The organism is Streptomyces achromogenes subsp. achromogenes, from assembly GCF_000720835.1.
In the GTDB taxonomy this organism is placed as follows: domain Bacteria; phylum Actinomycetota; class Actinomycetes; order Streptomycetales; family Streptomycetaceae; genus Streptomyces; species Streptomyces achromogenes.
On sequence record NZ_JODT01000016.1, the window covers coordinates 1 to 111,143 of the forward strand.

General features: G+C 72.2%; 109 protein-coding genes, 2 tRNA genes, 1 other RNA gene, 1 pseudogene and 1 riboswitch (1 of these 114 running past the window's edge). Of the genes and pseudogenes, 42 read left to right on the forward strand and 71 right to left on the reverse strand.

From position 1 onward, the window contains the following. Positions 1–417: 417 nt before the first annotated feature. Positions 418–1,554 (reverse strand): ROK family transcriptional regulator, encoded by a 1,137-nt coding sequence (locus tag IH25_RS0117115; RefSeq protein WP_030610310.1) that lies wholly within the window; start codon positions 1,552–1,554, stop codon positions 418–420. 83 nt (positions 1,555–1,637) lie between these two features. Between IH25_RS0117115 and IH25_RS0117120 the strand changes: the two genes are divergently transcribed. The 3 genes from IH25_RS0117120 (at position 1,638) to IH25_RS0117130 (ending at position 4,152) form a co-directional block, all read left to right on the forward strand. Continuing rightward, a complete protein-coding gene (locus tag IH25_RS0117120) occupies positions 1,638–2,711 on the forward strand; it encodes a Gfo/Idh/MocA family protein (protein ID WP_030610313.1) in 1,074 nt (357 codons plus the stop codon). Then, positions 2,711–3,190, forward strand: coding sequence for a heme-degrading domain-containing protein (locus IH25_RS0117125; RefSeq protein WP_030610317.1), 480 nt, complete (start codon positions 2,711–2,713; stop codon positions 3,188–3,190). The genes IH25_RS0117120 and IH25_RS0117125 overlap by 1 nt, the downstream gene beginning before the upstream one ends. 95 nt (positions 3,191–3,285) lie before the next feature. Beyond that, positions 3,286–4,152 (forward strand): LLM class F420-dependent oxidoreductase, encoded by an 867-nt coding sequence (locus IH25_RS0117130; RefSeq protein WP_030610320.1) that lies wholly within the window; start codon positions 3,286–3,288, stop codon positions 4,150–4,152. A 446-nt stretch (positions 4,153–4,598) separates the two neighbouring features. Here IH25_RS0117130 and IH25_RS0117135 read toward each other — a convergent pair whose 3' ends face one another. From IH25_RS0117135 to IH25_RS0117150, 4 genes are all read right to left on the reverse strand, one after another. After that, positions 4,599–5,456 (reverse strand): fumarylacetoacetate hydrolase family protein, encoded by an 858-nt coding sequence (locus IH25_RS0117135; RefSeq protein ID WP_030610323.1) that lies wholly within the window; start codon positions 5,454–5,456, stop codon positions 4,599–4,601. A gap of 138 nt (positions 5,457–5,594) precedes the next feature. Next, a complete protein-coding gene (locus IH25_RS0117140; RefSeq protein ID WP_030610324.1) occupies positions 5,595–6,305 on the reverse strand; it encodes a YidC/Oxa1 family membrane protein insertase in 711 nt (236 codons plus the stop codon). Between the two features lie 259 nt (positions 6,306–6,564). Further along, the gene (locus IH25_RS0117145; protein WP_030610341.1) at positions 6,565–6,891 is read right to left on the reverse strand and encodes a DUF6412 domain-containing protein; all 327 of its coding nucleotides are present in this window, start codon (positions 6,889–6,891) and stop codon (positions 6,565–6,567) included. Positions 6,892–6,923: 32 nt separating this feature from the next. Continuing rightward, entirely contained in the window at positions 6,924–7,472 is a 549-nt protein-coding gene (locus IH25_RS0117150; protein WP_030610344.1) for a winged helix-turn-helix transcriptional regulator, read from the reverse strand. A gap of 150 nt (positions 7,473–7,622) precedes the next feature. Here IH25_RS0117150 and IH25_RS0117155 point away from each other — a divergent pair, with 150 nt between their 5' ends. Next, positions 7,623–9,044, forward strand: a complete 1,422-nt coding sequence (locus tag IH25_RS0117155) for an MFS transporter (protein ID WP_030610346.1) — start codon at positions 7,623–7,625, stop codon at positions 9,042–9,044. 15 nt (positions 9,045–9,059) lie between these two features. Here the strand turns inward: IH25_RS0117155 and IH25_RS0117160 are convergent, their stop codons facing one another. After that, positions 9,060–9,302 (reverse strand): hypothetical protein, encoded by a 243-nt coding sequence (locus IH25_RS0117160; protein WP_030610349.1) that lies wholly within the window; start codon positions 9,300–9,302, stop codon positions 9,060–9,062. A 235-nt stretch (positions 9,303–9,537) separates the two neighbouring features. Between IH25_RS0117160 and IH25_RS0117165 the strand changes: the two genes are divergently transcribed. Both IH25_RS0117165 and IH25_RS41200 read left to right on the forward strand, forming a co-directional pair. Beyond that, positions 9,538–11,010, forward strand: a complete 1,473-nt coding sequence (locus tag IH25_RS0117165) for a glycoside hydrolase (RefSeq protein WP_030610351.1) — start codon at positions 9,538–9,540, stop codon at positions 11,008–11,010. 121 nt (positions 11,011–11,131) lie between these two features. Further along, complete coding sequence (locus IH25_RS41200) at positions 11,132–12,040, forward strand: hypothetical protein (RefSeq protein WP_051753971.1); 909 nt, start codon at positions 11,132–11,134, stop codon at positions 12,038–12,040. Between the two features lie 37 nt (positions 12,041–12,077). On the opposite strand, the gene IH25_RS0117175 is transcribed toward IH25_RS41200, so the two are convergent. Both IH25_RS0117175 and IH25_RS0117180 read right to left on the reverse strand, forming a co-directional pair. After that, complete coding sequence (locus tag IH25_RS0117175; protein WP_030610357.1) at positions 12,078–12,800, reverse strand: TIGR03943 family putative permease subunit; 723 nt, start codon at positions 12,798–12,800, stop codon at positions 12,078–12,080. Beyond that, positions 12,797–13,873 carry a permease gene (locus IH25_RS0117180; RefSeq protein WP_078844281.1) on the reverse strand — a complete coding sequence of 359 codons (1,077 nt, stop codon included), beginning with the start codon at positions 13,871–13,873 and terminating at the stop codon, positions 12,797–12,799. Before IH25_RS0117180 ends, IH25_RS0117175 begins: the two co-directional genes overlap by 4 nt. 145 nt (positions 13,874–14,018) lie before the next feature. On the opposite strand from IH25_RS0117180, the gene IH25_RS0117185 reads away from it, so the two are divergent. Beyond that, positions 14,019–15,035 (forward strand): tetratricopeptide repeat protein, encoded by a 1,017-nt coding sequence (locus IH25_RS0117185; RefSeq protein WP_030610364.1) that lies wholly within the window; start codon positions 14,019–14,021, stop codon positions 15,033–15,035. A gap of 79 nt (positions 15,036–15,114) precedes the next feature. Here IH25_RS0117185 and IH25_RS39505 read toward each other — a convergent pair whose 3' ends face one another. From IH25_RS39505 to IH25_RS39510, 3 genes are read right to left on the reverse strand one after another with little or no spacing between them, the layout of a single operon-like run. Continuing rightward, complete coding sequence (locus IH25_RS39505; RefSeq protein ID WP_078844282.1) at positions 15,115–15,354, reverse strand: hypothetical protein; 240 nt, start codon at positions 15,352–15,354, stop codon at positions 15,115–15,117. 49 nt (positions 15,355–15,403) lie between these two features. Beyond that, positions 15,404–16,021, reverse strand: a complete 618-nt coding sequence (locus IH25_RS41205; RefSeq protein ID WP_157846979.1) for a HEPN domain-containing protein — start codon at positions 16,019–16,021, stop codon at positions 15,404–15,406. Positions 16,022–16,030: 9 nt separating this feature from the next. Then, positions 16,031–17,242, reverse strand: coding sequence for a DUF262 domain-containing protein (locus tag IH25_RS39510; RefSeq protein WP_078844284.1), 1,212 nt, complete (start codon positions 17,240–17,242; stop codon positions 16,031–16,033). Positions 17,243–18,025: 783 nt separating this feature from the next. On the opposite strand from IH25_RS39510, the pseudogene IH25_RS42295 reads away from it, so the two are divergent. Further along, positions 18,026–18,391 (forward strand): annotated as a pseudogene (locus IH25_RS42295) (IS481 family transposase); the annotation flags it as partial. 717 nt (positions 18,392–19,108) lie between these two features. On the opposite strand, the gene IH25_RS0117190 reads toward IH25_RS42295, so the two are convergent. Together IH25_RS0117190 and IH25_RS0117195 are read right to left on the reverse strand one after the other, a co-directional pair. Beyond that, positions 19,109–19,594: a DUF2267 domain-containing protein gene (locus IH25_RS0117190; RefSeq protein ID WP_030610367.1), complete on the reverse strand. Its 486-nt coding sequence runs from the start codon at positions 19,592–19,594 to the stop codon at positions 19,109–19,111. 300 nt (positions 19,595–19,894) lie between these two features. Further along, entirely contained in the window at positions 19,895–20,323 is a 429-nt protein-coding gene (locus tag IH25_RS0117195) for an Hsp20/alpha crystallin family protein (RefSeq protein ID WP_030610369.1), read from the reverse strand. Positions 20,324–20,490: 167 nt separating this feature from the next. Here IH25_RS0117195 and IH25_RS0117200 point away from each other — a divergent pair, with 167 nt between their 5' ends. Beyond that, entirely contained in the window at positions 20,491–20,793 is a 303-nt protein-coding gene (locus IH25_RS0117200; protein WP_030610372.1) for a hypothetical protein, read from the forward strand. A gap of 47 nt (positions 20,794–20,840) precedes the next feature. Here IH25_RS0117200 and IH25_RS0117205 read toward each other — a convergent pair whose 3' ends face one another. Beyond that, a complete protein-coding gene (locus IH25_RS0117205) occupies positions 20,841–21,797 on the reverse strand; it encodes a GlxA family transcriptional regulator (RefSeq protein ID WP_030610375.1) in 957 nt (318 codons plus the stop codon). A gap of 154 nt (positions 21,798–21,951) precedes the next feature. Here IH25_RS0117205 and IH25_RS0117210 point away from each other — a divergent pair, with 154 nt between their 5' ends. Beyond that, on the forward strand, positions 21,952–22,401 hold the full coding sequence (locus tag IH25_RS0117210; RefSeq protein WP_030610378.1) for a membrane protein: 450 nt from the start codon (positions 21,952–21,954) through the stop codon (positions 22,399–22,401). A 59-nt stretch (positions 22,402–22,460) separates the two neighbouring features. On the opposite strand, the gene IH25_RS0117215 is transcribed toward IH25_RS0117210, so the two are convergent. Further along, positions 22,461–24,014 (reverse strand): MFS transporter, encoded by a 1,554-nt coding sequence (locus IH25_RS0117215; protein WP_030610380.1) that lies wholly within the window; start codon positions 24,012–24,014, stop codon positions 22,461–22,463. Between the two features lie 61 nt (positions 24,015–24,075). Continuing rightward, the gene (locus IH25_RS0117220) at positions 24,076–25,389 is read right to left on the reverse strand and encodes a DUF445 domain-containing protein (RefSeq protein WP_051753978.1); all 1,314 of its coding nucleotides are present in this window, start codon (positions 25,387–25,389) and stop codon (positions 24,076–24,078) included. Positions 25,390–25,589: 200 nt separating this feature from the next. Between IH25_RS0117220 and rdgB the strand changes: the two genes are divergently transcribed. Beyond that, positions 25,590–26,192 (forward strand): RdgB/HAM1 family non-canonical purine NTP pyrophosphatase, encoded by a 603-nt coding sequence (rdgB, locus tag IH25_RS0117225; RefSeq protein WP_030610384.1) that lies wholly within the window; start codon positions 25,590–25,592, stop codon positions 26,190–26,192. A 4-nt stretch (positions 26,193–26,196) separates the two neighbouring features. Here rdgB and IH25_RS0117230 read toward each other — a convergent pair. Together IH25_RS0117230 and bcp are read right to left on the reverse strand one after the other, a co-directional pair. Further along, positions 26,197–26,283 (reverse strand) — tRNA-Leu (locus IH25_RS0117230). A gap of 46 nt (positions 26,284–26,329) precedes the next feature. Then, positions 26,330–26,797 carry a thioredoxin-dependent thiol peroxidase gene (gene bcp / locus IH25_RS0117235; protein ID WP_030610385.1) on the reverse strand — a complete coding sequence of 156 codons (468 nt, stop codon included), beginning with the start codon at positions 26,795–26,797 and terminating at the stop codon, positions 26,330–26,332. A 102-nt stretch (positions 26,798–26,899) separates the two neighbouring features. Between bcp and IH25_RS0117240 the strand changes: the two genes are divergently transcribed. The 3 genes from IH25_RS0117240 to sugE all read left to right on the forward strand — a co-directional run bounded on the left by IH25_RS0117240 (position 26,900) and on the right by sugE (position 28,085). Next, complete coding sequence (locus tag IH25_RS0117240) at positions 26,900–27,229, forward strand: DUF3618 domain-containing protein (protein WP_030610386.1); 330 nt, start codon at positions 26,900–26,902, stop codon at positions 27,227–27,229. A 24-nt stretch (positions 27,230–27,253) separates the two neighbouring features. Then, positions 27,254–27,613, forward strand: a complete 360-nt coding sequence (locus IH25_RS0117245) for a GroES family chaperonin (RefSeq protein ID WP_030610388.1) — start codon at positions 27,254–27,256, stop codon at positions 27,611–27,613. A gap of 49 nt (positions 27,614–27,662) precedes the next feature. Beyond that, a riboswitch (guanidine-III (ykkC-III) riboswitch) is annotated at positions 27,663–27,731 on the forward strand. Between the two features lie 33 nt (positions 27,732–27,764). After that, positions 27,765–28,085 carry a quaternary ammonium compound efflux SMR transporter SugE gene (gene sugE, locus IH25_RS0117250; RefSeq protein WP_030610391.1) on the forward strand — a complete coding sequence of 107 codons (321 nt, stop codon included), beginning with the start codon at positions 27,765–27,767 and terminating at the stop codon, positions 28,083–28,085. Positions 28,086–28,127: 42 nt separating this feature from the next. On the opposite strand, the gene IH25_RS0117255 is transcribed toward sugE, so the two are convergent. Then, on the reverse strand, positions 28,128–31,016 hold the full coding sequence (locus IH25_RS0117255) for a transglycosylase domain-containing protein (RefSeq protein ID WP_107058406.1): 2,889 nt from the start codon (positions 31,014–31,016) through the stop codon (positions 28,128–28,130). Positions 31,017–31,939: 923 nt separating this feature from the next. On the opposite strand from IH25_RS0117255, the gene IH25_RS0117260 reads away from it, so the two are divergent. From IH25_RS0117260 to IH25_RS0117270, 3 genes are read left to right on the forward strand one after another with little or no spacing between them, the layout of a single operon-like run. Next, a complete protein-coding gene (locus IH25_RS0117260; protein ID WP_030610394.1) occupies positions 31,940–32,740 on the forward strand; it encodes an ABC transporter permease in 801 nt (266 codons plus the stop codon). Continuing rightward, complete coding sequence (locus IH25_RS0117265; protein ID WP_051753972.1) at positions 32,733–33,560, forward strand: ABC transporter permease; 828 nt, start codon at positions 32,733–32,735, stop codon at positions 33,558–33,560. The genes IH25_RS0117260 and IH25_RS0117265 overlap by 8 nt, the downstream gene beginning before the upstream one ends. After that, the gene (locus IH25_RS0117270) at positions 33,541–34,524 is read left to right on the forward strand and encodes an ABC transporter ATP-binding protein (protein WP_030610398.1); all 984 of its coding nucleotides are present in this window, start codon (positions 33,541–33,543) and stop codon (positions 34,522–34,524) included. The genes IH25_RS0117265 and IH25_RS0117270 overlap by 20 nt, the downstream gene beginning before the upstream one ends. Positions 34,525–34,536: 12 nt before the next feature. Here IH25_RS0117270 and IH25_RS0117275 read toward each other — a convergent pair whose 3' ends face one another. From IH25_RS0117275 to IH25_RS0117285, 3 genes are all read right to left on the reverse strand, one after another. Beyond that, entirely contained in the window at positions 34,537–34,950 is a 414-nt protein-coding gene (locus IH25_RS0117275; RefSeq protein ID WP_030610399.1) for a hypothetical protein, read from the reverse strand. Between the two features lie 136 nt (positions 34,951–35,086). Next, a complete protein-coding gene (gene rph, locus IH25_RS0117280; RefSeq protein ID WP_030610401.1) occupies positions 35,087–35,821 on the reverse strand; it encodes a ribonuclease PH in 735 nt (244 codons plus the stop codon). Between the two features lie 78 nt (positions 35,822–35,899). After that, positions 35,900–36,133: a glucose PTS transporter subunit EIIB gene (locus IH25_RS0117285; RefSeq protein ID WP_030610403.1), complete on the reverse strand. Its 234-nt coding sequence runs from the start codon at positions 36,131–36,133 to the stop codon at positions 35,900–35,902. A 155-nt stretch (positions 36,134–36,288) separates the two neighbouring features. On the opposite strand from IH25_RS0117285, the gene IH25_RS0117290 reads away from it, so the two are divergent. Further along, the gene (locus IH25_RS0117290; RefSeq protein WP_030610405.1) at positions 36,289–37,575 is read left to right on the forward strand and encodes a PTS transporter subunit EIIC; all 1,287 of its coding nucleotides are present in this window, start codon (positions 36,289–36,291) and stop codon (positions 37,573–37,575) included. A gap of 177 nt (positions 37,576–37,752) precedes the next feature. Beyond that, positions 37,753–39,015 carry a PTS transporter subunit EIIC gene (locus tag IH25_RS0117295; protein ID WP_030610406.1) on the forward strand — a complete coding sequence of 421 codons (1,263 nt, stop codon included), beginning with the start codon at positions 37,753–37,755 and terminating at the stop codon, positions 39,013–39,015. Positions 39,016–39,075: 60 nt separating this feature from the next. Here the strand turns inward: IH25_RS0117295 and IH25_RS0117300 are convergent, their stop codons facing one another. Continuing rightward, the gene (locus tag IH25_RS0117300) at positions 39,076–39,828 is read right to left on the reverse strand and encodes an MBL fold metallo-hydrolase (protein WP_030610408.1); all 753 of its coding nucleotides are present in this window, start codon (positions 39,826–39,828) and stop codon (positions 39,076–39,078) included. A 240-nt stretch (positions 39,829–40,068) separates the two neighbouring features. On the opposite strand from IH25_RS0117300, the gene IH25_RS0117305 reads away from it, so the two are divergent. After that, on the forward strand, positions 40,069–40,527 hold the full coding sequence (locus IH25_RS0117305; protein ID WP_030610409.1) for a type II toxin-antitoxin system PemK/MazF family toxin: 459 nt from the start codon (positions 40,069–40,071) through the stop codon (positions 40,525–40,527). Here the strand turns inward: IH25_RS0117305 and IH25_RS0117310 are convergent. The 8 genes from IH25_RS0117310 to clpS all read right to left on the reverse strand — a co-directional run bounded on the left by IH25_RS0117310 (position 40,524) and on the right by clpS (position 45,836). Continuing rightward, complete coding sequence (locus tag IH25_RS0117310; protein ID WP_030610411.1) at positions 40,524–40,985, reverse strand: hypothetical protein; 462 nt, start codon at positions 40,983–40,985, stop codon at positions 40,524–40,526. The genes IH25_RS0117305 and IH25_RS0117310 overlap by 4 nt on opposite strands. A gap of 66 nt (positions 40,986–41,051) precedes the next feature. Continuing rightward, on the reverse strand, positions 41,052–42,002 hold the full coding sequence (locus IH25_RS0117315) for a PLP-dependent cysteine synthase family protein (RefSeq protein WP_030610416.1): 951 nt from the start codon (positions 42,000–42,002) through the stop codon (positions 41,052–41,054). A gap of 17 nt (positions 42,003–42,019) precedes the next feature. Beyond that, a complete protein-coding gene (locus IH25_RS0117320; RefSeq protein WP_030610420.1) occupies positions 42,020–42,298 on the reverse strand; it encodes a MoaD/ThiS family protein in 279 nt (92 codons plus the stop codon). Between the two features lie 95 nt (positions 42,299–42,393). Next, entirely contained in the window at positions 42,394–42,489 is a 96-nt protein-coding gene (locus tag IH25_RS42975) for a putative leader peptide (protein ID WP_342447365.1), read from the reverse strand. A gap of 79 nt (positions 42,490–42,568) precedes the next feature. Next, positions 42,569–42,991, reverse strand: a complete 423-nt coding sequence (locus tag IH25_RS0117330) for a M67 family metallopeptidase (protein WP_030610425.1) — start codon at positions 42,989–42,991, stop codon at positions 42,569–42,571. A 147-nt stretch (positions 42,992–43,138) separates the two neighbouring features. Continuing rightward, a complete protein-coding gene (locus IH25_RS0117335) occupies positions 43,139–44,575 on the reverse strand; it encodes an amino acid permease (protein WP_030610428.1) in 1,437 nt (478 codons plus the stop codon). Positions 44,576–44,903: 328 nt separating this feature from the next. Continuing rightward, positions 44,904–45,509 (reverse strand): DUF2017 domain-containing protein, encoded by a 606-nt coding sequence (locus tag IH25_RS0117340; RefSeq protein ID WP_030610432.1) that lies wholly within the window; start codon positions 45,507–45,509, stop codon positions 44,904–44,906. Between the two features lie 9 nt (positions 45,510–45,518). Next, the gene (gene clpS, locus IH25_RS0117345) at positions 45,519–45,836 is read right to left on the reverse strand and encodes an ATP-dependent Clp protease adapter ClpS (protein WP_030610435.1); all 318 of its coding nucleotides are present in this window, start codon (positions 45,834–45,836) and stop codon (positions 45,519–45,521) included. A 57-nt stretch (positions 45,837–45,893) separates the two neighbouring features. Between clpS and IH25_RS0117350 the strand changes: the two genes are divergently transcribed. Together IH25_RS0117350 and IH25_RS0117355 are read left to right on the forward strand one after the other, a co-directional pair. Beyond that, positions 45,894–47,240 (forward strand): nicotinate phosphoribosyltransferase, encoded by a 1,347-nt coding sequence (locus IH25_RS0117350; protein WP_030610439.1) that lies wholly within the window; start codon positions 45,894–45,896, stop codon positions 47,238–47,240. Positions 47,241–47,334: 94 nt separating this feature from the next. Continuing rightward, entirely contained in the window at positions 47,335–47,928 is a 594-nt protein-coding gene (locus IH25_RS0117355; RefSeq protein WP_030610442.1) for an isochorismatase family protein, read from the forward strand. Positions 47,929–47,937: 9 nt separating this feature from the next. On the opposite strand, the gene IH25_RS0117360 is transcribed toward IH25_RS0117355, so the two are convergent. Both IH25_RS0117360 and IH25_RS0117365 read right to left on the reverse strand, forming a co-directional pair. Then, on the reverse strand, positions 47,938–48,270 hold the full coding sequence (locus tag IH25_RS0117360) for a hypothetical protein (protein WP_030610445.1): 333 nt from the start codon (positions 48,268–48,270) through the stop codon (positions 47,938–47,940). Positions 48,271–48,391: 121 nt separating this feature from the next. Further along, positions 48,392–50,749, reverse strand: coding sequence for an immune inhibitor A domain-containing protein (locus tag IH25_RS0117365; RefSeq protein WP_030610448.1), 2,358 nt, complete (start codon positions 50,747–50,749; stop codon positions 48,392–48,394). A gap of 365 nt (positions 50,750–51,114) precedes the next feature. Here IH25_RS0117365 and IH25_RS0117370 point away from each other — a divergent pair, with 365 nt between their 5' ends. Then, the gene (locus IH25_RS0117370) at positions 51,115–51,351 is read left to right on the forward strand and encodes a hypothetical protein (RefSeq protein ID WP_030610451.1); all 237 of its coding nucleotides are present in this window, start codon (positions 51,115–51,117) and stop codon (positions 51,349–51,351) included. A gap of 63 nt (positions 51,352–51,414) precedes the next feature. Here IH25_RS0117370 and IH25_RS0117375 read toward each other — a convergent pair whose 3' ends face one another. Further along, positions 51,415–52,116, reverse strand: a complete 702-nt coding sequence (locus IH25_RS0117375) for an RDD family protein (RefSeq protein ID WP_030610455.1) — start codon at positions 52,114–52,116, stop codon at positions 51,415–51,417. Positions 52,117–52,211: 95 nt separating this feature from the next. After that, positions 52,212–53,894: an RDD family protein gene (locus tag IH25_RS0117380; protein WP_030610458.1), complete on the reverse strand. Its 1,683-nt coding sequence runs from the start codon at positions 53,892–53,894 to the stop codon at positions 52,212–52,214. Between the two features lie 233 nt (positions 53,895–54,127). Between IH25_RS0117380 and IH25_RS0117385 the strand changes: the two genes are divergently transcribed. Further along, positions 54,128–54,541, forward strand: coding sequence for an SsgA family sporulation/cell division regulator (locus IH25_RS0117385; protein WP_030610461.1), 414 nt, complete (start codon positions 54,128–54,130; stop codon positions 54,539–54,541). 41 nt (positions 54,542–54,582) lie between these two features. On the opposite strand, the gene IH25_RS0117390 is transcribed toward IH25_RS0117385, so the two are convergent. Further along, complete coding sequence (locus tag IH25_RS0117390; protein WP_030610464.1) at positions 54,583–55,989, reverse strand: FAD-binding oxidoreductase; 1,407 nt, start codon at positions 55,987–55,989, stop codon at positions 54,583–54,585. Between the two features lie 92 nt (positions 55,990–56,081). Between IH25_RS0117390 and IH25_RS0117395 the strand changes: the two genes are divergently transcribed. Then, positions 56,082–57,548 (forward strand): tetratricopeptide repeat protein, encoded by a 1,467-nt coding sequence (locus IH25_RS0117395; RefSeq protein WP_030610468.1) that lies wholly within the window; start codon positions 56,082–56,084, stop codon positions 57,546–57,548. 9 nt (positions 57,549–57,557) lie between these two features. Here the strand turns inward: IH25_RS0117395 and hppD are convergent, their stop codons facing one another. Continuing rightward, positions 57,558–58,706, reverse strand: a complete 1,149-nt coding sequence (hppD, locus tag IH25_RS0117400) for a 4-hydroxyphenylpyruvate dioxygenase (RefSeq protein ID WP_030610473.1) — start codon at positions 58,704–58,706, stop codon at positions 57,558–57,560. Between the two features lie 122 nt (positions 58,707–58,828). On the opposite strand from hppD, the gene IH25_RS0117405 reads away from it, so the two are divergent. Further along, entirely contained in the window at positions 58,829–59,314 is a 486-nt protein-coding gene (locus IH25_RS0117405) for an Lrp/AsnC family transcriptional regulator (protein WP_030610476.1), read from the forward strand. A gap of 42 nt (positions 59,315–59,356) precedes the next feature. On the opposite strand, the gene IH25_RS0117410 is transcribed toward IH25_RS0117405, so the two are convergent. The 4 genes from IH25_RS0117410 to IH25_RS0117425 form a co-directional block, all read right to left on the reverse strand. After that, on the reverse strand, positions 59,357–60,148 hold the full coding sequence (locus IH25_RS0117410; protein ID WP_030610479.1) for a S16 family serine protease: 792 nt from the start codon (positions 60,146–60,148) through the stop codon (positions 59,357–59,359). 55 nt (positions 60,149–60,203) lie between these two features. After that, entirely contained in the window at positions 60,204–60,845 is a 642-nt protein-coding gene (locus tag IH25_RS0117415) for an IclR family transcriptional regulator (RefSeq protein ID WP_030610481.1), read from the reverse strand. A 637-nt stretch (positions 60,846–61,482) separates the two neighbouring features. Continuing rightward, positions 61,483–63,291 (reverse strand): DEAD/DEAH box helicase, encoded by a 1,809-nt coding sequence (locus tag IH25_RS0117420; protein WP_030610484.1) that lies wholly within the window; start codon positions 63,289–63,291, stop codon positions 61,483–61,485. Between the two features lie 140 nt (positions 63,292–63,431). Continuing rightward, positions 63,432–64,877 (reverse strand): MFS transporter, encoded by a 1,446-nt coding sequence (locus IH25_RS0117425; protein ID WP_030610487.1) that lies wholly within the window; start codon positions 64,875–64,877, stop codon positions 63,432–63,434. 219 nt (positions 64,878–65,096) lie between these two features. Here IH25_RS0117425 and IH25_RS0117430 point away from each other — a divergent pair. Next, positions 65,097–65,171: transfer RNA gene (locus IH25_RS0117430), tRNA-Cys, on the forward strand. A 123-nt stretch (positions 65,172–65,294) separates the two neighbouring features. Continuing rightward, complete coding sequence (locus IH25_RS0117435) at positions 65,295–65,816, forward strand: DinB family protein (RefSeq protein WP_209445326.1); 522 nt, start codon at positions 65,295–65,297, stop codon at positions 65,814–65,816. Between the two features lie 18 nt (positions 65,817–65,834). Here IH25_RS0117435 and IH25_RS0117440 read toward each other — a convergent pair whose 3' ends face one another. The 3 genes from IH25_RS0117440 to IH25_RS0117445 all read right to left on the reverse strand — a co-directional run bounded on the left by IH25_RS0117440 (position 65,835) and on the right by IH25_RS0117445 (position 67,211). Continuing rightward, positions 65,835–66,575, reverse strand: a complete 741-nt coding sequence (locus IH25_RS0117440; RefSeq protein ID WP_157846980.1) for a hypothetical protein — start codon at positions 66,573–66,575, stop codon at positions 65,835–65,837. 72 nt (positions 66,576–66,647) lie between these two features. Beyond that, on the reverse strand, positions 66,648–66,791 hold the full coding sequence (locus IH25_RS41210; protein WP_157846981.1) for a hypothetical protein: 144 nt from the start codon (positions 66,789–66,791) through the stop codon (positions 66,648–66,650). 219 nt (positions 66,792–67,010) lie between these two features. Beyond that, positions 67,011–67,211 (reverse strand): hypothetical protein, encoded by a 201-nt coding sequence (locus IH25_RS0117445; protein WP_030610496.1) that lies wholly within the window; start codon positions 67,209–67,211, stop codon positions 67,011–67,013. 151 nt (positions 67,212–67,362) lie between these two features. Between IH25_RS0117445 and IH25_RS0117450 the strand changes: the two genes are divergently transcribed. Next, complete coding sequence (locus IH25_RS0117450) at positions 67,363–68,733, forward strand: hypothetical protein (protein ID WP_030610500.1); 1,371 nt, start codon at positions 67,363–67,365, stop codon at positions 68,731–68,733. A gap of 60 nt (positions 68,734–68,793) precedes the next feature. Next, complete coding sequence (locus tag IH25_RS37575; protein WP_037655098.1) at positions 68,794–69,111, forward strand: hypothetical protein; 318 nt, start codon at positions 68,794–68,796, stop codon at positions 69,109–69,111. Positions 69,112–69,123: 12 nt separating this feature from the next. On the opposite strand, the gene IH25_RS0117460 is transcribed toward IH25_RS37575, so the two are convergent. The 8 genes from IH25_RS0117460 to IH25_RS0117490 all read right to left on the reverse strand — a co-directional run bounded on the left by IH25_RS0117460 (position 69,124) and on the right by IH25_RS0117490 (position 79,230). Then, entirely contained in the window at positions 69,124–70,281 is a 1,158-nt protein-coding gene (locus IH25_RS0117460; protein WP_030610503.1) for an SUKH-4 family immunity protein, read from the reverse strand. Between the two features lie 194 nt (positions 70,282–70,475). Continuing rightward, a complete protein-coding gene (locus IH25_RS41215; protein ID WP_157846982.1) occupies positions 70,476–70,664 on the reverse strand; it encodes a hypothetical protein in 189 nt (62 codons plus the stop codon). Beyond that, positions 70,661–72,970, reverse strand: coding sequence for a xanthine dehydrogenase family protein molybdopterin-binding subunit (locus IH25_RS0117465; RefSeq protein WP_030610506.1), 2,310 nt, complete (start codon positions 72,968–72,970; stop codon positions 70,661–70,663). The genes IH25_RS41215 and IH25_RS0117465 overlap by 4 nt, the downstream gene beginning before the upstream one ends. Continuing rightward, positions 72,967–75,327, reverse strand: coding sequence for a (2Fe-2S)-binding protein (locus IH25_RS0117470; RefSeq protein WP_030610508.1), 2,361 nt, complete (start codon positions 75,325–75,327; stop codon positions 72,967–72,969). Before IH25_RS0117470 ends, IH25_RS0117465 begins: the two co-directional genes overlap by 4 nt. After that, positions 75,324–76,217: an FAD binding domain-containing protein gene (locus tag IH25_RS0117475; protein ID WP_030610511.1), complete on the reverse strand. Its 894-nt coding sequence runs from the start codon at positions 76,215–76,217 to the stop codon at positions 75,324–75,326. The genes IH25_RS0117470 and IH25_RS0117475 overlap by 4 nt, the downstream gene beginning before the upstream one ends. Positions 76,218–76,511: 294 nt before the next feature. Beyond that, entirely contained in the window at positions 76,512–78,149 is a 1,638-nt protein-coding gene (locus tag IH25_RS0117480) for a beta-N-acetylhexosaminidase (protein ID WP_037655100.1), read from the reverse strand. A gap of 194 nt (positions 78,150–78,343) precedes the next feature. Beyond that, a complete protein-coding gene (locus IH25_RS0117485; RefSeq protein ID WP_030610517.1) occupies positions 78,344–78,628 on the reverse strand; it encodes a DUF3039 domain-containing protein in 285 nt (94 codons plus the stop codon). A gap of 29 nt (positions 78,629–78,657) precedes the next feature. Then, entirely contained in the window at positions 78,658–79,230 is a 573-nt protein-coding gene (locus IH25_RS0117490; RefSeq protein ID WP_030610520.1) for a YqgE/AlgH family protein, read from the reverse strand. A 275-nt stretch (positions 79,231–79,505) separates the two neighbouring features. Here IH25_RS0117490 and murA point away from each other — a divergent pair, with 275 nt between their 5' ends. Further along, positions 79,506–80,846 (forward strand): UDP-N-acetylglucosamine 1-carboxyvinyltransferase, encoded by a 1,341-nt coding sequence (gene murA, locus IH25_RS0117495; RefSeq protein ID WP_030610523.1) that lies wholly within the window; start codon positions 79,506–79,508, stop codon positions 80,844–80,846. Positions 80,847–81,012: 166 nt separating this feature from the next. On the opposite strand, the gene IH25_RS0117500 is transcribed toward murA, so the two are convergent. From IH25_RS0117500 to IH25_RS0117540, 9 genes are all read right to left on the reverse strand, one after another. After that, positions 81,013–81,294 carry an HU family DNA-binding protein gene (locus tag IH25_RS0117500; protein ID WP_023550134.1) on the reverse strand — a complete coding sequence of 94 codons (282 nt, stop codon included), beginning with the start codon at positions 81,292–81,294 and terminating at the stop codon, positions 81,013–81,015. Between the two features lie 327 nt (positions 81,295–81,621). Then, positions 81,622–83,037 carry an NAD-dependent malic enzyme gene (locus IH25_RS0117505; protein ID WP_030610530.1) on the reverse strand — a complete coding sequence of 472 codons (1,416 nt, stop codon included), beginning with the start codon at positions 83,035–83,037 and terminating at the stop codon, positions 81,622–81,624. A gap of 451 nt (positions 83,038–83,488) precedes the next feature. After that, positions 83,489–85,840, reverse strand: coding sequence for a HelD family protein (locus IH25_RS0117510; RefSeq protein ID WP_030610533.1), 2,352 nt, complete (start codon positions 85,838–85,840; stop codon positions 83,489–83,491). Positions 85,841–85,945: 105 nt separating this feature from the next. Further along, on the reverse strand, positions 85,946–86,725 hold the full coding sequence (locus tag IH25_RS0117515; protein ID WP_280842496.1) for a zf-HC2 domain-containing protein: 780 nt from the start codon (positions 86,723–86,725) through the stop codon (positions 85,946–85,948). A gap of 50 nt (positions 86,726–86,775) precedes the next feature. Then, positions 86,776–87,387, reverse strand: a complete 612-nt coding sequence (locus IH25_RS0117520) for a sigma-70 family RNA polymerase sigma factor (RefSeq protein ID WP_030610539.1) — start codon at positions 87,385–87,387, stop codon at positions 86,776–86,778. A 159-nt stretch (positions 87,388–87,546) separates the two neighbouring features. Continuing rightward, complete coding sequence (locus tag IH25_RS0117525) at positions 87,547–88,140, reverse strand: CGNR zinc finger domain-containing protein (protein WP_030610542.1); 594 nt, start codon at positions 88,138–88,140, stop codon at positions 87,547–87,549. A 231-nt stretch (positions 88,141–88,371) separates the two neighbouring features. After that, positions 88,372–89,523: a uroporphyrinogen-III synthase gene (locus IH25_RS0117530; RefSeq protein WP_030610544.1), complete on the reverse strand. Its 1,152-nt coding sequence runs from the start codon at positions 89,521–89,523 to the stop codon at positions 88,372–88,374. A gap of 86 nt (positions 89,524–89,609) precedes the next feature. Next, positions 89,610–90,980, reverse strand: a complete 1,371-nt coding sequence (locus IH25_RS0117535; protein WP_030610549.1) for a nitrate/nitrite transporter — start codon at positions 90,978–90,980, stop codon at positions 89,610–89,612. 113 nt (positions 90,981–91,093) lie between these two features. Beyond that, positions 91,094–91,585 carry an ATP-binding protein gene (locus IH25_RS0117540; protein WP_051753975.1) on the reverse strand — a complete coding sequence of 164 codons (492 nt, stop codon included), beginning with the start codon at positions 91,583–91,585 and terminating at the stop codon, positions 91,094–91,096. A 215-nt stretch (positions 91,586–91,800) separates the two neighbouring features. On the opposite strand from IH25_RS0117540, the gene IH25_RS0117545 reads away from it, so the two are divergent. The 8 genes from IH25_RS0117545 (at position 91,801) to IH25_RS0117570 (ending at position 95,990) form a co-directional block, all read left to right on the forward strand. Continuing rightward, positions 91,801–92,655 (forward strand): helix-turn-helix domain-containing protein, encoded by an 855-nt coding sequence (locus tag IH25_RS0117545; protein ID WP_030610556.1) that lies wholly within the window; start codon positions 91,801–91,803, stop codon positions 92,653–92,655. 8 nt (positions 92,656–92,663) lie between these two features. Further along, positions 92,664–92,861, forward strand: a complete 198-nt coding sequence (locus tag IH25_RS39515) for a DUF397 domain-containing protein (protein ID WP_078844286.1) — start codon at positions 92,664–92,666, stop codon at positions 92,859–92,861. 101 nt (positions 92,862–92,962) lie between these two features. Beyond that, positions 92,963–93,154, forward strand: coding sequence for a hypothetical protein (locus IH25_RS39520; protein WP_078844287.1), 192 nt, complete (start codon positions 92,963–92,965; stop codon positions 93,152–93,154). Further along, a complete protein-coding gene (locus tag IH25_RS0117550) occupies positions 93,138–93,668 on the forward strand; it encodes a DUF6879 family protein (RefSeq protein WP_030610557.1) in 531 nt (176 codons plus the stop codon). Before IH25_RS39520 ends, IH25_RS0117550 begins: the two co-directional genes overlap by 17 nt. Continuing rightward, positions 93,665–94,495 carry a helix-turn-helix domain-containing protein gene (locus IH25_RS0117555; protein ID WP_037655105.1) on the forward strand — a complete coding sequence of 277 codons (831 nt, stop codon included), beginning with the start codon at positions 93,665–93,667 and terminating at the stop codon, positions 94,493–94,495. Before IH25_RS0117550 ends, IH25_RS0117555 begins: the two co-directional genes overlap by 4 nt. A gap of 308 nt (positions 94,496–94,803) precedes the next feature. Beyond that, the gene (locus tag IH25_RS0117560; RefSeq protein ID WP_030610566.1) at positions 94,804–95,028 is read left to right on the forward strand and encodes a hypothetical protein; all 225 of its coding nucleotides are present in this window, start codon (positions 94,804–94,806) and stop codon (positions 95,026–95,028) included. Between the two features lie 71 nt (positions 95,029–95,099). Further along, positions 95,100–95,594: a hypothetical protein gene (locus IH25_RS0117565; RefSeq protein ID WP_030610569.1), complete on the forward strand. Its 495-nt coding sequence runs from the start codon at positions 95,100–95,102 to the stop codon at positions 95,592–95,594. Between the two features lie 60 nt (positions 95,595–95,654). Next, the gene (locus IH25_RS0117570) at positions 95,655–95,990 is read left to right on the forward strand and encodes a hypothetical protein (RefSeq protein ID WP_030610572.1); all 336 of its coding nucleotides are present in this window, start codon (positions 95,655–95,657) and stop codon (positions 95,988–95,990) included. Between the two features lie 8 nt (positions 95,991–95,998). Here IH25_RS0117570 and IH25_RS0117575 read toward each other — a convergent pair whose 3' ends face one another. Next, on the reverse strand, positions 95,999–96,985 hold the full coding sequence (locus tag IH25_RS0117575; protein ID WP_051753976.1) for a LysR family transcriptional regulator: 987 nt from the start codon (positions 96,983–96,985) through the stop codon (positions 95,999–96,001). A 95-nt stretch (positions 96,986–97,080) separates the two neighbouring features. Here IH25_RS0117575 and IH25_RS0117580 point away from each other — a divergent pair, with 95 nt between their 5' ends. Beyond that, entirely contained in the window at positions 97,081–98,316 is a 1,236-nt protein-coding gene (locus IH25_RS0117580) for an MFS transporter (protein WP_209445328.1), read from the forward strand. A gap of 46 nt (positions 98,317–98,362) precedes the next feature. On the opposite strand, the gene ssrA is transcribed toward IH25_RS0117580, so the two are convergent. The 5 genes from ssrA to ftsE form a co-directional block, all read right to left on the reverse strand. Further along, positions 98,363–98,732, reverse strand: a transfer-messenger RNA (tmRNA) gene (ssrA, locus tag IH25_RS38830). Between the two features lie 94 nt (positions 98,733–98,826). Further along, positions 98,827–99,363 carry an SsrA-binding protein SmpB gene (gene smpB / locus IH25_RS0117585; protein WP_030610580.1) on the reverse strand — a complete coding sequence of 179 codons (537 nt, stop codon included), beginning with the start codon at positions 99,361–99,363 and terminating at the stop codon, positions 98,827–98,829. Between the two features lie 81 nt (positions 99,364–99,444). Then, entirely contained in the window at positions 99,445–100,632 is a 1,188-nt protein-coding gene (locus IH25_RS0117590; protein WP_030610583.1) for a S41 family peptidase, read from the reverse strand. Between the two features lie 68 nt (positions 100,633–100,700). After that, a complete protein-coding gene (gene ftsX, locus IH25_RS0117595; RefSeq protein WP_030610587.1) occupies positions 100,701–101,618 on the reverse strand; it encodes a permease-like cell division protein FtsX in 918 nt (305 codons plus the stop codon). Positions 101,619–101,654: 36 nt separating this feature from the next. Next, the gene (gene ftsE / locus IH25_RS0117600) at positions 101,655–102,344 is read right to left on the reverse strand and encodes a cell division ATP-binding protein FtsE (protein ID WP_030610589.1); all 690 of its coding nucleotides are present in this window, start codon (positions 102,342–102,344) and stop codon (positions 101,655–101,657) included. 275 nt (positions 102,345–102,619) lie between these two features. Here ftsE and IH25_RS0117605 point away from each other — a divergent pair, with 275 nt between their 5' ends. Next, the gene (locus tag IH25_RS0117605; protein WP_030610592.1) at positions 102,620–102,820 is read left to right on the forward strand and encodes a hypothetical protein; all 201 of its coding nucleotides are present in this window, start codon (positions 102,620–102,622) and stop codon (positions 102,818–102,820) included. 82 nt (positions 102,821–102,902) lie between these two features. Here IH25_RS0117605 and IH25_RS0117610 read toward each other — a convergent pair whose 3' ends face one another. From IH25_RS0117610 to IH25_RS0117625, 4 genes are all read right to left on the reverse strand, one after another. Beyond that, on the reverse strand, positions 102,903–103,877 hold the full coding sequence (locus tag IH25_RS0117610; protein WP_030610595.1) for a hypothetical protein: 975 nt from the start codon (positions 103,875–103,877) through the stop codon (positions 102,903–102,905). Positions 103,878–104,179: 302 nt separating this feature from the next. Beyond that, positions 104,180–105,286, reverse strand: a complete 1,107-nt coding sequence (gene prfB / locus IH25_RS0117615; RefSeq protein ID WP_030610597.1) for a peptide chain release factor 2 — start codon at positions 105,284–105,286, stop codon at positions 104,180–104,182. A gap of 84 nt (positions 105,287–105,370) precedes the next feature. Continuing rightward, complete coding sequence (locus IH25_RS0117620; RefSeq protein WP_030610599.1) at positions 105,371–106,597, reverse strand: serine/threonine-protein kinase; 1,227 nt, start codon at positions 106,595–106,597, stop codon at positions 105,371–105,373. Between the two features lie 111 nt (positions 106,598–106,708). Then, positions 106,709–108,448, reverse strand: a complete 1,740-nt coding sequence (locus IH25_RS0117625) for a serine/threonine-protein kinase (RefSeq protein ID WP_030610602.1) — start codon at positions 108,446–108,448, stop codon at positions 106,709–106,711. A 438-nt stretch (positions 108,449–108,886) separates the two neighbouring features. Here IH25_RS0117625 and IH25_RS0117630 point away from each other — a divergent pair, with 438 nt between their 5' ends. Beyond that, positions 108,887–111,143: the 5' portion of an FtsK/SpoIIIE domain-containing protein gene (locus IH25_RS0117630; RefSeq protein WP_030610605.1), read on the forward strand. The gene runs 1,430 nt beyond the window's last position; the window shows 2,257 of its 3,687 coding nt (coding positions 1–2,257); it begins with the start codon at positions 108,887–108,889; its stop codon lies beyond the right edge, outside the window.

Below are 111,143 nucleotides of genomic sequence, written 5' to 3' on the forward strand. Positions count from 1 at the left end.
GCGGGGGGGGGGGGGGGGGGGGGGGGGGGGGGGGGGGCGGCGGACGGTGACACGGGGAGGACGACGGTGGCGGCGGCCGCGGTGAGGCAGCGGGACAGGGGGGTGCGCAGTCGCATGAACACATGACCCTGCCGGGCGGGGCGGGGTGGACGGCGCCGCCATGCCGGGGGGCGGGGCAGGTCCCCTCTACCAGCGGACAGCGGACAGCGGACAGCGGACGACGTGACACCGGCCGGCTGTCGGCCGCGGGTCCGTGGTGGCCGGTCGCGCAGTTCCCCGCGCCCCTGGGGAGTTGCCGGACCCGTCGGCAGAATGCCGGGCGGCGTGACGGACAGCGCCACGGGGACAGCGGCCATCCGTCCACTGCAGGCCCGTCGTGGCCGGGCGCGCAGTTCCCCGCGCCCCTGTGGGGCGTGCTCAGGCGTCTCCCCGCCCGAACAATGGCGCCAGCAGCAGTTGGGCCGCTCCCTCGGACACCAGGCGTTCGGCTCGTGGAGCGAGCCGTACCGGTACGGCCTCGTCCGCTCCCTCGCGGCGGGCGCGGGCGGCCAGTACCGTGCCGACGCCCCGTACGTACGTCTCGGGCGACCCGGCGACCGTGCGTCCGCCGAGCAGCACCCCGTCGATGTCGAGCAGCCCGACCAGGTTCCCGGCCGCCACCCCGAGCACCCGTGCCGCCTCCGCGATCTCGCCCCGGGCCGCCGCGGCGAGGCACAGCGCCTCCACGCAGCCCCGGTTCCCGCACTCGCACGGCGGTCCGTCCAGCTGGATCACCTGGTGGCCGAACTCGCCCGCCCCGGTGCGCGCCCCGCGGTGCACGCCGCCGTCGATCACCAGGCCGGCCCCGAGCCCCGTACCGAGGTGCAGATACGCGAACGACCGGCCCGCCACGTCCTGCGCGCCGCCGACCGCGAGTCCGAGCGCCGCCGCGTTGGTGTCCTTGTCGACCACCACCGGCACCCCGAGCCGCTCCGCGAGCGCGTCCCGCAGCGGGAAGCCGTCCCACTCGGGGAACCCGGTGACCCGGTGGAGCACCCCGCGCACGTGGTCCAGGGGGCCGGGCAGCGCCACGCCCGCCCCGACCAGCGATCCGACCCCGGCGAGGTCCGCACCGCCCGCACCGGGCAGACCCGCCACGACGTCGCGGACCGCCGCGCACACCGCTCCCAGCACGGCCTCGGCCCCCGCCCCGAGGTCCAGCTCCGCGCGCCGCTCGGCCACCACGGCCCCGTCCAGTTCGACGAGCACGGCGCGCAGTTCGTCGCGGTCCAGGTGCACCCCGACGGCGTGCCCCGCCTCCGGTACCAGCCGCAGCACGGTCCGCGGCTTGCCCCCGGTCGACGCCCGCCGCCCGGCCTCCGTGGCGAACCCCTCCGCCCGCAGCCGCGCGGTGATCTTGCTGACGGCCTGCGGGGTCAGCCCGGTGCGCTCGGCCAGCTCCAGCCGGCTGATGCCCTCGGCGCCGGCGTCCCGCAGCAGCCCCAGCACCAGCGCCGCGTTGTGGCTGCGCACCAGCCCGAGGTTCGCCCCCGCGACGCCCCTGTCCCCCGTCATCCCCGCCCTCGGCTCGCTCGTCTTCACACCCCCATTCTCCCCGTCGCTTGCACTTTCGCAACAGCGTTGCCAAAGTGGGAGGCATGACTGCTACCCCCCTCCGCGTCGGCCTGATCGGCTACGGCCTCGCCGGCTCGGTCTTCCACGCCCCGCTGATCGCCGCCACCGAGGGCCTCGCCCTGGACACCGTGGTCACCTCCAGCCCGGAGCGGCGCAAGCAGGCCCTCGCCGAGTTCCCGGAGGTCCGGCTCGCCGCCACCGCCGAGGAGCTGTTCGACCGGGCGGACGAGCTTGACCTCGTCGTCGTGGCCTCCCCGAACAAGACGCACGTACCGCTGGCCACGACCGCGCTCCGGGCGGGCCTGCCGGTGGTCGTGGACAAGCCGGTCGCCGGCACCGCGGCCGAGGCCCGGGCGCTGGCCGCCCTCGCCGAGGAGCGCGGTCTGCTGCTGTCGGTCTTCCAGAACCGCCGCTGGGACAACGACTTCCTGACCCTGCGCACCCTGCTGGCGGACGGCGCCCTCGGCGACGCCTGGCGCTTCGAGTCCCGCTTCGAGCGCTGGCGCCCCCGGCCCAAGGGCGGCTGGCGCGAGTCCGGCGACCCGGCGGAGATCGGCGGCCTGCTCTACGACCTCGGCAGCCATGTCGTCGACCAGGCCCTCGTCCTGTTCGGCCCGGCCACCGAGGTCTACGCCGAGACCGACATCCGCCGCCCCGGCGCCGAGACCGACGACGACACCTTCATCGCGCTCACCCACGCGAGCGGCGTCCGCTCCCACCTCTACGTCTCCGCGACGGCCGCCCAGCTCGGCCCCCGCTTCCGGGTGCTGGGCTCCCGCGCGGGCTACGTCAAGTACGGCCTGGACCCGCAGGAGGCGGCCCTGCGCGAGGGCGGCCGGCCCGGCACCGCCGCCGGCTGGGGCACCGAGGACGAGTCCCTGTGGGGCCGCATCGGCTCCGGGGAGTCCCCGCTGACCGGCGCCGGCACCCCTGTGCCGACCCTGCCGGGCGACTACCCGGCCTACTACGCGGCCGTCGCCGCCGCCCTGCGCGGCACCGGGCCCAACCCTGTGACCGCCCTGGAGGCCGCCGCCGCGCTCGACGTCCTGGAAGCGGCCCGCCGGTCCGCCCGCGAGAAGGTGACGGTGACCCTCTGATGCCCGACAACACCCCGACCGTGCCGGAACTGGAGGAGCAGCAGCGGCGCCTGGTCCTCCCCCGGTTCACCCACGAGGACGCCTGGGCCCTCGGCTGCCTCCTGGTCGAGCGGGCCCGCAAGCGCCGGGCGCCGGTCGCCATCGACATCCACCGGGCCGGCCAGCAGCTCTTCCACGCCGCCCTGCCGGGCTCCACCCCGGACAACGACGCCTGGATCACCCGCAAGCGCCGGGTGGTGGAGCGCTACGGCGCCCCGTCCTACCTGGTCGGCGCCCGCTTCCGCGCCAAGGGCACCACCTTCGAGGAGTCCTCCCGCCTCAACCCGGACGCCTACGCGGCACACGGCGGCTCCTTCCCGGTCACGGTGGAGGGTGCCGGCGTCATCGGCGCGGTGACCGTCTCCGGCCTGCCCCAGCTCGAGGACCACCGGTTCGTGGTGGAGGCGCTGGAGGAGTTCCTCGGCCGTTCGGCCGGCTGAGGGAACGGCGGGAATCAACCCGGGTCACCCTCCGGTTGGCAGGACCGTAGGCCTGACGATCATGGCACTGTCCACCACCGGAGGGATCACATCCGATGACCACCGCACTGAAGGAGAGCGTCGGCCGGTACGGCGTCTGGAGCTTCGAACTGCGCTCCGAGGACCCGGCCCGGCGCGGCGAGCTGGACGAGGCCGCGGCCGAACTGGAGGAGCTCGGGTACGGCGCGATCTGGCTGGGCGGCAACAGCACCGCGGACCACGCGGCCCCGCTCATCGGCGCCACGCGCGGTGTCGTCGTCGGCACCAGCATCCAGAGCGTCTGGCAGCAGGACGCCGCCACCACGGCGGCCGGCTTCGACGGGCTGGAGACCGCCCACCCCGGCCGGTTCGCGCTGGGCCTCGGGGTGAGCCACGGCCCGCTGGTGAAGGACTACCGCCGCCCGTACGCGGCCATGGTCGAGTACCTGGACGAGCTGGACCGCGCGGGCGTGCCCGCCGAGCGGCGGGTGCTGGCCGCGCTGGGCCCGCGGATGCTGGAGCTGGCCCGGGACCGGGCGGCCGGCGCGATCCCCTACCTGACCACGCCCGAACACACCGAGCAGGCCCGGGAGATCCTGGGCGCGGGGCCGCTGCTGGCCCCCGAGCTGAAGGTGGTCCTGGAGTCCGACCCGGCCCGTGCCCGGGAGACGGCCCGCGCCTACCTGGCCCGCTATCTGGAACTGCCCAACTACACCAACAACTTCCTCCGGCTGGGCTTCACGGAGGCGGACGTCGCCGACGGCGGCAGCGACCGCCTCATCGACGCGGTCTTCGCCTGGGGCGACGAGGCCCGGATCCGCGAGCGCGTCACCGCGTTCCACGAGGCGGGCGCGGACCACGTCGCCCTCCAGGTGGTCACGGCGAACACCGGCGAGGCCCTCCCGAGGAAGGAATGGCGCGCCCTCGCCGCTCTGCTGGGCTAGCCGGTCCGGAACAGGGGGTACGGGGACCGCGCGACCGGCCCGGACACCCCGCGCGGGCGAGGACGTCCGACCGTGGTGTCCGAGTCGGGCCGGGTCAGGCCCCGGCTCCAAGACGCCTGCGCGGGCGAGCATGTTCGACCGTGGTGCCGGGTCAGGCCCCGGCTCCGAGACGCCCCGCGTGGGCGGGCACGTTCCCGCCAGGGCGGCCCGGAGTGGGCCGCCGTAGCCGGAACCCGCGCGGGCGGGGATGACGGCGCCGGCTCGATGACCGCCCGCCGGTACGCCCCGGAACCCGCGCGCGGGCGAGGACGCCGCCGCGGTTTCCGGCGCTCCCCCACGCCCCCGGCGTTCCCGGCGCTCCCCGGCGTTCCCGGCGCTCCCCGGCGGCTCCCGGCGCACCCGGCGGCTCCCGGCGCCCGGCGTTCCCGGCGCCCCCCGCGGAGCGGCTACGCGTCCTTCAGCTCCTGCCGCTGCCGCCCCAGCCCCGCGATCTCCAGCTCCACCACGTCTCCGGCGCGCAGGTACGGCTTCGGCTCGGGCGCGCCCATCGCCACCCCGGCCGGTGTACCCGTGTTGATGACGTCACCGGGGTACAGGGCCATGAAGTGGCTGAGGTAGCGCACGACTTCGCCCACGGGGAAGATCTGCTCGGCCGTCGTGCCGTCCTGCTTCAGCTCGCCGTTCACCCACAGCCTCAGCGGCAGATCCTGCGGGTCGGCGATCTCGTCGGCCGTCACCAGCCACGGGCCCAGCGGGTTGAACGTCTCGCAGTTCTTGCCCTTGTCCCAGGTGCCGCCCCGCTCGATCTGGAACTCCCGCTCGGAGACGTCGTGCGCCACCGCGTACCCGGCGACGTGCGCGAGCGCCTCCTCGGCCGAGTCCAGGTAGCGGGCCGTACGGCCGATGACGACCGCGAGTTCGACCTCCCAGTCCGTCTTCACCGAGCCGCGCGGCACCAGCACCGTGTCGTTCGGCCCGACCACCGTGTCCGGCGCCTTGAGGAAGACGACCGGCTCGGCGGGCGGCTCGGCACCCGTCTCCCGGGCGTGGTCGTGGTAGTTCAGCCCGATGCACACGACCTTCCCGATGCGGCCGAGCGGGGGGCCGATCCGCAGTCCGGTCGCGTCCAGCGCGGGCAGTGCGCCGGAGCCGGCCGCCGCCCGGATCCGGCCGAGCGCCTCCTCGTCGGCGAGGAGCGCGCCGTCGATGTCGTCCACGAGGCCCGACAGGTCCCGGAGGGTCCCCTCGGCGTCGAGCAGTGCGGGGCGCTCGGCCCCGGCCGTACCGACTCGCAGCAGCTTCATGGTCACCTTCTCCCTCGATCACGGGCGCCCCGCCGACGGGTGCAGCCATCGGGGGAACTGGCTGATCCTCCAATTCGCCCGTCCAGTCCGCAAGACCCTGTTCAGGTACTGGACCGTAACCGGGACGCCCGGTACCGCTCAGCGGTACAGCAGGGACTGTTCCGCCGCGCTCCACGCCGTACTGGTGACGATGTACAGCGCGGCGGCCAGCGGGACGACCGCCACCGAGACGAGGGTGAAGAAGGACAGGAACGGGGTCACCCGGGTGACCGCGGCGAGACCGGGCACCTGGTCGCCGCCGGTGACCGGGGCCGGCTGTGCGGCCATCGTCCGCCGGGTGCGCCGGTAGTTGACGGTGGCGACGGCCGCGACGAGGGCGAACAGGCCGAGGTAGACCAGTCCGGCCGGGCCGAACATCCCGTCGTCGGCGAGCGCGTCGGTCCAGCGTCCGCCGAGCGGCGCCGTGAACAGCCGGTGGTCCAGCAGGGAGTTGCTCTCGCCGCCGATCGTGGTGCTGGAGAAGAGGTGGTAGAGGAGGAAGAAGGCGGGCAGCTGGAGCAGGCCGGGCAGGCAGCCGGAGAGCGGTGAGACCTTCTCCTGGGCGTGCAGTTCGAGCACCGCCCGCTGGAGCCGCTCGGGGTCGCGGGCGTGCCGGGCGCGCAGCGCGTCGATCTTCGGCTGGAGCGCGACGCGGGCACGCCGGCCGCGGGCGGCGGCCCGGGACAGCGGGTGGACCAGGAGCCGTACCAGCGCGGTGAACAGGACGATCGCGGCGGCTGCCGCGGAGGCGTGGAAGAGCGGGGTGAGCAGGTCGGCGAGGTGCTCGACCAGACGGGCGAAGACGGACATGGATGAGCCCTCCGGGGGTCTCGTCGTGCCGGAAACGGCCGGGAATCAAGGGGATTCGGCGGGGATACGGCAGGACGAACCGCGCGGGGTCACGCGTCGGCGGGAGCACGGACGTACGCATACGTGGACGCGCGGGCGTCGGATACGCGGACGTACGGGCGTACGGATACGCGGGCGTACGGGCGTACTGGCATATGGGCGTACTGGCATACGAGCGTACGGATACCCGGGCTGGATATCAGGGAGCCGGAAGCGTGCCTTACGCGGCGGTCGTCGCCGGTCCGGCGTGTCCGGGGGCCCGGGGCCGTCGCCGGCCGGGTGCGTCGGGGTCGCGCTGGGGCAGGAAGGCGGTGCGCCGGGCCCGGTCGCGGATCGCCGTGCGCACCCGGGTCGGGGGCACGGTGGGCACGCGCCGCGCGGCCAGCAGGGCACAGGCGGCGAGCGTCGCGGCGACGGTCGCGGTCGCGGCGAGGGCGACGGCGGTGGTGAGGCCGCCGCTGCCGAGGAGGGCGGCCTGGAGCAGCAGCAGCTGCGCCAGGAACAGCGGGAAGGCGAGGGGACGCGGGACGACCGTACCGCCGCGCATGACAACTCCCCCTTCTCTGCCGCGTACCGGCCTCAGTCTGCCAGATGCGCCGGTTCGGTCTCCAGGGGCTCCAGCAGCCGCTTCGGCCGCAGCAGCGCCCTGCTGACCGGGTCCTCGGGGGCGGTGTCCAGCTCCGGCCCCGGCACCATGACGACGTCGGCGACCGGCACGGGGGTTCCGCAGTCGGCGCACGTTCCGTACGGCCCGACGTCCCCGCCGCAGTCCGCGTGCCGGAAGGACCGCAGCCGGCCGGCGTCGGCGTGCTCGCGCCCCCACTGGCTGAGGGCCCGCAGCGCCGGCCACAGGGCCGTGCCGCGCTCGGTGACGACGTACTCGTCCCGCGGCGGCGCCTCCTGGTACCGGCGCTTTTCGAGGATGCCCTGCTCGGTGAGCGTGCGCAGCCGGTCGGAGAGGACGGCGCGCGGGATACCGAGGTGGACGAGGAAGTCGTTGTAGCGCCGGACGCCGTAGATCGCGTCGCGGACCACGAGCAGCGTCCAGCGCTCGCCGACGACCTCCAGCGCGCGGGCGATGGAGCACTCCTGCGTCGCGTAGTCCTTGCCCAGTGCCATGCCGTCCACTGTAACCGCGCACCGCACATGGGTTCAGTAAACGAACCGACAGTGCTACGGTGTCGGCGACCGAGGTCGATTCAGTGACCGAACCGACGCGCACGGGCTCCGCCGGGCCGGACCGGACCGGACGCCGGCCCCGGAAGGACTCGCCAGACCATGCCCCGGCCCGACTCCGCGACGACCCCCGCCAACGCCCCCGGCTCCCCCGGCACCCCACCGGGCGCCTCCCCCGCCGCCGCCCGGGAAGCGCCCGCACGCCCCCGCGCCACCCTGGCCCTGACCAGCGCCGCGACCGCCGTGGCCCTCATGTCGTACACGGCCCCGATGGTGACGCTGCCGGACACCGCGCGCGATCTGCACACCCCGCTGTCCGCCCAGGCCTGGCTGCTGAACGGCACCCCGCTCGGCCTCGCCGCCCTGCTGCTGGTGGCCGGCAGCCTCGCCGACGACCACGGCCGCCGCCGGGTCTTCCTGGCCGGCACCCTGGGCCTCGGCCTCACCACCGCCCTCGCCGCGGTGACCACGTCGACCTGGCAGTTCACCCTGGCCCGCGTCGCCCAGGGAGCGGCCAGCGCGGCCCTGCTGGCCAGCGCGCTCGGCCTGATCGCGCACGCCTTCCCCGGCCCGCGCGGCCGGCTGCACGCCACCGGGGTGTGGGGCGCGTCCGTCAGCGGCGGCATCGCCGTGGGCCCGCTGCTCGCGGGCGCGCTGCCCGACTGGCGGCTCGCCTACGGCCTGCTGGGCGCCGCCGCGCTGGTGGTGGCCGCGCTCGGCACCCGGGGCCTGGCCGAGTCGCGCGCCCCGCGCGGCGGCCGGCCGGACGTGCCCGGCGCGCTCACCTTCGGCGTGGCGCTCGCCGCGCTGGTCTCGGCCCTCACCCTGGGCCGGGACGGCTGGCTGCGCGCCCCGGTCGGCCTGCTGCTCGCGGCGGCCGTGCTGCTCGTCGCCGCCTTCGCCGTGGTGGAGCGCCGGGCCGCCACCCCGATGATCGACCTCGGGCTGCTGCGCCGGCCCCGCTTCCTGGCCTCCTCCGCGGGCGGCCTGTTCACCGGACTCGCCGTGATCGGCATGTTCAGCTATCTGCCGGCGCTGCTCCAGCGGGCCCTGCGCCTGTCGCCCCTGGCCACGGCCTGGCTGTTCCTGCTCTGGGCCGGGCTGAGCTTCGCCGTCGCCCTCCAGGTCAGGCATCTGGCCGGCCGCCTCGCCCCGCGCACCCAGCTCGCCCTCGGCTTCGCCCTGCACGCGGTCGCCGTGCTGACGATGCTCGGTGCCGTCGGCGCCGGTTCCTGGCCCCGGCTGCTGCCCGGCCTGATCATCGGCGGGGCCGGCAGCGGGCTGCTCAACGGCGCGCTGCCGCTGCTCTCCGTGGAGTCGGTGCCGCGCGAGCGGGCCGCGATGGGCTCCGGCGCCCAGCAGACCTTCCGCTACATCGGCTCCTGCGCGGGCGTGGCCCTGACCATCGCCCTCGCCACGTCGGCCGGCGACCCGGCCCGGGGCGCGGACCTCGCCCTGCTGGTGTCGGCGGGGCTGGCGGCGGCGGGCGCGGTGAGCGTGCTGGCGCCGCGGGAGGCCGCGTGACACCGCCCGGAGAGCTCACCCGGACCGCGCGGACACCAGCTTCGCCAGGGTGCGGGTGGTCGGGGTGAGGTGGTGGCCCGGCTCGTCGCACCCGTACCCGGGCCGGACCAGCGAGCGCGGCACGGACCGTACGACCCCCACGTGCCGGGCCGTCGTACGCGGCGGGATCCGGTCGACTCCGTAGGCGTACGTCGCCGAGGGGGAAGGCCCGGAGGAAGCCCCGTGCCCCACGAGCCGTACACCCGCCGCGGTCCACATGCACCCCACCTCCGCCGGAAGCCGCCCGCCCGATAGGCGCGACGCGACGCCCCCAACCGGCCGGAGGAATCAGGCGGACCGGCTTTCTCAACGGGTTTGAGAAAGGGCCGTCACAACCCTCGACAACGCCGTCCGGCAGCCCCGATGCTTCGTGGTGGCATGCCGGGGGGGACGAGGCGGCACCGCTTCCAGGACGCGGTGCCGCAAGCCGCATGGAGAGGCAGCGAACGCACCCATGATCCGACGCAGAACACTGCTGGCCGCCGCGGGCGGCGGCCTGCTCGGCAGCGCACTGGCCACGGGCACGGCCCGGGCGGACGCGACGATCGCCGTCAACCCGTCGGTGTCGTACGGCACGTGGGAGGGCTGGGGCACCTCCCTGGCCTGGTGGGCGAACGTCTTCGGCACCCGGGACGACTTCGCCGACCTCTTCTTCACGACCAGGAACACGACGTACAACGGCACCTCGCTGCCCGGCCTCGGCCTGAACATCGCCCGCTACAACCTGGGCGCGTGCGGTTGGAACAGCGTGGGCGGCACGTCGATGGCCGTCTCCCCGAACATCCCCGCCTTCAAGCAGATCGAGGGCTACTGGCAGGACTGGACCGACGAGGACCCGGCGTCCGCGGCCTGGAAGTGGACGGCGGACGCCGCCCAGCGGGCCATGCTCGTGAAGGCCACCCAGCGCGGGGCGATCTCGGAGCTGTTCGCCAACTCCCCGATGTGGTGGATGTGTTCCAACCACAACCCGTCCGGCGCGGCCGACGGCGGCAACAACCTCCAGTCCTGGAACCACCGGCAGCACGCCGCCCACCTCGCCGCCGTCGCTCTGTACGCCCGGCAGCACTGGGGTGTGGACTTCGCGACCGTGGAGCCCTTCAACGAGCCGTCCTCCTCCTGGTGGACCGCGACCGGCACCCAGGAGGGCTGCCACATCGACGCGGCCACCCAGGCCGCCGTACTGCCGTACCTGCGCGCGGAGTTGGACAAGCGGGGCCTGACCGGCACCCGGATCGCCGCGTCCGACGAGACGAGCTACGACCTGGCCCGCACCACCTGGAACTCCTTCTCCAACACGGTCAAGGGCTACGTCGACCGGGTCAACGTGCACGGCTACCAGGGGTCCGGAGGACGCCGGGACCTGCTGTACACGGACGTGGTGACCACCGCCCGCAAGGCCCTGTGGAACTCCGAGACCGGCGACAGCGACGCCACCGGCCTGACGACGGCGAGCAACCTCCTCTACGACTTCCGCTGGCTGCACCCGACGGCCTGGGTGTACTGGCAGGTGATGGATCCCAGCGCGGGCTGGGCGGCGATCGCCTACGACCCGGCCACCCGGCAGCCCGGCGCGGTGCAGACGAAGTACTACGTGCTGGCCCAGTTCACCCGGCACATCCGCCCCGGCATGACGATCCTGGACACCGGCGTGAGCTACGCGGCGGCGGCCCTGGACCGGCCGGCGAAGCGCCTGGTGATCGTCGCCGCCAACACCTCCGCCTCCGCCCAGACCCTGACCTTCGACCTGTCCCGCTTCGCCTCCGTCACCGGCGGCCCGGGCGGCCTGGTCCCGCGCTGGAACACGGTCACGACGGGCGGCGACCGCTACACGCCCCACTCCGACATCCGCCTGAACGGCACGTCGGTGTCGGTCCCGTTCGCACCGAAGTCGGTCCAGACCCTCCAGATAGACGGCGTCACCGGGTGAATCCCGGTCCCCCGCCGCACAACCGGGCCCCCCGCCGCACAACCCTGGGCCCCAGTGCCCTGTCTTCAAGGTGTACGAAAAGCAACGCATCGATGCTCATCACACCGTGAGGACCGCTTCCATGAAGTACCGTCCGGCCGTGATCACGGCCGCCGCCTCCGTCGCCCTGCTCGCCGGCACGCCCGCCGCCGGGGCGGCGGAGGGCGGTCTGGACTCCCTGCCCGCCTGCACCGACGTGTCGACCGCGTACGGCGACTACGCGCAGCGTGACCTGAAGGCGTCGCTCGACATCACCGCCGACGAGCTGGCTCCGGGCGGCGACTGGACCCCGGCCAAGGGCACCCTGACCAACCTGGGCAGGCGGGACCTCCCGGAGGTCGAGGTGCGCGCCTACCCCTGGATCCAGACCGAGGACCCGGAGTACCAGGACATGAGCAAGTTCGTGAAAGTGGAGATGCGCGCGCAGGACGGCACCTGGCAGCCGGTGAACGGCATGAAGACCGTCGTCTCCGCCCCGCTGCCGTCCGGCCAGACCCTCACCTACGACCTGCGGATACGGGTCATCAAGGACGTACCGGCGGGATTCGGCGGCTCCGAGTTCAACTTCACGGGCAGCTTCGCGGACGTGTACCGCTTCCCGGACACCGGCAAGGAGGTGAAGTGCGCGGCCGAAGCGATCGGATACGACGCGTTCCACGCCCCGCGCCCGACCACCCCCAAGCCGACCCCGAGCTCGGCCCAGCCCACACCGAGCGCGTCCCAGGGCTCCTCCACCCCGACGGCCACGCCGACCTCCGCGCACCCCACGGCGTCCCCGAGCACCACCGCGTCCGCCTCCGCGTCCGCTTCCGCCTCCCCGGCCTCGACGACGTCGGCCGCCCCCGTCCCCGTGCCGGCCCCCTCCTCGGCGGACGGTGAGCTGGCCGCGACCGGCGGCTCCGACGCCACCCTCCCGCTCGCCGCGACCGCGGGCGGCCTGGCCGTCCTGGGCGCGGGCGCGGTAGCGTTCGCCCGCCGCCGCAGGGGCTGACGGGCCGGCCGGCGACGAGGAGACCGCCTGACGGCGTTCACCGTGCGACGCTCTCCCCCGGCGGCAGGGCGTCCTGGTAGCCGTTCGTGGGCCTGGGGACCTTCGTGACCGTACGGGCGTCCAGCGCGACCGGCGCGGACGCGGTGCCGAGCGTCCCGCCGGGGTGCCAGGTCCCGGTGACCGTCACCCAGGTGTCGGCGGGCGGCACGGGCCCGCCGTGGACGCGCACCTTGACCGACCGGGCGTCCGCGGCGCAGCAGTTGAGGACGAGCCGGGTCAGTTCCCACTCGCCGCCGTCCCCGGGGGTGACGAACCCGGTCATCCGCACGACGCGCCCCTTGATGGCCTGCCCCCGGTCCTCCCGCACCCGGCTGGTGAAGTCGGAGAGGGTCATGGGCAGGGGCGAGGCGCTCGGCAGCGGGCCGAAGTCGCCCTGGTGGACGACGGGCTTCGCCGGCTGCCGGGCGGCGGTGTAGGCGCCGAGGGCGGGCGGGGCGTAGCAGAGCAGGCTGAGGGCGGGCAGGAGGAGCAGCCAGGCGACCCCGGGCGTACCGGAATGCCCGTGTCCGTCACTGCCGTTCGCGCCTCTGTCGAGGAGGGCGCTCGCGAGCCCCAGCAGGAGCAGCACGGCCCCGGTGGCGATGAGCAGGGGCCGCATGCCCTCCTTGACGTAGCGCAGGTACAGGTCCGTGACCAGGGAGACGTGCAGCAGCCCGAGCCCGCACAGCACGAGCGGTACCGCCTGGAGCGTCCGTCTCACCGCAGCACCCCTCCGACCAGCGCCGAGCACGCGACGGCGACGACCAAGGTGGCGGCGGAGAACCGTACCGCGAAGGCCCGTCCGAAGGTCCCCGCCTGGAGGGCGATGAGCTTCAGGTCGACCATCGGCCCCACCACCATGAACGCCAGCCGGGCCACGGCCGGGAACCCGGTCAGCGAGGCGGCCAGGAAGGCGTCGGCCTCGGAGCACACCGCGAGCAGGACGGCGAGGGCGGCCAGGAACAGCACGGACAGCCAGGGCGAGGCGGAGAAGGTGTCGAGCACGGAGCCGGGGACGGTGACGTTGAAGGTGGCCGCGGCCATGGCGCCGACCACCAGGAACCCGCCGGCGTGCAGGAAGTCGTGCTGGAACCCGCGCCGGAACTCGTCCCACCGGCTGTGTCCCGCCCGGTGCCCGGTGTGCCGGGCGACGGGCCGCAGCCACTCGACCCGCCCGAACCGCAGCCACAGCCAGCCCATGGCGACGGCGGTGGCGAGGGAGGCGAGCAGCCGGGCGAGCACCATGGCGGGGTTCCCGGGGAACGCGATCGCGGTCGCGGTGAGCACGACCGGGTTGACGGCGGGCGCGGAGAGCAGGAACGCGAAGGCGGCGGCCGGGGTGACGCCACGGCTGATGAGACTGCCGGCGACCGGCACGGAGGCACACTCGCACCCGGGCAGCACGACCCCCGCGACACCGGCGACCGGGACGGCGAGCACGGGCCGGCGCGGCAGGATCCGGCGGAACACGCTCTCCGGCACGAAGGCGTTGATGGCCCCGGACAGGGCGGTACCGAGCACCAGGAACGGCAGCGCCTGCACGGTCACCGCGAGACACACGGTCCGCCAGGCCTGCACGGCCGGGGCGTCCCCCCACCGCCCGACCAGGAAGACGACGGCCCCGGGCAGGACGGCGGCGCCGAGGAGCAGCAGGGGCCAGTAGGGGGGCGGGGCGGGCGTCTGAGGAACCGACGCCTCAGGGAGGCCGGCCGCATGGAGGTCGGCCGCGCCGCCCGGCGGATTTCCCTCCCCGGGGCCCGGCCGCCGCTCCGGCACCGGGACCACCCCACCCATCTCCCGCACGCGCTCGCCCCCTGCCGTTCCGGACCCGGTGGGCCCCTGTCTCCGCCCGCCCGAAGATAACGGCCGGCCACGGCCGCCCGTCGCGTGCCCCCGGCGCGCCTCACGTTTACCGGCGCCCGGCAGTACGGTGTCCCCCATGCGCCCCGACACGCCTGCCGAGAATGTCGACCACGCCACCGAAGCGGCCCGCCTGGAGCGGACCGCCGGACTGTACCCGGAGGATGCCGAGACCCTCCTGCTGCGGGCGGCGGCCCACCTGGAGCTGTCCGGCGACCGCCCCGCGGCCACCACGCTCTACGACCGCCTGCTGTCGTCCTCAGCGGAGCTGGCCAACCCCGCCCTGGTCCGCGCCCTGAAGGCCTCCAACCTGTGGGAGTACGGCCACGAGGCCGAGGCGAGGGCGATCATCGAGGGCATCCGCTCGACGGCCCCCCGCGACCCGGCCCCCTGGGTGATCGCGGCGGAGGCCCTGGAATCGCACGACGAGCTGGAGGCGGCGGCGGAGACGTTCACGGAGGGAGCCCGCCTGCTGATCCCCGGCCCGTCGGAAACGCCCCTGCCCGCCACCCACCCCCTGCTCCACGGCCGCCACCGCGTCCGCCGCATGCTGGCCCTGCCGCACGACGACTGGGACACCCTGGCGGACACCGTGCACACGGGCCCGGTCCCCCTCGACGAACTCCACGACCCGAAACGGGTGTGGTCGCTGGGCTCGGACAACCCGGCGGAGCTGGAGGCGGAGATCTCCCGCCTGCGCGCGGAACTGGGCGCCTACCGCGCGGCCCTGTCCCGCCCGTTCCCGGTCGCGGTCCTGCACTGGCCCGCCCCGGAACTGGAGGAACTCCTCACGGCGTACCCCACCCTGTCCACGGAGTACCCCTCCCACCCCGAGCACTTGGCGACCATAGAGACCTCCCTCCGCGAACTGGCCGCCTCGGGCACACCCAACCTGGGCATCGTCACCGGCACGGTCCCGTCCTACGAGGCCTTCGCCGCCTCGGAAGCCACCTCCCCGACCGACCCGACCCTGCTCCCCCAGTACGCGACGACCCTGGCAGCCCGGGGGCGTGCGGTGGCTTGGCCTCCGGGGGAGGGGGCGGGGTGTTGGTGTGGCTCTACTCAGTCTTACGTAGCCTGCCATGGGAAAGGTTGAATACGGCTGGGCCTCTCTCTAGCGCTGTCAGAAGTGAGGTGGGGCGAGTGCACTATCACTGGCCCCACACACTTTCGACTCAGCGATCGAGTTCCGGGAATGCTCTCTGAATGATCTCAATCAGCTCACGAGCGCCGTCAACATCCAGCTGGACACTCTGGCTGATTTTGTTGAGGATCTGACGATCGGCAGACCCATAAGTATCCAGTTGCAGTACGCGCCGGCCATCCACAACAAATGATCGAAACCCGCAAGTTACTGGGCCGTGCAACCTCTGCACGTCTGCCTGAACAGGTTCGAATTTTTCGATCAAAGCCATCGCACACCTCCCACTGTATTTAGCAGCCAAAAACAACGGAAAAACTCCGTCATTTATTAGCCATCTCCTCGTCGAGATCACGGAATCCTTCTAGAACAAGGTTGACCACTTTCAACTCGTTCTGCGGATCCGGCCTCACCTGCATTTTCGCTCCCTTGTGGGCAGCATCACCTCGAGCCGTGGCCCACGCCTCAGCCGCACTCAGCCAGGTAGCGTCTATCTCTGCCTCCTGTATTCCAATGGGTAGAAGGAGGCGAAGAAGATTCTTCTCCTTTATCCCATGGTTTTGATTCCTGGCATATCGATGCAACTCGGTCCGAGCCGCTTCCACCCGCGCCGCAAGCGACGGGAATTTAGCAGGCCTCGCCGCAGCCCCACTTAACGACTCAGGTATGGCGGGAGCAGATTCTCTATATGCCATCATCGCCAAGAGGCTGGTCGTAATTGATCCCGCAGCTTTCCATTGCGATATTGCGTTATCGACAACTTCTATCACACGGTCCTCTATGAATGACTCGAATTCGGCGTGCGCCAAGACCCTGAACGCCCGCGTATGTTCATACACCTCATCTCCGTATGAGCCTGTAGGGTCAAATTCTTTGGGCAGAAAGCATCGACGAAGCTCCTCTATTCGCTTCGCCAGCTCCTCGAATCTGGGAGACGCCATCTTTCCCCACTACGGAATAAGTCGATTGTCACGCAACTCTGGTACGTGCACCTGCGCCTCGATCGCCTCGCCAAGCGCTTCACCCCAAAGAGAGAGTCGTCGGTGAGTAGCAAGTGGCGTCTTAGTGGTTGTTTGGATGGATTCAACGAAGCGCTGATTAGTCTCACACAGATTACGAAAAGCCCATTCGACCACTGCTGCGCGGGAAACTGCCGCCGAACGGACATTCGCGTCCGAGAAGTAGTAGGTCATGACGTCAAATACAGCTCGATTGAACCGTCCCTCATACTTGCCACCTGCCCAGCGGTAGAAGGCATTATCGCCGAATACCTTGAACGTAGCCTCGATGGCTCGGTTACAATTTTCCCCCACCTGCTTAATCCGCTCCTCTTCCCTGACCCACTGCGCATTAAGCACATTAACAGTGTCGTCAAGGAATTTCTTAAGATTACCCGTGTACTCGTCCAGGGTGAATTGGAAGCCGAAGTATCGTAGGAGTACCTCAACGTCCCTCATGCGGAAATCTGGTTTGTCGATACGCAAAGCTGCTCGTAGCCACTCGCTATCCGAGGCACAGTCATCCAAAAAGTCTGTGAAAGGGCCTGGATGAAGGGCTTGGCGGAGTTCCTGGGGAGATAGCTTTACGCTGCCAGTGTTCAGGCGCAAGAATACGAGGTTAAGGAAGTCCTCATTAGGCCAGCGCCGAACGACGACAGTTCGAATCGTTTCATTGAGGAGCGAATTTAGATCGTCTACATAATTGTCGTCGGTCTCCATCTTCTTCAGAGTTACGAGTCTTAGGTCTTCGCGCACCTCAAGGCCAGTGAGCGAGAATCCCTTGAAATTCTCCTCTTCCGCTGAAGCCGCAAAAGATGAGCCGGCCGCAAACTGCCTCAGTGCGAGAAGTCGCTGCTTTCCATCCAAGACGATGAATTTTCCGCGCCGGTTCTTGTCCTCTGCGAGGACAATTTGCGGGATAGGTAGACCTAGGACGAGAGACTCAATAAAACGACTCTTCCTGGGCTTATTCCAAGCGTCCCTGCGCTGAAAACGCGGGTTGAGTTGAATATTACCTCGCCGAAGCTGGCTAAGAATCGTCTCGGCAGTCCAGTCCGTGTCAGTGACTACAGCTCGTGTCACCTCTTCGGAGGTGACAGAGGCAGCGGTGTCCTCTTCTTCACCATCTACATCGTCCCAGTCGAGGCCGTCGTCGTTAGCCATGCCACTCCCCATCACAGTTCCCAACCAGAAGACCCACCGGGTTTGTCAACGGGCCTGGCTTCACAGCCTAGATCGCGGATGGGGACATGCGAAGACTTTCAGTCAGGAACCGCCTCACACGCATACCCATATGCCCCATTAGCGATATATGCGAAATATGTACAACTTTCTACTTCTCATGCCTTGCACGGTAGGCCGGTGGTCGCTCTAGACGACGATCAGAACGGGAAGACACGAGTCGGAGCATGTCGAAGCCGGCGCGCACTCGCATTGCCCCCTCACCTGACCAGTGCAAGTATCGACATCGATGCGATCGTTGCGATACGCGGGATGCGCGACCGGCTTAGACGACCGCGTGGTCGAGTCCGTTACTCAGAAGTAGGTAGCCCGACCGTATGCGTGCCAGGGGAGGTTTAAGCCGCCAATACAGTCCTGTTTCACAACCTCCGGAATAGTTGCACCACAGGAAAGGAGGTCAGCATCTCGTGAGAATCGGGTAAAGCAATGTATTGAACGGCCGTGCTCGCCGGGATGATCTCTAGCCTGTTGCAGGTGGCCGCCGTGCTTCCATGTTGAGGGAAAACATGGGAAGAGTTTCGATGACCCGAGATATCGCCGTCCGGGGGCGCTCTCGTGCCGAGGGGGTAGTTTTTCGAAGTCCGAGGCCAACAAATGGGAACTCTCGTTGGTCCCCCTCTGTCGCACTGCTGTAGGTCGGCGGGGGAGCTCCTGCGGACCGACGACGATAGCAGCGACAACTCTGCCAAGCACCACTGCCATAGGATGATTGGGCCTGGGGGGCTACTTCACCTGAGCCGTTGTCTCGTATACGACGGCTGGCCGCTGCGCCAGACCGTGGAGCGTTTCCACGTCAGCCACACCACCGCCGCTCACTACCGGGCCTTGGGCGTCACCGGAATGGGTGACCACCCCCAGCCGGGGCACGATTGAGGAGACGACCTACGGCTGCGTCGCGAACACTGCATCGGAGCGCTGTCAACTCGCGACCCGATCGCCCACCCGGATCCCCCAGCGGTACTGCCTGCCGCCCCTGGCCGCCCTCGACCGGGCCACCGAACCGATTCGCCGCTACGAGCAACCCCCGCCCCGGCGATCTAGTCCACATCGACGTCAAGAAAATCGGAAGGGTCACGGCAGTAAGTGTGAGAGTCTCGGACGGCCGAGAGACGCCGCAACAACCCACCGGCAAGATGCCGTGCATTTTGCCCACCTTGCCAGGTCGTAACCACTTCGTGACCGTACTCGTAGCCACCGGGTCACCGAACCCTCGGATTTCAGCACATTCCGCCCTGGCCGACCATGCCTCCAAAGACGCAGCCCCGTGTGGGACGCCACTGGGCTTCAGAAAACCGCCAGCGGCGACCTCATCCTACGTAGCGCACTATGCCGACCCTGCGGTGGCCCACGCCCATGCTCTCGCCGAAAGTGGATGACACGGATGGATCCCTAACCGATTCTACCGCAGAACCCACATCGGCTCCGACCGCCTGCCGTCATCGCCAATATTCTTCTAACCTTGGACAGGCAACGCTGACAGGTCAGTCACTGACGCATCAGCCTCTTGCCCCCATAATTGATTGCCGCGTCAGACGGTTGTAATCAGCCACGGACGTGGTCAATTGGTTAGGAAGTTGGCGTGATGCTGGGCACCGTAACCAAGCTATAGGCGCTGGGCCATCGCTGAATCGTCCTTCATCAAGGCGTGCGAAGATTCATGGCCAGGTGCTGACCCGTCGCGGATTGATAAAGGATGCATGCGAATCAGCGACTGTAGCGGGTTCGGACGTACGCACGCGCTGTAGGCGCCGTAGGGTGCGGCGCCCACGGGCCTTATCCTGTTTACGCCTACGCCGTCGCCGCCAGTTCCGCCCTCCCGAACAGCAGCGCATACCCCGGAGGAAGTTCGGACAGCACCCGCGTGGTCAGGGGTTCGCCGATTCGGGTGGCGAGGACGCTGAGGACCGAGCTGACGTCCCAGCGGGCCGTCGCCGGGGTTGCGCCCTCGATGCGGGTGGCGACCGAGTCGACGAACTCGCGGGCCGTCAGGGGGTGGGTCGCGGGGATCTGGGAGGCGATGACCCGGCCCGCCTCGCGCGGGAGCGCCTGCGCCAGGGCCACGCGTTCGTCGCCGGTGACGTGGCCACCCAGGGCCGACAGGACGATGCGGGTGATGCGTTCCGCCTCCGCCCTGGTCGTGTACTGGCCCGCCTCGCGCACCGCCTCGGTCAGCTCCAGCCAGCCGGTGTCCTCGGCCGCGTCCCGGATGCGGGGGCGGGGCTGAGGGGTCTGGGCGGGGACGGTGATTCTCGGCTGCGGGGTGGTCACGGTCATCGTGCTGGCTCCTCCTCCGGAACACTGCGGGGCACCTGCAACCGGGTACCCCGTAACACGGCGGGCATGAGCGGGAGTTCGGCCAAAGAGCGGCGTGTGGTGTCTCTGGTGGTGTGTGGTTGCTTGTGGCCTGTTGTGGTGATTTATCGGCTTGGTGGTGTGCGGCGCTTCCCCTTCCCTCGGCCTCTTGCCTCGGCGGGAGCGCCCGACGGCATCACGGCCCGTCTGCCGCCCGGGCGCGTCCCGGGTCCCGCTCCGGCCTCGGGACGCGTCCGTATCGGCGGTGGCCGCCGGCCGGGCTCAGCCGCTGATCTGCCTGCGGCCCGAGCCGCCGCCGGTGATCTGGATGCGGCGGGGCTTGGCCTGTTCGGCCACCGGGATGCGCAGGGTGAGGACGCCGGCGTCGTAGGAGGCGTCAATGCGGTCCGTGTCGAGCGTGTCGCCCAGGAACAGCTGGCGGGTGAAGGTGCCCGTCGGCCGCTCGGCGACCAGCATCTCCGCGTCCTCGGGAGCGGGGCTCCGCCGTTCGGCGCGGACGTTGAGGACGTTGCGCTCGACGTCCAGTTCGATCGTCTCGGGGTCGATGCCGGGCAGGTCGAAGTGGACGAGGAACTCGTCCCCGGACCGGTAGGCGTCCATCGGCATCACGGCGGGCCCCGCGGTGTTCGCGCCGAGCACCTGCTGCGCGAGCCGGTCGAATTCACGGAACGGATCCGTGCGCATGAGCATCACAGGTCACTCCTCTCTTCAGGCGCTGTGTGCGATGCCCTTCGGCTTCTTATATAACTCTCCGCTGGAAACTTGACAAGCCTCGACTCAGGTTCGTCCGGCCCTCCGACCTGCGCGTTAGTCTCGGCCGGAACATCACGGATAACGAGGGTTACCAGGAGGCACTCATGGCCAGGGTTCCCAGCGCGGTCGTCGCCGCCACCGGGCTCGTCGGCGGCTACGGCGTCGCCCGTTGGACCAAGAAGCGGCAGCTGGGCGGGGCCGTGCTGGCCGTCGCCGGGGCCGCCGCCGCGCAGCAGTGGCGCACCCGGGCCGGGGGCAAGGCCGCGGGCGCGCTGACCGCCGCCTACGTCGCCGCCTTCGCCGGCTCCCACCCGCTGGCCAAGAAGGTCGGTGCCTGGCCGGCCGTCCTCGGTGTCGCCGGCGCCGTCGCCGCCGCCTCCTGGGCCGTCGCCGACCGCAAGGCCTGACGGCCACGGAACATCACTTACAGGGGGCTACGGGGCTGCTGCCGTCCCTACGACGCCCGCTCCTCCGCCCGGAACGCCCTCCGGTACCCCTGCGGGCTCGTCCCCACCACCCTCCGGAAGCGTTCCCGGAAGGCCGTCGGGGAACCGAAACCCGTCTGGGCCGCGATCCGTTCCACGGGGTGGTCCGTCGCCTCCAGCAGGTACTGGGCCCGCCGCACCCGGGCCCGGTGCAGCCACTGGAGCGGTGTCGTGCCGGTCTGGTCGCGGAAGCGGCGGTTGAGGGTGCGGGTGCTCATGCCGGCCTTCGACGCCATCTCGTCCAGTGTCAGATCCTGGTCGCAGTGGTCCTCCAGCCAGCGCAGCAGCGGCTCCAGGGTCGCGCCGGCCGGGGCCGGGGGCAGGTCCCGGACGATGAACTGGGCCTGCCCGCCCTCCCGTTCCAGCGGCATCACGGACATCCGGGCCGCGTGCGCCGCGACCGCCGAGCCGAAGTCCTTGCGGATCATGTGCAGGCACATGTCCAGCGCCGCCGCCGCGCCCGCCGATGTCAGGAACTGGCCGTTGTCGACGTAGAGCACGTTCGGGTCGACGGTCACCTGCGGGTAGCGCGCCGCCAGGTCACCGGCCGCGATCCAGTGGGTCGTCGCGCGCTTCCCGTCCAGCAGGCCCGTCGCCGCGAAGAGGAACGCGCCCACGCAGATCGACGCGATCCGGGTGCCGTTCGCCGCCGCCGCGCACAGCGCCTCGGCCACCCCGGGCGGCAGCGTCTCCGGCGGCTCCGCGACCCCCGGCAGGATGATCGTGTCGGCCTCCGCGAGCGCCTCCAGACCGTACGGCGCCCGGACCGTGAAGGCGCCCGACGCCACCTCCTCCCCCACCGAGCACACCCGCACCCGGTACGGCTCCCGGCCGTCGGGCAGCCGGGCCCAGCCGAAGGTGTCGACGGGGGCGGACAGATCGAACGGGATGACGCCGTCCAGCGCCAGTACGGCCACGGTGTGCATGGCAGGAACCTAGCCGTACGACGGGTTGTCGCCAACCCCCGCCGAGCAGGCCGGACGTGGGGCGTGCGCCGCCCGGTGCCGGTGGCGGGAATCCGTTGACGGGTGGCAATCCCGCCGCTTTTCGCGGGTCCGGGCCGCGCCCTAGCGTCGGCCCGTGACCAAGTTCCTCCTCGCCGTGCACGTCATCGCCGCGATCCTCGCCATCGGGCCGGTCGCCGTCGCCGCCAGCATGTTCCCGCCCGCCGCCCGGGCGGCCCTGGCCGCCGGTCCCGGCACCGACGCCCTCGCGACGCCGCGCCTGCTGCACCGCATCTGCCGCGTCTACGCCGTCGTGGGCGTCGTCGTCCCGGTCTTCGGCTTCGCCACCGCGAGCGAGATGGGCGTGCTCGGCAGCGCCTGGCTGATCGTGTCCATCGCGCTGACCGCCCTCGCCGCCCTCGTGCTGGTCGCCCTGGTCCTGCCCGCCCAGTCCGCGCTGCTGGAAGGGAGCGCGGGGTCCGGGCGGGCGGCCCGCCTCGCCATGGCCACCGGTGTCTTCAACCTCCTCTGGGCCGCCGTCACCGTGCTGATGATCGTCCGGCCGGGCTCCACCACCGGCGCCTGAAAGCCACTCCCTCCGGCACCTGAGCGCCGGCCCACCGGCACCTGACGCTCACGCCCTGCTTACGGCCTGCTCGCCGCCGGCGGGGCCGTAGGGCCGCCGCCCCGCGGACCCGGCGTGCCCCGAGCCGGCCGCGCCGCCTCCTTGGCGCGGCTCGCCACCGCCGTCAGCGGGCGGGCGATGTCCTCCAGGGAGCGGCCCTCGGCCCGTACCGCCAGGAACACCGCGACCAGGCCGGCCGCGCACATCAGCGCCGCGCCGATGGAGAAGGCCAGGACCGTGTCGCGTACCCGGCCGGTGCCCGTGAGGTCGGCGAACAGCAGCGGGCCGCTGATGCCGCCGGCCGCCGTGCCGAGGGCGTAGAAGAAGGCGATGGACATGGCGCGGGTCTCCATCGGGAAGATCTCCGACACCGTCAGATAGGCGCTGGAGGCGCCCGCCGAGGCGAAGAACAGCACCACGCACCAGCAGGCGGTCAGCGTGGCCGCGGTCAGCGAGCCCCGGCCGAACAGCCAGGCGGTGCCGAACAGCAGCAGGCCCGACAACAGGTAGGTCGAGGAGATCATCACGCGCCGGCCGACCGTGTCGAAGAGCTTGCCGAGCAGCAGCGGGCCGCAGAAGTTGCCGGCCGCGATCACCGCGAAGTAGTAGCCGGTGTGGTCGGAGGGCACGTCGTAGAACTTGGTCAGGATCGCGCCGAAGCCGAAGGTGATGGCGTTGTACAGGAACGCCTGGCCGATGAAGAGGGAGAAGCCGAGGACCGCGCGCCTGCGGTAGCGGCCGAAGACCGTGCGGGCGATCTCCAGGAAGGAGACGCTCTTGCGCTGGTGGATCTCCAGCTCGCCCTCGGGGTCCGGCAGCCGTTCGCCGCGCTCGGCCTCCACCCGGCGTTCGATGCCGGAGACGATCTCCTCGGCCTCCCGGTCCCGGCCGTGGATCAGCAGCCAGCGCGGGCTCTCCGGGACGTGCCGCCGTACCAGGAGGATGACCAGCGCGAGGACGGTGCCGAGGGCGAAGGTCAGCCGCCAGCCGACGTTCGCGGCCAGCAGGTCGGTGTTCAGCGCGACGATCGACAGCAGGGAGCCGCCGACCGCGCCCAGCCAGAAGCTGCCGTTGATGATCAGGTCGACCCGGCCGCGGTAGGCCGCCGGGATCAGCTCGTCGATCGCGGAGTTGATCGCCGCGTACTCGCCGCCGATGCCGAAGCCGGTCAGGAAGCGGAACAGGAAGAACCACCAGGCCTGCCAGGAGACGGAGGTCAGGGCGGTCGCGGCCAGATACACCGCCAGGGTGATCATGAAAAGGTTCCGGCGGCCGAACCGGTCGGTCAGCCGGCCCCAGAACAGGGCTCCGACGCAGGCGCCCGCGACGTACAGCGCGGCGGCGACGCCGGTGACCTGCCCGGAGGAGATCGCCAGGCCGCTGCCGGACTCCGACAGCCGGCTGGCGATGTTGCCGACGACCGTGACCTCCAGGCCGTCCAGGATCCATACGGTGCCCAGCCCGATCACGATGGTCCAGTGCCAGCGGGACCAGGGCAGCCGGTCCAGCCGGGCGGGGATGTTCGTGGTGATCGTCCGGCCGGTCCGTACCGGCGGTGTCTCCGCTTCGCTCATGGGCTCCCTCCTCGTCGAAGGACGCAAGTCCGGGTGCCCCGACCGTGCCGGAACAGTCCGGTCAGGCTCCCAGGCCGCGCGAGACCGCGTAGATCAGCAGCCCCGCGAGGGACCCCACCACCGTGCCATTGATCCGGATGAACTGCAGGTCGCGGCCGATGTGGGCCTCGATCTTGCGGGTGGTGTGCTCGGCGTCCCAGCCCGCCACGGTGTCCGTGATCAGCGAGGTGATCTCCTTGCGGTACGTCGTCACGACGTGCACCGCCGCCCCCTCCACCCAGGCGTCGACCTTGCCCTGCATCTTCTCCTCGGTCGCCATCCGGGTGCCCAGGGACAGCAGCGCGGACCGCACCCGGCGGCGCAGTTCGCTGCGCTCGTCCTCCGCCGCGGCCACGACCATCGACCGTACGGCCGTCCAGGCGGACGCGATCAGGTCCTGCACCTCGCCCCGGCCCAGCACCTCGCTCTTGAGCCGCTCCACCCGCGCCCGGGTGTCGGTGTCGGACTGGAGGTCGCCGGCGAAGTCGGTGAGGAAGCGGTCCAGCGCGCCGCGCGCCGGGTGGGAGGGCATGTCCCGCATCTCGGTGACGAACCGCAGCAGCTCCTTGTAGACGCGCTCGCCGACCTTGCGGTCCACGAACCGGGGGGTCCAGCCGGGCGCGCCGCCCTCCACGGCCACCATCACCTCGGCCCGGTGCAGCTCCAGCCAGTCGTGGGCGCGGGAGACCACCAGGTCGACCACCCGCCGGTGCCCGCCGTCGGCGACGACCTTCTCCAGCGTCTTGCCGAGGCCCGGCGCGATCTCCTGGGCGTCGGCCCGCCGGGTGACCGCCTCGCCGACGACCGCCCGCACGTCGGAGTCGCGCAGCACGGTCAGGGCGCCGCGCAGGGCGGTGGCCAGTTCCGCCGTCACCCGGTCGGCGTGCTCCGGCTCGGCCAGCCAGGCGCCGAGCCGGCTGCCGATGCCGACCGCGCGCAGCCGCTGCCGTACGACGTCCTCGGAGAGGAAGTTCTCCCCGACGAACTCGCCCAGCGAGACGCCCAGCTGGTCCTTCTTGGTGGGGATGATCGCGGTGTGCGGGATGGGCAGCCCGAGCGGGTGCCGGAACAGGGCGGTGACCGCGAACCAGTCGGCGAGCGCGCCCACCATGCCGGCCTCGGCCGCCGCCGCCACATAGCCGGCCCAGGTCCCGGCGCCCGCGTGCTGGGCGGCCTTGGCCAGGACGTAGACCACCGCGACGAACAGCAGCAGGCCCGTCGCCGTGAGCTTCATGCGCCGCACCCCGCGCCGCCGCTCCTCGTCGGCGGGGGTGAACGCCGTCATGGTGCGGTACGACGCGGCCCGCTCCGGTGTTCTCGTCTCGGTACGTTCCATCAGCTCCACCCGTCCGGTGATCCCCGCCCACAATTGTCCCTGCCCGTCCGACTCCGGGAACAGGACAGGAGTTCCCGGCGCCGGTCCCAGGAGCCGGTACCCACGGCGGGTACGGGGCAGGCGCGGAGGTGGCCGGGCGGGGACGAACACGGGCGGGGCCGGGCGGGGAAGGGCGCGGGCGGGCAGGAATACTGTCGGGCATGACCCGCTTGATCCTCGCCACCCGCAACGCCGGAAAGATCACCGAGCTGAGGGCGATCCTCGCCGAGGCCGGACTGCCGCACGAACTGGTCGGCGCCGACGCCTTCCCCGAGGTCCCCGACGTCAAGGAGACCGGCGTCACCTTCGCCGAGAACGCCCTGCTGAAGGCGCACGCCCTGGCCCGGGCCACCGGGCTGCCGGCCGTCGCCGACGACTCCGGGCTGTGCGTGGACGTCCTGGGCGGCGCCCCCGGCATCTTCTCCGCCCGCTGGGCCGGCCGGCACGGCGACGACGAGGCCAACCTGAGGCTGCTGCTCGCCCAGCTCTCCGACATCGCCGAGGAGCACCGCGCGGCCCACTTCGCCTGCGCGGCGGCCCTGGCGCTGCCGGACGGCACCGAGCGGGTGGTGGAGGGGCAGTTGCGCGGCACGCTGCGGCACGCCCCGGCCGGCACGAACGGCTTCGGCTACGACCCGGTCCTCCAGCCGGAGGGCGAGACGCGGACCTGCGCGGAGCTGAGCCCCGAGGAGAAGAACGCGATCAGCCACCGGGGCAAGGCGTTCAGGGCCCTCGTCCCCGTGGTGCGGGAACTGATGGGCTGATCTGTGGTGCGGCCGGAGGGACTCGAACCCTCACGGGAGTTACCCCACTGGGACCTAAACCCAGCGTGACTGCCAATTCCACCACGGCCGCCTGGTGCTGCCCGGCCATGCTAGCGGCCGGGCAGTGCCCGCGGACGTCAGATGCCCAGATCCTTGATGATCTTGGCCACGTGGCCGGTCGCCTTGACGTTGTACAGGGCGCGCTCGACCTTGCCGTCCTCGTCCACGACCACCGTGGAGCGGATGACGCCGACGACCGTCTTGCCGTACAGCTTCTTCTCGCCGAAGGCGCCGTACGCCTCCAGCACCTTCTTGTCGGGGTCGGCCAGCAGGGTGACCTTCAGGGATTCCTGCTCGCGGAACTTCGCGAGCTTCTCCGGCTTGTCCGGCGAGATGCCGATGACGTCGTAGCCGGCGGCGGCCAGGACCTGGAGGTTGTCGGTGAAGTCGCAGGCCTGCTTGGTGCAGCCCGGTGTCAGGGCGGCCGGGTAGAAGTAGACGATGACCTTGCGGCCCTTGTGGTCCGCAAGGGACACCTCGTTGCCGTCGGCGTCGGGGAGGCTGAAGGCGGGGGCAACGTCCCCGGGCTGGAGTCGCTCGCTCATCGGACTAGCGTAACCGGGGGCCCTTGCGGTGCGGTGCGGCCGTGAGCTGACAGACTGTTCGCAAAGCAGCAGCAGATTTCGGCGAACTTCGGAGGCCGTACGGTGGCGGACACGTCGGACACCAGAACCCCGGCGCAGATCGAGGCGGACATCAGGCGCCGCCGCGAAGTGCTGGCCGAGACGCTCGACGAGATCGGGGTGCGGGTGCATCCGAAGACCGTCGTCGGGGACGCGAAGGCCAAGGTCGTCGCGCATGTCGACCACACGGTCGGACGGGCGTACGTGCAGGTCAACCGCGCCGTGAGCGAGGTGAAGGCGCGGTTCACGGACGAGGAGGGGGCGCCCCGGCTGGAGCGGGTGGTGCCCGTGGCGATGGTCGTCGTGGGGGTCGTGGGGTTGCTCGCCCTGGGGGCCCGGCGGCGCAGGGACTGACCGGGAACAGGTAGGTTTCGACGCGTGAGCGCCAACAGAAACGAGCAGAGCACTCCCCACCACGACAAGCTGCCCATCCGGATGCTGCACGACCGGGTTCTCGTGCGGCAGGAGACCGGTGAGGGCGAGCGGCGGTCGGGCGGCGGCATCCTGATTCCCGCCACCGCGGCGGTCGGACGGCGGCTGGCCTGGGCCGAGGTCGTCGCGGTCGGTCAGAACGTACGGACGGTGGAGCCCGGCGACCGGGTGCTGTTCGACCCGGAGGACCGGGCGGAGGTCGAGGTGCGGGGCGTGGCCTACGTCCTCATGCGCGAGCGTGACCTGCACGCCGTGGCCGCGGACCGGTTCGAGGGGTCGGAGGACTCCACGGGGCTGTACCTGTAGCACGTGGCAGAAAGAGGGCCGGTGACCGTCGTCACCGGCCCTCTTTGCCGTGCCCTTGCTACGGTGGAAGGACCCGACGAGACGCGCCGTACCGGGTCCAACGCAAAGACGACGCACCCCCAGGAAGAGTCATTGTCTCGGAGGTGCCGTCATGGCCTGGATCCTGCTCGTCGTCGCCGGTCTGCTGGAAGTCGCCTGGTCGATCGGGATGAAGTACAGCGAGGGTTTCACCCGTCTGGTCCCGAGCCTGTTCACCGGCGCCGGCATCGTCGCCAGCATGGTCCTGCTGTCCTACGCCGCGAAGTCCCTGCCCATCGGCACGGCCTACGGCGTCTGGGTGGGCATCGGCGCGGCCGGCGCGGCGGTGCTCGGCATGGTGGTGCTCGGTGAGCCGGTCACCGCCGCCCGGATCTTCTTCGTGTGCCTGCTGCTGGTCGCCGTGGTGGGACTGAAGGCGACCAGCGGTCACTGAGCCGCCGAGGCCCCGGCCCGTCATGGGGCCGGGGCCTCGCGTCTACAGGCCGGGGCCGCCCCCGGCTCCCCCGTCCGCGGCCGTGGTGCCGCCCGCGTCGGTGCCCCCGCCCGGCGTGCCGCCGCCGGTGGCCGTACCGCCGCCGGGAGTGCCGCCGCCGGTGGTGGCGGTGCCGCCGCCGTCCGTGGCCGGGCCGCCGCCGCCCGTCGTCGTCGTGTTCCCGCCCGTGGTGGGCGTACCGCCGGTGGCCGTGCCGCCGGTCGCGGGGGCCCCGCCGCCGGTGGTCTGGCCGCCGTCGGCGGGCGTGCCCGTGGTGGCGCCGTCGGTCGGGGTGGCGGACGGGCCGCCGGTGTCCTGGCCGCCGTCGGTGGTGGTGCCGCCGGTGTCCTGGCCGCCGTCCGTGCCGGGCTCGGCCGTGCCCGAGGTGGCCGGGGGCTCCTCGACCCGGTCGGCGCCCTGCTGGAGCCGCAGGTCGAAGTCCTTGACCGGCTTGCCCTCCAGCGCGTCCCGCGTGTACTGCGCCCAGATCTCGGTGGGCGCGCCACCGCCGTTGATACGGGCCAGGCCGAGCGCGCCGTACAGCGGCTGGTGCTTGGCCGTCACAGGGTCCTGGCCCATGACGGAGACCACCGTGGCCAGGTCGGGGGTGTAGCCGGCGAACCAGGCGGCGGTGTCGCGTTCGGCGGTGCCGGTCTTGCCGGCCGCCGGACGGCCCGCGGCCTGCGCGGCGGTGGCGGTACCGCTCTCGACCACGCTCCGCAGCACCGAGGTGGTGGTGTCCGCGGCCTCCCGGCTGACGGCCTGCTTCACGTTCCGCTCGGGCAGCTTGATCTCGTCCCGGCCGTCCTTGGTGACCTCCTGGACCAGGGTGTACGTGCCGTGCTTGCCGTGGTTGGCGAGCGTGGCGTACGACTCCGCCATCTCCAGGACGCTGGCGGTGGCGGTGCCGAGCGCGATGGACGGGGACGGGTAGAGGTCCGGGGTGTCGGCGGGCACGCCGAGGGCGACCGCGGTCTCCTTGACCTTGGCCGGGCCGACGTCGGTGGCCATCTGCGCGTACACCGAGTTCACCGACAGGTCGGTGGCCTTGCGGACGGTGATCGGGCCGTACGAGCGCTGGTCCTCGTTCTCCGGGGCGTAGGAACCGCCGCTCCAGCCCTGGACCGGGCGCTGGTTGGTGCCGTCGTAGACCGTGTTCGGGGTGATCGTGCGGCCGTCCTGGGTGGTGGACCCGTTCTCCACGGCGGAGGTGAACACGAACGGCTTGAACGTCGAGCCGACCTGGAAGTCACCGCGGGTCGCGCCGTTGGTGTACTGCTTCACGTAGTCGATGCCGCCGTACAGCGCGACGACCTCGCCGGTCTTGGGGTCGACGGAGGCGCCGCCGGCCCGGACGTAGGTGTCGGCCTTGTTGTTCTTCTTGTCCAGCTTGCTCATCAGCTGGTCGTCGACCGCCTTGACGAAGGCGTCCTGCCGGTCCTTCTGAATGGTGGTCTTGATGCGGTAGCCGCCGGCTTCGAGGTGGTCGCTGTCGATGATGTTGTTGCTGATCAGGTACTGGTTGACCGCCTCCACCAGGTAGCCGCGCTGGCCGGACATGCCCGTGGAGATCGTCTGCTCCTTCGGCATGGGGAACTTCATCCCGGCCCGCTCGGACTGCTCCAGCCAGCCCTTCTTGACCATGCCGTCCAGCACGTAGTTCCAGCGGGCGAGGGCCGCCTTCCGGTTCTCCGGGTGGGCCACGACGTCGTACTCGCTCGGCGCGTTGACGAGCGCGGCGAGGTAGGCGGCGCGGGCCGGGTCCAGGTCGTCGGCGTCGCGGCCGTAGTAGGCCTGGGCGGCGGCCTGGATGCCGTAGGCGTTGCGGCCGAAGTAGCTGGTGTTGAGGTAGCCCTCCAGGATCTCGTCCTTGGACTTGTTCTGGTCGAGCTTGATGGAGATGAAGAACTCCTTGGCCTTACGGGTGACCGTCTGCTCCTGGGCCAGGTAGTAGTTCTTCACGTACTGCTGGGTGATCGTCGAGCCGGACTGCTTGCCCTTGCCGGTCGCGGTGTTCCAGGCGGCGCGGATCATCGCCTTGGGGTCGACGGCGGACTCGGAGTAGAAGTCGCGGTCCTCGGCGGCCAGGATGGCGTGCTGGGCGTCCTTGGAGACGTGCGCGAGGGAGACGTTCTCGCGGTTGACATCGCCGTCGCGGGCCAGCTGGGAGCCGTCGGCGTACAGGTAGACGTTGCTCTGCTTGGTCGCGAACGCGTTGGCCGGCGGGATGTTGACCATGGTGTAGCCGACGAAGAGCACGCCGATGACCAGCAGCACGCCGACGAAGCAGGTGCCGAGCACCATGCGCCAGGTCGGCACCAGCCGCCGCCAGCCGGTCCGCTTGGGCCGCTTGCCCTTCTTCGCGTTCTTGGCGTTGGCCTTCTTGCCCGGGGGCCCGTCACCGTCGGCGGCGGCGAGCACGGTGGTCTCGGCCTCCGGAGCGCCCGGGGTGCCGGCCGGCGGGGGCGCGGATTCGGTACGGGGGCCGGGCACGGCACGGGTGGCCTCGGGGCCGCGCGCCTTGGCTCCGGGAGCACCGGCACCGGCACCGGCCGCGGACGCGGAGACGGCACCGGCGGCCTTGGCGCCCTGGGCACCGGCGGCGGCACCGGCCCCGGCCGCTCCGGCGGCGCCTGCCGCGCGGGCGGCCCGGGCGGCCCGGGCGGCGGCCGGGGAGGAGGCGCCGGTGGTGCTCGTGGTGCCGGCCGCGGGCGCGGCACCGGCGGGCTTGGTGCCCTGGGTGCCGGTCGTCTGCGTGCCGGGGGTCCGCGCGGAGCGCTTCCCGGCGCCCGGCTCCGCCGGGGAGGCCGACGGGGTCTTCGTACCCGGTGCGCCCGATGCGCCCGGTGCGTCCGGCTCGCCCGCGCGGGGCGCGCTCACCCGCCGGAGCACCTGGGTGGTCTCGGGCGCCTGCGCGGCACCGGCAGCGCCACCGGTACCACGGGCGGTACCGCCCGCCGGACCGGCACCCTGCCCGCCGCCGCGCGGCCCGCCGGCCGCCTGGCCGGGACGGGTCTCGCGGGCCGGCTTTCCGCCGGAGCGGTCCGCGGGCGCGGGCGTCTCGGCGGACCTGGGCGGGGTGATGCGCCGCAGTATCCGGGTGCTCTCGGACGGCTGGGCGGGCGGCTGGGCCTGCCCGGCACCGGCCGGTCCGCCCGCCTTCCGGGCGCCCGCGCCGTCGGCGAAGTCCGCGCCCCCCTGCCGGTCCGCGCGGGCATCGCGCGCCGCCTGCCGGGCGCGCGCCACGGACGCCGTCCGGTCCTGCGGTGCCCGGTCCGCGCCCCGGGCGCCGTCGGCGGACTCCCCGCCCGGCCGCCCGGAACGCTCCCGGCCGAAGTCGTCACGGCCCGGCGTGCCCGGACCCTTACGGGCACCCCCGGCACCACCGTCACCACCGGTGCCTTCGGCGGCCCGGTCGGTCCGGTCGGCGCGCTGCCGTCCGGTTCCCGCGGCACCGCCGGCCCCCGCCCCCTCGGGGCGTCGAGGCCGGTCGGTGTGCTGTTCGGCGGCCTTCTCCGCGTGGCCCCCCGGCTTCCCGGGCCCTTCAGCCGGCAGCGGCTTTTCCGGCGCCACGCCTTCGTTCGGCTGCTGCGGCTGCGGCTCGTCGCTCATGTCGTGCACGGACTCCTGTTTCGCGTCGTACGTTCCCGTACGCCTCGTACGCTTCTGCGCTCCCCCTGCTTGAAGACTCTCGCACCTGGCGTTCCGTTCCCGGATTCCGGCACCGTTACGGCGGAAAACGCGTGGCCGGCCGCCGGGTCGCCGGACTAGGCTCCTGCGCTTCGGTGTCGAGTGGTCCGAGGAGGTCGACTGGCGTGGGCGCGGGACGGTTGTACGCGGCTGTCGCGGCAGGGGGGTTCCGACGGTACGCGACCTACCGCGCCGCCACTGCGGCAGGGGTGTTCACGAACACCGTCTTCGGTCTGATTCTCGTCTACACCTACCAGGCACTGTGGGACGAGAGGCCCCATCTCGGCGGCTACGACCAGGCGCAGGCGGTCACCTACGTCTGGCTCGGGCAGGCCTTCCTGTCGACGCTGGCGATCGGCGGCGGCGGGGTCGAGGACGAGCTGATGGAGCGGATCCGCACCGGGGACGTGGCGATCGACCTGTACCGGCCGGCCGACCTCCAGCTGTGGTGGCTGGCGGCGGATCTCGGCCGGGCGCTCTTCCAGTTGCTGGGCCGGGGCGTCGTGCCGTTCGCGTTCGGCGCGCTGTGCTTCCCGGTGGCGCTGCCGGCCGACGCGGGCACCTGGGCGGCGTTCCTGGTGGCGGTCGTCCTGGCGATGCTGGTCGGTTTCGGCATCCGGTACCTGGTGGCGCTGAGCGCGTTCTGGCTGCTGGACGGCACCGGCGTGACGCAGATGGCGTGGCTGCTGGGCTACTTCTGCTCGGGCATGCTGCTGCCGCTGAACGTGTTCCCGGGCGCCCTCGGCGAGGTCGTCCGGGTGCTGCCCTGGTCGTCGCTGCTGCAAGCCCCGGCGGACATCCTGCTGGGGCACGCCGATCCGCTGCCCACCTATCTGTTCCAGGGCGCCTGGGCGGTCGTGCTGCTGGGTGCCGGGCGGCTGGCGCAGTCGGCGGCCACGCGCCGGGTGGTGGTGCAGGGTGGCTGAGGGGCGGCTTGGGCGGACGGCCGAGGGGGTACGGGCGTACCGGCTGATCGCGGGGATGTGGGTGCGGTCCACGATGGCCTACCGCGCGTCCTTCGCCATGACCACGTTCGGGAACTTCGCGGCGACCTTCCTCGACTTCGTCGCGATCATGCTGATGTTCTCCCGGGTGGACGCGCTCGGCGGCTACCCGCTGCCCGAGGTGGCGTTCCTGTACGGGCTGTCCGCGACCTCCTTCGGCCTGGCGGACCTGCTGATCGGGTCGATGGACCGGCTGGGCCGGCGGGTGCGGGACGGCACCCTGGACACGCTGCTGGTGCGCCCGGCGCCGGTGCTGGCGCAGATGGCGGCCGACCGGTTCGCGCTCAGGCGGCTGGGCCGGGTGACGCAGGGCGCGCTGGTGCTGGGCTGGTCGCTGACCCGGGTGGACATCGGCTGGACGGCGGACCGGCTGCTGCTGATGCCGGTGATGGTGGCGAGCGGCTGCGGGATCTTCTGCGCGGTGTTCGTGGCGGGGGCCGCGTTCCAGTTCGTGGCGCAGGACGCCTCGGAGGTGCAGAACGCCTTCACCTACGGCGGGACGACGCTGCTGCAGTACCCGCCGACGGTGTTCGCGAAGGAGCTGGTGCGCGGGGTGACGTTCGTGCTGCCGCTGGCCTTCGTCAACTGGCTGCCCGCCACCTATGTGCTGGGCCGGCCGTATCCGCTGGGCCTGCCGCAGTGGACGGCGTTCGCCTCGCCGTTCGTGGCGGTGGCGTGCTGCGCGCTCGCGGGGCTCGCCTGGCGGGCGGGACTTCGTTCGTATCGCAGCACAGGGAGCTGACGTGGGCGACTTCATCACGCTGGAGAACGTCGAGAAGGTCTTCCAGGTGCGCCGCAAGACCGGGCTGTGGCGGCGGGAGCGGCGCGAGGTGCGGGCGGTGGACTCGCTGTCGTTCGGCGTGGCCCGCGGGGAGATGGTCGGGTACATCGGGCCGAACGGCGCCGGGAAGTCGACCACCATCAAGATGCTGACCGGGATCCTGACGCCGAGCGCCGGGCGGCTGCGGGTGGCGGGGATCGACCCGGCGCGGGAGCGGACGCGCCTGGCGCACCGGATCGGGGTGGTGTTCGGGCAGCGGACCACGCTGTGGTGGGACCTGCCGCTGATCGACTCCTACCGGCTGGCGCACCGCATGTACCGCATCCCGGACGCCCGTTACCGGCGGAACCTGGACCGGCTGGTGGAACTGCTGGAGCTGGGCGCCCTGCTGGACGTGCCGGTGCGGCAGCTGTCGCTGGGGCAGCGGATGCGCGGGGACATCGCGGCGGCCCTGCTGCACGACCCGGACGTGCTGTATTTGGACGAGCCGACGATCGGTCTGGACGTCGTGTCGAAGGCCAAGGTGCGCGAGTTCCTGCGGGAGGTGAACGCCGAGCGCGGCACGACCGTGCTGCTGACCACGCACGACCTCCAGGACATCGAGCAGTTGTGCTCCCGGGTGATGGTGATCGACCACGGCCGGCTGGCCTACGACGGCGCGCTCGCGGGGCTGCACGAGGCCGGGGAGAGCGAGCGGACGCTGGTGGTGGACCTGGAGCGGGAGCTGCCGCCGGTGGAGGTGCCGGCGGCCCGGGTGGTACGGGTGGAGGGGCCGCGGCAGTGGCTGGCGTTCCCGGCGGGCCAGTCGGCGGCACCGCTCGTCGCGCACCTGGCGGCCCGCTACCCCCTGGTGGACCTGTCGGTGCGGGAGCCGGACATCGAGGCGGTCATCGCCAGGATGTACGCGGAGCGGACGGCGCCGTAGACCGCGGGCGGGCTAGGAGGTGCACACCTTCGTCAGTTCACCGGCCGCGTCCGTCACCGGCTTGACGTCCGGTGTCCCGTCGCCGTTCCTGATCGCCGTACGGACGTTGTCCACGGCCTTGCCGAGGTCGTCCACGGCCTTGTCGACGTCGGCGTTGTCGGTCTTGTCGCCGATCTCGCGGAGGTTCTTCTCGATGGAGTCGAGCGCGGCGTCGGCCCGGGAGGGGTCGTTCGCGGCGTTCTCCACGGCCTGTTGGAGGTCGGTGACGCTGTCGGCGACGGCGTCGGCGGTCTGTACGCAGTCCAGCGCCTTGTCCACGGCGTCACAGCCGGTGGTCAGACCGGCGGTGAGCGCGACGGCGGCCACCGTGGCGGCGACGGCGGCGACCCGGCCCCGGCGTGGGCGTGGGCGTCGGCTGGCGGGCATGGCGGGTTCCCTCCCCTGGGACGGTCGGCCGGGCGCGCGGGGATGAACCGCGCGCCCGTACCCACAGGGACGCCACCGGGCCCCGGCGGGTTGCCGACGGGGCCCGGCCGGTTGCCGACGGGGCCCCGCGGACGCGTCACGCCCGCGCCGTCTCCAGGGCCGCCCGCTGGAGCGCGGCCAGTTCGGCGCAGCCGCCGACGGCGAGGTCGAGCAGGGCGTTCAGCTCGTCGCGGGCGAAGGGCTCGGCCTCGGCGGTGCCCTGGACCTCGACGAAGCGGCCGTCGCCGGTGCAGACGACGTTCATGTCCGTGTCGGCGCGCACGTCCTCCTCGTAGCAGAGGTCGAGCAGCGGGACGCCGCCGACGATGCCGACGGAGACGGCGCTGACGGTGCCGGTGAGCGGCTGCCGGCCGGCTTTGATCAGCTTCTTGCCCTGGGCCCAGGCGACGGCGTCGGCCAGGGCGACGTAGGCGCCGGTGATCGCCGCCGTGCGGGTGCCGCCGTCGGCCTGGAGGACGTCGCAGTCGAGGACGACGGTGTTCTCGCCGAGCGCCTTGTAGTCGATGACGGCGCGCAGGGAGCGGCCGATGAGCCGGGAGATCTCATGGGTGCGGCCGCCGATCCTGCCCTTGACGGACTCGCGGTCGCCGCGGGTGTTGGTGGCGCGGGGCAGCATGGCGTACTCCGCGGTGACCCAGCCCTCGCCGCTGCCCTTGCGCCAGCGCGGGACCCCCTCGGTGACGGAGGCGGTGCAGAAGACCTTGGTGTCGCCGAAGGAGATGAGGACGGAGCCCTCGGCGTGCTTGCTCCAACCGCGTTCGATGGTGACCGGGCGGAGCTGTTCGGGCGTACGGCCGTCGATGCGAGACATGCCGCCGAGCCTAGCCGTAGCGGACGAAGGGGCTCCTCCCGTGTCGGGAGGAGCCCCTTCGGGGTGAACCGGGACGGCTCACATCATGTCTTCGATCTCCGCGGCGATCGGGTCGGCGTCGGTGCCGATGACGACCTGGATGGCGGTACCCATCTTCACCACGCCGTGGGCGCCGGCGGCCTTCAGGGCGGCCTCGTCGACCAGGCTCGCGTCGGACACCTCGGTGCGCAGCCGGGTGATGCAGCCCTCGATCTCCTCGATGTTGTCGATGCCACCGAGCCCGGCGACGATCTTCTCAGCCTTGCTGGCCATATTCCTTCTCCCTGCTCAGAACCGCTTGGTCGCAGTAACCCACAGTTGGCCCATCTTCGCGAGCGGTCGTGCCGTCCGTGCCCAATGATGGCGATCACAACAGCGGAACCGTCCGCCGACTGGTCTACACCACCGCGGGGAAGGTCGCCAAACCCATGAGCGCCGAGAGCACGGCCGGCCCCCTGCGGGCCCGCTGGAACGGTCTGTTCCAGGGCTTGCAGAAGATGGGCCGCAGCCTTCAGCTGCCCATCGCCGTGCTGCCGGCGGCGGGCATCCTGAACCGGCTGGGCCAGCCGGACCTGTTCGGCGCGGACGGCCTGGGCTGGACGGACGTCTCCAAGGTGATGAGCGGGGCGGGCGGTGCCCTGCTGGACGGGCAGCTCGGGCTGCCGCTGCTGTTCTGCGTGGGCGTCGCGATCGGCATGGCGAAGAAGGCGGACGGCTCGACCGCGCTCGCGGCGGTGACCGGTTTCCTCGTCTACTACGGCGTGCTGCGACAGTTCCCCGAGGCGTGCCCGGCGGGCGCGAAGGTGGTGACGACCGGCTGCCAGGCGGCGAACGGCACGGTGACTACGTTCACATACCAGAACCCGGGTGTCTTCGGCGGCATCGTCATGGGTCTGCTGGCGGCCTTCTTCTGGGCCCGCTACCACCGCACCCGCCTGGTGGACTGGCTGGGCTTCTTCAACGGCCGCCGGCTGGTGCCGATCATCATGGCGTTCACGGCGATCGTGTTCGCGGTGGTGTGCCTGCTGGTCTGGCCGGCCGTCGGGGGCGCCCTGGAGAGCTTCAGCGGCTGGCTCAGGGACGCGGGCGCCTGGGGCGCGGGCGTCTTCGGGGTGGCCAACCGGGCGCTGCTGGTGGTGGGCCTGCACCAGTTCCTCAACGTGCCGATCTGGTTCCAGTTCGGCAGCTACACCAAGCCCGACGGCATGGTGGTGCACGGCGACATCAACATGTTCCTCCAGGGGGACCCGAACGCCGGCCAGTTCACCTCGGGCTTCTTCCCGGTCATGATGTTCGCGCTGCCGGCCGCCGCGCTGGCCATCACGCACTGCGCGCGGCCCGAGCGGCGCAAGGAGACCGGCGGTCTGATGCTGTCGGTGGCGCTGACCTCGTTCGTGACCGGCATCACCGAACCGCTGGAGTACTCGTTCCTGTTCGTCGCGCCGGCCCTGTACGCCGTGCACGCCGTGCTCACCGGGGTGTCGATGGCGGTGACCTGGGCGCTCGGGGTGCACGACGGGTTCAGCTTCTCGGCGGGGCTGATCGACTACGTGATCAACTGGAACCTGGCGACGAGACCCTGGGCGATCATCCCGATCGGCCTGTGCCTGGCGGCCGTCTACTACGTCGTCTTCCGCGTCGCGATCACCCGGTTCGACCTGAGGACACCGGGGCGGGAGCCGGCGGAGGAGGTGGAGGACGTCACCAAGGTCTGAGGCCGTGTCACCGTGGGTCCGGGGCGCACAGCGCGTAGCGCCGCGGTCGCGGAATCACGGGTTCCTTACGCCGCCTTCATCGTGCTACAACAGGTCTACACCACAGGTGGTGTAGACCAGAGACGCTGCCGTCCCCTTCCATGGTTCCCGGGCGGCGCCCTGCCCGATGGAGGAAGTATGACCACCGCCACCGAGTCGGCGGCCCCGGCCAAGAAGCCGGCCAAGAAGAAGGGGGCGGGCCTGCTCCAGGGCCTGCAGAAGGTCGGCCGCAGCCTACAGCTCCCGATCGCGGTCCTGCCGGCGGCGGGCATCATGGTCCGGCTCGGCCAGGACGACATCTTCGGCAAGGACGGCCTGGGCTGGGACAAGGTCGCGACCGTCTTCAACGCCGCGGGCGGTGCCATCACCACCAGCCTCCCCATCCTGTTCTGCATCGGCGTGGCCATCGGCTTCGCCAAGAAGGCGGACGGCTCCACCGCGCTCGCCGCGCTGGTCGGCTTCCTCGTCTACGACAAGGTGCTGAAGGCCTTCCCGGTGACCGAGGAGCACATCGAGAAGGGGAAGATCGTCGCGGCGACGTACAACAACCCCGGGGTGCTCGGCGGCATCATCATGGGTCTGCTCGCCGCCGTCATATGGCAGCGGTTCCACCGCACCAAGCTGGTGGACTGGCTCGGCTTCTTCAACGGCCGCCGGCTGGTGCCGATCATCATGGCGTTCGTCGGCGCCCTGGTCGGCGTCCTCTTCAGCCTCGTCTGGGAGCCCATCGGTGACGGCATCACCAGCTTCGGCGAGTGGATGACCGGCCTCGGCGCCGGTGGCGCGGCCCTGTTCGGCCTGGTCAACCGCGCTCTGATCCCCGTCGGCATGCACCAGTTCGTCAACACCGTGGCGTGGTTCCAGCTCGGCGACTTCAAGAACGCCTCCGGTGAGATCGTGCACGGCGACATCACCCGCTTCCTCGCGGGCGACTCCTCCGCCGGCCTCTTCCAGACCGGCTTCTTCCCGATCATGATGTTCGGTCTGCCGGCCGCCGCGATCGCCATCGCGCACTGCGCCCGCCCCGAGCGCCGCAAGGCCGTGATGGGCATGATGGTCTCCCTGGCGCTGACCTCCTTCGTGACCGGTGTGACCGAGCCCATCGAGTTCACCTTCATGTTCATCGCCCCGGTCCTCTACGTCCTCCACGCGGTGCTGACGGCCGTGTCCATGGCGGTCACCTGGGGGCTGGGCGTCCACGCGGGCTTCAACTTCTCGGCCGGCGCGATCGACTACCTGCTGAACTGGAACCTGGCGACCAAGCCGTGGCTGATCATCCCGGTCGGCCTGGTGTTCGCGGCGATCTACTACGCGGTCTTCCGGTTCGCGATTCTCAAGTTCGACCTGAAGACCCCGGGCCGCGAGCCCGAGGAGGAGGTCGAGGACCTCACCAAGGCGTGAGCGAGGCATGAGGAAGGCCCCGGAGCCCATGGCTCCGGGGCCTTTTCGCGTGTTCAGGTGTCAGATCTCGTACGTCCGGCGGGGCGCGGCCAGCTCCACCGGTCCGGGGAACACCTCGCGCGCGTGCCGCAGGTTGACCTGGGGGTCCGTCCACGGCGGGATGTGGGTGAGAACCAGCCGGCGGGCGCCCGCGCGGACCGCCGTCTCGCCCGCCTCGCGGCCGTTGAGGTGCAGGTCGGGGATGCTCTCCTTGCCGTGCGTGAACGCGGCCTCGCACAGGAACAGGTCGGTGTCCCGGGCCAGCTCGTCCAGCGCCTCGGTGACACCCGTGTCGCCGGAGTACGTCAGCGACTTCCCGCCGTGCTCGATACGGATGCCGTACGCCTCCACGGGGTGGCGGACCCGCTCGGTGTGCACGGTGAAGGGGCCGATCTCGAAGGTGGAGGGCTTCACCGTGTGGAAGTCGAAGACCTCGCTCATGGAGGAGGCGGAGGGGGTGTCCGCGTAGGCCGTGGTCAGGCGGTGTTCGGTGCCCTCGGGGCCGTAGACCGGCAGGGGGTCGCACCGGCCGCCCTCGTGGCGGTAGTAGCGGGCCACGAAGTACGCGCACATGTCGATGCAGTGATCGGCGTGCAGGTGGCTGAGGAAGATCGCGTCGAGGTCGTAGAGACCGCAGTGGCGCTGCAGCTCGCCCAGGGCGCCGTTGCCCATGTCGAGAAGCAGCCGGAAGCCGTCGGCCTCGACGAGGTAGCTCGAACAGGCCGATTCCGCGGACGGGAACGACCCCGAGCAGCCGACGACGGTGAGCTTCATGAAGCAGAAACCTCCGTTGGCGGAAAAGAGCGGTGGGCAGGGTGGTGGAGCCACTCGGAAAGAGGGCTGTCGGGGGTCGTGCGGTTTGTCGAGCGTAAGGCGCGAGGGCGCGGGTCGCTCCGTTGCCAGGGGCCGTTGTGGGCGAACTCACCTGTGCTGTCACCGGTTCGGCTGGACCGGGGGCGCACCGGGTTCCCCGGAGGGCGCGCGATGTGCGGCGCGCGCCGGTAACGTCGTCGTATGGACACGTCCTGGTGGCTGGCGCTCGCGGCGGTGGTGCTGCTCGCGCTGGTGGCCACGCTCGTCGACGGCTGGGGCCGGGGCCGCAGGCCCGCCGGACGACGGCTGCGGCCGCCGGGCCGGGCGGGCGTGCGGTCCGGGACCGCGCCGCGGCCCTCCCCCGGGGACATCTGGTGGGCGCACGTCCCCTTCGAGGACCGGCCGGGGCACAAGGACCGGCCCTGCCTGGTGCTGGCCGTGCGCGGCGACCGGGCCACGGTCGCGAAGATCACCAGCAGGTTCCACGACGAGCGCAGCGGGGTGATCCCGCTGCCGCCCGGCGCGGTCGGCGACGCCCAGGGCCGCCCGAGTTTCCTGGAGACCGACGAGTTGCGCGAGGTCCCGGTGGACGGCTTCCGCCGCCGGGTGGGCGTGGTCGACCCGGTGCTGTGGGACCAGGTGCGGCACCTGGCCGGTTAGCCGACCCGGACGCTGACCGTCCACTCCTCGGTGCCCTTGCAGGAGGCCTGGTCCGGTGCGGTGGGCTCGGGGCACAGGGGGCGGGACGAGGTGAGCTTCACGGTGCCGGGGGCCACCGCGCGGTACGCGGCCGTGGCGTCGCCCGGCTGGAGGACGAGGCCCGCGTTGATCGCCTCCAGTCCGCTGCCGCTCACGGTGACCGGCTTCCAGGGGCGGCCCTTGGTGCCGTCCAGGGTGAGCCGGAGCTCGCCGCCCTTGGCCACGCAGACCGTGCGGTCCTGGTCGGCGGCCGTCAGGTGCGCGTGACCGGTGCAGTCGCCGGCGTTCCGGCCGGCCGAGGGCGCGCCGGTGCCGGACGGCGCCGGCGCCCGGCCGCCGCTCCCGGTGTCCTGCCGGGAGCCGCAGCCGGCCAGGAGCAGCACGGCCGCCGCGAGGACGAGGGGCGTGGTACGGCGCATGGGGTCCGCCTTTCCGCGAGGAGTACTGGTGCGGATGTGACGTACCACCGGCGCGTCCGGATCCCGCTACGCCCAGAGCTGTCCCTGGAGCGTGGCGATCGCTTCCTCGGTGGTGGCCGCCGTGTAGACGCCGGTGGACAGGTACTTCCAGCCGCCGTCGGCCACGATGAAGACGATGTCGGCGCTCTCGCCCGCCTTGACGGCCTTGTTGCCGACGCCGATCGCCGCGTGCAGGGCGGCGCCGGTGGAGACGCCCGCGAAGATGCCCTCCTGCTGGAGGAGTTCACGGGTGCGGGTGACCGCGTCGGCCGAGCCGACCGAGAAGCGGGTGGTGAGGACGGAGGCGTCGTACAGCTCGGGGACGAAGCCCTCGTCGAGGTTGCGCAGGCCGTAGACCAGGTCGTCGTAGCGCGGTTCGGCGGCGACGATCTTCACGTCCGGCTTGTGCTCGCGCAGGTAGCGGCCGACGCCCATGAGGGTGCCGGTGGTGCCGAGGCCCGCCACGAAGTGGGTGACCGAGGGCAGGTCGGCGAGGATCTCCGGGCCGGTGGTCGCGTAGTGGGCGCCCGCGTTGTCCGGGTTGCCGTACTGGTAGAGCATCACCCAGTCGGGGTGCTCGGCGGCCAGCTCCTTGGCCACGCGCACCGCGGTGTTGGAGCCGCCGGCGGCCGGCGAGGAGATGATCTCGGCGCCCCACATGCCGAGCAGGTCCCGGCGTTCCTGCGAGGTGTTCTCCGGCATCACGCACACCATCCGGTAGCCCTTGAGCTTGGCGGCCATGGCGAGGGAGATGCCGGTGTTGCCGGAGGTGGGTTCGAGGATCGTGCAGCCGGGGGTGAGCCGGCCGTCCTTCTCCGCCTGCTCGATCATGTGCAGCGCGGGGCGGTCCTTGACCGAGCCGGTGGGGTTGCGGTCCTCCAGCTTGGCCCAGATCCGCACGTCGGGGGACGGCGACAGCCGCGGCAGGCGCACCAGGGGGGTGTTGCCCACCGCGGCCAGCGGGGAGTCGTAGCGCATCGCTGTACGGGAGCCGGTCAGCGCATGCCGCCGGCCACGGCCGGCAGGATCGTGACGTTGTCGCCGTCGGACAGCTTGGTCTTGATGCCCTCCAGGAAGCGGACGTCCTCGTCGTTCAGGTACACGTTGACGAAGCGGCGCAGCTCGCCGCCGTCCACCAGACGGGCCTGGATGCCGGCGTGCCGGGTCTCGAGGTCGGCGAACAGGTCGGCGAGGGTGTCGCCGTTGCCCTCCACCGCCTTCTGACCGTCGGTGTACTGGCGGAGGATGGTCGGGATGCGGACCTCGATGGCCATGGCTCAGGGCTCCTGTCGGAAGGTGTCGTCGGTTCGGTCAGGCGCGCGGCGGCGGCCCGCCGCGGCGCGGGGCCGTACGGCGGCAGCGGCGTGGGTCAACAAAGGGCGCTGTTCAGCCTGCACAGGTCGACGTGCAGCCGCGCCACGAGCAGCGTGCCCGGCGCCCTGTCGCCCACGTCGAGAAGAACCATGGGCTCATCGTATCGATTCCCGGCCCGCGGCCCGGAGTGTGATTCCGCATGCCGGACGGATTTCGTCCGGTGGGTGGGATCAGTAGTCCGTCACGACCCTGACCTCCTCCTCGGTTACCTGGCCGTCCACGATCCGGAAGGAGCGGAACTGGAAGTCGCCGAGGCCGTCGGTGTCGGCGGTGGACACCAGGACGTAGTGGGCGCCGGGCTCGTTGGCGTAGGAGATGTCGGTGCGCGAGGGGTAGGCCTCGGTGGCGGTGTGGGAGTGGTAGATGACCACCGGCTCCTCGTCGCGGTCGTCCATCTCCCGGTAGAGCTTGAGGAGATCGCCGGAGTCGAACTCGTAGAAGGTGGGCGACATCGCCGCGTTCAGCATGGGGATGAAGCGCTCGGGGCGGTCCGTGCCCGCCGGGCCCGCCACCACGCCGCACGCCTCGTCGGGGTGGTCCGCGCGCGCGTGGGCGACGATCTGGTCGTACAGGGCCTGGGTGATGGTCAGCATGGGGGTCAGGATAAGCAGAGGGCCGTTCCGTACCGATGGGTGGTACGGAACGGCCCACATGCCGGACGTCCTGAGCGGCGGCCGACGGGGGCGCCACGAGAGCTCCCGGCGGCCGGACGTCCCTTTCCGGAAGGTCCGGGGTCCGGGTCAGCGCTTGCGGAAGGCCGCGGCCTCCGGGTCGCGGCGCCGGAGCACCAGGTAGGCGCCCGCGAGGATCAGGCCCCACACCGGCGCGCAGTACAGCGAGACCCGGGCGTCCTTGTCGATGCCCATCAGCACGATCACCATGCCGATGAAGGCGAGCGCGACCAGGCTGGTCCACGGCGCGCCCGGGGCGCGGAACTCCGAGCGGGGCAGCTCGCCGCGGTCGGCCTTGGCCCGGTAGCGGATCTGGCAGATCAGGATGACGATCCAGGCCCACATGCCGGAGATGGTCGCGAAGGACACCACGTAGTCGAACGCCTTGCCCGGCCACTGGTAGTTGATCCAGACGCCGACCAGCATCAGCGCGGCGGAGAACGTGGTGCCGATCAGCGGGGTACCGCTGGACGTCAGCTTGGTGAACGCCTTCGGACCCTGGCTGTTGAGCGCCAGGTCGCGCAGCATGCGGCCGGTGGAGTACATGCCGGAGTTGCAGGACGACAGCGCGGCGGTGAGCACGACGAAGTTGACGATGCCCGCGCCGGCCGGGAGGCCCATCTTCTCGAAGGCGACCACGAAGGGGCTGTTGCCCGCGCTGAAGCTGGTCCACGGCACGACCGAGAGGATCATGATCAGCGCGCCGACGTAGAAGACGGCGATGCGCCACGGCACGGTGTTGATCGCCTTGGGCAGCACGGTCTTGGGGTCCTTGGACTCGCCCGCGGTCACACCGACCAGCTCGACGGCGAGGAAGGCGAACATCACCATCTGCAGGGTCATCAGCGTGTCGTCGATGCCGTGCGGGAAGAAGCCGCCCTGGTTCCACAGGTGGGCGACGGAGGCGGTGTCGCCGGCGTCGGAGAAGCCGAGGGTGAGGATGCCGGCGCAGATCAGGATCATGCCGATGATGGCGGTGACCTTGACCATGGAGAACCAGAACTCCAGTTCACCGAAGAGCTTCACGGAGATCAGGTTGGCGCCGTAGAGGACGACGGTGAACACCAGGGCCGACAGCCACTGCGGGATGTCGGTCCAGTACGTGATGTACTTCGCCGCGGCGGTGACCTCGGTGATGCCCGTGACCACCCAGAACAGCCAGTACGTCCATCCGGTCACGAAACCGGCGAACGGGCCGATGAACTCCCGCGCGTAGTCGGAGAACGAACCCGACACGGGGCGGTACATCAGCAGCTCGCCGAGCGCCCGCATGATGAAGAAGATGATGAGGCCCGCGACGGCGTACGCCAGGATCAGGCTGGGGCCGGCCTTGGAAATGCCCTTGCCCGCGCCGAGGAACAGGCCGGTGCCGATGGCCCCGCCGATGGCGATCATCTGGATCTGCCGGGCCCCCAGCCCGCGCTGATACCCCTCGCCGCCCTCGCTGCCCTCGGCCCCCGCGGCCTCATTGCCGTCGCGATGCTGATCGACCTGCGCTGAGGTCATGTGTGGTGCGCCTTTCTCCATGCCGAACCGGGCCTTGCGTCGGCCTCGGATCGGATCTCGATCCCCCCGGATTGATGGAGCTGTTGCCTGGCCGACGGTCGTCGGCTCGGTGGCGCACCCGGCCGAACATGGGTGGTGTTGGCCGGGCGGTCGTGAAGATTTATCACGGGCGCAATACTGATCACAGAGGGGCAGTGTGAGGCACTGCACAGGCAAAAGCGGACAAAGACGGTCCGAAAGTAGCAAAAGATGCTGGGATGGTGATGCGATCGTTATCCGGGGTTGAGCGTCCTCTGAGCGAACACCGATCGGAATCAGCCAGTCCGCCTCACGGCATCAAGGTCGACACCAAGGTCTCCTGGAGCCCGCCCAGCCAGAGGTACGCCAGCACCATCGGCTTGCGCGGATCCTCGTCCGGCAGCCGGTAGAGCAGCTCCGTGTCGTCCTCGTCGGTGATCTCCAGCCGGGCGCCGATCGCCAGCCGGAGGTCGTTGAGGGCGCCGAGCCACTGCCGGGACTCCTCCGGCGTCAGCTTCAGCACCGCGCCGCCCTCCCCGGCCGGGGTGAGCGCGTCCAGGGAGCGGATCACGCCGAGCGCGGTCTCCCGCTTGCCCGCACGCAGGTCGTTCTCGGTGTAGCGGCGGAACTCGGCGGAGTGCGCCCGCCGCTCCTCGGCCTCGGCCGGCGAGGCGGGGGCCTGCTCCGGGTCGCTGTAGGCGTCCGGGAAGAGCCTGCGCAGGACCGGGTCGGCCGGCGGCTCGCTCGGGCCCTCGGCGAACAGCTCGGCCAGCGGGTCGGCCGGGGCGTCGGCGCCCGGGCCGGGGCCGATGAGCTCCAGGAGCTGGACGGCCAGCGAGCGGATGATGGAGATCTCGACGTCGTCGAGGGCGACGGCCGCGCCGCCGCCGGGGAGCGGTTCGAAGTGTCCGGGCATCTGCGGCGTTTACTTCCGGTCCTGCTGGAGGGTGGCCCACAGTCCGTAGCCGTGCATCGCCTGCACGTCGCGCTCCATCTCCTCGCGGCTCCCGCTGGAGACGACCGCCCGGCCCTTGTGGTGGACGTCGAGCATGAGCTTGGTGGCCTTGTCCTTGGAGTAGCCGAAGTACGTCTGGAAGACGTAGGTGACGTAGCTCATGAGATTGACCGGGTCGTTGTGGACGATGGTGACCCAGGGGACGTCGGGTTCGGGTACGACGGAGATCTCCTCCGCCGACTCGGTGCGTTCGATCTCTACGGGCGCGGGTGACGTCACACTGCCCATGCTGCCACGGCCTCCATAAATCGTCACACCGACGAAAAGGGAGTACGATTCCCCGACATGAACACAGCGGACCTTGGGCTGCCGGTGGACGTTCCCTCGACGGCGCTCTTCACGGACCAGTACGAGCTGACGATGCTGCGCGCCGCGCTGAAGGCCGGTACGGCCGAACGGCGGAGCGTGTTCGAGGTCTTCACCCGGCGGCTGCCGAACGGGCGCCGCTACGGCGTGGTGGCCGGGACCGGGCGGGTCCTGGACGCGGTGGAGAACTTCCGCTTCGACCCGGGCGTCCTCGGCTTCCTGCGCGAGCGGCGGATCGTCGACGAGGAGACCCTGGAGTGGCTCGCCGGCTACCGCTTCAGCGGGGACATATGGGGCTACCCCGAGGGCGAGGTGTACTTCCCCGGCTCGCCGATCCTGCGGGTGGAGGGCAGCTTCGCCGAGTGCGTCCTGCTGGAGACGGTGATCCTGTCCATCCTCAACCACGACTCCGCGATCGCCGCCGCCGCCTCCCGGATGGCCTCCGCCGCCGGTGACCGGCCGCTGATCGAGATGGGCGCCCGGCGCACCCACGAGCTGGCCGCCGTGGCCGCCGCCCGCGCCGCCTACGTCGGCGGCTTCGCCACCACCTCCGACCTCGCGGCCGGGTTCCGCTACGGCATCCCCACCGTGGGCACCTCGGCGCACGCCTTCACCCTGCTGCACGACCGCGAGCGGGACGCCTTCCAGGCCCAGGTGGAGACCCTCGGCCGGGGCACCACCCTGCTGGTGGACACCTACGACGTCGCCGAGGCCGTCCGGACGGCGGTGGAGGTGGCCGGCCCCGAGCTGGGCGCGGTCCGCATCGACTCCGGCGACCTGCTGCTGGTGGCCCACCGGGTGCGGCAGCAGCTGGACGAGCTGGGCGCCACCGATACGAAGATCATCGTGACCTCCGACCTGGACGAGTACGCCATCGCCTCGCTGGCCGCCGCGCCCGTGGACGCCTACGGCGTCGGCACCCAGCTGGTGACCGGCTCCGGGCACCCCACCAGCTCCATGGTCTACAAGCTGGTCGCCCGTGCCGACTCCGCCGACCCCAAGGCGCCGCTGGTGCCGGTCGCGAAGAAGTCCAGCGGCGGCAAGATGTCGGTCGGGGGCCGCAAGTGGGCGGCGCGCCGGCTGGACGCGGACGGGACCGCCGAGGCCGAGGTCGTCGGCACCGGGCCGGTGCCGGCCGAGCTGGCCGACCGGCAGCTGCTGGTGCCGCTGGTGCGCGGCGGGACGGTGGTGGCCCGCGAGCCGCTGGACGTGCCCCGGGAGAGGCACATCGCGGCGCGCGCGAATCTGCCGCTGTCCGCGACCCAGCTCTCGCGCGGGGAACCCGTCATCCCGACGGAGTACGTGCACGGGCGCTCGGGTAGCTAAAGCGCGACCGCCGTCCGCCCCTTCCCACCCCTCCCGCACGGGCCCGGAAGTCTCTAGGCTCAGTTACTTCACTCTCAGTCGAAGGACACCCACCATGCGCCGCGCCTTGATCGTCGTAGATGTGCAGAACGACTTCTGCGAGGGGGGCAGCCTCGCGGTGGCCGGGGGGGCGGACGTGGCCGCCGCCGTCACGGAGCTGATCGGCGAGGCGGCGGGCACCGGGTACCGGCACGTGGTGGCCACCCGGGACCACCACATCGCGCCCGGCGGTCACTTCGCCGACGACCCCGACTACGTCCGCTCCTGGCCCGCGCACTGTGTCGCGGGCACGGAGGGCGTGGGCTTCCACCCGAACTTCGCGCCCGCGGTCGCCTCCGGCGCGGTGGACGCCGTGTTCGACAAGGGGGCGTACGCGGCGGCGTACAGCGGCTTCGAGGGCGCCGACGAGCACGGCGTGTCCCTGGCCGACTGGCTCCGCGCCCGGGAGATCACGGAGGTGGACGTGGTGGGCATCGCCACGGACCACTGCGTACGGGCCACCGCCCTGGACGCGGCCCGCGAGGGCTTCCGCACCCAGGTCCTGCTGGACCTCACGGCCGGGGTGTCCGCGGAGACCACCGAGCGGGCCTTGGAGGAGCTGCGGGCGGCGGGGGTCGAGCTGGCCGGCAAGCCGGTGGTCGGCGGCTGAGCGGGCGCGTCAGCCCACCGCCGTCGGCCCCCGCAGCAGCGCCCGGATGGGGTGCCACAGTTCCGTCGCCATGACGCCGCCGGCCGCCGTGGGGGCCGTGGGCGCCGTGCGCCAGACCAGGCCGTCGGGGTGGTGCAGCACCGCCGTGATCTCGTCCGGGGTCGGCGGCTCGGCGTTGCCCCGCAGGTACACCGCCCGCAGGCCCAGGTTGCGCAGCCTGGTCAGGGCGCGTGCGCGGTTGGCGGCGTGCACCAGGATCCGCACCCCGGCGGAGCCGTACGGCAGGTTGAGCGCCACCACCACCGTGCCGTTCGGCAGCTTGCTGAAGCCTCCAGCGGCCATGCGGTCACTTCCCCGTTCCGGTGGGTGTCAATAAGCGGTCCATAGGACGCACCTAAACACGATCGGCGGCGACCCGCCAGGGGGTCGCCGCCGATACGCCTGTGACCTGCGGTGATACGGGTTACTTCACCGCGGGGCCGACCTTGAGGGAGATCGTCGAGCCGTCCTTGGCCTCCTTGACGATCGTGATCTTGGTGTTGGTGTCAGTGACCTTCACACCACCGGTCGGGTTCGCCGGGTCGTAGTAGGTGCTGGTGTGGTCGTTGAAGACCGGCACGCCCTTCGAGCCCTTGATCTTCAGCGCGACATCGGCCTTGTGCAGGGTGATGCCGTCGGTGGCGTACAGGCTGAACGGCGAGTCGTAGGCCTGGACGCGGTTGCGCAGCAGCGTGCCGTCGGCCCACTTCAGCGCCGTCGGGTGCGAGTCGACGGGGAGGATCAGACCGGAGCCCGGGTGACCGTTGGTGCTGTTGGTGTTGTTGTCGGCCTGGGAGGTGTCCCACTTCCAGATCAGCAGGCCGTTCTGGTACGGGTAGTGCTCCACCCAGTCCGGGCGCGCCGCGGAGCCGAAGTTGTACGGGCCCGTCTTCAGCGTCTTGTCGTACGACACGTACTGCCGGTTCTCGGCGAGGTAGTACTGCTTGTAGTCCTTGGTGAAGGACGCGCCGATGCGGGAGAAGCCGTTCGCGGTCCAGCCGGCGTCCGCCTTCTCGGCGTCGTCCGAGAACAGCGGGGCGCCGTCGGCGGTCACGGTGATCTCGTCGGCGGTGAAGCCGTTCTCCGCGACACCGCCGTCGGTGGCGTAGCGGAAGCGCAGGTCGATCTTCTTGCCCGCGTAGGCGTCGAGCGGGAACGACAGCTTCTTGTGCGTCTGCGAGAAGCCGCTCAGCGCGGGCTTGCCGCTGGCGTCCTTCGGCAGGGCCTGGCCGTCCGCCGTGCCGTCCAGCGCGGTCCAGTTGGCGCCGCCGTCGGTGGACACCTCGGTGTAGACGTAGTCGTAGCCCTCCTCGGTGGCCCACCAGCCGTCCAGGCTGAGGCTCGCCGAGGTCTTGCCGGTCAGGTCCACGGACCGGGTCAGCGTGTTCTTCAGGTCGTTGCCGCTGCCGCTCCACCACTGGGTGGAGCCCTGGGCGGGCTGGGTGATCGTGGTGGTGACCGCCTTGTCGGGCAGGTTGACCACGAGGGCCTGCTTGTCGAAGGTGTTGTACTCGGCGGGGCCCAGCTTGTGCGTGGACTGCTTGCCGGCCGTGGCGGTGTCGTAGTTCAGCCAGCCCAGCTGGAGCTTGTCCCAGGCGTTCATGTCACCGGGCAGGTCGCCGATGGACTCCTTGCCCCGGCCGAGCCAGGAGCCGGAGGACATCAGGGTCCAGAAGCCGGTGGAGTTGTCGCCGCCCGCCGTGTCGTACTCGTCCGGCAGGCCGAGGTCGTGGCCGTACTCGTGGGCGAAGACGCCGAGGCCGCCGTTCTCCGGCTGGATGGTGTAGTCGCCGACCCAGATGCCGGTGTCGCCGACCTGGGTGCCGCCGAGCTTGTTGTTCTGCGGGCCGGTGGCACCGGCGTCGGTGCCGAAGGCGTACCAGCGGTGGGCCCAGATCGCGTCCTTGCCCTCGGCGCCGCCGCCCGCGGACTCGTCCTCACCGGCGTGCACGATCTGGAAGTGGTCGACGTAGCCGTCCGGCTCGTTGAAGTTGCCGTCGCCGTCGTAGTCGTACCGGTCCCACTGGTCGTACTGGGCGAGGTCCTTCTTGATGTCGGCGTCGGTGCGGCCGGCCGCCTTCTGCTGGGCGACCCAGGCGCTCAGGCCGTCGCTGACGACGTTCCACACGCTCGGGCAGTTGGTGGAACCGCACGCGTTGTTGCCGTAACGGGCTTCGTTGTAGGGGACCTTGACCCAGTCGGTGACCTCGCCGGAGACCGAGTAGCGGCCCGAGGACTGCTTCTCGTAGTACTTCTTCAGCGACTCGGTCTTCTTGCCGGTGCCGAAGTAGAGGTCCTGGTAGTGCTTCTGGTCGTAGTCCTGCTGCCAGGCCGTGGAGTTGTCCTTGGTGCGGTCCGGCGCGGCGATCCGGTTGTGCAGCGGGCCGGGCGTGCCACCGAACTTGGGGTCCGTCTTGTCCCCGAACTCCACCAGGATGGTGAAGATCTTGTCGGTCTTCTCGCGGCTCAGCTCGACGTACTTGCTCTTGCCCTTGGCGCTCTTGAGCTTGACGACCTTCGAGCCGTTGCGCTCCTGCGCGGTGGCCTCGCCGGATATGAGCTGGTTCAGGGCCTCTTCACGCTGGGCGTCCTGGGTCTTGCTCAGGGGGCCGTCCAGGTCGTGCTTCTGCTGCTTCACCGGCGCCGGGTCGTGCCGGTTCGCGGCGGCGGGCCGGGGCTGGGTGCCCGCCTCGGCGACGGCGAACGTCGCGAACGAGGCGGACGCCGCCGCGAGGGTCACGCCGATGGCGGCCGCTCTGAACGTCCAGGATCTGCTGGTCACTTGAGTTCCTCCCCCGCGCCGCGCACACGGACAGGGGGTTCCGGGCATGGAGGAATCCGTGCGCGCAAGATCAACGCGTGTAGTCAAGTGACGACATTTGACTAGAGGTTTGGCAGAAAAGACAGACCTTGACTTGAGCAGGACAAGTGCACTATGCGGAGGTGGAGTTCGCTTTACGGACAGGTGCCGGCATCCCGACAGCCCCGCGGAACCGTCCGCCTGACGGGCCGGTGACTCCGTGCGCCCCCCGTGCACCGGTACCGCGGGTCAGGTCGCGCTTACCGGGTGTTCCGCCCGGGCGGACGCCGGGAGAATCGAACGGCACCCCGTCTCCCGCCCCGAAGACTGCCGAGGACACGATGGCCATGCCGCGTCCGACCGCCGCACAGTTCGCCTACGGCTCCTGCACCGTGATCTTCTCGACGCTCGCCATGCTGCTGCTGTCCCAGACGACTTCGGGCCACTGGATCGCCGTCATCGCCCTCGCGGCCCTCGCGCTGGGCCTGCTGGTCGCGTGGACGGTCCCGGCGCCCGGGACGCGCGCACCGCGGGCGCCCGCCGAGCCGGCCGCGCACGAGGGGCGCCTGCCCACGGCCCCGTGAGCGCCCGCCGGCGCGTCGCTCGGCGGGTGCCGACCACCGGCTCAGCGCGTGCCGACCACCGGCTCAGCGGGTGCTGACCACCACCGTCTTGGCCGCCTTGTCGTGCAGGCCCTGCTTGTACGGCTTGTCGAAGAAGCTCCAGCCGCCCGCGACGGCCGTCCAGACGCAGGCGCAGCAGAAGGCGAACGGCACCCACAGCACCAGGGCGCGGGTCAGCGAGGTCGACACGGACGGGGTGGAGCCGTTCTCCAGGTCGGCCACGCGCAGGCCGAGCCACTTCTTGCCGAGGGTCTGCCCCGACCGGCTGATCATGAAGGTGTCGTACGCGACGTAGAGCACGGCCGTGATGAGGGACTGGGCGGCGGACCGGCCGACCTCGATCCGGTCGCTGTCGACGGTGTACTCGGTCACGCCGAACGCCAAGGTGAGCAGCCAGACGACGATGCCGACCACGATCATGTCGATGATCCGCGCGAGCGTCCGCTTGCCGCTGTCGGCCAGCGGGGGCATACCGGCCAGCGGATCGGCCGGATAACCGCCGGCCCCGGACCCGTAGGGGCCGCCGCCGTACGGTCCACCGCCGTGGGGGCCTTCCCCGTAGGGGCCGCCGCCGTAAGGGCCGCCGGGGGGCGGGGGCTGGCCGCCGCCGTACGGGGGCGGGGTGTCGTACGGCGAGCCCGGCCCCTGGTCCGACGGGGGCCGCTTCCTGAAGGGGTCGTCCTCGGGGGGCTGCTCTCCGGAGCCGGGGGGCGGTTCGCTGCTCATGGCCCGAGTGGAACCCGCGGGCCGCCGCCGCGCACCCGGCGGGCGGCCGGACGGAGTACCCGGCCCCTCTCCCCCGGCCCCTGCCTCTCCCCGGCTCAGCCCGCGACGAACGTGTGCGCCGCCTTGTCGTGCCAGCACTGGCGCCAGGGCCGGTCGAACAGACACCACAGCACGCCCACGACACCGACGACCAGCAGACCCGGCACGCTGAACACCAGCCAGCGGCGCAGCGCCGGGCCGAACGTCGGCGGCTCGTGCGCCTCGATGTCCCGCACCTCCAGGCCGCACAGCTTCTTGCCGAGGGTGCGGCCCCAGCGGACGGTGGGCAGCACCTCGGACAGGACGCCGGCGAGCAGCAGGACGGCGAGGACGATGCCGAGGCCGGTGCCGGTCGTGCCGTCGATCAGCCACACGGTGACCTGGTGCCCGGACAGCCGGGCCGCGTCGATCTTCTGCTGGACGTGGTCCGCGGCCCGCAGGCCGAGCGGCACCGCCGCGGCGGCCGTCACGGCACCCACCACGGCCAGGTCGATCAGCCGCGCCGCCAGCCGCTTGCCGAGCCCGGCGGGGCGGGCGGCGGCCTGGCGGCGCGCGGCGGCCTGGAAGAGGTCCTCCACCGGTGGCTTCCACGGCGCGACGGACGGCTCGTCCCCGCCCCCGGCCAGCTGGTGCACCTGCTGCGCCCAGGACGCCTGCCCGCCACCGGGCCCGCTGGTCACGGGGGTGGCGACGGGAGCGGGACCGGACTGCTGCGGCAGGGGGGACGCCACGGCGGGGGCGGGGTGGGGTGCCTGCGGCTGTGGTGACTGAGGGGCGAGGGGGGTGAGGGGGGTCTGCGCGGCGGCAGCGGCCTGGGCGGCGGCCTTGCCGGCACCGAAGCCGGAGGCCGCGGGGGCACCGACGGGGCCCTGGGCACCCTCGGCGGCGGGGCCGGGCGGGTCGGAGGGCACGGGGCGGATGGTCATCGTGCCGTCGTCGGTGCGGGCCGCCGCCGGGCCGGGCACCGGACGCCGGAAGACGAACGTGCCGGGGTCCGGGGCGTCGCCGACCTCGGCCGGGGGGACCGTCGCGGCGCCGTCGGCACGGGCGGCGCCCTGGCCACCGGGCCCCGCCGGGGAGTCCATCGACACCCTCGGGTCGGCACCCCAGGCACCACCCCGCCCGGCGTCCCCGCCGAACCCACCCGACCGGTCCCGCTGCCCGGGGAGACCGGGGGTGCCGGACTGGGCGGGGGCGGACTGGACGGGGGTGCCGGGCAGGCCGGGCCCGCCGGACTGGCCCGGTACGCCGGGCTGAGCGGGCATGTCGGGCAGGCCGGGTGCGCCGGACTGGGCGGTTCCACCCGGCCGACCGGGCGGGCCGGACAGACCCGGCCCGCCGGACTGGCCCGGTACGCCGGGCTGAGCGGGTGTGCCGAGCCCACCGGCCTGTGCGGTCGGGCCCGGCTGACCCGGCTGACCCGGCTGACCGGACTGACCCGGCGGGGCCGTCTGGCTCCACTGGGCGCCGGCCGAACCGGCACCGCCGGCCGTCCGTGGGTCCACGGCGGCGGGCGGGTCCTCGTCGAAGAAGTGGGGGCCCGTCTCCTCCACCGCCGGGGCGGCCGGCCGGATGCCGGGGGGCGGGATGAGCGGCTCGCCGTCCTTCGGCGCCGGACGGCTGGTGCCGGGCACCCAGGAGGCGCCGTTCCAGTACCGGACGTAGCCGGGGATGGACGGGTCCGGGTAGTAGCCCTCGCGGGGCCTGTCGTCGCCGGGTGCCGGGGTTGGGGCGCTCATGTCCGTCGTCCCGTATCTGCTCGGGGGTGGGATGGGGGCCTCCACATCTATCAGACCGGGGCAGCCCGCAGCGCCAGTCCCGCAGGACCCACCCCTTTCCGGGCAACGCCGTACCCGCTTTTTCGGGGTCCGCGGAAAAAACTTCCCCGGACCCGCGTAATGGTCCGGCCCCCGCCCGCTCTCCCCCGGTACGGGCCCGGTCCGAGCGGCCCCGAACAGAAGGGAGACACGTCATGCGGCACACCGTGGTGGAGCGGGAGCTGGAGCTGAGGCTCGTCATGTCACCGGAGGAGAGCGTCCCGGTGCCGGCCCGGCTCACCTACCGCTCCGACGACCCCTACGCCGTCCACATCGCCTTCCACATCAACTCCGAGCACCCGGTGCACTGGACGTTCGCCCGCGAGCTGCTGGTGGAGGGGGTGTTCCGGCCGTGCGGGCAGGGGGACGTGCGGGTGTGGCCGGGGCGGTCGGCCGGGCGCGGCGTCGTCCTGATGGCGCTGAGCGCGCCGGACGGCGACGCGCTGCTCCAGGCGCCCGTCGGGCAGGTCTCGGCCTGGCTGGAGCGGACGCTGCGGGCGGTGCCGCCGGGCACCGAGGGCGGTCAGCCGGGCCTCGACGACGCCCTCGACCAGCTCCTCGCCCGGTGAGCCGGGCGCCGGGGCACGGGCGTCCGCGACAGCCCGTGCGGTCAGAACAGCTTGCCGGGGTTGAGGATGCCCAGCGGGTCGAACGCCTGCTTCACCGCCCGCTGCATCTCCACCCCGACCGGCCCCAGCTCCCGGGCCAGCCACTCCTTCTTCAGCACACCGACCCCGTGTTCCCCGGTGATGGTGCCGCCCAGCTCCAGCCCCAGGGCCATGATCTCGTCGAAGGACTCGCGGGCCCGGCGGGACTCCTCGGGGTCGCGGGCGTCGAAGCAGACGGTGGGGTGCGTGTTGCCGTCGCCCGCGTGCGCGCACACCCCGATCGTCAGGTCGTACTTGGCGGCGATCCGCTCGACGCCGGCCAGCATCTCGCCGAGCCGGGAGCGGGGCACGCACACGTCGTCGATCATCGTCGTGCCCTTGACCGCCTCCAGCGCGGTCAGCGAGAGCCGCCGGGCCTGGAGCAGCAGTTCGGACTCGGCCGCGTCGTCGGCGGGCACGACCTCGGTGGCGCCGGCGGCCTCGCACAGGGCGGCGACGGCGGCCAGGTCGGCGGCGGGGTCCGGGGTGTCGAAGGCGGCCAGCAGCAGCGCCTCGGTGGTCTCGGGCAGGCCCATGTGCGCGAGGTCGTTGACCGCCTTGACCGTCGTACGGTCCATCAGTTCGAGGAGGGACGGGACGTGCCCGCCGGCCATGATGCGGCACACCGCGTCACAGGCGGCGGCGGCCGAGGCGAACTCGGCGGCCAGCACCAGCTGCGCGGGCGGCTTCGGCTTCAGCGCCAGCACCGCCCGGACGACGATGCCGAGGGAGCCCTCGGAGCCGACGAAGAGTCGGGTGAGGTCGTAGCCCGCGACGCCCTTGGCGGTGCGCCGGCCGGTGGACATCAGGCGGCCGTCGGCGAGGACGACGTCCAGGCCGAGGACGTACTCGGCGGTGACGCCGTACTTGACGCAGCACAGGCCGCCGGAGGCGGTGCCGATGTTGCCGCCGATGGTGCACATCTCCCAGCTGGAGGGGTCCGGCGGGTAGTACAGGCCGTGTTCCTCGACCGCACGGGAGAGGGTCGCGTTGATCACGCCCGGTTCCACCACGGCGATCCGGTCGACGGGGCTGATCTCCAGGATGCGGTCCATCTTGGTCAGCGACAGCACGATGCAGCCGTCGGTGGCGTTCGCGCCGCCGGACAGGCCGGTGCGGGCGCCCTGCGGGACCACCGGGACGCGCAGCTCGGTGGCGGTGCGCATGACGTGCTGGACCTGCTCGACGGTGCGCGGCAGGACGACGGCGGCGGGCCGGCCGGCCGGGCAGAAGCTCGCCATGTCGTTCGCGTAGGAGGCGGTGACGTCGGGGTCGGTCAGGACGGCCTCGGGCGGCAGGCCGGCCAGGAGCCGGTCGGCGAGGTTACCGGTGTGCTCGTCGCGTGGCGCTTCGATACGGCTCATGATCACAGCGTGACACTCGCGGCCATCGGTGTGAACCCCGCCCGCGCCGCCCTTGGGCCACCCGGATGTGCTCGTCATATTGACGCACAGTGAGCGCCATGGAGAACCGGCAGTGCGTGGGTACGTCCCTGATCTCCGAGCCGCCGGCGCCGCGCCGGCGGCGGGTGGTGCGGCGGCTGCTGCTCGCCGCGCTGGCGGGCAGTCTGGCGACGGGCGCGGTGCTGGTGCTGCTGCCCGGGGAGACGCAGCGGCACCGGACGGCCCGGCCGCCCGCCGCCGGTCCGCAGTCCCGGCCGCGGGAGCAGGCGCCGACGGCGGTGACCTACGGTGTGCCGGCCGCGCTGCCCGGGCTGACGGCGCTGATCGGGCGGCAGGAGCAGCGGGTGCGGGAGCGGCCGAAGGACGCCCTGGCGTGGGCGGTGCTGGGCTCGGCGTATGTGGAGCGGGGCCGCCGGGCGGTTGACGCGGCCGACTATCCGCGCGCCGAGCGGGCGCTGAGGGCCTCGCTGGAGGCGCGGGGCGCGCGGAACACCGAGGCGCTGGACGGGCTGGCCGCGCTGGCGCTGGCGCGCCGGGACTTCCCGGCGGCGAAACGGTACGCCGAGCAGGCCGGGCAGGCGGCGCCGAAACGGTGGTCGGCGTACCCGGCGCTGATCGACGCCTACACCGGGCTCGGCGACTACGAGAAGGCCCGCGCCGCCCTGGACAAGCTGCTGGCGCTGCGCACCGACGCGGCGGTGCGGCCGGCCGTGATGGCGCGGGCGGCGGCGGTGTACCGGGACCGGGGCTGGCGCGAGGACGCGGTGGCCCAGCTGACCGACGCGGCTGCCGCCGCCCGCACCCCGGCGGAGCGGGCCGCCTGGCTGGCCGGGGTGGGGCAGCTGGCCTGGGAACGCGGGGACCTGCCGGAGGCGCTGCGGCACTTCGAGGCGGCGCTGCGGCTCGATGCGGACCAGCGGGCGGCGGCGGCCGGGCGGGCGCGGACGCTGGCCGCGCTGGACCGCACCTCGGAGGCGCTGGCCGCGTACCGGGCCGCCGTCGCCCACCGGCCGCGCCCGGAGGACCTGCTGGAGCTGGGCGAGCTGCAGGAGTCGCTGGGGCAGCCGGGCGCCGCCGAGGAGAGTTACGCGCGGATGCGCGAGGCGGTGGCGCGGTCGGTGGCGGGCGGGGTGGACGAGGAGCTGCTGATCGGCCGGTTCGAGGCGGACCACGGGGACCCGTGGGAGGCCGTGGAGCGGCTGGAGGAGGAGTGGCGGCGGCAGCCGGGCATCGAGGTGGCCGACGCGCTGGGCTGGGCGCTGCACCGCACCGGCGAGGACCAGCGGGCGCTGACGTACGCGGCCGTCGCGACGGACAAGGCGAAGGGCGGCGGGGTGCGCAGCGCGCTGTACGCGTACCACCTGGGGGTGATCGAGGCGGAGCTGGAGCGGACCGGCCCCGCCCGGCGGCACCTCCAGGAGGCGCTCAGGATCAACCCGTACTTCTCGCCGCTGCGGGTGCCGCTGGTCCAGGAGGCGCTGCGGGAGCTGGGCGACGTACCCGAGGAGCCGCCGCCCAGCGAGTAGGGCCCGCCGCTACAGGTTGCCCCGCTTGGCCTGCTCGCGCTCGATCGCCTCGAACAGGGCCTTGAAGTTGCCCTTGCCGAAGCCCATCGAGCCGTGCCGCTCGATGAGTTCGAAGAACACCGTCGGCCGGTCCTGGACCGGCTTGGTGAAGATCTGGAGCAGATAGCCGTCCTCGTCGCGGTCCACGAGGATCTTCAGCTCGCGCAGGGTCTCGACCGGCACGCGGGTCTCGCCGGCCCACTCGCCGAGGGTGTCGTAGTAGGAGTCGGGGGTGTCGAGGAACTCCACGCCGGCCGCGCGCATGGTGCGGACGGTCTGCACGATGTCGTTGGTGTTGAGCGCGATGTGCTGGACGCCGGCGCCGCCGTAGAACTCCAGGTACTCGTCGATCTGGGACTTCTTCTTGGCGATGGCGGGCTCGTTGATCGGGAACTTGACCTTGAGGGTGCCGTCCGCGACCACCTTCGACATCAGCGCGCTGTACTCGGTGGCGATGTCGTCACCCACGAACTCCTTCATGTTCGTGAAGCCCAGCACCTTGTTGTAGAAGGCCACCCACTCGTTCATCCTGCCGAGTTCGACGTTGCCCACGCAGTGGTCGATGGCCTGGAAGGTGCGCACGGCGGGCGGCTGGACGAGCGGCTCGGCCGCCGTGTAACCGGGCAGGTAGGGGCCGTCGTAGCCGGAGCGGTCGACCAGGGTGTGGCGGGTCTCGCCGTAGGTGGCGATCGCGGCGAGGACGACCGTGCCGTGCTCGTCCTTCACCTCGTACGGCTCGGTGACGCCGCGGGCGCCGTGCTCGACGGCGTACGCGTACGCGGCGCGGGCGTCCGGGACCTCGATGGCCAGGTCGATGACGCCGTCACCGTGCTCGGCGACGTGCCGGGCCAGGAAGTGGCCCCAGGGGCCGGCCGGCTTGATCACCGAGGTGAAGACGAACCGGGCGGAGCCGTTCTCCAGCACGTAACTGGCGGTCTCGCGGCTGCCGTTCTCCGGTCCGGAGTAGGCGACCAGCCGCATGCCGAAGGCGGTGGAGTAGAAGTGCGCCGCCTGCTTGGCGTTGCCCACGGCGAAGACGACCGCGTCCATTCCCTTGACCGGGAAGGGGTCGTCCTGCCGGGCGGTCGTGTCGGGAGTGTGGTGTGTGGTCTGCGTCATACCCGAAGGGTGGCCCCGCTCTGCAAGGTGCGCAATAGTTTGCGCATCCGCTGGGCAATCTGTTCAGCGGTACGGCCGTTCATACGGCCTATCTGTACAGGATGACCATCACAGGGGGACCCGTGGCAATCGATCATCTTGACGGGCGGATCATCGTGCTGCTGGCCGAGGAACCGCGCATCGGCGTGCTGGAGATGTCCCGGCGGCTGGGGGTCGCGCGGGGCACCGTGCAGGCCCGGCTGGACCGGCTGCGGTCGAACGGGGTCATCCGGGGCTTCGGCCCCCAGGTGGACCCGGCGGCCCTCGGCTACCCGGTCACCGCGTTCGCCACCCTCCAGATCCGCCAGGGCCAGGGCGCGGATGTGCGCGCGCACCTGGCGACCGTGCCGGAGGTGCTGGAACTGCTGACCACCACCGGCAGCGGCGACATGCTGTGCCGGCTGGTGGCCCGCTCGAACGCCGATCTGCAACGGGTGATCGACCGGGTGGTGGGCTTCGACGGCATCGTCCGGGCCTCCACGACGATCGTGATGGAGACGCCGGTACCGCTGCGGGTGATCCCGCTGGTGGAGCAGGCGGCGCGGGAGGGGCGACCGGCGGGGGCGTGACGGGTGGTGAGGAGTCGCGCCGCCGGAGTTCCGCCGGGGGGATCAGCAGCTCGGGACCGGGCCCTTGCCCTTCTCCAGGGCCACCAGGGCGTCGACGGCGCCCTTGAGCGTGGTCACCGGCACCAGGCGCAGCCCCTCGGGCAGCTCGGCCCCGGCCTCGGCGCACTCCGCCTTCGGCACCAGGAACACGGTCGCCCCGTCCCGGCGCGCGGCCTGGGTCTTCAGGCCCACCCCGCCGACCGCGCCGACCTTGCCGGAGCCGTCGATCGTGCCCGTACCGGCGATGGTGCGCCCGCCCGTGAGGTCGCCGCCGCTGCCGTCGCCGTCCAGCTTGTCGATGATGCCGAGGCTGAACAGCAGGCCCGCGCTGGGCCCGCCCACGTCGGCGAGGCGCAGCGTGACCTTCACCTTGTCCGCGCTGAGCCCGAGGTGCTTCAGCGCCGCCTGGGTCGCCGAGTCCTGGGACTCGCGCATCTGCGCCAGGTTGTGCTTCTCGATCTCCTTGACGGTGTCGCCCTGCGGATAGACCGAGTCGCGCGGCATGACGGCCCGGTCGGTGCGGAACCAGTCGCCGACCACGTCGCCGAGGGAGACCCGGGCGTCCGGGCCGGTCGCCACGATCGTGGTCATCCGCAGCTGCCCGCTGGTCTTCCGGGTCGGCGTGCCGGAGACCGTGATCACCGGGGTGCCCTGGTTCTCGCCGAGCACGTTCGCCGTCGAGCCGGGCTGCGCCACGGAGAACGGCAGCGGCGCGAACACCGCCGTGGCGAGCAGGGCCACGACGGGCAGCGCGCTGACGGCGAGGGCCTGGGGGCGTGTGAGACGTGAGAGCACGCCATCAATCTAACGTGAGGGCCGCGGGGGCCCTCGCCGTGTCCGGGCGCCGCGGTCAGCGCAGTGCTTCCGCGACCTCGCGGGCCGCTTCCATCACCCGCTGACCGACCCGGTCGGGTACGGCGTCGGCCAGCATCACCACGCCCACGCTGCCCTCGACGCCGGTGACCCCGACCAGGGGCGCGGCGGCCCCGCTCGCGCCGGCCTCCAGTTCGCCGTGGGTGAGGGTGTAGCCGGGGTCGGCGGACGGCGACTGGCGCGCGGCCAGGATGGCCCTGCCCGCGGCTCCCCGGTCGAGGGGGTGCCGGAACCCGGCCCGGTACGCCACGTGGTAGTCGGTCCAGGTCGGCTCGACCACGGCGACGGCGAGCGCCTCCGTGCCGTCCACCAGCGTCAGGTGCGCGGTCGCCCCGATGTCCTCGGCGAGGGACCGCAGGGCGGGCAGCGCGGCCTCGCGTACCAGCGGGTGCACCTGCCGGCCGAGTCGCAGCACTCCGAGCCCGACCCGGGCCCGGCCGCCCAAGTCCCGTCGTACGAGGGCGTGTTGTTCGAGGGTGGCGAGCAACCGGTATACGACGGTCCGGTTCACGCCCAGTTTGGTGGACAACTCGGTGACGGTCAGCCCATGGTCCGTGTCGGCCAGCAGCTTGAGGACGCGCAGTCCCCGGTCGAGCGTCTGGGAGGTCTCCGCGGTCACGACGCCCACTCCTTCGGCGGTGAGGTCGGCGGGTCCCTGAGCGGCGGATGCGTCACCGAGTCCCGTCGGCGACGCGCTTCAGAGGCCGCCGATCGGCAGGACGGCCCGGCGGCTCCAGGCCCTGTCGCTTCACGGCTGCGCTCCGCGGCGGCGCTGCCACGGGGCGTGTGCGTAGCCGGACAGTAGCGAAGCGGGTTCGCTGAGCGGAAGTCTCAGTCCAGAATCCGGGCAAGGGCAGATCCGGCCTGGCTGTATTCGTCCGGATACGCACACCGGGGGGCATCGAAACCGAGTCGAACGGAGGGCGCTCCGGCGGGGAGGACCGGGGAGGGTGTCCCGTCACCGTGCCCCGCCCCCGCCCCCGCACCCCGCCTCCGGGGCCGGGGCCGGGGCGGAGCCCCGTGGCGGTGGCCGCTCAGCCGCCGAGCCGGACCCCCCGCCCACCTCCCGGCAGCCCGCCCGCACACCTCGCCCCCGGGGTCCGGGGGCGAAGCTCCGCGACGGCGACCGCTCGCCCGCCGCTCCCCCTGCCCACACCCACGCACCCCATCCCCGGGGTCCGGGGCGTGGAGCGCCGTGGCGGCGAGGGCTCAGCCGGCCGAGCCGGGGGGCGGGAGAACTCCTGGGGCGGCGGCCGTCACTTCATCCGGGTCGCCCACTCCTGCACCTTGGCGATCCGCTGCCGCAGCTGTCCCGCCGTGGCCTCCGCGCTCGGCGGCCCCCCGCACACCCGCCGCAGCTCGGTGTGGATCACCCCGTGCGGCTTCCCGCTCTGGTGCACATACGCGCTGACCATGGTGTTCAGCCGCTTCCGCAGCTCCATCAGCTCCTTGTGCGTCACCACCGGCCGCCGCTCGGCCGGCAGCTCCAGCAGGTCGGCCTCCGTGTCCGGCTTCTTCCGGCTGTGCGCGATCTGCCGGGCCTGCCGCTTCTGCAGCAGCAACTGCACCTGCTCGGGCTCCAGCAGCCCCGGAATCCCCAGGTAGTCCTGCTCCTCCTCGCTCCCGGGGTGGGCCTGCATGCCGAACTCGGCGCCGTCGTAGAGCACCCGGTCGAACACGGCGTCGGACTCCAGCGCCTCGAACGGCAGCATGTCCTGCTCGCCGGTGTCCTCGTCCTGCTGCTTGTTCGCCTCCTCCATCTCCTTCTCGGATTCGGCGTACGGGTCCTCCTCGCCCTCCTTCTTCGGCTTGTCGAGGGCGTGGTCCCGTTCCTTCTCCATCTCGTTGGCGAAGGTCAGCAGGTCGGGCACGGTCGGCAGGAACACGGACGCGGTCTCGCCGCGCCGCCGGGACCGTACGAAACGCCCGACGGCCTGCGCGAAGAACAGCGGCGTCGAGATCGTCGTGGCGTACACCCCGACCGCGAGCCGCGGCACGTCGACGCCCTCGGACACCATGCGCACGGCGACCATCCACCGGTCGTCGCTCGCGCTGAACTCGTCGATCCGCTTCGAGGCGCCGGCGTCGTCCGAGAGCACGAGCGTGGCCTTCGTGCCGGTGATCTCCCGGATGAGCTTGGCGTACGCGCGCGCGGAGTCCTGGTCGGAGGCGATGACGAGCGCGCCCGCGTCCGGGATGGCCTTGCGGACCTCGGTCAGCCGCTGGTCGGCGGCGCGCAGCACGCTCGGCATCCAGTCGCCGCGCGGGTCGAGGGCCGTACGCCAGGCCTGGCTGACCGCGTCCTTGGTCATCGGCTCGCCGAGCCGGGCGGCTACCTCGTCACCGGCCTTGGTGCGCCAGCGCATGTTGCCGCTGTAGGAAAGGAAGATCACCGGCCGGACGACACCGTCCGCGAGCGCGGAGCCGTACCCGTAGGTGTAGTCGGCGGCGGAGCGCCGGATGCCCGCGTTGTCCTCCTCGTACGTCACGAAGGGGATGGGGTTGGTGTCGGATCGGAACGGCGTACCGGTCAGCGCCAGACGCCGGGTGGCCGGCTCGAAGGCCTCCAGGCACGCCTCGCCCCAGGACTTGGAGTCACCGGCGTGGTGGATCTCGTCCAGGATCACCAGGGTCTTGCGCTGCTCGACCCGGTTGCGGTGCAGCATCGGGCGGACGCCCACACCGGCGTACGTCACGGCGACACCGTCGTACTCCCGGCCGAGCGGGCCCGCGCTGTACTCCGGGTCGAGTCTGATCCCGATCCGGCCCGCGGCCTCGGCCCACTGCTTCTTCAGGTGCTCGGTGGGAGCGACCACGGTGACCTGCTGCACGACGTGGTGGTGCAGCAGCCAGGACGCCAGGGTCAGCGCGAAGGTCGTCTTGCCGGCGCCGGGGGTGGCGACGGCGAGGAAGTCGCGCGGCTGCTCCTGGATGTACTTCTCCATCGCCCCCTGCTGCCAGGCACGCAGCTTGCTGGCGGTACCCCAGGGGGCCCGGCCCGGGAAGGCGGGCGAGAGGTGATGGGAGGAAGCGGAGGTGGCGGAGGATGCGGCGGTGGTAGTCACGGTCTCCGTGGATCAGGGTCGGGCGGCTACGTACGACAACCGGGCCACCCTACCGGCGCCGCCCCGCGGGCACGGCGCGAACGAGCCGGGGCCGCCCCCGGGTGGGAGCGACATCACAGCGGCCCCGTGACCACCACCGGTCACTTCGGCCGCGCGGTACGTTCCCGCAGCCGCGTCGTGACCCAGGAGCCCACCAGCGCCACCGCGGCCATGGGCAGGAAGACGGCGGCGAAGGCGGCGGGACGGCCGCCGTCACCCGCCGTGGTGGCGGCGGTGCCGCCCCCGCCCAGGGCCGCGAAGGCCGCGCCGGCCGCCGCCAGCAGGACGACGTTGGCCAGGGCGTCGGAGATCTGGAGCGCGGCGGAGTTGGTGCCGGCCTCCTCGGGGGCGGACAGCTTCAGCAGCAGCACGCTGGTGGAGGAGATCACCAGCCCCATCCCGAAGCAGCCGACGCCCCACGCGGCGGCGACGGTCCAGACGGGAACGGAGTGGATCAGCACGCTGGGCGCGGTCAGGATCGCGGCGGCGACCAGCACCATGCCCAGGGTCATCAGCCGCTCCCGGTACGGCGCCAGGCGCGGCCGGGACTGCGCGAACGAGCCCAGCGCCCAGGTGCCGCCGCCGGCCGCGAGCGAGAACCCGGCGAGGGTCGGCGACAGACCGCGCTGGGTGACCAGCATCAGCGGGACGAAGGACTCGGCGGCGATGAAGGACCCGGCCGCCAGCCCGCGCAGCAGCACGACGGAGGGCAGACCGCGGGCGGCCCGGTAGGTGCCCCGGGGCAGCAGTCCGAGGACGGCGGGGACCAGCAGGGCCGCCCCGGCCAGCCCGGGGAGCAGGGAGAGCGGCCGCAGGTCCTGGGCGGCGTACTGCAGGAGCCCGGCGCCGAGGGAGATCCCGAGCGCGAGCCGGATCCGTCGCCGGTCGAAGGCGGCGGCACCGGCCCGCTCGTCCACCGGGCCCGCCGCCCGCCGGCGTATCTGGGGCAGGGCGAGGGCGAGCGGGAACACGACGAGGACCGGTATGCCGAGGAACACCCAGCGCCAGCCGAGCTGCTCGGTGACGGCACCGGAGGCGAGGGGGCCGACGATGGACGGTACGACCCACCCGGCGGCGAACGCGGCCATGATCGCGGGCCGCAGCCGCTCGGGGTAGGCCCGGCCCACGACGACGTACAGCGCGACGATGACCAGTCCGCCGCCGAGGCCCTGCACGGCCCGGCCGAGGATGAACACCCACATGGCCTGCGCGGTCCCGGCGACGACGAGGCCCGCGGCGAAGGCCGCGATGCCGGTGGTCAGCGCGCCGAGCGGGCCGCGCCGGTCGGACCACTGCCCGGCGAGCACCATGCCGAAGAGGCTGGTCGTGAAGTACCCGGAGAAGGCGAACGCGTACAGCGCCACGCCGTCCAGCTCGCGTGCGGCGACCGGCATCGCCGTCCCCACGGCGGTCGCCTCGAACGCGATCAGCACGACGACGGACACGATCCCGACACTGAGCGCCCGGTACGCCCGGCTCAACACGCCGGACGCCTGCCCGGCCGGGGGATCGAGGACAGCGGGATCACGGGATTCGAGGGCGCTCATGCCCGTCAGGGTAAGACCCACAACCAACTTTGGCCCCTGTCAGGAGCCCCACCTCCCCTCATCCCTTGGTCGTACGCCCGCCACCCCTTCATGAACGGCATATGGCAGTCACATTGCACCCCCCGCGCCCCCCTTGAGCCCCGCCCACCCCACCCCGTACGTTCATCTCACCAACACGGCCGCAACGCCCCACCGCGACCGAGAACGACAACACAACACGGCCGTGTGCCCGAGTGGTTCAGGGACTCGCCTGCAAAGCGAGTTACGCGGGTTCGATTCCCGCCACGGCCTCCACACCGGCGCTACGGCCGACCACTGGCGGGTGGTCGGCCGGGCAGCGCACCACCTCCATCGGTCAGATGCCCGGATACCGGAAACCATCCCAGGGCGGGGGCGGATTGAGAGACCCTGGTGACCGTGACCGGACATTCGAGAGAAACCGATCCGGGCGATGAAGTCGGCGCGCTTCTCCGGGCCTTGGACGGACAGCGACGGCACGTGCTCGGCATTCTCGACGGGCTCGGCGCGACGGCCCTGCGGCGGCCCGTGCTGCCGTCCGGTTGGCATTGCCTGGGGCTGGTCCAGCACCTCACACTGGACGTGGAGCGGTTCTGGTTCCGCGCCGTCGTCGCCGGTGACGAGGAGGTCATCGAGGGACTGACGAGCGGTGACGAGGCCTGGAGGGTGGCACCGGACGTGCCCGCCCGTGACGTGCTCGACCGGTACCGGCAGGAGGCGAAGCTCGCCGACGCCGTCATCACCGCGACCCCTGCCGACGCCCCCCTGGCCTGGTGGCCCCACGACCTGTTCGGCGAACCGCACCTGCACACCCTGCGTGACGTTCTCCTGCACGTCATCACCGAGACCGCCTGCCACGCCGGCCACCTGGACGTGGCACGCGAACTGATCGACGGCCACCGCTGGCTGGTGCTGACCTAGGCCCACGCGGTCCGGTCGTTACCGCTGCCGTGCTCCCTTCATCCTCCGTTCCAGTTCCGCCATGCGCAGGACATCCGGGCGGGGCTGGTTCCAGAGGTTCTGGGGGATCTCGACGCGGCGGGCGGCGGGGCAGCGGGCGAGGAAGGTGGCGAACTGTTCGTCGCACCAGCTCGGTACCCACGCCCCGGAGCGGCACACGAACACGGCGTCGAAGGCAACGCCTGGTGGACGGCCGTCGTCAATGGCCATGGGCACCGGGATCAGGGGGCGCTCGGCGGGTCTCGTCATGGACTCCCGCCACGGTGGGAAGTGGACGTACACCTTCGATCCATGCCAGTAGTGGGCGAGGAGCCAGTTCTCGGCGGAGATGGGGCCCTTGGCCGTCCACTCCTCAAAGGTGCGGTGGTCCGGCGGGTAGCCGCAGTCGTGGTGAGCGTCGTACAGGTGTACCGATTCCCACGGCCCGGTCCCGCCCAGGTTCGAAGGGAAGAGCTGTCCGGCCCACGCGTTGGAGTCGGCGTAGAAGAGGGTCGCGTCCGGGGAGAAGCCGAACCGGTCCCAGAAGCCGAAGAAGCCCTCGCAGTACGGCAGGGGTACACCGGCCTCCAGGAACGCGCGCACGCGCCGGAGCCAGATCATTTCGACATGTACGGCGTCCTCGGCCGCGGGCCAGGCGTACAAGTGCGCGTCCGCGCCAACCGGCGCTCCGGCTGTGGGAGTCGGAAAGAAGTAGTCCCAGTCGACCACCAGGAGATGCATCGCGTGACTCTCTGAGCAGGGGCAGTCCCCCGGCCGGAACCGGAGGACGCCCTTCGGGAATTGGCAGGCAGGTCAGGAGACGTGCAGGTGACCGGGAGAGCCGGAGCCTCCCTGGCCGTCGCCGTCCTCGATGTCCGTGTTGTCGGACCCGTGGCCGCCGTCGTCGCCACCACCTCGCGCGGTAGCCTTCCTGCCGAGTGCTTCCTTGAGGGTCATGGGCTTCTGCCTCTCTCAAGCTGCGGCCGAGGGGCCTTCCCACGGCCGTTGTGCACTTGCCGACCCACCCCTCGGTCCGGTCCCGCGAAGATCAAGACCGAGGGGTGGGCGCTTGTGACCGCTCCTCTGCCGGCTCTCGGGCCGGCGTAGGACGAGCGGAATTCCGGCCGGGATCGGGAGCGGAGGATCAAGGCCGGTTCGTCTGTTCCGCCGCCGTGCTCACTCGGCGGTCTCGTGTGCGCACTGCCGGATGGCGCGGGCCGCCTCGAAGCGCGCGCTCGCCTCGCCCCGCCGCGTGGCACGGTCGAGTCGCGCCTTCAGCTCCGCGCACCGGGCACAACCGGGCTCCGGCCTGGCCTCGTACAGCCATCCGTCCAGTGGCAGATCGACCGGCGGGCCGGGATAGGTCCGCCGCCTCATACGGCCGCCCGTACGACTTGGTTCGCTCGCATTCCTCGCCTCTCACCGACGTTGTAGCTCTACGCAACCAAGTCGTCGCCCACAGCGGTACGGTGGGAGCCGGGGCAGAACTTGAACGACTTGAACTTCGAGTTCGCGGAGGGTGGTCGACATGCCGAAGCGCCAGCCGAACGAAAGCCTCGCCCGGTTGCTCGACGGAGCCGACTGGACGTACGGGCAACTGGCATCGGCCGTGAACCGGACCGGTGCCGAGCGGGGGCTTCGGCTGACCTACGACGAGTCCTCCGTGAAGCACTGGCTCGACGGCACGATGCCCCGGAAGTACGTCCGCCCTGTCGTCATCGAGGCCTTGGCCCGCCGTATCGGGCGCCCCGTCACCCTTGAGGAAGCCGGACTCGGCTCATCCGCCACCGTGACCGGATCGGACGTAGCGACAGGCGAGCACGACCTGAACACCATTGAGGGTCTGGTTCACACCGGAAGGGCAGACATGGACCCATCGCGCCGCACGGTCCTGACGACCGCGCTCTACTCGGCCACGCTGGCGGTACCGCGTTTCGACGACGCAGAAGAGACGCTGGACCGGCTGGAGCACCAAGCCGCCGGCCGAACCGTCCGCATCGGCCCCGGGGACGTTGCCGTGGTCCGGAGCATGACGGACAAGATCGCCGACATCCTCGACGAATTGGGGGGCGCGCACGCGCGGCCCATGGCCGCCGCGTTCATCGTGAACTCGGTCGCCTCGTACCTCCGGGCCGATGGCCACGATGCCGTGAAGAACGACATGCGGGCCGCCGCGTCCGATCTGGTCTACCTGACCGGGTGGATGGCCATGTACGAGCGCGCGCACGGCCTCGGCCAGCGGTACTACCGGCAGGCGCTGGGCCTGGCGAAAGCGGCGGACGATCAAGTGACGTACTGCCGCACCCTGCGGGGCATGGCGCTCCAGGCCGCCAACCTCCGGCACGCGAACAAGGCTCTGGAACTGGCGGACTCCGCCGCGGAGGCGGCACCCTCCGCCGGTCCGCGCCTCGTCGCCTTCCTACGGGGGCAGCAGGCGCACGGGGCCGCGCTGGTCGGCGACCGGCGGCAGGCCTTCACGCGGCTCAAGGAGACCGAAGCCGCCCTGTCGAAGGCGGACAACCGGCGGGACGCCATCGGGGGCTATGACCAGGCCGCCTACTTCTTCCACCAGTCCGCCGTTCTGCACGCCCTCGGCGATGTCCCCGGGTCGATCACGGCCATGCAGGCATCGAACCGGGTACGTCCGCCCAAGGAGAAGCAGGGCAACGCCCACGCCAACGGACTGCTGGCCCAGCGGCAGTTCGAGGTCGGGCACATCGAGGCGGCGTGTGCCACCTGGCACGCTTTCCTGGACGACTACGCGACCCTCAGCTCATCGCGGGCCGATGAACACTTCGACATCATGCGGCGGCGCATCCGCCCGTACCTGAAGAACGCGAAGGCGCGGGAGCTGAACGACCGGGCCCGGGAGATGGCCCGGCAGAAGGCCGCCGCGTGACCGGGGCCGTCGGAACGTAGCTCTCGTGTCTGCTCCGGGCCGGTGCGCGTCGGGATGGGTATGAAGCGTACTCAGGTCAAGGGCTGCATGGCCCTGCTCGGCGCGGTCGTCGGGGTTCTCGGTGGTGGTGCGGTGCCCGCGGGGGCCACCTCTGTCATCGGGTTCGGCAACGCGGCCTTCGACAACGTCTGTGCCAACCTCGGCGGGCCGCACGCCGGGGGTGGCACCGTGCGGAACGGCGGTGGTCTCGCGGGGCTCGGTGTCGCCCTGCCCGTCGGCAGTCCGGGGAATCAGTGCGGGACTCTCGGGCTGCCGACCTCCCTCCATGAGATGGGCGGTATCGACATGATCGGCACCGTCACGGGCGGGGAGGTCTGACCGGGGCCCGCGTCACAGCACCCCGCCCGTCTCGTCCTGGAACGCGTGCGTCCAGTAGTGCCAGGTCGTTTCCGGGAGGGTGGCTGTGGGGTCCAGGGACTCCAGGGTGTGGAGCATGAGGGCGACCAGGTGGTCGTAGGCGTGGGTGGCCAGTTCGTGGTTCAGGTGGGTGTCGATCGTGCGCTCGTGATGGATGAGCCACAGGGTGAACGCCAGGGTGGAGACATCGGTGTTGAGAGGGTGGAGCGTCCCGTCCGGTTCGCTGAAGGTCAGGACCGCGCCCGTTCTGCCGTCCACCACCACGCTGGTCTCCTCCCTGAGGCGGCCGAGGCGGATCAGGTGGTCGCAGTGGGCCGGGAGGTCGGTGACCGGGCGGTCGGGGCGTTCCTCGGTGAAGTACTCCCGGAGCGTGGGCAGCGGGGCGTCCGTGTCGGCCTGGTACAGGACCGCCGACTCCGGCAGTCCCGTCTCGCGCAGGAAGCGGCGCGTCGGCTCGTGGGTGAGCGTCGGCGGGAAGTCGACCTCCTCGAACCGGGTCACCCTGCCGTGCCCGAACTCCTGGTCCAGCACCCGCGCGGGCACGTCCACGGCGAGCCCCGACGCCGTACCGGGGCCGGCGACGAGGGCGAGGGGACGGATCAGGGCCGCCGCCTTCCAGTACGGCGGGACCTCGCCGTTCGCGTCCTCCTCGAAGAGGGTGAGGAGGCGGCGGGACGCCTCGGTCACCGTCCGCGGGCCGTACTGGCCCGCCAGGGACGCGAACCGGCCGCGCAGGCCCGCCAGTTCCTCGGTGACCGCCGCGAAGCGCAGCAGCGTGTGCAGGGAGGACGCTAAGGGGCGCGCGTCGTACGGGTCCCGCAGGAACGCCGTGGTCAGCTCCCCCGTGGCGCCGTCGAGCAGGATCGACTCGCGCTCCAGCCCGGCCGGGGTGAGCAGTTCGCCTATGACCAGCCGGCCGCGCAGCTCCTCCGCCAGGCGCAGGGGGCCGTCGGCGGCGTCGGCGAGGGTGCGCAGGCCGTGCGTGCGCAGCGGTGAGAAGGTCAGCAGGTCGGTCACCGCGGGCAGGCCGGGGGCCGTGAGCAGGCCGCGCGTCGGCGCGTGGGTGACGTAGCGGTCCAGTTCCGCCTCGGTCAGCGTGATCGCCGGAACCCCGGCGTCGGTCGTGCTCATCGCTCCCCCGCGATCTTCCCCGTGCGTGACGGGCCCGCGCACACCGTCGTACGCGGCCCCGGGCAGGTACCCCCACCGCTTCGCAGCCTACGCCGCCCCACTGACAACGGCCGCCATCAGGCAAGACGTTGGCCGGGCCGGGCACGTTGCCTGCCCGGCCGGACCGGCGTCCGGCAGCCCGCACACCGGCCGGCTCAGGTGAAGTAGACCCCACCGAGGACAACGGCCAGTGCCGCCACGGCGAACAGCAGGATCCACAGGGCCAGCCTGCCCGGCCCGGGAGGGGGTTCGTAACGCGGCTCGCCGGACGAAGCCACAGAGCGCGGCCCGCCGGACGAGGGAACGCGGCGCGGCTCGTCCCGGTCGCCCGGCGGTGTGCTCATCGGTCCGCGGCCACCGCCGCCTGCGGGCGGATCGGGAGGCGGTTGACCGGTCGGCCGGTGGCGGCGCGTACCGCGGAGGCGATCGCCGCCGGGGCCGTCACCACCGGGACCGCGCTGACCGACTTGGCGCCGAAGGGGGCGACCACGTCGCGTTCCTCGACCAGTTTGACGATCCGGATGTCGGGGGCGTCCAGGGCGGTCGGGAGGGCGTAGCCGGTCAGGTCGGGGTGGCGGACCAGGCCGCGGGGCGTGCGCAGGTTCTCGGTGAGGGCGATGCCCACCCCCTGGGTGACGCCGGCCTCGATCCGGGCCGCCAGCTGGGCCGGGTTGAGGACCCTGCCGACGTCCTGGGCGACCGCCAGCTCCACCACCCGCACCGAGCCCAGCTCGACGTCCACGTCCACCACCGCGCGGATCGCGCAGAACGCGAGGCCCACGAAGGCGTCGCCCTGCCCGGAGGCGTTCAGCGGCTCGGTCGGGTGCGGGCGGCACTGGGCCGTGGCCCACAGCTCCTTGCCCTCCAGCGCCTCCATGACGGTGGTCGACAGCACCCCGTCGTACGAGGTGATCTTGCCGTCGGTGATCTGGAGCAGCTCCGTCGACATGCCGAACTTGTGCGCGAGCGGCTGGAGGAGCTGGGTGCGGACCATCTTCGCCGCGCGCTCCACCGCGCCGCCCGACACCCAGGTGTGCCGGCCCCGGCAGCCCGCGCCGGCCGGCGGCTGGTCGGTGTCGACGGGCGCAACGTGGACCTCCTCGATGCCGAGGGTGTCCTGAACGATCTGCCGGGCCAGCGTGGTGAAGCCCTGGCCGGTCTCCACGGCGGCGCACAGCACGGTGGCCACCCCGTCGTGGACCTTGACCGTGGCCGTGGACACCTCGTCGGCGCCCTCCGCGCCCAGCATGTGCACCATGCCCAGGCCGTAGCCGACGCCCCGGCGCACCGCGCCCGGTTCGCCCGCGCCCTCGGGGCCGCCGGGCAGCAGCCACTCCTCCTCGGGCGTGTCCTTCGGCAGCGCGGGCAGCGGGAAGTCCCGGACCGCCTGGAGGAGTTCGGCGACCGGCGCCGGGCAGGTCACGGTCTGGCCGATCGGCAGGACGTCCCCGGTCGCCAGGACGTTGCGCAGCCGCAGCTCGGCCGGGTCCACGCCCAGTTTCCGCGCCAGCTTGTCCATCTGCGCCTCGTAGGCGGCGCAGACCTGCATGGCGCCCTCGCCGCGCACGTGGCCGGAGGGCGGGTTGTTGGTGCGGACGGCCCAGCCCTCGATGAACGCGTTCGGGACGACGTACGGGCCGCACGCGAAGGAGACGGCGGCGGCCAGGGCGTCGGCGGAGGTGTCGGCGTACGCGCCCGCGTCCAGCAGGATCTGCGCCTCGACCTTGACCAGCCGGCCCTCGGCGTCGGCGTGGTGGCGGTAGCGCAGCAGGGTGGGGTGGCGGTGGGCGTGGCCGAGGAAGGACTCCTCGCGGGTCGCCGTCAGCTTCACCGGGCAGCCGGTGCGCAGCGCGAGCAGGCCGAGCGGGAGCTGGAAGCCCTGGTCCTCGCGGTCGGCCGTGGCGCCGGGCACCCCGGTGACGACGATCTTCACCCGATCGGGGGACAGGCCGTAGCAGGCGGCGGCCGTGTTGCGGTCGGTGTGCGGGTCGGTGGAGGCCAGGTACAGCTCCACCCCGCCGTCCGGGCGCGGCACGGCGAGGCCGGCCTCGGCGCCGATGGGGGCCGGGTCCTGGCGGCCGATGCGGTACAGGCCCTCGACCACGACCTCGCCGACCGCCTCCGGGTCGCCGTGGCGCAGCGGGATGTGCCGGATCAGATTGCCGTCGGGGTGCAGCGGCTCGGCCTCGAAGGCGTGTTCCGGGTCGGTGACGGGGTCGAGGATCTCGTACTCGACGATGACGGCGGCGGCGGCCATCCGCGCGGTGTCCGGGTGGTCGGCGGCCACGGCCGCGATGGGCTCGCCGTGGTGGCGTACGACGTCGGAGGCGAACACCGGCCGGTCGGGCGTGCCGCGGCCGTGGCGGGGGGTGCCGGGGACGTCCTCGTGGGTGATGACGGCACGGACGCCGGGCATCTCGCGCGCGTGCGTGGTGTCGATGGAGACGATGCGCGCGTGCGCGTGCGGGGAGCGCAGTACGGCCGCCCACAGCAGGCCCTCGGCCCACAGGTCGGCGGCGTAGGGGAAGGTGCCCTCGGTCTTGGCGCGGGCGTCGGCGTGCGGCAGGGAGACGCCGAGGCCGTGCGGCGACGGCTCGGCCTCGGGGGCGGGTTCCGGGGCGGTGGTCGCGATGCCGGCTTCGTTGCTCACGCCTGGCCTCCGTCCTGGCCGTAGTGCTGCTGGTCCTGCGGTCCCGGGGGCGTGGTGCCGTACGGGTCCGGCGTGTCGTACTGCTCCGGGGGCCGGGGGGCGGCGAACGCGCCGGGGGCCTCGAAGGCCGACGGGTGGACGCCGCCGGAGCCGGGGGCCGCCTGGTGCGGGATGCGCGCCTCGTCCGGGTCCGTCCCGGGGGCGGCGTGGGACGCCTCGCGCTCGGCGACGACCTCCTTGACGGCCTCCAGGACGCCCCGGTAGCCCGAGCAGCGGCACAGGTTGCCGCACAGGGCCTGCCGGGTCTCCAGCTCGCTGGGCGCCGGGTTGCCCTCCAGCAGGTCGTGCACGGTCATCGCCATGCCGGGCACGCAGAAGCCGCACTGCACGGCGCCGCAGCGGGCCAGCGCGCGCTGGACGTCGGAGGGCCGGCCGTCCACGGCCAGGCCCTCGACCGTGCGGACCTCGCTGCCGGCCGTGGTGACCGCCGGGACCAGGCAGGACGCCACCAGCCGGCCGTCCACCTGGACGTTGCACGCCCCGCACTCGCCCTGCGAGCAGCCGTCCTTGGCGCCCGCCAGACCGAGCCGTTCGCGCAGCACGTAGAGCAGCGACTCGCCGATCCAGGCGTCCGTGACCGGCCGGTCGGTGCCGTTGACCCGCAGGACGTAGGAGGCGAGCGGGTGGTCGTCGTGCGGCGGCAGCGGCGCGGCGGGGGGCTCTTCGGCGCCGTCGGGTACGGCCTCCCGGGGTTCCTGTGCGTCCTGGGAGTCCTGTGAGTCCTGGGATTCCTGAGCGTCCGGGGTTTCCTGGGTCTCCTGGGTTTCCTGGTCGTCTCGCGGTTCCGGGGCCGGCGGGGCGGTGTCCGTGGCGCCGTCGGCCTCGGACGGCTCGGCGGCGGGCGTCTCGGCGGGTTCCGCCGGGGCCGAGGGCGCCGCGGCCTCGGGTACGGCGGTCTCGGGTACGGCGGTCTCGGGTACGGCGGTCCCGGCCGGCTGCTCCGCGGTGCCGGCGGGATCGACGGCACCCGTGGCCGCGGCGGCGGCCGTCTCGACGGCGGCCGTGGTCTCGGCGGCCGTGTCGGCGGGTTCCGCCGGGTGGGCCGTCGTCACCGGGTCCCCGGGGGCCTCCGGGGCGGCCGTGGCCGCCGTTGTGGCGGGCCCGGACGCGGGGGCCGGGTCGGTGGGCTGTTCGTGGCCCGCGGGGGCTTCCGCAGGGCGCTCGGGGGCTTCCGCGAGGCCGTGGGCGTCCGCTTCCGGCGCCGCGCCGGGGCCGGTCGGCGGAGGCACCGGTACGGCGGTGTCGCCGTGGGTCGCGTCGGCGTGCCCGGCGTGGGCGTCCCCGGTTACGCGACCGTGCTCGGCGTGCCCCGCCTCCGCGGGGCCGGCGCCGAGGTGACCGCCGTCGGTGTACCCGGCGTGCCCGGCGTGACCCGCGTCCCCGTGACCGCCCTCGACGTGTCCGGCCTCCGGATGACCCGCACCGGCATGCCCCGCGGCACCCTCGTCGTACCCGGCGTCGAGGTAACCCGCGCCCGCGGGCCCCACACCCTCGTCGCCACCCGCGACATGCCCGGCGGCACCCTCATGACCGTCACCGGACTGCCCGGCGTCCGCGTAACCGTCACCCGACTGCCCGGCCTCCGGGTAACCCGCACCACCGTGCCCGGTGCCCTCGTGACCGCCCTCCGCGTGCCCGGCGTCCCCGTAGCCACCCCCGTGGCCGTCCGGGTACCCCTCGCCGTGCGCGGCGGGTCCGTGGCCGTACCCCGGCTCGGGGCCGTACGTCTCCGGTCCCGGGCCCGACGGGTGGGTCGCGGCGGGGTCGGGGGTGTCCCAGGGGCGGGGGGTGGCCCAGGGGGCCGGGGCGCCGCCGGGCAGGGTGGCCGGCGGGGTGCCGCCCCACTGCTCGACCAGCGAGGACGTGGTGTACTCGCCCGACTCGTCCGGAAGCTCGCCCCCCGCGACGGGGATGGACCACTGCCCGGTGACGTCGTGCCCGGGGGCGGCCGGTGCCGCGGGCTCCTCGAAGGTCCACTGCTGGGTGGCACCGGGCTCGTAGGTGAACCGGTCGTCCGCGGCGTGCGCAGAGGCCGGCGCGGCGTTCGGGTCGGGCCACCGGCTGTCCTCGGGCACCGGCCAGCCGGCCGTGTCCTCGGTGTGCGCGGCCGTGATCGGCGGCGGTACGTAGCCGTGGCCCGGCGCCGCCAGCGGGCTGTCGCCGGTCAGCAGGGCGTCGATGCCCCCCTCGGGGAGCTGGACGAAGGCGGTGGCGCCGTCGTCGTAGTCGCCCTGGGGCAGCGGATCCCAGCGTCCGCCGCCCTGGGGCGTGCCCTCTCCGTGCTGGTCGTCGGTCACGACAGCGCCCTCCCCAGTGCTCGTCGGGCCAGCGCGGCGACGGTGCGCCGCAGGTGCAGTACGGCGGGCGGGAGCGGGACCACCGTGCCGTCGGGTTCGGGGGCCGGGTCGGGGATGCAGGCCGCGGCGACGTACTCGCCGAAGGCGTGCAGGGCCTCCGGGACGAGGGCGCGGTCGTTGTCCCAGTCGATGAGTCCCGCGATCCACTGCTCGGCCTCCAGGGGCCGCAGCGGCATCGGCGCTATGGCACCCACGGCGCAGCGCACACCGCGCCGGGCGGGGTCGAGCACGAGGGCCACGGAGGCCAGCGCGCGGCCCGGGCCGGTGCGTCCGGTGGCCTTGAGGAAGACCTGCGGGGCGTGCAGCAGCGGTACGCGGACGTAGCCGATGAGTTCGCCGCCGCGCAGCATCTCCACGCCGGCCAGCAGGTGCGACACCGGGATCTCCCGGCGGGCCCCGCCCGGGCCCGCGATGACCAGGGTCGCTTCCAGGGCGGCCAGCACCGGCAGCGCGTCCCCGGTGGGGGCGGCGGAGGCGATGTTGCCGCCCAGGGTGCCCGCGTTGCGGATGTGCGGCGGGCCGGCGGCGCGCGCGGCGGCGGCGAGCGCCGGGATGAGGGCCGCGAAGTCGGGGCGTCCCATGCGCGCGTGGGTGAGGCCCGCGCCGAGCAGTGCGTGGCCGTCCTGGTACTGCCAGCCGCGGATCTCGCTGATGCGGCCCAGTCCCACCAGCGCGGCGGGCCTGAGCTGGCCGGAGTTGACGGCGGCCATCAGGTCGGTGCCGCCCGCCACGGGGACGGCGGTGGGCATGGCCGCGAGGGCCGCCACCGCCTCGTCCAGCGTCGTGGGCAACGTGACGGCCTGTGCCGTCCGCGGTGCGTGCGTGGTCAAACCGGCTGCCCCTTCCCGCTGCCCCACCTGGTCCCGCCTGTGTTGCCGTACGGTACGTGCTGACAGGGCGGACGACGCAACTCTGGCACATCTTCGCAACGCCCGAACGCGGGGGTCCGCTAGGAGGCTTTCGCCCACCTCACCGGGGGGTTGGTCCGGTTTCGCACGGCATCACCGGTGCGGGCGGATTGCCACTCTTCGGTGATACTGCCGGGGTTTTTCCGGTACTTGTTCGGGGCGGGCAAGGGCGGGAAGGGGCCGGTCGGGGCGGGGCGGGTCCGGGGTGCCGTGCGGTCAGCGGCTGGGAGGCGGTCCCTCGATCGGGCGGCCGGGCACGCCGGGGCGGCGCTGCCACGGGCGGGGTCCGGTGGGCGGCCGGTAGGCGACGCCGAGGGCGTCAAGTCGCCGGTAGTGGACGCTCATCCGGCGTTCGAAGTCCGCGTAGTCCCGGTCGGCCGGGGCGGGCAGCGGGCTCCAGGCGACCTCGGCGAACGCGGCGAGGCGGGGGAAGGCCTGGTAGTCCACGCGCGCGGAGTCCTCCAGCACCTCGGTCCACACGTTGGCCTGGGTGCCCAGCACGTGCCGGGCCTCCTCCTCGGTGAGCCCGGCCGGCACCGGTTCGAAGCGGTAGACATCCTCCAGGGTGCGCACGAAGCCGATGGGCACCGGTTCGTCGTCGCCGGGGGCCTGCCGGTGGTCCAGGTACACGTACTGCTCCGGGCACATGACCACGTCGTGGCCGGCCCGCGCGGCGGCGACGCCGCCCGCGTAGCCGCGCCAGGAGGCGACGGCCGCGCCCGGGGCGAGCCCGCCCTCCAGGATCTCGTCCCAGCCGATGAGGCGGCGCCCGCGCGCGGCGAGCCAGGCGTCGAAGTGCCCGATGAACCAGGACTGGAGGGCGTCCTCGTCGGTGAGGCCGAGGTCGGCGATGCGGGTCTTGGCGGTGACGGACTCGGTCCACTGCTCCTTGCGGCACTCGTCGCCGCCGACGTGCACGAACGCGGAGAACTCGGCGGCGTCGGCGGGGAACAGCTCCAGGACCTCCTCGAACACCCCTTCGTAGAAGCGCAGGGTGGTGTCGGTGGGGGCGAGCACGTTGGACGAGATGCCCCAGGTGTCCCAGACGGAGAGGGCGGCGGTGTCGACGACGTCGGTGTTGCCGAGTTCGGGGTACGCGGCGATGGCGGCCTGCGAGTGGCCCGGTACGTCGATCTCGGGGACGACGCTGATGTGCCGCTCGGCGGCGTAGGCGACGATCTCCCGGATGTCGTCCTGGGTGTAGTAACCGCCGTGCGGTTTCTCGTCCCACAGCGGGGAGGCGCGGTGGCCGAATTTGGTCCGCGAACGCCAGGAGGCGATTTCGGTCAGCTTCGGATAGCGCCGGATCTCGATCCGCCAGCCCTGATCGTCCGTCAGATGCAGGTGCAGGACGTTGAGTTTGTGCGCGGCCATCAGGTCCAGATAGCGCAGCACGCCCTCCTTGGGCATGAAGTGCCGGGCGACGTCGAGGAGCAGACCGCGCCAGCGGAAGCGCGGGGCGTCCTCGACGGCCCCGGCGGGCACGGAGAGCGCCGCGGCCGGGCGCAGGGGGGCACGGCGGAAGGCGTCGGCGCCGAGCAGCTGGCGCAGGCTCTGGGCGCCCCAGAACACGCCGGCCGGGCCGCCGCCGCGGATCTCCACCCCGTCCCCGGCGCGGGCGGTGAGCCGGTACGCCTCGGGGGCCAGGGTGTCGTCCAGGAGCAGCCGTACGCCGTCGCGGGCGTCCGGCGGCCCCGGGCGCAGCGGCAGGTTCAGGGCCGCGCCCAGGGTGGCGCGCAGCCAGCGTTCGGTGCGTTCGGTGCCCGCGGCGGCCCACAGCGTGGTGCCGGGACCGAGCGGCACGCCCGGTCCGGTGGGCTCCTCGACGGCGCGCGGCGCCGGAATCAGTTCCACGTCCTCAGCCCCCTGGGGAGGTCGTTGCAGTATGCGCAACGGTCGTTGCACAAAGCGGCACCTCGAAGGCTAGGCACTGCGCCGGGTCCCCACAAGAGGTCTGGACCAGTCGACGGCCGGAGAACACGAAGATCCCCGGGAGGCGCCACAAGCGCCTCCCGGGGACCTCACCCGTCTCCGGCCGGGCCGGGGACCTACTTGTCGCCGCCCTTGCCCTTGTCGTCGCCGCCGCTGCCCATGGATTCGTAGATCTCCTTGCACATCGGGCAGACGGGGTACTTCTTCGGGTCGCGGCCCGGCACCCAGACCTTGCCGCACAGCGCCACGACGGGGGTGCCGTCGAGGGCGCTCGCCATGATCTTGTCCTTCTGGACGTAGTGGGCGAAGCGCTCGTGGTCGCCGTCACCGTGGGACACCTGCGGCGTCGGCTCTACGAGGGTCCCCGTACCAGTCCCGCGCTCGGGCTCGAGAGTGCTCATAACAGCCAGGGTACTGAAGCTCACACGCATCAGTTGAGCGAAGGGTCGTCCGGATACGTGGCCACCATCGCCAGCTCGCTGCGCTGGCGGCGCAGCACCTCGCGCCACAGCCGTTCCGGGGCCGGCGAGGACACGTCGCCCGGCTCGGACTCCACCACGTACCAGGCGCCCTCCACCAGCTCGTCCTCCAGCTGGCCGGGGCCCCAGCCCGCGTACCCCGCGAAGATCCGCAGGCTGCCCACGGCCGAGGCGAGCAGCTCCGGCGGGGCCTCCAGGTCCACCAGGCCGATCGCGCCGTAGACCCGCCGCCAGCCGAGCGGTGCCCGGTCGCCGTCGGCGCCGCCCGGGATGACCGCCACGCCCAGCGCCGAGTCCAGCGACACCGGGCCGCCCTGGAAGACCACACCGGGCTCGCCGGCCAGGTCGGCCCAGCCCTCCAGGATGTCCCCGACGACCACGGGGGTGGGACGGTTCAGGACGACACCGAGGGAACCCTCCTCGTCGTGGTCGAGGAGGAGCACCACCGCACGGTCGAAGTTCGGGTCCGCCAGGGCGGGAGTGGCCACGAGCAGCCGCCCTGTGAGCGAGGACACCTCGGTCATGCCAGACATGATCCCGCATCTTCCCCGGGTGTGGGGAGCCAATCGGGGGCACGGAGGTGAAGCAGGTCGGAACCGGGACACGCCCCCGGCGCACACCCGGACCGCCGGTGACCCCATGTGCCCGAAAGGGAACGGTTCGTGTTGTGACACAGCTATGACGGTCTGGCCGGGCACTGGGCTTACGGGAGGGGGGTAATCGGCGATTACCCTGTCTTCCCGGCCCCTGCGCACAGTGATCGGCCGGCCCCTGACCAACTCATCGGAACGCGAGATTCATGACCGTCAACGACGATGTCCTGCTTGTCCACGGCGGAACCCCGCTGGAGGGCGAGATCCGTGTCCGCGGTGCGAAGAACCTCGTGCCGAAGGCCATGGTCGCCGCCCTGCTGGGCAGCGAGCCGAGCCGACTGCGCAACGTTCCGGACATCCGTGACGTGCGCGTCGTCCGCGGCCTGCTCCAGCTGCACGGGGTGACGGTCCGTCCGGGCGAGGAGCCGGGCGAACTGGTGCTGGACCCGACGCGTGTGGAGAGCGCCAACGTCGCCGACATCGACGCCCACGCGGGTTCCAGCCGCATCCCGATCCTCTTCTGCGGCCCGCTGCTGCACCGTCTCGGCCACGCGTTCATCCCCGGTCTCGGCGGCTGTGACATCGGCGGCCGGCCCATCGACTTCCACTTCGACGTGCTGCGGCAGTTCGGCGCCACGATCGAGAAGCGGGCCGACGGGCAGTACCTGGAGGCCCCGCAGCGGCTGCGCGGCACGAAGATACGGCTGCCGTACCCGTCCGTCGGCGCGACCGAGCAGGTGCTGCTGACGGCCGTACTGGCCGAGGGCGTCACGGAGTTGTCCAACGCGGCCGTCGAGCCGGAGATCGAGGACCTCATCTGCGTGCTGCAGAAGATGGGCGCGATCATCGCGATGGACACCGACCGCACGATCCGCATCACCGGTGTGGACAAGCTGTCCGGCTACACCCACCGCGCCCTGCCGGACCGCCTGGAGGCCGCCTCCTGGGCCTCGGCGGCGCTCGCGACCAACGGCGACATCTACGTCCGCGGCGCCCAGCAGCGCTCGATGATGACGTTCCTGAACACCTACCGCAAGGTGGGCGGCGCCTTCGAGATCGACGACGAGGGCATCCGTTTCTGGCACCCCGGCGGGCAGTTGAAGTCCATCGCCCTGGAGACGGACGTGCACCCCGGTTTCCAGACGGACTGGCAGCAGCCGCTGGTGGTGGCCCTGACCCAGGCCACGGGCCTGTCCATCATCCACGAGACGGTCTACGAGTCCCGGCTCGGCTTCACCTCCGCGCTGAACCAGATGGGCGCGCACATCCAGCTCTACCGCGAGTGCCTGGGCGGCTCCGCCTGCCGCTTCGGCGCGCGCAACTTCCTGCACTCCGCGGTCGTCTCGGGCCCGACCCGGCTCCAGGGCGCCGATCTGGTCATCCCCGACCTGCGCGGCGGCTTCTCGTACCTCATCGCGGCCCTCGCCGCCGAGGGCACCTCCCGCGTCCACGGCATCGAGCTGATCAACCGCGGCTACGAGAACTTCATGGACAAGCTCGTCGAGCTGGGCGCGAAGGTCGAGCTCCCGGGCAAGGCGCTCGGCTGACGATCCGGGCATGACGAAGGGGCGGCCCTCCTGTGCAGGAGGGCCGCCCCTTTGACGTTCTCGGCTGGGCCGCGCCCCAAGGGGGCGCGGGGAACTGCGCGACCGGCCACACCGGACCGGCAGTCACCCGCGGCGCTCGATTGAGACGACGCTCGCAGCGGAGCGCTTACTTGCCCTTGGCGGCTTCCTTGAGCTTGCTGCCGGCGGTGACCTTCACGCTGTAGCCGGCCGGGATGTTGATGGGCTCGCCGGTCTGCGGGTTGCGCGCGGTGCGAGCGGCACGGTGGGTGCGCTCGAAGGTCAGGAAGCCAGGGATGGTGACCTTCTCGTCGCCCTTGGCGACGATCTCGCCGACGGTCTCGGCGAACGCGGCCAGCACGGCGTCGGCGTCCTTGCGGGTCACCTCGGCGCGGTCGGCCAGCGCGGCCACCAGCTCACTGCGGTTCATGTTGTTACTCCCGTATTTTTCTTGCCGTTGGGGTGTGCCACGCGGCGGCGGTGCCGCCCGAGGCACTGCGATGCCGATGCGCTCGCGCCCTTGGGGGTGCCCCCGGAGGGACATGGTCCCTGGGGGAGCATCCTGCCCCTACCTGCGGCGGGAAAGCCAATCCGGCACCCGTAGGAGTCGTGAGAACACCCTGGGGAGTCACACGAAGAGCGCCCGCTCGGCCGTCACCCTAGAGGGCGCCCGGCATCCGGTGGTTCCACGACGCGCCGGTGCGGGGGGCCGCCGTGGTGATCCTCACAGCCCCCTGCACCGTACGTCACGCCGTGGTCAGGCCGTCGCGCCGGCCGCCTTGGCGGCCTCCCGGACCGCCCCGGCCACGGCGCCCGCGACCTTGTCGTTGAAGACGCTGGGGATGATGTAGTTCGGGTTCAGCTCGTCCTCGCTCACCACGTCGGCCAGGGCCTTGGCGGCGGCGAGCATCATCTCGGTGTTGACGGTGCGGGACTGCGCGTCCAGCAGGCCGCGGAAGACGCCCGGGAAGACCAGCACGTTGTTGATCTGGTTCGGGAAGTCGGAGCGGCCGGTGGCCACGACGGCCGCGGTCTGCCGGGCGATCGCCGGGTCCACCTCGGGGTCGGGGTTCGCGAGCGCGAACACGATGCCACCCTCGGCCATGGCGGCCACGTCGGTGCCGTCCAGGACGTTCGGGGCGGAGACGCCGATGAAGACGTCGGCGCCGCGCACGGCCTCCTTCAGGGTGCCGGTGAGGCCCTCGGGGTTGGTGTTGTCGGCGATCCAGCGCAGCGGCGAGTCGGCCGGGGCGTTCACCAGGTCCTCGCGGCCGGCGTGCACGACGCCGTGGATGTCGGCGACGACGGCGTTCTTCACGCCGGCCGCCAGCAGCAGCTTGAGGATGGCCGTACCGGCCGCGCCGGCGCCGGACATGACGACCCGGACGTTCTGGATCGCCTTGTCCGTCACGCGCAGCGCGTTGGTCAGGGCGGCGAGCACGACGATGGCGGTGCCGTGCTGGTCGTCGTGGAAGACCGGGATGTCCAGGGCCTCGCGCAGCCGGGCCTCGATCTCGAAGCAGCGCGGCGCGGAGATGTCCTCCAGGTTGATGCCGGCGAAGCCCGGGGCGATCGCCTTGACGATCTCCACGATCGCGTCGGGGTCCTGGGTGTCCAGGCAGATCGGCCAGGCGTCGATGCCGGCGAAGCGCTTGAAGAGGGCCGCCTTGCCCTCCATGACGGGCAGCGCGGCCTTGGGGCCGATGTTGCCGAGGCCCAGCACGGCGGAACCGTCCGTCACGACCGCAACGGAGTTGCGCTTGATGGTGAGGCGGCGGGCGTCCTCGGGGTTCTCGGCGATGGCCATGCAGACGCGGGCCACGCCGGGCGTGTAGACCATGGAGAGGTCGTCACGGTTGCGGATGGGGTGCTTCGACGCCATCTCGATCTTGCCGCCGAGGTGCATCAGGAACGTACGGTCGGAGACCTTGCCGAGGGTGACGCCCTCGATGCCGCGCAGTTTCTCGACGATCTCCTCGGCGTGGGCCGTGGAGGTGGCCGCGATGGTGACGTCGATACGGAGCTTCTCGTGGCCGGACGCGGTGACGTCGAGGCCGGTCACCGAGCCTCCGGAGGACTCCACGGCGGTGGTGAGCTGCGAGACGGCCGTTCCGCTCGCGGGCACCTCCAGCCGGATCGTCATCGAGTAGGAGACGCTGGGCGCCGTTGCCATGGCCGACTTCCTCTGCTTTCACCGTGTCGCGAGTTGTGCCGTCCGATCGTCGCACCTACCACTCAGTACGTGGTAGTCGCCCTGGGTTGCGGACGTTTTGTTCACGCGACTTCCCTGCGGGGTACGTGGTTTCGGAAAACTACTTCCACCATACGAGAAACGATCGGGTGTGGAAAGAGGCCACCGGAGCAAAGAAAGAGGCCCACGTCACATCCGTGACGTGGGCCTCCCACGTTTATGACACCGACCCGCCATGCTCGCCTCGCGGCAAGTGGTCGCTCGTAGCGACGAAGGTTGGGCCCGGGGGCTTGGATCGGGCCGGTGCCACACCAAGGCTAACAAACCCTCGCCCAAGGCCATTCCCCCTGCGCGGGATTGCTTGAAATCGGCCCCCGAGCGGGACCGCGGCCCGCGCCGGCCGGTCCGGCGAGCGGGACCGCGGCCCGGCCCGTCAGTCCCTGAGCAGGTCCGGCACCCCGGCCGCGTCCGGCTCGTCCCGCTGGCCCGAGACCACCGTCAGCTGCTGGGTGGCCCGGGTCAGCGCCACGTACAGCACGCGCAGGCCGGCCGGCGACTCGTCGGCGATCTCGGCGGGCGAGACGACGACCGTCGCGTCGTACTCCAGGCCCTTGGCCTCCAGGCTGCCGAGGGCCACCACCCGGTCGCCCAGCCCGGCCAGCCAGCGCCGGGCCTCCTCGCGCCGGCCCATCGCCACCACCACGCCGACGGTGCCGTCCACCAGGCCCAGCAGCCGCTCGGCCTCCGCGCGCACCGTCCGCTCCAGGGAGTCCGCCACGACGGTGAAGCGCGGCTCCACCCCGGTCGACCGCACGGCGGAGGGGGCCTCGGCGCCGGGCATGGCGAGCGCGAGCACCTTCGCGGCCAGCTCGGCGATCTCCGACGGGTTGCGGTAGTTCACGGTGAGCTGGAAGCGGCGTCTGGGCCGGGTGCCCAGCGCCTCGTCGCGGGCCTCGGCCGCCTCGTCCGGGTCGGACCAGGAGGACTGCGCCGGGTCCCCGACGACCGTCCAGGTGGCCTGCCGGCCGCGGCGGCCGACCATGCGCCACTGCATCGGCGTCAGATCCTGCGCCTCGTCCACGATCACGTGCGCGTACTCGGTGCGCTCCTGCGCCAGCCGCTCGGCCCGCTCGCGCTGGGTCTCCTCGCGCACCGGCATCAGCTCCTCCAGGCCGGTGAGCTGGTCCAGCGGGTCCAGTTCGCGCTTCTTGCGGGGGCGGGCCGGGGCGCCGAGGATCGCCTGGAGCTCGTCGAGCAGGGCGATGTCGTGCACGGACAGGCCGTCCCGCCTGAGCGAGCGGGCGACCTTGCGGACCTCGCCGGGGTTGAGCACGCGCCGGGCCCAGCGGCCGAGCCGCTTCTCGTCGGCCATCGCGGCGAGCACGGCCTTCGGGGTCAGCTCGGGCCACCAGGCGTCGAGGAACGCCAGGAAGGAGTCCTCGCTCGTGACGTCCTCGTCGAAGGAGGAGCGCAGCTCGGCGGCCAGCTCCGGGTCGGTGTGCCGGCCGGCGGCGCCGGAGCGGGCCCACAGGGCGTCCAGCAGCAGCTTGCGGGCGCGCGGGCGGAGCAGGTTGACCGGCGCGGTGCCGCCGAGCGCGGTACGGCGGATACGTTCCAGCTCGTCGGCCTCCAGTTCGAGCCGGCGGCCGAAGGCCACCACGCGCAGCCGGGAGGGCGGGCCGTCGTGGGGCCGGCCCTCGCCGTCCTCGGCGTCGGCCGGGGCGGCCGGGCCCAGCTCCAGGGCGCCCCGGGCGGCCTTGCGCAGCACCTTCAGCATCCGCGAGGAGCCCTTGGCGCGGGCCACGGCCGGGGAGTCGTAGACGGTGGCCTCCGCGCCGTCGACCAGGGAGCCGATGGCGCGGATGGCGACCTGGCCCTCCTCGCCGAGCGAGGGCAGCACGCCCTCGGTGTAGGCGACCAGCAGCGGGGTCGGCGAGACGATCAGGATGCCGCCCGCGTAGCGCCTGCGGTCCTGGTAGAGCAGGTAGGCGGCGCGGTGCAGGGCGACGGCGGTCTTCCCGGTGCCCGGCCCGCCCTCCACGTAGGTGATGGAGGCGGCGGGGGCCCGGATGACCAGGTCCTGCTCGGCCTGGATGGAGGAGACGATGTCCCGCATGGTGTGGCCGCGGGCCTGGCCGAGGGCGGCCATCAGGGCGCCGTCGCCGATGACGGGCAGCTCCCGGCCGTCCAGGTAGGCGGTCAGCTCCGGCCGCATCAGGTCGTCCTCGACGCCGAGCACCCGGCGTCCCTTGGAGCGGATGACCCGGCGCCGCACCACCCGTCCCGGCTCCACCGGCGTGGCCCGGTAGAAGGGCGCGGCGGCCGGCGCCCGCCAGTCGATGACCAGCGGGGAGTAGTCCTCGTCGAGCACGCCGATACGGCCGATGTGCAGCGTCTCGGCGATGTCGGCGGTGTCGTCCTCGCGCACGGCGCCCTCGGCGGGCTCGACGGCCGTGTAGGCGCCGTCGGGCCCCTTCTTGCCGTCCTTGCCGAGCAGCAGGTCGATCCGCCCGAACAAGAAGTCCTCGAACTCGTTGTTCAGCCGGTTGAGATGGACACCGGCCCGGAAGACCTGGGCGTCCCGTTCGGCGAGCGCGCCCGGGGTGCCGACCTGGCCGCGCTGGGCCGCGTCGCGCATCAGGAACTCGGCCTCGTGGATCTTCTCCTCCAGCCGCCGGTACACCCGGTCCAGGTGTTCCTGTTCGACGCTGATCTCCCGGTCACGGACGGAATCGTGTGTCTCGTGTACCGAGCCGACCGCGGACTGCTGAACCTGAGCGGCCACCTGGCCCCCTTCTGACGTGCTGGGCAGCCGTCAACCGTACGCGAAGGGAGCCGGTCAAAGCTACGGGGCGGTCACCCGGGGCGCGCCCCGGGTGACCGCCCCGGGCTACGCGTCGACCTCCACCAGCTTCCGCCCCTCGAACGTCACCACCTCGAAGTGGTCGATCTCGTCCGGCCGGAAGGCCGCCGCCCCGCCGATGTAAAGCGGTTTCTTCGCGTCCTCGCTCGCCGCGTCCGGGAGGCCGTACCCCCGGTCGGGCACCGTCCACGACGACATGGTCACGCGCTGGCCGTTCTTGGCGACGAGCACTAGGGAGCACTTCAGCGGACCCTTGACGTTCTTCAGCTCCAGCACCGCCTGGGTGCCCCAGTCCTTGCCGGTCATGGCGACGGTCGCGCTGACGTGCGTCGAGGCGTCCGTGGCGGACTTGCGGTCGGACATGGTGCGGAACGCGGACTGGGCCGGCGGCGCGGCCACCTGCTCGCCGCCGTCCGAGCCGCCGCCGGCCGCGACCGCGGCCAGCGGGCCCGCGATGACCAGGGCCGCCGCGGCGGCGATCATGTAGAAGCCGCGGCGGCGCTTGCGGGCGCGCTGCTCGGCGACCTCGTCCACCAGCTTCTCCACCAGCCGGGGGCTGGGCCGGGCGGCCAGCGACTCGCCGATCGCGGGCGTGCCGCCGGAGCCCGGCAGGTCGGCCAGCGCGGCGAGCATCGGCTCCATCCCGGCCAGTTCGTCCAGTTGCCGGGCGCACCAGTCGCAGCCGGCGAGGTGCGCCTCGAAAGCGGTTGCCTCGGCGTCGTCGAGGATCCCGAGGGCGTAGGCGCCCACGGTCTCGTGCTCGCTCGGCACCGAAGATCCCTGGCTGGGGTTCATGTGGCCAGACATACCCGGACCACCCGGTCCGAATCCCCGCTCTCCCCCGTACCCGCTGCTCATCACGCCGTCACCCCCCGCTCCTCCAGTGCCAGCTTCATCGACCGCAGGGCGTAGAACACCCGGGAACGGACGGTTCCGCTGGGTATGCCCAGGGTCTGGGCCGCCTCGTTGACGGTACGCCCCTTGAAGTACGTCTCGACGAGGACCTCCCGGTGGGCCGGGGTCAGGTCGTCGAGCGCGTCCGACAGCGTCATCAGCCACAGCGCCTTGTCGATCTCGTCCTCCGCGGGGATGACCTCCAGCGGCGACGGATCGACCTCCTGCGGCCGGGCCTGCCGGCTGCGGTGGCCGTCGATGACGATGCGGCGCGCGACCGTCACCAGCCAGGGGCGTACCGAACCGGTCGCCCGATTGAGCTGACCGGCGTTCTTCCAGGCACGGATGAGCGTTTCCTGCACCACGTCCTCGGCGCGCTGGCGGTCACCGGCGACCAGCCGCAGGACGTAGGCGAGCAGCGGACCGGCGTGCTCCCGGTACAGCGCGCGCACCAGTTCCTCGTCCGGCTCCGCGGACGGTGCGGGCACGCGGGGTTCCGAGGGGTGTGAGGACATGCGATGTCGGGCCCTCGTTCCACGGTCCTTGGCCACGGCCGCATCCTTGCGCACGCCCACCTCCGGTGTCCGGGGGTTCCCCCAGTCGGTCGCTCGCCCACGGGTACGCAGTGGGGCGGTGGGGTGTTCAAAGCGGAGGCATGGATTTCCCGAAGGCGCGCCACCGACCGGGACATGCCCGCACATTTCCACCGCGGGACCTTCACCCGCCGCGCACGCTCAGGCGCGGGCGAGCGCGGCCCGCCGCCGGTGCCGGGCGACCCGTTCCCGGTTGCCGCAGACCTCGCTGGAACACCAGCGCCGGCGCCGCCCCCGGGAGGTGTCGAGGTACACGAGGGGGCAGTCGTCCCCAGCGCACTGCCGCAGCGAGGCCCGTGCGACGGGGTCGGTGAGCAGCTCCACGGCGTCCCGGGCGACGACGGCGAGCAGCCCGGCACACCCGGGCGCCCCCGCCAACTCCCGCACCAAACGGCCGTCTTCCCCGACCACGGCGACGGGCGCGGGCGGCACGGCCCGGGCGGCCGCGTTGACCCGCGCGAGCGCACCCCCGCACCCGGCCGTCCCGCCGCCCAGCAGCCCGCGCACCAAGTCCCCGACGTCCGCCCGCAGTTCCCGGAAGGCGGCGGGCCAGGAGACGTCCGCGTGCCCGAGCGGCGTCCCGTCCGGCACCAGCCCTGCACCGGTGATCCACGCGCACAACGCGCCCACCGACTCCAGGTGTTCGCCCGGATGCCGGGTGGCGAGCAGGTCCAGACACACCCGTCCGGCATCGAACCGCAGCGGGTACGCGGGCGTGCCTCCACCGAGTGCCATGTGCCAGTCACCGCCTAGGCAGAAACCGCGCGCAGACGTACGGCCCCGCGCGCGGACGGCAGACGGGACCACCGCGTCCCGCCTTCTCCACAGTGCCTGGCGGGGGGTTGGGCCGGAAGCCCTCGTGCGGGGAACGGGTCGCCCGCCACGGACCGGGATGCGGGACGCCATGGTGGAACTCCGCGCCGCCGAGCCGGGCCCTTCGGGGAGGTCGTGACGGGGCCGGTCGCCCTACGTGTCCGCGTACTTGGTGTCCGCCGCCGGGTCGAGGGCCAGCCGGTAGCCCCGCTTCACCACCGTCTGGATCAGCTTCGGCGCGCCGAGGGCCGTGCGCAGGCGGGCCATCGCCGTTTCCACGGCGTGTTCGTCGCGGCCCGCGCCGGGCAGGGCCTTGAGCAGGTCCGCGCGCGGGACCACCCAGCCGGGGCGGCGGGCGAGGGCGCGCAGCAGGGACATGCCGGCCGGCGGGACCGGCCTGAGTTCGCCGTCGATCAGGACCGCGTGGCCGCGGATCTCCACCCGGTGCCCGGCGACGGGCAACGCGCGGGCGCGGGCCGGGAGTTCCTGGCAGAGCAGCTGCACCAGGGGGCCGAGGCGGAAGCGTTCCGGCTGGACGGTGTCCACCCCGTGGGCCTGGAGGGGCAGCGCGGTGACCGGGCCGACGCAGGCGGGCAGGACGTCGTGGGCCAGCGCCGCCAGCAGCTCGCCCAGCAGGCCGCGCTCCTCGGCGCGGGACAGCAGGGAGGCGGCGGCGGGGGCGCTGGTGAAGGTGAGGGCGTCCAGACCGCGGCCGACGGCCGTGTCCAGCAGGCGGTCCAGCGGGCCGGTGTCCTCCGGGGGCATCCAGCGGTACACCGGCACCGGGAGCACCTCCGCCCCGGCCTCCCGCAGCGACTCCACGAAGCCGGGAAGGGGTTCGCCGTGCAGCTGTACGGCGACGCGGCTGCCGTCCACGCCCTCCTCCAGGAGCCGGTCGAGCACCTCGGCCAGGGACTCCGAGGAGGGCGACCACTCCTCGGTGAGGCCGGCCGCCCGGATCGCGCCCTTGACCTTCGGGCCGCGGGCCAGCAGCCGTGCCCCGCGCAGCCGGCCCACCAGCTGTTCGCCCAGTCCCCAGCCGTCGGCGGCCTCGACCCAGCCCCGGAAACCGATGGCGGTCGTGGCCACGACGACGTCCGGCACCCGGTCGATGATCTCCTTCGTCGCGGCGAGCAGTTCGCTGTCGTCGGCGAGCGGCACGATCCGCAGCGCGGGAGCGTGCAGGACGGTGGCGCCGCGCCGCTGGAGCAGGGCGCCCAGCTCCTCGGCCCGGCGCGCGGCGGTGACGCCCACGGTGAACCCGGCGAGGGGTCCGTGCTCGGGTTGCTGCTCTTCGTCGTACATGGGCTCTCCTAGCTGACCGGCGCGCCGGACGAGCCTGTCAACTCCGCGTGACAGGCTCGGTTCGGCTCGGTGTCGCCGGTGTTACGTCACACCTCGGCATAGCTGAGCTGGGTCTTCTCCTCGGATGCGGACGCCGTGGCCGGAACCCGCCCGATCGGACGGCGAAGGTATACGGCCCAGGTGACCACGAAGCAGACAGCGTAGAAGCCGAGGAACGCGACGAAGGCACCGGTCCCGGAGCCGTAGGAGAGGAAGGACTGGCGGAAGGCCAGGTTGATGCCGACGCCGCCGAGCGCGCCGACCGCGCCGATCAGTCCCATGGCCGCGCCGGACAGCCGCCGGCCCTGGGCGACGGCCGCCTCGCCCTGAAGCCCCCGGGCCAGGGCCTTGGCCTGGAAGATGCCGGGGATCATCTTGAACGTCGATCCGTTGCCGAGGCCGCTGAGCACGAACAGCACGACGAACACGGACACGAACAGCGGCAGCGACTTGCGCATGCCGGCCCCGATCAGCACGGCGGTGGCGGCGGCCATGCCGACGTAGTTCCACAGGGTGATCCGGGCGCCGCCGTAGCGGTCGGCGAGCCGGCCGCCGACGGGACGGATGAGGGAGCCGAGCAGCGGGCCGATGAAGGTGAGGTAGGCCGCCTGGAGCGGGGTCCGGCCGAACTGGATGGTCAGCACCTGGCCGAAGGCGAAGCTGTAGCCGATGAACGAGCCGAACGTGCCGATGTAGAGCACGGCCATGATCCAGGTGTGCGCGTCCCGCGCGGCGTCCTTCGCCGCGCCGGTGTCGTTCTTCACCGAGGCCAGGTTGTCCATGAACAGCGCGGCGAGTACGGCGGCCACGACGATCAGCGGGATGTAGATGCCGAGCAGCACGCGCGGGCCGCCGCCGGCGCCGATGATGGCGAGCGCGACGAGTTGGATGACGGGGACGCCGATGTTGCCGCCGCCCGCGTTGAGTCCGAGCGCCCACCCTTTCTTCCGCAGGGGGAAGAAGGCGTTGATGTTGGTCATGGAGGAGGCGAAGTTGCCGCCGCCGATGCCGGCCAGCAGGCCCACCAGGAGGAAGGTGGAGAAGGACGTGCCCGGCTCCATCACCGTGAACGCGGCGATGGTCGGGGCGAGCAGCAGACTCGCCGAGACGACCGTCCAGTTCCGGCCGCCGAAGACGGCCACGGCGAAGGTGTACGGCACCCGGACGACCGCGCCGACCAGCGTGACCACCGAGGTCAGCAGGAACTTGTCGGCGGGGGTCAGCCCGTACTCGGGGCCCATGAACAGCACCAGCACGGACCACAGGGTCCACACCGAGAACCCGATGTGCTCCGACAGCACGGAGAACCACAGGTTCCGGCGGGCGATCCGTTCTCCGGTCGCGTTCCAGAACGCCTCGTCCTCCGGATCCCAGCGCTCGATCCAGCGGCCACGACGGGTTGGGGCTGGGGCTATCATCACGCCTCCACGATGCTCCGGCTGCTCGGTCTGCCGACCACTGACTCGGTCCGAAGGTAGGAAGGGCGCGTTTCCGCACTGTGGCAGCGGGTGACCGGAAGGGAACGTTGCTCTCACTCGGGCGGGGGGTGGCCGGTGAGGGGGCCTGACCTGTCGGCGCGGTTCCCGCCCACCTCGCACCACAGCAGCTTCCCCGCGCCCCGTTCGGGCGGACCGTCCCCGAGCGGCCACCCTCCCCACGCGTCCGCGTAGTGCGGTACGAGCCCCAGCCCGCGCCCGCACTCGGCGTCCGCCGGAGGCGATGACACCCGGTCCCGGGGCGGCTCCCCGAAGGGCGCGGGGATACAGGGATGACTGTCCCAGACCCCGACCCGGAGCCGGCCGTCCGCGAGGGCGGTGATCCGCAGGGAGGCGGATCCGCGGGTGTGCCGGTAGGCATTGGTGACGAGTTCCGACGTCAACAGCTCGACTGGCTCCAGGACTTCACCTCGGCCATGCCCGCTGAGCACGGCCCGTACGGTCATACGTGCGACGCGTGCCGCGCGGGGATCATGCGGCAGTCGAAGCGCGTACACCCAGGTGTCGGACAGGGATACGGTGCCCATGAAAACCTCCGGGGAGAGAGGGGGATCGGGCTCGCCCAACCGGCTTCGCCGTTCGGTGGCTTCGCCTGGGGAGGTGCGCTTCCGGGGCGGGTTGAGCGGTACGCGATAACCGTAGGACGGATGGTTAGATGCATCTAACGAAACTAGTGAGATGCATCCACACTTCACCCGTGTGAGTGAGCGCAGCGCCGCTTCGCGGCCAGGAAGGAGACGCCGTGCCGCCCACCAACAGCCCTACGCTCCGGCAGCGAAGGCTGGGTGTAGAGCTGCGGAAACTCCGGGAGCGGGCAGGGCTCACCGTGACTGGTGCCGCCGAACTCCTCGGCGTCAACCAAGCACGCATCAGCATGATCGAGACCGGCCGTACGCCGATCAGCGCCGACCGGCTGCGGTCCATGGCCCATGCCTACGACTGCTCCGACGAGGAACTCATCGACGCGCTGGCCTCGATGACCGGGCGGCGTACGCGCGGCTGGTGGGAGGAGTACCGGGATCACGTACCAGTGGCTCTGGTGGACTTGGCCGAGTTGGAGCACCATGCCTCGGCGCTGCGGGCGGCACTGCTGATCCACATTCCGGCGCTCCTTCAGACCACTGACCATGCCCGCGCCCTCTTCCGGTCGGTGGTACCGCCGATGCGCCAGTACGAGATCGAGCACCGCCTCACCCACCGCATCAAGCGGCAGAGCGTCCTGCACCGGGAAGCCCCTCCTCCGTACACGGCGATCGTCCACGAGGCAGCGCTCCTCATGGGATTCGGCGGCCCGGCCGTCGCCCGTGCACAGCTCGGGCATCTGCTCGACATGAGCGAACTGGCCCATGTCACTGTCCGGGTGATTCCCTTCGGCGCGGACAACTTCCCCACCACTGGTCAGTCCTTCGACTATGTCGAAGGTCCCGTACCGCAGCTCGACACCGTGCAACTGGACTCCCATCACGGAGCCTGCGAATTTCTCGACGCCGAAGCCCAGCTGAGCAAGTACCGGGCCGTCCTGGACCGCATGGAATCCTGCGCTCTCACCCCGGCCCGGACACGCGACTTCATCCACCAACGCATCCAGGACATGTGAGGCCCACCATGCCCGAACTCCACTGGCACAAGTCCACGTACAGCGGCGACGGATCGAACTGCGTGGAGATAGCCACCACCCCCACCACGATCCATGTCCGCGACTCCAAGGCGCCTATCGGCACGCACCTCACGGTCGCTCCTTCTGCTTGGGCGGCATTTCTGGTGCACGCAGCACACACCGGGGCCTCGGTCGCACCACGTTGACGGTTTCCAGAAGCGGAAACCAGAACCCCTTGCCGGACGCCCGACACGGCGAGCAGGATCTGTCCCGACATTCGTCCCACAGAAGCGAGGAGCACGCAGTGGTGAAGCTGACACGGCTGGTGGGTGAATGTGAGGACGGAGAGTGCCCCACGTTATACGTCACGGACCGTGGCACCCTGGCGGTACAGGGAGGCCTCCTGACCGACCATGGCAAGGATGTCCCAACACATGAAGCCGTTGTGGAGATTCCCGCCGAACTGATCTGGAAGGCTGTCCGTGACAACCTCATCTAGCCGTTCCCTGGCGGACTGGTTCACCGCGTTCGAACGGGAAGCCTTCCGGCTGGAGACACTGGACGACTACAGCCAGTCGGGCGGAGTCGAGGCGTACCAGGCGTTCCTTGCGGGTCGAACTCAGCCGGAGTCGTACAAGACCGCCACATGGCTGACGACAGTGGGAAACGCGACCGCGGCCGGCAAGCGTATGTATCGCGTGCACATCCTGTCCCGCCCTCTGACGGATTATCTCCGGTTCGAGCTGTCCTGGGGATACCGACGGAACATGACCGCCGGCGAAGAGTTCTTCATCCTTGACACCACCGGGCGGGACAACCCGATCCCGGACGCGCCCGACTTCTGGATGTTCGACGACAAGGCGGTCGGCATCATGGCGTACGACAGTGCCGGAAAGTACCTGGGGAGCGAGTTCCCGAGTGAAGACCGGCTGACCGAATTCCGGCACTACCGTGACATCGCCCTCGCGCATGCCGTGCCGTTCCCGGAGTGGTGGGCGCAGCACGGGGAGTGAACAGGGCTGAGCTGGGGTCCGCGCTGCGGGCGCTGCGACAGGCATCCGGCAAGGAGGCCAAGGCCGTCGCCCGCAGCGCGGCCATGTCCGCTTCAAAGCTGTCCAAGATCGAGACCGGCAGTGTCGTGCCGAGCGTCGTGGACGTGGAGCAGATCCTCACCGCCATAGGGGTGTCGGAGGATGTGAAGTGCGAGTACATGTCGGTTGCTCGGGCAGCCGCGACCGAGGCAACGGCGTGGCGCCTTTACCGGCGGCTCGGATATCACCGAAAACAGCAGCAGATCCAGGCGATCGAGTCTCGTACGATACTGCTCCGACTGTTTCAGCCCGCGCTCGTCCCTGGCCTGTTGCAGACACCGGAATATGCGCGGGCAATCCTCGGCCGAAAGCAGCTCACCACGGATCAACTGGCGCGTGCGGTGGAGGCCCGCCTGGCGCGGCAGAGCATTCTGTACGAGCCGGGGCGGCAGCTCCGTTTCATCGTCACGGAGTCCGTGCTGCGGTGGCGAATCGTCCCGCCTCTGATGATGGCCGGGCAACTCGACAGGCTCCACTCCGTCTCCCGGCTTCCGGGCGTCGACCTCCGGGTTGTTCCGTTTTCCGCGCAGCAGACCGACATCCCCAACCACTCGTTCTCCATCAAGGACGATCGCATGGTGACGGTGGAAACCGTCCATGCGGAGCTGGCAGTGACCGACCCCCGGGACGTTGCTCTGTACGTCGATAAATTCGAGGGATTCGCAGCAGTCGCACTTTCCGGCGATGTCATGCGCGGCACCCTGGAAGGCATTCGGAACGAGTTCTTGCGAGAACAGGAAATCGGCTAGCTCCGAATACCTGGCCTGCCGAATATGGGGCCGTGGAGAGTGAAGAGTGGGCGCGGCCGACACACGCCGAGCCATTTCCGAAGCCGGGTTGTTGCACGTGCCAGGACCTGTCGCTCGCACGCGGGAATTCACGTTCCGTGGGTGACTACAGCGCAGTGACCGACGCGAACGTGCTGCTGCGCAGGCACCAGGCAGAGGCGCACTGACGGGTGCGTCAGCCGCATTGCTCTTCCTCCCAGCCCAAGGTTCGCCCGCTCGGGGCGGCAGCGACGGCTTATGGGCCGTCATCACGATCAGGAGGCACGCTGATGCGGAACGGAACCGATCTGTACGCCCTCGACATCGACACCGTGGACTTCGTTCAGGCCTGCGGTGGGCCGTGCACCGAAGGATGCGTGGTGCTCGCTCGTATCGGGGAGGACGCCTGGGCTCTCGGTGACAGCAAGCGGCCGGAGCTGGAACCGCTGCGGTTCAGCTCGGCCGAGCTGGCGGCGGCCGGCATCGATCCGGCGCGCTTCGGTCTGAGCGTCTGATCCTTCTCCCCGCGCCGGCCGGGCCGGTCCCTCGTGGTCCGGCCGGCGTCTCTCACCTTCTGGACCGTTCAGTGCACCACCACGGCTATCTCTGGACCGGCCCGAAAGAGCGCTTCGACAACGCCGCTCTGCGGCGCCCTCCGCATCCGGATCCACCACCCCCGCCCGCCCCCGACGACACGGCGGCGGAGCGGCTGTACCGGCGTTACCGGGAAGTCTCGGGAGAGTTTCCCGTCGTAGATCTGCCGCCCCTCGAAACGGCGCACTGGCTCGTCAAGCCGCGCTCGCTGATCCGCGGCAGCTGGGACGACCCCGACGCGGCGGCGGCCTGGCTCGAGGAACGGCTCGCGGAGTTCGCGCCGCGATTCACCAACAGCTGGGAACGTGACACCGCCCGCCTCAACGCGCTCGTAGATTCCGCCGCCGAGCGACTGCGCTACGGTGCGGACGTATCCCTCGGCGCCTATCTGGAGCGCCCGGCCTTCCTGTCGCTGGCCGTCGTGACCTGCTCCCCCAACCTTGCCATCGGCAACCACCCCTGCCCGGCATCCCGGGAACCGGAGTGACCCTCTGGATCTGCTCAAGTGGTTTGGAGGGGGCGGTCCGGCCGATTCACCATGAACCGCATGAAGGGACTCGTGGGATTCGGCAAGAAGCAGGACTGTGTGCTCGTCATCCGGGACTCGGAGGTCGTGCTGGAGGCGTTGCGGGAGGCGCTGGGCGGGGCCCCGGCCGAGGAGCGGGCCGGGCTGGAGCGGGCCCTCGCCGTGGTCGGGGGTGTCGCCGGGGCGGACGAGGGGCCGCTGCGGGCCACGTGGGTGCGGGAGCGGCTCGCCGGGGTCGGGTTCGCCGGGGACATCGGCTCCGTCGCCGCGATCAAGGCGCTGCGCCAGGCCGAGCCGGACCTGAGTCTGCTCGCGGCCGTCCAGTTGCAGCGGGACGCGGTCGCCCACCCGGCGTAGCGCGGATCTCACCGCCGCTCTTCACCCTCCGGTCGGCCGCCGCCGGCCTCCATGGCCGCCTCGTCCGGTGCCGGGAGCCACGCGCCGGCCGGGCGGCGCAGCCAGCCCTCCGCCCGGGCGGTCCGCGCCGCCGCGCGCCTCAGCGCCGTCAGGCCGGGGTGGACCAGGCCCTTGCGCCAGACCAGGGAGACGGGGGACAGCGGGACGGGGGCCACGAGGGGCCGGCGGACCGCGCCGGGCATGGGCGGGAAGTCCACCACCGCCAGGACCGGGTTCCCGGTCTTCGCCATGACGCGGGCGAACTCCTCGTCGCCTACGGCCATCGGCAGCGGCGGCGCGAGCCGGATGCCCCGGCCCTCGAACAGGCGCAGGGCCAGGTCGGTCCACTCCCGGGTGCGCGGGTTGCCCGCGCCGGCGTACACCGTCTCCCCGGCCAGCGCGGACACCGGGACCTCGGGCAGGGATGCCAGCGGATGGGCCTCGGGCAGGACGACGGCCATCGGCTCGTACCGCACCGGCTGCTGGGCGAGGCCGGAGCGGAGCGCCGGGTCGAGTCCGGCGAAGCGGCCGAAGGAGACGTCCAGGCGGCCGGCCAGCAGATCGGCGGCGGCTCCGGTGAGCCCGCTCTCGTAGCGGGCCATCAGCTCGCAGTCGGGGGCGAGTTCGCGGGCCCGGTACAGCACCCGGCGGCCGGTGGCCAGGCCCGCCGAGTTCAGGTCGACCAGCAGGGGGCGGGCCTGCCCGGCGGCGAACGCGGCGAGCAGGTCGTCCTGGGCGGCGAGCACCCGGCGCGCGTGCGGCAGCAGGCGCTCGCCGTCGGGCGTGAGGGTGACCTGCCGGGTGGTCCGTACGAACAGCTCCGCGCCCAACTCGCGTTCCAGGCGCCGTACATCACGGCTGAGCGCCTGCTGGGCGACGTAGAGGCGGGCCGCGGCCCGGGTGAAGTGCAGGTCCTCCGCCACCGCCACGAAGGCGCGCAGCAGGCGCGGGTCCATGAATGCGGGCACCGGGCGAATTTACAACGCGGGTGCGTCAATCGGCGTTCTACGGGTGTTGGACCCGGTGCACCGCTCCGGGTGACCGTGGGGGCATGCCTCAACCAACCGCTCAGGACAGCCGGATACGGAAGAGACCGACACGACGCCCCGGATACCGGCGGCTGTTCGCGCTTCCCGGCGCCCGTGCCTTCACCACCGGCAATCTCCTCGCCCGCCTTCCCACGGGCATGTTCAGCGTGAGCGCGGTCGTGATGATCGCCGGTTCCCGGGGCTCGTACGCCCTCGCCGGTGCCGTCACCGCGACCGGGCTCGCGGCGACCGCGCTGGCCGGGCCCTTCCTCGCCCGGCTGGTGGACCGGCACGGGCAGGCCCGCATCGCGCTGCCGGCCACGGTCGTCTCCGTGCTCGGCAGCCTCACGCTGCTGCTGTGCGTCCGTTGTGACGCCCCCGACTGGACGCTGTTCGCGGCCTACGCCGCCACCGCGACCACCCCGAACATCGGCGGCCTCTCCCGCGCCCGCTGGGCCCATCTGCTGCGGGACGATCCCGGCGCGCTGCACACCGCGAACGCGTTCGAGCAGGCGGCGGACGAGCTGTGCTTCATGCTCGGGCCGGTCCTCGCCTCGTTCCTGGCCGGGACGTTCTTCCCGGAGGCGGGCACGCTCACGGGGGCGGTGCTGCTGCTCGCCGGGATGCTGCTGTTCACCGCCCAGCGGGCGACCGAGCCACCGCCTGTGGCCCGTTCCCGGGCGCCGTCGCCGCTGCGCGGCCGGGGCATCCCAACGCTGCTGGTCTGCTTCACCGCGACCGGAGCCGTGTTCGGGTCCATGGAGGTCGTCACCATCGCCTACGCCGACGCGCAGGGACAGCGCGGAGCGGCCGGCGCGGTGCTCGCGCTCCAGGCGGCGGGCTCGTGCGCGGCGGGGCTGGCCTACGGGGCGCTGGAACCGGCCGGGCCCCGGCTCGTCCGGTGCCTGGCGGCGATGGCCGCCTTGATGACGCTGCCCTGGGCGGCGGCCGGCACCGGCTCGCTCCTGGTGCTCGCCGGTGCGCTGCTGGTCGCGGGCATGGCGACCGCGCCGACCATGGTCACGGCGATGGCCCTGGTGCAGCGGCACACCCCGGACGGCCGGCTGAACGAGGGCATGAGCCTGATGGTGACCGGGCTGCTCGCCGGGATCGCCTGCGGCTCGGCGACGGGCGGCTGGGCGACCGAGCGCCTCTCCCCCGTCACCGCGTTCGCCGTGCCGGCCGCGGCGGCCTACCTGGCCCTGCTCGTCGGCGCGGCGGGCGGAGGAGAGCGGGCAAGGCGAAGGCCCCGCCACTGAACGTGACGGGGCCTTGCCCACATGGGGTCGGCCCCCCTCGGGGGCCTCGTGGAGATGGCGGGAATCGAACCCGCGTCCAACGGTGCGGAATCAGGGCTTCTCCGTGTGCAGTCCGCTGCGATTTTCTCGGCCCCGGAGATCACGCGGACAAGTCTCCGACGGGCTCAGTCACTGTTTGATTTCCCTCTACACCCCGTGACCGGGTCTAGAGGTTTAGTTCCCTAGCTGATGCCAGGATCCGGGTCGGGAACAGCCCCGGGCTGACACTTCGCGAGTCGCTACTTAGGCAGCGAGGGCGAAGGAATCGCGCTTGGTGTTGGCGATTATTTTTTGCGACATATGGTTTACGAGATCATTGCCGCTTCCTCGACACGCTTCCCCTGCTTCGACAGCCGCTGTCGAAACCGATCATCCCCATGTTGATTTCTCAAGGTGCGCACCCACTGTGAGGTGCAGGTGCCATCGTACGGGAACAACGCGGGCCGATGCCAGCCTATTCCCGCGGGCCGGCTAGCCGCGCTGCCTGCGCTTGGCCGCCGCGATCGCCCGGGCCGCCTCCCGCCGGTCCTGCTGCTCCCGCAGCGTCTGCCGCTTGTCGTACTCCTTCTTGCCCCGCGCGAGAGCGATCTCGGCCTTCGCCCGGCCGTCCTTGAAGTAGATGGCGAGGGGCACGATCGTGTGTCCCGTCTCCTGGGACTTCGACTCCAGCTTGTCGATCTCCGCGCGGTGCAGGAGCAGCTTGCGCTTGCGGCGCGCGGAGTGGTTGGTCCAGCTGCCCTGGTGGTACTCGGGGATGTGGGCGTTGTGCAGCCACGCCTCGCCCCGGTCGATCTGGACGAAGCCGTCCGTCAGCGAGGTCCGTCCCTCGCGCAGCGACTTGACCTCCGTGCCCATGAGCACGAGCCCGGCCTCGAAGGTGTCGATGATCGCGTAGTCGTGCCGGGCCTTCTTGTTCTGGGCGACGATCTTGCGCTTGCCGCCCTTCTCGCCGTCCCTGGCCTTGGCGGCCCCGCCCTGCTTCGGCTGGGACTCCTTCGGTACGTACATTCCCTTGCTCATAGTGCCGCCCATTTTCGCACCACACAGGGGTGGTGAGTACAGCCGATTACGAGGGAGTGCGCGGCCCGGCTACGACGGGTCGCCCAGCCCGGTCAGCACCGTCCGGGCCCGTGCCAGGGCCTGCTCCGGCCCCGCCTCCAGGTCGGGGGTGATGCCCCGGCCGTCGACGGTGTGCCCGGACGGGGTGCGGTAGTGGCCGACGGTCAGCTCGGCCACCGAGCCGTCGGGCAGCCTCGTCGGCATCTGGACGGAGCCCTTGCCGAAGGTGCGCGACCCGATCACCACCGCGCGGCCCCGGTCCTGGAGGGCGCCGGTGAGCAGTTCGGCCGCGCTCATGGTGCCGCCGTCGACGAGGACGACCAGGGGCCGGGCGGTGTCGCCGCCCGGGTCGGCGTGCAGGGCGCGCTGGGCGCCGTCGACGTCGTAGGTGGCGACCAGGCCGCCGTCCAGGAAGGCGGAGGCGGTGGCCACGGCCTCGGTGACCAGGCCGCCGGAGTTGCCGCGCAGGTCGAGGACGGTGCGGCCGTCGGCGGGGGCGGCGCGCAGGGCCGCCCGGACCGCGTCGGCGGAGCCCTTGGTGAACGCGGAGACCTTCACGGCGGTGACCGCGCCGGGCAGCCGGCGCACGGTCACGGGGTCGGTGGACAGCCGGGCCCGGCGCAGGGTCCTCGTCCACGCGCGCGTGCCCCGTTCCAGACCGAGCGTGACCGTCGTACCGGCCGGGGCGTCCGCCGTGCCGTCGCCGGGCGCGTCGCCGCGCAGCAGGGCTATCACCTCGGTGACCGGCCGGCCGTCGGCCCGGTGGCCGTCGACGCTGCGCAGCCGGTCGCCGGCCCGGATCCCGGCGTCGGCGGCGGGCGAGCCGGGCCGCACGCGGGTCACCCGGATCCGGCGGTCCTGCTCCTGCCGCACCCACAGGCCGACGCCGGTGTAGCGGCCGTCGAGCGCGTCCTGGAACTCCTCGTACTCGCCCTCGGAGTAGACCGCGGCCCAGCGGTCGCCGCTGCGGCTGACGGCCCGTTCGGCGGCCTCCGTCGGGGACTTGCCGGAGGCCATCGCCTCGGCGGCGGCCTCCCGCACGGCCTCGGGCCGGACGGTCCGCTCCGCCGGTGCGGCGACGGCTCTGCGCTGGGGGGCGCCGGGCCCCGGGAAGGCGCCGGTGACGGCGCCGGCCCCCAATACCCCGGCGAAGACCAGTGTCAGGGCGGCGCCGCGGCACACGCGGCGGGGACTACAGAGGGGGTCACGGCCTGACATGGCGGTGAGTCTAGGACAACGCGAAGGGCCGCACGGGCGGTTGCCCGTACGGCCCTTCTTGGTGTGCGTCACACCTTCAAGTACTTGCGCAGCGCGAAGAACGCCGCCAGGGACGGCATCAGCACGCTGGTCGCCAGGATCAGCGGCAGCTTGGTCAACACCGCGTCCCAACCGACGAAGTTGATGAGGGTCAGCTTGTGGGACAGGTCCATGCCGTGGTCGATGGTGAAGTAGCGGCCGAGCACGAGGGCCACACAGGCCAGGCCGCCGCCGATGAGTCCGGCGACCGCGGCCTCGGCGATGAACGGCGCCTGGATGTAGAAGCCCGAGGCGCCGACCAGGCGCATGATGCCGGTCTCGCGCCGACGGCTGAACGCCGAGACGCGCACGGTGTTGACGATCAGCAGCAGGGCGACGATCAGCATCATCGCCATCACGCCGAGCGCGCCCCGGTTCATCAGGTTCAGCAGCTGGAAGAGGTTGTCCAGGATGCCCTTCTGGTCCTGCACCGACTGCACGCCGTCCCGCCCGTTGAACGCGCTCGCGATCACCTGGTACTTCTGCGGGTCCTTGAGCTTGATCCGGTACGACTCCTGCATCTGGTCCGGCGTCAGCGAGCCGGCCAGCGGGGAGTTGCCGAACTGCTCCTTGTAGTGCTTGTACGCCTCGTCCTGGGACTCGTAGGTCACCTTCTCGACGACCGGCATCTGCTTCAGGTCCGCGAGGATCTGCTTCTTCTGGTCCTCGGTGACCGCGCCCTTGGCGCAGTGCACGTCGTTCTCCGCGTCGTGCTTGTTGCACAGGAAGATCGAGACGTTGACCTTGTCGTACCAGTAGCCCTTCATGGTGCTGACCTGGTCGCTCATCAGCAGCGAGCCGCCGAACAGGGCCAGGGACAGGGCGACGGAGACGATGACGGCGAAGGTCATCGTCAGGTTGCGGCGGAGACCGACACCGATCTCCGACAGGACGAACTGGGCGCGCATGGCTACTTCTTCAGGCCTTTCGGGAACTGGGTGCGGTCAGTGCTGGTAGCCGTAGACGCCGCGGGCCTGGTCGCGGACGAGGCGGCCCTTCTCCAGCTCGATGACGCGCTTGCGCATCTGGTCCACGATGTTCTGGTCGTGCGTCGCCATGATGACGGTGGTGCCCGTCCGGTTGATCCGGTCGAGCAGCTTCATGATGCCGACGGAGGTCTGCGGGTCGAGGTTGCCGGTGGGCTCGTCGGCGATGAGCAGCTTGGGCCGGTTGACGAACGCCCGCGCGATGGCGACGCGCTGCTGTTCACCGCCGGACAGCTCGCCGGGCCTGCGGTCCTCCTTGCCGCCGAGCCCGACGAGGTCGAGCACCTGCGGCACGGACTTGCGGATCTCGCCGCGGGACTTGCCGATCACCTCCTGGGCGAAGGCCACGTTCTCCGCGACCGTCTTGTTCGGCAGCAGCCGGAAGTCCTGGAAGACGGTGCCCAGCTGGCGGCGCATCTGCGGCACCTTCCAGTTGGACAGGCGCGCGAGGTCCTTGCCGAGCACGTGCACCTGGCCGTGGCTGCACCGCTCCTCGCGGAGGATGAGCCGCAGGAAGGTGGACTTTCCGGAGCCGGAGGACCCCACGAGGAAGACGAACTCGCCCTTCTCCACCTCCAGGGAGACATCCCTGAGTGCGGGGCGGGTCTGCTTGGGGTAGACCTTGGAGACGTTGTCGAATCGGATCACGGATGCACCACGGGTCGCCGGGGGTAGATGAGCGTGACCATACGCGAACCGGGTGTGCGAGCGCAGGCGCAGGTTGAGGTTGGGCAAGACTTGTACGTTTTTGTACCTCCCGCTGTCCGCACCCCCCGCCTCCGCCCGCGTGCGGGCCCCGCGCACGCTCCGCGGGAACCTGGCACAGTGGAAGAAGGAAGACGAAGGACGACGGGAGCGCCGGGGAACGTTCCCTCTCCCGTGAGCGTTGTACATGTGATGGCCGGTGCAAGGAGGGCGAGCGCATGACGTACGACCGGTTGGTGTGCGCGAACTGCGCGGCGCCCGTGAGCGAGGGCCGGTGCCCGGTGTGCCGTGCCAACCGCGAGCGACTGCAGCAGGAGGGCTTCTTCGGGGGCCTGAACGGGCTGAACCCGATGGCGCTGATCGCGTTGCTGGCGGTGCTGATCGCCGCGGTGGCGCTGCTGGCGCACCAGGCGGCGTGAAGACGCCGTAAGGGCCCGGAGCGCGAGGCTCCGGGCCCTTACGTGTGCACTGCGCTCGCGGTGCGTGAGCGTGCGGCTACGCTCAGGCCGCGGCGCCGCCCCGGCCGGTGACCAGGCGCGGCAGCATGCGGAAGCCGATACCGCCGGCGATCATGGTCGCGGCGCCGACGAGCAGGAACGCGGTCTGCCCGGCACCCGTCTCGGCGAGCTGCTTGCCGCCGCTGTCACCGCCCTGGGCCACGGTGTCGGAGCCGGTGTCGGTCAGCGCCGAGGAGCCGGCGTCCTGCGGGACGGTGTTGTTGCCGCCGCCGTTGGGCGTGTTGTTGTTGCCGCCGGTGCCGGTGCCGCCGTCGGTGGAACCGCCGGTGGAGCCGGTCGAGCCGGTGGAACCGGTCGAGCCCGTGGAACCGGTGCCGCCGTCGGTGCCGGTGCCGCCCGAGTTCCCGTTGCCACCCGAGTTCCCGTTGCCACCCGAGTTGCCGTTGCCACCCGAGTTCCCGTTACCGCCCGAGTTGCCGTTGCCGCCGTCGGTGGGGCCGCCGGTGGTCGGACCGCCACCCGTCGTCGGGTCACCGGTCGTCGGGCCGCCACCCGTCGTCGGGTCACCCGTGGTCGGACCGCCACCCGTGGTCGGGTCACCCGTGGTCGGGCCACCACCCGTGGTCGGGTCACCCGTGGTCGGACCGCCACCCGTCGTCGGGTCACCGGTCGTCGGACCGCCACCCGTCGTCGGGTCACCCGTGGTCGGGCCACCACCCGTGGTCGGGTCACCCGTGGTCGGACCGCCACCCGTCGTCGGGTCACCGGTCGTCGGGTCACCGGTGGTCGGACCACCGTTCGTGTTGCCGCCGTCGGTGCAGATGCCGACCGGGCAGTCGTCGCCCCCGCCCGTGTTGCCGCCGTCGGCGCCGACACCGCTCACGCCGAGGCTGATCGGACCCGCCTGGACATCGAGGTCCAGGGCGGAAGCCGCGCCCGCCGCGGTCAGCGAGGCACCGGCCGCGATCACGGCGCCGGCGGCTATCCGCGCGACCCGGATCCGCGTCTTCTTCGTCATATGGTTGCTACCCCCAGTAGCTGTTCGTCCATGAGGCGGCGCATGGGGCGGGCGTGCCGTGATCGACGGAGGCAGCTGGTGACGAAGAGTGCGTCAACTCGATCCCCCGGTTCACATGCGCCCCGCGAGTACGCATGCCGCCGCCCCACCCTTCCGATTTTTCAAAGCAACGTCAAGGGCGTTGCGGGCGCATTGTCCGATGGGGTGGTTTTTACGGGGAATCGAAGCCTGTGAGTGTGATGTAAAACCCGGACAAAAGAACAACTGCCGCCCATCGGACGGCAGTTGTCATGTCGACAAAGTTACTTCTCCTGCTGCTTGCGCCAGCGAATACCGGCCTCCAGGAACCCGTCGATCTCGCCGTTGAACACGGCCTCCGGGTTGCCCACCTCGTGCTCGGTGCGCAGGTCCTTGACCATCTGGTAGGGGTGCAGCACGTACGAACGCATCTGGTTGCCCCAGGAGTTGCCGCCGTCGCCCTTGAGGGCGTCCATCTTGGCCTGCTCCTCCTGCCGGCGCCGCTCCAGCAGCTTGGCCTGGAGGACGTTCATCGCGGTGGCCTTGTTCTGGATCTGCGACCGCTCGTTCTGGCAGGAGACCACGATGCCGGTGGGCAGGTGGGTGATGCGGACGGCGGAGTCGGTCGTGTTGACGCCCTGGCCACCGGGGCCGGAGGAGCGGTAGACGTCGATGCGCAGCTCGGACTCGTCGATCTCGACGTGGTCGGACTGCTCGACCACCGGCAGCACCTCGACGCCCGCGAAGGACGTCTGGCGGCGGCCCTGGTTGTCGAACGGCGAGATGCGCACCAGGCGGTGGGTGCCCTGCTCGACGGAGAGGGTGCCGTAGGCGTACGGCGCCTGCACGGCGAAGGTGGTCGACTTGATGCCGGCCTCTTCGGCGTACGAGGTCTCGATCAGCTCCGTCTTGTAGCCGCGCTGCTCGGCCCAGCGCAGGTACATGCGCTGGAGCTTCTCGGCGAAGTCGGCCGCGTCGACGCCGCCGGCCTCGGCGCGGATGTTGACGAGCGCCTCGCGGGAGTCGTACTCGCCGGACAGGAGGGTGCGGACCTCCATCTCGTCCAGCGCCTTCTTCACCGAGACCAGCTCGGACTCGGCCTCGGCGCGGGTGTCCGGGTCGTCCTCCTCCTCGGCCATCTCGAAGAGGACCGCGAGGTCGTCGATCCGGCCGCGCAGCGCCTCCGCCTTCCTGACCTCGGCCTGGAGGTGGGAGAGCTTGCTGGTGATCTTCTGCGCCTCGTCCGGGTTGTCCCACAGGGACGGGGCCGCCGCCTGCTCCTCGAGCACGGCGATATCTGCCCTCATCTTGTCGAGGTCCAGGACGGCCTCGATCGACTCCATGGTCGAGGAGAGGGACTTCAGCTCTTCGGATACATCGACGACTGCCACGCCTTCCAGCGTAACGGCTGTGGCAAGCGTCCTCGGCCGGGCCGCCTCCCGTACCGCTCCTCAGGGGGCCGGCGTGCCGCGGTCTCAGGGGGCCGACGTGCTGTGCGTGTCCCGGGGGGCCTGGTCCTCCCCGTCGGCGGAGGCGTACCACGCGCCGACGCCCACGGCGGCCACCACCAGCACCCCGGCCACGCCCAGGGTCACCCGGCGCCTGCGCACCGCGGCCCGGTGGCGGGCCGAGCCCGGGCGGGGCGCGCCGGGGGCCCGGGGCGCCCGGGCGGTGCCGTGGGCGCCGCCGGCCAGCTCGTCCGGCGCGGGCACCCGCATCGACGTGTGGGTGTCCCGGTTGGAGTCCGGCCGGGCGCCGGGGACCAGGGACACCGCGCCGCGCCGCCGTACCGGCTCGCCCTCCGGGGCGGCGGCCGGCGCGGACTCCTCGGCCTCGTCCTCGGCGGGTCCGGGCTCGTCCACCTCCAGCGGCGGCAGCCCGGCCAGGGTGGGCAGCTGCTCGCGCAGCCGCGCCGCGAGCTCCGAGGCGCGCAGCCGGGAGGCGGGGGCCTTGGCCAGGCACTGGACGAGCAGCTGCCACAGCTCCTCGGGGATGCCGGGCAGCGGTACGACGGTCTCGGTGACGTGCCGGCGCAGCACCGCGCCGGGGTGTCCGCCGCCGAAGGGGGTGAAGCCGGCCAGCAGCTCGTACAGGACCGTCGCCAGGGCGTAGATGTCCACGGCGGCGCGCGGCGGCAGGCCCTCCACGATCTCGGGGGCCAGGTAGTCGGGGGTGCCGATGATCTTCGTGGCGCGGGTCCGCCGGGGCGAGTCGATCAGCTTGGCCACGCCGAAGTCGGTGAGCAGCGCGGGGTGGGCGCCGCCCGGTCCGAGCGGGCCCTGCATGTCCAGCAGGACGTTCTCGGGCTTGACGTCCCGGTGGACGACCCCGGCCGCGTGGGCCGCGGCCAGCGCGTCGGCGACGTCGGCGACGATCGCGACGGCCGCCTCGGGGGCGAGCCGCCGCTCCCGCTCCAGCCGGGTGCGCAGGTCGGTGCCGCGCACCAGGTCCATGACCAGGGCCAGGTCGTTGCCGTCGACCACCAGGTCCCGCACGGTGACGATGCGCGGGTGCTCCAGGCCGAGCAGCGCGGTGCGCTCCTGCACGAAGCGCCCGACGAGCTCCTGGTCGGAGGCGAGGTCCTCGCGCAGCAGCTTGATGGCGACGGGGCCGTCCGGTCCCTCGCCGAGCCACACCGTCCCGGCGCTTCCCCGCCCCAGGATCTGGTTCGCGGTGTACCGGCTGCCGATCTTCCGTGCCAAGACTGCTCCTACAGACGCGTGTTGTCGTTAAAACTACGCGTCCCGGGAGCCAACCTTCTCCGCGGAGGCGGAAATCACCCGCCAGGTGTCGACAAATCTCCAACCTGGCGGTCAGTTCCCGGAGGAGCCGCCCAGGCCGTCGATCCAGCCGCCCACCTTGCCGACCCAGTCGCTCAGCTGGTCCCAGTAGCCCTTGCCGGTGCCGATCCAGTCCTGCAGCGGGGTCAGCTCCCAGATCAGCCAGCTGACGACGATCAGGATGACGATCGTGAACAGGCAGCCCTTCAGGCAGCCGAGGCCGGGGATCTTCATCGGGTTGGCGCCGCGCTGCCGCGGCGCCCGGGGCTCGCGGGCGGGCCGCTGCGGCTCGGGCGGGGCGGGCGGCGCGTACCGCTGCGGCTGCTGGGGCTGCGGCGGCTGGGGCGTGGCGTACCGCGGGGGCTGCTGCGGCGGGTAGCCGGGGCCCGGTGCCTGCTGCGGGCGCTGCCGGCCGCGCGGCTGGGGCTGCTGGGGGCGGGGCTGGGGGGCCGGGCGCGGCTGCTGCTGGGGCCGGGGGGCGACCTGCCGCTGGGGGCGGCGGCGCAGCGGGTCCTCGTCCGGGTCCAGGTACTGGATCTGCGTCTGCTCGTTGCGGTCGCGGGCGGCGCGCAGCTGGTTCTGCCAGGGGTGCGGCTGCTCGGGCTGCTGCCCCTGCGGGCCGTACTGCCCCTGCTGTCCCGGCTGTCCTTGCTGGTTCGGCGGGACCGGCGGCAGGACGGCCGTGGGGTCCGCGGCTCCGGTGTTCGGCAGCACGGCGGTGGGGTCGGCGGCGCCGGCCGGGCCGTCGGTGTGCGGCAGCACGCTGGTCGCGGCGTTCGGGTCGTACGCCCCCGACGGCGCGTTGGTCGGCAGTACCTGGGTGGGGTCGGCGGCGCCGGGCGCGTCGGGGACGGCGGTCGGGGCCGGGTCGGGGGCGAGGAGCGCGCCGACGCCGTCGGCGGCGGCGATCTGCGCGGCGTTCGCGTGCACGCCGACGCCCTCGGCGACGACCCGCAGGGCCCGCGCGAGGTTCTCCGCACCGGGCCGCTCGTCCGGGTTCTTGCGCAGGCAGCGCTCTATGACCGTCCACAGCGGGTCCGGGACCGTGGAGGGGCGGCGCGGCTCGGCGCTCAGGTGCTGGTGCAGCACCTCCAGGGCGGTGGATCCGGCGAACGGCGGACGGCCGGTGACCAGCTCGTATAGCAGGATGCCGGCGCCGTAGACGTCCACGGCGGAGGTCTGCGGGCGGCCCTCGGCGGACTCCGGGGCGACGTAGGCGGGGGTGCCGACGAACTCGTGGGTGCGGGTCAGGCCCGGGGAGTCGGCGAGGCGGGCGATGCCGAAGTCGGTCAGCATCGGGTGCATCCGGCCGTCCTGCTGCATGAGCAGCACGTTGGCGGGCTTCAGGTCGCGGTGGACGACGCCGTCGGCGTGGCTCGCGGCGAGGGCGTCGGCGATCTGCGCGGTCAGCAGGGCCGCGGCGACCGGGGTGAGGGGGCCGTTCTCGCGCAGGTAGCGGTGCAGGTCGGGGCCGTCGACCAGGTCCATGACCAGGGCCAGCAGGTCGCCCTCCACGACCAGGTCGCGGACCCGGACGATGTTCGGGTGGGTGAGCCGGAGCAGCACGGAGCGCTCGCGCAGGAAGCGCATCACGATGTCCGGGTCGCTCGCCAGCTCCTCCTTCAGGACCTTGATCGCGACCGTTTCCCCGGGCTGTCCGGGCACGGCGGCCTCCGCGCCCGCCGTCTCGCGCTGGCGGGCACGCCAGACAGTGCCTGTGGCGCCGCGTCCGAGCGGCTCCTCAAGCAGGTACTTGCTGCCGACTGGCCGCACGTCACGCGCTCCCTGCTGGTTGCTGTCGCTTGCTTGCCGGTGCGTCCGGCCCCGGTGTCCCGAGGCCGGTGTCCCGGTGTTCCGCCCCACTGTAGTGCCGTGCTACGGGGCACCACCCCCGCGTTCCCGGGCATCCCCGGGGCGTGCGGGACGGGGTTCGACGGAAAGACGCGGGCCGCGGTCCTCCGGTTGCCCGGGGCCGGACGTGACCGATCTCAACTGATCGCCGGCGGGGTCCGGGTCCGGCACTTTTGGGGGCAGAGCCGACCAATCAAGATCACTTGTCATCGGGTTCCGGGCGCGTTGCCGACGGCAGGTGCGAGGATGCCTCCAGCAGTCCGCCGGGACGGTTCCGGCGGCCGCTGGCCGACGTGCTCGTGTGGGGTGGGGGGAAGTCCGCGCCCGCGCAGACCCGCGCAGAAGGGACCGCTGACGCCGATGCAGATCCGGCTGACCGTCGTAGACCCGCTCGGTCCGCCCCCGCAGCGGGGCCCCGCCGTGAGCCGCGACGTGCTGGTCACGGCGCCCGTGGGCACGGAGCTGGGCGCGGTGGCCTCGGCGCTGGCCGGGGCGGTCGCGGGCGAGGGGGGCGCGGGGCGCGAGGCCGGCGCGTCCGTGGTGCTGTACGCGGGCGCGGAGCGGCTCGATCCGCGCCGGAGCACACTCGGTGAGCCCCCGTTGGTCGACGGCGCCGTGCTGTCCCTGGGCGCGCCGGCGGCGCCCGAGCCGCATCCCGAGCTGGACGCCGCGCCGACGCAGCTGCACGTGGTGGCGGGGCCGGACGCGGGCGGGGTCCATCTGCTGCACGGCGGGCGGATCACCGTGGGCCGCTCCGCCGACGCGGACGTGCCGCTGGACGATCCCGATGTCTCCCGGCTGCACTGCGCGGTCACCGTCGGCGCGGACGGCCGGGTCTCGGTCGCCGACCTCGGCTCCACGAACGGCACGTCCCTGGACGGCACGCGGGTGACGGACCGCCCGGTACGGGTTCCCGCCGGGGGCCTGCTGCGGATCGGGGAGTCCGCCCTGCGGGTGACCGCGTCGGGCGGGGCGGGGATACGGGTGCGGACGGTGCCGGACGGGGAGGGCCGCGTACGGGTCGCCGTGGGCGGGGATGGTGACGGTGACGGTCCGGGGGCGGGGTCGGATGCGGTTTCCGGTTCCGTTTCGGGTTCACATTCCGTTTCGGGTTCGGGTTCGGGTCCCTCCGGGGAGACGCACCACGCCTACGGCTCTTACTCCCCCGTCGGCCGAGGTGCCGGTGGTGAGGCCCCGGAGCACCGGCGCGGGCAGTCGCCGGTGGTGCCGGGGCAGGCCGGGGCGCCGAGCGTGGAGAGCAGGGGCGCGGGCTCCGGTGTGCCGGGCGCGGTGTCCGGCGGTGCCGTCACCCACGCGGGCCGCTTCGGGATCGCCGGCGGGCCGGGCGGGACGTCCGGGGCGGCGTACGCCGGGGCGCCCGGCGGCGAGGACCCGCGCCCGAGCGGGCGCAAGAGCACCCCGGTCAGGGGCACGGACCTGCCCCCGGGCGGCCTCCCCGGACCCGCCGGCGCGACCTACACGCAGTTCGGCGACCACCCCGGACACACCGACGCGCCGTACGGCGACCGTCCCGGGCGGGCCGACGCGCCGCAGGGGACCCAGCCGGTGCCCGGTGACGCCGGCGCCCCCTCCCGCTCGGCCGCCGCCCCGCAGGGGGCCCGGCGGCGCGGGTTCGGGGCCTGGGCCCGCCGGCTGACCGGTGGCCGCGGGGAGCAGGCGGGCGGTGCCGTGCCGTACGGCGCCGTCCCCGGACCCGCCGCCGACGGGAACCCGGTCACCGGCGCCGTGCCGCGCCCGGACACCTGGCCGGACCCGGCCGCGCTGCTGCTGACGGCGCTGGGTCCGGGGCCCCGGCTGTGGGAGCGCGGGCCGGGCCACCCGGAGGCGCTGACCGTGCGGCTCGGCACGGCCGACCGGAGCGCGCCGGACGGTTCGGGGCTCCTGCCCGCCGTGCCGGTGACCGCCGCGCTGCGCGAGGCCGGCGCGCTGGGCCTGGCCGGTCCGCGTCCCCGGCTGTCCGGGCTGGCCCGCGCGGTGCTGGCCCAGCTCGCCGCGCTGCACTCGCCCGACCTGCTGGAGATCGTGCTGATCAGCGCGGACCACTCCCGGCCGGTGGCGGACCGCACGGAGGAGTGGGCCTGGCTGGGCTGGCTCCCGCACGTCCGGCCGGGTCACGGCCAGGACTGCCGGCTGCTGCTGGCCTACGACCGCGAGCAGGCCGCGGCCCGCGTCGAGGAACTGCTGCGCCGGCTGGAGGACCAGGCCGGGACACCGGGCGGACCGCCCGGAACGGTGCCGGGAGCCGGACCCACCGGAACCGTGGCCGGACCCACCGGAACGGTGACCGGATCCGCCGGAGGAATGGCCGTACCCACCGGACCAGTGGCCGTACCCGCCGGGCCGGAGACCGGACCCACCGGGCCGATCGCCGGCCCGCCGGGAATATCCGTGCCCGCACCCCCCACACCCACCCGGCCCCCCGGTCTCCCCGGCCTCCCCGGCCGCGATCCCCTCGGCGGCGGCGCCCCCGGCACCGCCTCCCGGGGACCGTTCACCCTCGTCGTCGTGGACGGGGACCCCGGCGGTTCCGCCCTGCGGGACGCCCTCGCCCGGCTGGCCGTGGCCGGGCCGCGGGCCGGGATCCACCTGGTGTGTC

Coding starts and splice junctions, on each gene's coding strand:
- IH25_RS0117375 (WP_030610455.1), bottom strand. CDS start 52,116: ATGAGCAGCGAACCGCCCCCCGGCTCCGGAGAGCAGCCCCCCGAGGAC.
- IH25_RS0117515 (WP_280842496.1), bottom strand. CDS start 86,725: ATGTCTGGCCACATGAACCCCAGCCAGGGATCTTCGGTGCCGAGCGAG.
- IH25_RS0117165 (WP_030610351.1), top strand. CDS start 9,538: ATGATCCGACGCAGAACACTGCTGGCCGCCGCGGGCGGCGGCCTGCTC.
- IH25_RS0117370 (WP_030610451.1), top strand. CDS start 51,115: ATGCCGCGTCCGACCGCCGCACAGTTCGCCTACGGCTCCTGCACCGTG.
- IH25_RS0117540 (WP_051753975.1), bottom strand. CDS start 91,585: ATGGGCACCGTATCCCTGTCCGACACCTGGGTGTACGCGCTTCGACTG.
- IH25_RS39505 (WP_078844282.1), bottom strand. CDS start 15,354: ATGGCTTTGATCGAAAAATTCGAACCTGTTCAGGCAGACGTGCAGAGG.
- IH25_RS0117140 (WP_030610324.1), bottom strand. CDS start 6,305: ATGTCCGTCTTCGCCCGTCTGGTCGAGCACCTCGCCGACCTGCTCACC.
- IH25_RS0117385 (WP_030610461.1), top strand. CDS start 54,128: ATGCGGCACACCGTGGTGGAGCGGGAGCTGGAGCTGAGGCTCGTCATG.
- hppD (WP_030610473.1), bottom strand. CDS start 58,706: ATGACGCAGACCACACACCACACTCCCGACACGACCGCCCGGCAGGAC.
- IH25_RS0117350 (WP_030610439.1), top strand. CDS start 45,894: ATGAACACAGCGGACCTTGGGCTGCCGGTGGACGTTCCCTCGACGGCG.
- IH25_RS0117290 (WP_030610405.1), top strand. CDS start 36,289: ATGAGCGCCGAGAGCACGGCCGGCCCCCTGCGGGCCCGCTGGAACGGT.
- IH25_RS0117610 (WP_030610595.1), bottom strand. CDS start 103,877: ATGACGAAGAAGACGCGGATCCGGGTCGCGCGGATAGCCGCCGGCGCC.
- IH25_RS0117120 (WP_030610313.1), top strand. CDS start 1,638: ATGACTGCTACCCCCCTCCGCGTCGGCCTGATCGGCTACGGCCTCGCC.
- IH25_RS0117530 (WP_030610544.1), bottom strand. CDS start 89,523: ATGTACGACGAAGAGCAGCAACCCGAGCACGGACCCCTCGCCGGGTTC.
- rph (WP_030610401.1), bottom strand. CDS start 35,821: ATGTCTCGCATCGACGGCCGTACGCCCGAACAGCTCCGCCCGGTCACC.
- IH25_RS0117200 (WP_030610372.1), top strand. CDS start 20,491: ATGGCCAGGGTTCCCAGCGCGGTCGTCGCCGCCACCGGGCTCGTCGGC.
- clpS (WP_030610435.1), bottom strand. CDS start 45,836: ATGGGCAGTGTGACGTCACCCGCGCCCGTAGAGATCGAACGCACCGAG.
- IH25_RS41210 (WP_157846981.1), bottom strand. CDS start 66,791: ATGACCCTCAAGGAAGCACTCGGCAGGAAGGCTACCGCGCGAGGTGGT.
- IH25_RS0117305 (WP_030610409.1), top strand. CDS start 40,069: ATGGACACGTCCTGGTGGCTGGCGCTCGCGGCGGTGGTGCTGCTCGCG.
- IH25_RS0117185 (WP_030610364.1), top strand. CDS start 14,019: ATGCGCCCCGACACGCCTGCCGAGAATGTCGACCACGCCACCGAAGCG.
- IH25_RS0117180 (WP_078844281.1), bottom strand. CDS start 13,873: ATGGGTGGGGTGGTCCCGGTGCCGGAGCGGCGGCCGGGCCCCGGGGAG.
- IH25_RS0117500 (WP_023550134.1), bottom strand. CDS start 81,294: ATGAACCGCAGTGAGCTGGTGGCCGCGCTGGCCGACCGCGCCGAGGTG.
- IH25_RS0117190 (WP_030610367.1), bottom strand. CDS start 19,594: ATGACCGTGACCACCCCGCAGCCGAGAATCACCGTCCCCGCCCAGACC.
- IH25_RS0117380 (WP_030610458.1), bottom strand. CDS start 53,894: ATGAGCGCCCCAACCCCGGCACCCGGCGACGACAGGCCCCGCGAGGGC.
- IH25_RS0117160 (WP_030610349.1), bottom strand. CDS start 9,302: ATGTGGACCGCGGCGGGTGTACGGCTCGTGGGGCACGGGGCTTCCTCC.
- IH25_RS0117340 (WP_030610432.1), bottom strand. CDS start 45,509: ATGCCCGGACACTTCGAACCGCTCCCCGGCGGCGGCGCGGCCGTCGCC.
- IH25_RS0117295 (WP_030610406.1), top strand. CDS start 37,753: ATGACCACCGCCACCGAGTCGGCGGCCCCGGCCAAGAAGCCGGCCAAG.
- murA (WP_030610523.1), top strand. CDS start 79,506: ATGACCGTCAACGACGATGTCCTGCTTGTCCACGGCGGAACCCCGCTG.
- ftsX (WP_030610587.1), bottom strand. CDS start 101,618: ATGCGCGCCCAGTTCGTCCTGTCGGAGATCGGTGTCGGTCTCCGCCGC.
- IH25_RS0117130 (WP_030610320.1), top strand. CDS start 3,286: ATGACCACCGCACTGAAGGAGAGCGTCGGCCGGTACGGCGTCTGGAGC.
- IH25_RS0117450 (WP_030610500.1), top strand. CDS start 67,363: ATGCCGAAGCGCCAGCCGAACGAAAGCCTCGCCCGGTTGCTCGACGGA.
- IH25_RS0117355 (WP_030610442.1), top strand. CDS start 47,335: ATGCGCCGCGCCTTGATCGTCGTAGATGTGCAGAACGACTTCTGCGAG.
- IH25_RS41205 (WP_157846979.1), bottom strand. CDS start 16,021: ATGGCGTCTCCCAGATTCGAGGAGCTGGCGAAGCGAATAGAGGAGCTT.
- IH25_RS0117490 (WP_030610520.1), bottom strand. CDS start 79,230: ATGACCGAGGTGTCCTCGCTCACAGGGCGGCTGCTCGTGGCCACTCCC.
- IH25_RS42975 (WP_342447365.1), bottom strand. CDS start 42,489: ATGGTTCTTCTCGACGTGGGCGACAGGGCGCCGGGCACGCTGCTCGTG.
- IH25_RS0117125 (WP_030610317.1), top strand. CDS start 2,711: ATGCCCGACAACACCCCGACCGTGCCGGAACTGGAGGAGCAGCAGCGG.
- IH25_RS0117320 (WP_030610420.1), bottom strand. CDS start 42,298: ATGGCCATCGAGGTCCGCATCCCGACCATCCTCCGCCAGTACACCGAC.
- IH25_RS37575 (WP_037655098.1), top strand. CDS start 68,794: ATGAAGCGTACTCAGGTCAAGGGCTGCATGGCCCTGCTCGGCGCGGTC.
- IH25_RS0117335 (WP_030610428.1), bottom strand. CDS start 44,575: ATGACCTCAGCGCAGGTCGATCAGCATCGCGACGGCAATGAGGCCGCG.
- IH25_RS0117535 (WP_030610549.1), bottom strand. CDS start 90,980: ATGATAGCCCCAGCCCCAACCCGTCGTGGCCGCTGGATCGAGCGCTGG.
- IH25_RS0117575 (WP_051753976.1), bottom strand. CDS start 96,985: ATGGACCCGCGCCTGCTGCGCGCCTTCGTGGCGGTGGCGGAGGACCTG.
- IH25_RS0117570 (WP_030610572.1), top strand. CDS start 95,655: ATGAAGGGACTCGTGGGATTCGGCAAGAAGCAGGACTGTGTGCTCGTC.
- IH25_RS0117275 (WP_030610399.1), bottom strand. CDS start 34,950: ATGCCCGCCAGCCGACGCCCACGCCCACGCCGGGGCCGGGTCGCCGCC.
- IH25_RS0117315 (WP_030610416.1), bottom strand. CDS start 42,002: ATGCGCTACGACTCCCCGCTGGCCGCGGTGGGCAACACCCCCCTGGTG.
- IH25_RS41200 (WP_051753971.1), top strand. CDS start 11,132: ATGAAGTACCGTCCGGCCGTGATCACGGCCGCCGCCTCCGTCGCCCTG.
- bcp (WP_030610385.1), bottom strand. CDS start 26,797: ATGAGCGAGCGACTCCAGCCCGGGGACGTTGCCCCCGCCTTCAGCCTC.
- IH25_RS0117440 (WP_157846980.1), bottom strand. CDS start 66,575: ATGCATCTCCTGGTGGTCGACTGGGACTACTTCTTTCCGACTCCCACA.
- IH25_RS0117215 (WP_030610380.1), bottom strand. CDS start 24,014: ATGAGCGAAGCGGAGACACCGCCGGTACGGACCGGCCGGACGATCACC.
- IH25_RS0117300 (WP_030610408.1), bottom strand. CDS start 39,828: ATGAAGCTCACCGTCGTCGGCTGCTCGGGGTCGTTCCCGTCCGCGGAA.
- IH25_RS0117310 (WP_030610411.1), bottom strand. CDS start 40,985: ATGCGCCGTACCACGCCCCTCGTCCTCGCGGCGGCCGTGCTGCTCCTG.
- IH25_RS0117205 (WP_030610375.1), bottom strand. CDS start 21,797: ATGCACACCGTGGCCGTACTGGCGCTGGACGGCGTCATCCCGTTCGAT.
- IH25_RS0117560 (WP_030610566.1), top strand. CDS start 94,804: ATGCGGAACGGAACCGATCTGTACGCCCTCGACATCGACACCGTGGAC.
- IH25_RS41215 (WP_157846982.1), bottom strand. CDS start 70,664: ATGAGCACACCGCCGGGCGACCGGGACGAGCCGCGCCGCGTTCCCTCG.
- IH25_RS0117115 (WP_030610310.1), bottom strand. CDS start 1,554: ATGACGGGGGACAGGGGCGTCGCGGGGGCGAACCTCGGGCTGGTGCGC.
- IH25_RS0117425 (WP_030610487.1), bottom strand. CDS start 64,877: ATGAGCGCCCTCGAATCCCGTGATCCCGCTGTCCTCGATCCCCCGGCC.
- sugE (WP_030610391.1), top strand. CDS start 27,765: ATGGCCTGGATCCTGCTCGTCGTCGCCGGTCTGCTGGAAGTCGCCTGG.
- IH25_RS0117195 (WP_030610369.1), bottom strand. CDS start 20,323: ATGCTCATGCGCACGGATCCGTTCCGTGAATTCGACCGGCTCGCGCAG.
- IH25_RS0117145 (WP_030610341.1), bottom strand. CDS start 6,891: ATGCGCGGCGGTACGGTCGTCCCGCGTCCCCTCGCCTTCCCGCTGTTC.
- IH25_RS0117605 (WP_030610592.1), top strand. CDS start 102,620: ATGACGTACGACCGGTTGGTGTGCGCGAACTGCGCGGCGCCCGTGAGC.
- IH25_RS0117155 (WP_030610346.1), top strand. CDS start 7,623: ATGCCCCGGCCCGACTCCGCGACGACCCCCGCCAACGCCCCCGGCTCC.
- IH25_RS39510 (WP_078844284.1), bottom strand. CDS start 17,242: ATGGCTAACGACGACGGCCTCGACTGGGACGATGTAGATGGTGAAGAA.
- IH25_RS0117360 (WP_030610445.1), bottom strand. CDS start 48,270: ATGGCCGCTGGAGGCTTCAGCAAGCTGCCGAACGGCACGGTGGTGGTG.
- smpB (WP_030610580.1), bottom strand. CDS start 99,363: ATGTACGTACCGAAGGAGTCCCAGCCGAAGCAGGGCGGGGCCGCCAAG.
- IH25_RS0117505 (WP_030610530.1), bottom strand. CDS start 83,037: ATGGCAACGGCGCCCAGCGTCTCCTACTCGATGACGATCCGGCTGGAG.
- IH25_RS0117590 (WP_030610583.1), bottom strand. CDS start 100,632: ATGTCAGGCCGTGACCCCCTCTGTAGTCCCCGCCGCGTGTGCCGCGGC.
- IH25_RS0117135 (WP_030610323.1), bottom strand. CDS start 5,456: ATGAAGCTGCTGCGAGTCGGTACGGCCGGGGCCGAGCGCCCCGCACTG.
- rdgB (WP_030610384.1), top strand. CDS start 25,590: ATGACCCGCTTGATCCTCGCCACCCGCAACGCCGGAAAGATCACCGAG.
- IH25_RS0117460 (WP_030610503.1), bottom strand. CDS start 70,281: ATGAGCACGACCGACGCCGGGGTTCCGGCGATCACGCTGACCGAGGCG.
- IH25_RS0117485 (WP_030610517.1), bottom strand. CDS start 78,628: ATGAGCACTCTCGAGCCCGAGCGCGGGACTGGTACGGGGACCCTCGTA.
- IH25_RS0117220 (WP_051753978.1), bottom strand. CDS start 25,389: ATGGAACGTACCGAGACGAGAACACCGGAGCGGGCCGCGTCGTACCGC.
- IH25_RS0117580 (WP_209445328.1), top strand. CDS start 97,081: ATGCCTCAACCAACCGCTCAGGACAGCCGGATACGGAAGAGACCGACA.
- IH25_RS0117285 (WP_030610403.1), bottom strand. CDS start 36,133: ATGGCCAGCAAGGCTGAGAAGATCGTCGCCGGGCTCGGTGGCATCGAC.
- IH25_RS0117525 (WP_030610542.1), bottom strand. CDS start 88,140: ATGGCACTCGGTGGAGGCACGCCCGCGTACCCGCTGCGGTTCGATGCC.
- IH25_RS0117445 (WP_030610496.1), bottom strand. CDS start 67,211: ATGAGGCGGCGGACCTATCCCGGCCCGCCGGTCGATCTGCCACTGGAC.
- IH25_RS39515 (WP_078844286.1), top strand. CDS start 92,664: ATGCCCGAACTCCACTGGCACAAGTCCACGTACAGCGGCGACGGATCG.
- IH25_RS0117395 (WP_030610468.1), top strand. CDS start 56,082: ATGGAGAACCGGCAGTGCGTGGGTACGTCCCTGATCTCCGAGCCGCCG.
- IH25_RS0117330 (WP_030610425.1), bottom strand. CDS start 42,991: ATGCTGACCATCACCCAGGCCCTGTACGACCAGATCGTCGCCCACGCG.